Here is a 115,343-nt window from a genome sequence, read left to right on the forward strand (position 1 = left end):
CGTTGATTGTGCTTTGCTGCAGGCGTTTCAAGCGCTCGAAGGTCATGTGTACCTTGTCGATCTCACGATTGAGCGCATCGATGGTCAGTTCGATGGCCCGGTTGTAGGGGGTAGGAGAGTCGCTGAGCATGCGGCGCTTGGAGCGCAGTTGTTCCGTGATTGTTGCCAGAGCAATTCTGATGTGCTCGAACTCATCATAGGTCACCAGAGAGCGCTTGAGTTTCAGGGCTTCTTGCCAACGCCGCAGGGCAGCCCAGCAACCGGGGATATAGCCGCCGACCATTGAATGGTTGTCCGCGTCAAAAATCTGGGAAATGAACCCCGACCTTTCAGGTAGCCCATTGTTCTGATGAATGGCCAGAGTACAGGCCGCATGCTCGGTAATGGTGTCGCAGCCGGGTTCCCACATAATCGAGGACATTTTGTTTGCGCCGAACGCTACCGGCATAAAGTGTTGCAAGGTGCCGTGATGCTCGTAAGGCTCGCCGGTCAAGTTGGCAATGCCCGCGACAAAGCCTGCGATGCCCAGAGGCGCGTTAAAGAAAGTGAGTGCCGCTCCCGGGAGGTACACCCTGGGCTTGGTGTTCATCCAGGGTGCCGGCACGCTGGGTACCGGGTCGTTATGGTTGACCATGCGGTAATGCACCAGATCGGCAGCGCTTTTTACAAAAGTGCTGTCTGCTGCTCTTGGGGCGCCGTAGGTGTACAGCACGATGTCAACTTCATATTCTTTCTGGCGCCGCAGCATCTCCGAGAGCAGTAAGGAAATTGCCCCACCCAGGCTATGGCCGCAAATGATCAGCTTCTGTCCGGTATGGAACTTGTCGAGGTACTTGATCGAAAGCTCATAGACTTTCAGCGCAGCGTCATAGAACCCACGGTGGACCTTGCCCAGGCCTTCTTTTCCAAAAGGGGTTTGGAAAGCATCGGCGTCTCGAAGCGCATCTGCGAGTAATTCACTGGTACCACGCACAGAAATCAGCACCAACTCGTCGTTATGGGTGATAAAGGCTTGGGTGTCGGTATCATTTTTCTGGCCGCGGTCATCCAGAAAATGAATCTTGGCAGGGGTTTCTTGCTCCTCACCTAAATCCGGGCTATTAGCCGGGTACAGGTCGGGGTCGAAGGGTGCGATTTCAAGGCGCTTTGAATACGGAACGTCTTCGTATAACGGGTAGTAGGCACTGGTTTGCCCAGGGTCTACTTTCCAAATTTCATCAAACCTGGCCAGAGCGTCGCCAAACCAGTTACCCATGCTCGGCTGTACAGGGAAACTTACAGTCTTCTCTCTGATGGGCGGCTTCTCAGGCTGCTGACCAAACGGGTTGTAGCTCAAGGTAGCCATAAGGGCGAGCTGATACAGATTCAGCGCACAGAACTGCGAGTCGGTGGAGAGCATCGGGCGCAGGGCCCGTAAAGGGCGCACTTCCAGTACGTTATGTTTATTTGGAAGTAGGCAGACGCCTTGTTTGCCATGCTCGCGCATCAGCTTGGCCCAGTGTTTATTGGGCGGATAGTGAGCTTCAACCTCGGGCGGTAAATGTGCGACGTGTTTAACCAGATGGCGAACTTCAACTTGGCAGAAAAAATCTGCACTGGCTTGGGCGGGGTTACTTTGAGTGCGTGAGCCGTCGTTATGAAAGTAACGGGTTTGTTCGGCACGAACTTGCAGCTCTGTTATGGGGAGAGGGTAGTGGTCCCGTTGTATTAAGTCCTTATAGGGTAGGGCCTTGTCGGTATAATTCTGTGCAAGAGTTATGGAAATTGGGCCAGAAAAATGGTTGTCTACTTTTCCTGCACCTGAGCGGTCCAAGGTGCCTTTATATAATTGGCCTTCTGAATCAATAACGCTGTAGTTCAGCCCCGCATAAGACAGTCCCTCACCTAATTCATCAACAAACTTGAAGCTGGTCCAATTTCCTTGGGCAGGGCAGGCGAACATGCGACTGTTCAGAGGGTGTTTCACCTCTTCATCAAAAGTGGTCATTTTTTAGTTTCCTTATTCAGTGCAGCCAGGATAAATAGTGCAGCTACGCCCGTCAGGCATCAAAAAGCTGCTGAAGTCCTTATGATTTCCATCACAGTAACCTCGCTGATCTTCGAGGCCTTCCCCAATACAGCGTTTCCAGCCATTGGGGACCTTGAACCATGTATCTCCCCAGCCGGGTCTTTCCTCTTTGTCCAACGTGATCTTCAGCTTCACAGTTTTCCCCGGTAGTTGATCCAGGGTGTAAGCCCCTACGGGTCGTCCTTTAGTCACCAAACCTTTATCGTCAATTTTTTTGCAGTCGAGGAGTTTTCTTATATATCGCTTGGGGCCTACTGTCCGAAACAACCATTGGCAATGACCCTTTATGGTGCTTTCTCCATTAGTATCAAAAGTTCCTTTGTATTGAATTTTCAGTTCCTCCCTGATAACGACTGCGGTTGTATCTCCGCTGAAGTTTCCATAGTCAGCTCCATAAGTGGCATTGATTTCCAGGTCAATTTTATAGATGGCCAGTCGGCAGCCTTTGACTGTGCGGTAAATCGGTATTTTAGATTCTGGTTTGTATGCTGTTCGCCACTCTCTGTTGAAACCGAGGTATGGATTGTCATCAAGGGTGACGGTACAAGTTTCTCCCTTGGCGGGCGCGTACTTGGCCACTGCGTAATAAGCAAAACTTGGAGGCAGATCAGCCGTAAAAATAAAACTGTCTGACTTGTCAGCAAAACATCCAGTCGTTGATAGTGCGCAGGTCCCCAGGAACAGCGCTTTAATCATTGCTTTCATAAAGGGCCATCGCCTTGCCAAAACTGCACTTCCTGAAAAACTCGCTGGAAATGAGCATCAGGACTTTCACCAGGGCGCGCCTCCCAGCGCTGTGCAAGTGGGTCAGTGGTAGTCTTTAAACGCTGAACGAGCAAAAACTCCAACTGCTCAGACGCCTGCCAACCCCAGGTGTTGGCCTGGGCCAATAGAGTACTGAGCCATAGTTCCGGGTCTTGTTGTTCGGCAATTCGGGCATAGGCTTCAAGATGCCTGGCCAGCAGGTAACGGTGGGCATTGGCCTCGCGCGTGCTAGCGCGCTGATCGGCCTCCATGGGAAAGTCATTCCAGACAGGGCTTTCAGGAACTGGATGGTTACCCGGTGCCGGGTTGCCGAGTGTTTCCCAGTGCTCCCCTTGCCAGTAGCAGACGCTGATAGCGGGCCCTAAATACCCCGCAACCGTTGCAGTGGTTAAGTGCTGCAGTGCGCGGGCCAGCACCCGGTTGTCATGGAAACGATAAATCCCTCGATGGGGCCGGACGCCGAAAATCATGCGGTCGCGCCAATGTTTGACCAGCGCCTGTAGCCCTGCCTCAGGTGCAACACTGGCAAGCCAGCCCCAGTTCCTTTCAGGCGCTTTGAGCAACTCGCTCAAGTGCTTGTCTTCAGGGTTGTCGATAAGAAACAGAAAAGGCCCATTGTCTGCCATATCGGCAGCCGACGTTTCGCGGTAAATGCTGCAATACAGCTCAGGTGCCCTGTTGTTCAACAGGCCGTTACGGGCGGTGAGTTCGTCCAGTGAGTCCAGAATCAAACATACAGAGCGCCCGAGGTGGCGTTGCTCGGCCATCCATTGTTGCGCCGCAATCTGGGTCATGCTGCGGCTCCTTCAATCAGGCAAACACCTTTTTTGCTGGAGAGGCCCTTTTCAAGGACTTGAGGTTGCAGGCTTTCGATATTCAGATCAGCACGTTCGGTGACCCGTTCCAGATCAAAACAAGAGGGCGCGCTAAAGGATTTTTGGTGGGTGAAGGAAGGGTGCTTGAAGACGCTTGCGGTCAGGTTGAAACGGGTTTGAGGGCGTGGGTTGAACATCCAGTGTTCCTTTTTCAGTCATATGGCGCGGACCACAGGCACTGAGCGGGCGAACGATTGGCCCGTAGTGCGCGTGGAAAGCTAAAACCGAAAAAGCTAGCAATGTTTAGATGTTAAATATGTAGGACGTATCCTAGTTCTTGCCGGAACTGTCGCTAATTCAGGATGCTGCTTGAGAGGGCGTTGCCAGACTGGTTGCGCTCTGGCGCGCTTGTCCTGGCTGCAGGTGGGACTGTTGTTCACCGTGAAAAAAAAACGCAGCAACGCTGTCTCGAGCGGTGCCGCGTTCTCGTACCTGACGTGCCTCACCGGGTCGGGGTCAGGATCGTATCCTTCGCCTGCGCCAGCATCTCTGGATAGTCCAGGGTGTAATGCAGGCCGCGTGATTCTTTACGCTCCATGGCGCTGCAGATCATCAATTCGGCGACTTGTGCCAGGTTGCGCAGTTCGATCAGGTCGCGGCTGACTTTGTAGTTGCTGTAGAACTCGTCAATTTCGTCCAGCAGCAGGCGCACCCGGTGTTGGGCGCGTTGCAGGCGCTTGTTGGTGCGCACGATGCCTACGTAGTCCCACATGAAGCGCCGCAGTTCATCCCAGTTGTGGGCGATGATCACATCTTCGTCAGAGTCGGTAACCTGGCTTGCATCCCAGCTTGGCAGGGCTGCGGGCGCAGCGATTTCAGGGAGTTGGGCGAGAATGTCGGCCGCCGCCGACTTGGCGTATACAAAGCACTCCAGCAGTGAGTTGCTGGCCATTCGGTTGGCGCCGTGCAGACCGGTGAAACTGGTTTCGCCAATGGCGTACAAGCCTGGTAAGTCCGTGTGGCCATGTTCGTCGACCATCACTCCGCCGCAGGTGTAATGCGCCGCAGGCACCACCGGGATGGCCTGTTTGGTGATGTCGATGCCGAATGTCAGGCAGCGCTCATAGACAGTCGGGAAGTGGGCCTTGATAAATGCTTCGGGCTCATGGCTGATGTCCAGGTACACGCAGTCGATGCCAAGGCGCTTCATTTCATGGTCGATGGCGCGTGCGACGACATCCCGTGGAGCCAGTTCACCCCGGGAGTCGAAGCGCTGCATGAACCGCTCGCCGTTGGGCAGCTTCAAGTGTGCGCCTTCGCCCCGCAGCGCTTCGGTGATCAGAAAGCTTTTGGCCTGCGGGTGATACAGGCAGGTAGGGTGGAACTGGTTGAACTCCAGGTTTGCCACGCGGCACCCCGAGCGCCAGGCCATGGCGATGCCGTCACCGCAGGCGCCGTCCGGGTTGCTGGTGTACAGATACACCTTGGCCGCGCCACCCGTGGCCAGAATCGTGAAGCGCGAGCCAAAGGTGTCGACCTCGCCCGTGGCGCGATCCAGTACATAGGCCCCCAGGCAGCGATCGCCTTCCAGGCCCAGTCGACGCTCGGTAATCAGATCAACGGCGACGCGCTGTTCGAGCAGTTCGATATTGGGTCGCTGGCGCGCCTGTTCGAGCAACGTCTTGAAAATGGCGGCACCCGTGGCATCCGCCGCATGGATGATGCGCCGGTGGCTGTGGCCGCCTTCACGGGTGAGGTGAAACTCAAAGCCGGGCTGCTCGGGGTCGACGGTGTCATCACGGGTGAAGGGGACGCCTTGATCGATCAGCCACTGGATGGCTTCGCGGCTGTGCTCGACGGTAAAGCGCACAGCGTCTTCATGACATAACCCGCCGCCAGCATTGAGGGTGTCTTCGACGTGAGACTGCACCGTGTCGGTGTCATCCAGTACTGCGGCTACGCCGCCCTGTGCCCAGAACGTCGAACCATTGGCCAGATCGCCTTTGCTGAGGACCGCAATACGCATATGGCTGGGTAGCGTGAGCGCAAGGCTCAAGCCGGCAGCGCCGCTGCCAATCACCAGCACATCATGTTGAAAATGTTGGCTCATTCTTCTGACATCCGCAAAAAAGCGCCCACTAGTATATAGAGGGGGGGATCGGCACAATGGCCGGGCCTTTATGGCATTGTGAAATTACAGCGGGCGCAAAGTGTGCCTCAGACTCGATGGGTCTGCATGTTGATTTGCACAAAAAATCTGCAAGGGGGATCAGGGCTGGTGGTAACGCCAGGTCTGTTGCGCTGATGTGGTGCCATCGGTGGCGTACGAAGATATTGAACTTTTCGTACGGTCCGGGGTTCCATTAAGGGCTGCCCTTGATGCAGGGGTACGGCGTCCAGATTGATGCGGGGTCTGTGTTTCGACCTGACAGCGGAATGTGACGACAAGATTATTGACGCAGCCGGCCAGGCCCGAGCTGCGTTTTCGTGTGTGCCAAATCCGAGCACGCAGGAAACTTGCCAGGGGGGAGAGAACTTTTGTGTAAAGCCCGAGTCTATGTTTGCAAGCCTGATCATTTAGCAAAGCAATCTTCCTCCCGGTCTTATGAGGAGTATTCATGCTAGCCCAGGAAGAGGATCAGCAGCTGGTCGAGCGCGTACAGCGTGGCGATAAGCGCGCATTCGATCTGCTCGTGTTGAAGTATCAGCACAAAATTCTCGGGTTGATCGTGCGTTTTGTGCACGACACCCATGAAGCCCAGGACGTAGCCCAGGAAGCCTTTATCAAGGCTTACCGGGCACTCGGTAATTTTCGCGGTGACAGCGCCTTTTATACATGGCTGTATCGCATCGCCATCAATACGGCGAAAAATTACCTGGTGTCACGGGGGCGACGTCCGCCGGATAGTGATGTGAGCTCGGAAGATGCCGAGTTTTACGATGGTGATCATGGTCTCAAGGATCTCGAGTCGCCGGAGCGCGCTTTGCTCCGTGACGAGATCGAAAGCACCGTTCATCGCACTATTCAGTTACTGCCAGAAGATTTGCGTACGGCGTTAACTTTACGTGAATTTGATGGTCTGAGTTATGAGGACATTGCGAGCGTCATGCAGTGTCCGGTGGGTACCGTGCGCTCCCGGATTTTCCGCGCTCGGGAAGCCATTGATAAAGCCCTGCAGCCGTTGTTGCAGGAAAACTGAGACAGCGGCGACAGCCAAGAGAGGAACCGCCATGAGTCGTGAAGCCCTGCAGGAATCGCTGTCCGCAGTGATGGATAACGAAGCGGACGAACTGGAACTACGTCGGGTATTGAATGCCTTTGACGACACACAAACCCGTGACACCTGGTCCCGTTATCAGGTGGCCCGTGCTGTGATGCACAAGGACCTGTTGATTCCGCGCCTGGACATCGCATCTGCCGTTTCGGCCGCGCTGGCCGAAGAGCAAACCCCGGTCAAGGTCGTACGTGGCCCGTGGCGCAGCATCGGTCGTCTGGCCGTAGCCGCTTCGGTTACCGTCGCTGTTCTGGCGGGTGTAAGGCTGTACAACCAGGATGACATCGTCGGTAATCAGCTGGCTCAGCAGAACGCTGTGCAGAGCCTGAGTGCGCCGATGGCTAAAGGCCCGGCGGTACTGGCCAACTACAGCGAAAGCTCCGACAAGGCTACAGGCCCCATGGCCAACGGTGTTCTGCAAGGCCAGCCAGGCTGGCAGGATCAGCGCTTGCCAGGCTACCTGCGTCAGCACGCACAGCAAGCCGCGTTGAAAGGGGCTGAAAGCCCGCTGCCGTATGCTCGTGCCGCGAGCCTTGAAAACCGTTAAGGACCAATATGCGCGTCCTACCTTTGCTACCTCTTCTGCTGAGTGGCTGGTTTGCAGTACCGGCCCACGCCGATGAAGCCCAGGACTGGCTCAAACGTCTTGGGCAGGCCGAGCAACAGCACAGCTATCAAGGCACTTTCGTTTACGAGCGTAACGGTAGTTTTTCTACCCATAGCATCTGGCACCGTGTGCAGGATGGGAAAGTTCGCGAACGTTTGATGCAGTTGGATGGCTCTGCTCAAGAGGTCATTCGTACGGATGGGCGCACTGAATGTGTCACTGGCAAGTTGGCCTCGGCGTTGGGAGATGTCACTGCCGTCCCGGCAAGACAGTTCGATGCCCAGAAGCTCAATGACTGGTACTCCGTCACAAAGCAGGGTGACTCCAGGGTTGCAGGTCGACCGGTGGTGGTGATCTCACTCGCCCCTCGCGACCAGCACCGTTATGGGTTTGAGTTGTACCTGGATCGTGAAACCGGTTTGCCTCTCAAGTCGTTGTTGCTTAATGACAAGGGCCAGTTGCTTGAACGTTACCAGTTTACAACCCTGGTGACGACGCCCCCTGATGACAACCAGCTGACGCCTGCAGGAAAATGCCGCCCGGTTACGGTGGCTGATACTGCAGCACCTGTCGCTGACACGGCTCATGTCTGGCACTCCGACTGGCTGCCGCCCGGTTTCGAGCAGGTCAGCAGCACAGTGCATCGTGATCCCCGGACCAAGTCTGAAGTCACCAGTCTTTTGTATGACGATGGCTTGACGCGCTTCTCTGTGTTTCTCGAACCTTTGCAGGGCGCTGCCGTTCCCGATGCCCGTGTCCAACTGGGGCCTACAGCTGCGGTTACTCGGCACCTGAGTACTCCCGAGGGAGACATGATGGCCACTGTGGTCGGTGAAATTCCTTTGGGGACCGCAGAGCGTATTGCGCTCTCGATGCGTGTCGGTAAAGACGATACGCAGGCCAAACCATAGGGTTGCTCCGACATGGCGGGTGACACATTTTGATTTGCCATTTTATTGTCTTTTTATGAAGGTCAGGGCCCTAGCGGGCTCTGGCCTTGTTTGTTTTCCGGGGCCTAAAAAACGGTCTATGCTTTGGTCTTGTTTTTTGGTGCCTGTCGCTTAACTCTGCAGTTACTAACGGGAGCTGTATGTCGATGCCTCGATTGAAATCGTATTTACCTATTTTTGCAGCCGTGCTGATGCTCGGGCAGGCAGTGCCAGTCATGGCAGAAGCGCAGTTACCTGACTTCACCCAATTGGTCGAGCAAGCCTCGCCAGCGGTAGTGAATATCAGCACCACGCAAAAGCTGCCGGAGCGCCGGGTCTCAAGCATGGGGCAAATGCCAGACCTGGAAGGCTTGCCGCCTGGCCTGCGTGACTTCTTTGAGCGCAGCCTGCCGCCAAGTGGCAAAGGTGGTCGCCAGCGCGAAGCCCAGTCCCTTGGGTCGGGCTTCATCATCTCGCCGGATGGCTTCATCCTGACCAACAACCACGTGGTGGCGGACGCCGATGAAATCATCGTGCGCTTGTCTGATCGCAGTGAAATGAAAGCCAAGCTGGTGGGGACGGATCCACGTTCCGACGTTGCGTTGCTGAAAATCGAAGGCAAAAACCTGCCTGTCTTGAAGCTGGGCAAGTCCCAGGATCTGAAGGCGGGTCAGTGGGTGGTTGCCATCGGTTCACCGTTCGGGTTTGACCACACCGTGACCCAAGGCATTATCAGCGCCATCGGTCGCAGCCTTCCGAATGAAAGCTACGTACCGTTCATCCAGACAGACGTGCCGATCAACCCGGGCAACTCGGGTGGTCCGCTGTTCAACCTGGCGGGCGAAGTGGTGGGTATCAACTCGCAAATCTACACCCGCTCCGGTGGCTTCATGGGCGTGTCCTTCGCAATCCCTATCGATGTGGCGATGGACGTTGCCAACCAGCTCAAGGCTGGCGGCAAGGTTAGCCGTGGCTGGTTGGGCGTGGTGATTCAAGAGGTCAACAAGGACCTGGCCGAGTCCTTCGGTCTGGAAAAACCTGCCGGTGCCCTGGTAGCCCAGGTACTGGATAACGGTCCGGCTGCCAAAGGCGGTCTGCAAGTCGGCGACGTGATTCTGAGCATGAATGGTCAGCCGATCGTCATGTCGGCAGATTTGCCGCATCTGGTTGGCGCACTCAAGGCCGGCAGCAAAGCAACGCTTGAAGTGATTCGTGACGGCAAGCGCAAAAACCTGGACCTGACTGTCGGTGCCATCCCCGATGACGCGAAAGACATTGCTTCGGGCACCGGTGCCGAACAAAGCAGCAACCGTCTGGGTGTGTCCGTGGCGGACCTGAGCGAAGAGCAGAAGAAAGCCAACGACATCAAGGGCGGTGTGATCATCACTGACGTTCAGGACGGTCCTGCTGCCTTGATCGGCCTGCAACCAGGCGACGTGATTACTCATCTGAACAATCAGGCGATTACCAACGGCAAGGAGTTCACTGAAATTGCCAAGGCATTGCCGAAGAATCGTTCAGTGTCGATGCGGGTTCTGCGCCAGGGTCGCGCCAGCTTCATTACCTTCAAGCTGGCGGAGTAAGTCTCTGTAGTCGCTGCCGAAGGCTGCGATGGGTTGCGCAGCAACCCTTGCTTGAAGATCCTTCGGATCTTCAAGCAGCCCGCTCCTACAGAGTCATGAGATGCAACGCAGTAACAAAAAAGCTCGTATCGAGAGATACGGGCTTTTTTTATTTCTTTGGCTTGGGGATCCGTACCAACTGAGTGTTGGAATACATGTCATGCCAGGTGCGGTTTTGCTTGTCGAATACCGACCAGATGAACCCCAGCCCCAGACACAGCCATGAGCCGATAGAGACGATAAAGCGCAGCAAGGCCTGCCACAGGCTGATGGCCGTGCCGTCCGCGTTCTGTACGCGTATGCCCCAGACCTGCATGCCCAGGGTTTGCCCGGAGTGAGTCCAGAACTTGGCAAAAAAACCGAACAGGACAAAGAACAGGATGGTTGAGAGCAGCGGGTCGCCATCCAGAGCGCCGGCTTCTGACAGCGCCCTCATTTTGGCTTCGCCGATAAAGCTCATCATGATCAGCTTGTAGATAAAGGTGGTGACGATCAGCAAGGCGGTACACAGCAGAAAGTCATAAAACATGGCTGCCAGGCGGCGCCCCAGGCCAACGGCGGGAAAATCGCCTTGGGGTCTAAGTGGTTGTTTCGACATGGCAGGGTCTCGTGAAGGAAAAACGCCATCTTACGGAATTACAGCCATAAAAAAGCCTCTGATGTCACCATCAGAGGCTTTTGTGTACGAGATCAGCCTTCGGCTTGAACTTCGTCAGCCTGCAGGCCTTTTTGGCCTTGAACCGAGATGAAGGTCACTTTCTGGCCTTCTTTCAGGCTTTTGAAGCCGTTGCCCTGAATGGCACGGAAGTGCACGAACAGGTCCGGACCGCTTTCCGGGGTGATAAAGCCAAATCCTTTCTCGTCGTTAAACCACTTGACGGTACCGCTCTGACGTTGGGACATTTCTTAATTCCTTGACGCTAACAATTAATGACAGCCTCTTTCACATGAAAGAGTACTGGTGCTGGGTTGCAGGAAAGTAAGAGACGCAGAACGGGTGTAGCAAACTTAGAGCTACTGCCCAGGTCACGATTCCAGCGACCCATGCAAACACAGTGGGCAAACTCTACGAAACTGGAATTGAAAAAACAAGCCCCTCGAATAACCCCGTAAACCGGGTTATTAACATAGGCGATGAAGTTATAAGTGAAGGTTAATCATAGGCGGGTTCAATTGTTTTCGTGTTTAAAACAGTGTGTTCGCTATCGAAAGTTAAAGGCGGTTTTAGCAGTTGCATGCCCTGAAAGTATCAGGAACATGCAACGCGCTAGAGTGAGGGCTTAACCTCTGTAATAACGTTGCGCGACAAACGGCATTTTCGACACTTTCATCGGTACGCGTTTGCCTCGCACGATCGCCCAGACTTCAGTGTCCACTGGCGTGAACGCGATATCCAGATAACCCATTGCCAGAGGCGAGCCCAGAGTCGGGCCAAAGCCGCCGCTGCAAACGGTGCCAATCACCGTGCCGTCGGCATCGACAATTTCAGCGCCTTCACGCACCGGTGTACGTTCTTGTGGCAACAAGCCCACGCGCTTGCGGGCAACACCGTTCTGCTGCTGCGCGAAGATGGTTTCGGCGCCCGGGAAGCCACCGGCACGAGGGCCGTCTGCACGGCGGGCCTTGGAGATGGCCCAGAGCAGGCTGGCTTCAATCGGCGTGGTGGTGTCGTTCATGTCGTGGCCGTACAGGCACAGGCCCGCTTCCAGACGCAGGGAGTCCCGAGCGCCCAGGCCGATTGCCTGCACTTCTGGCTCAGCCAGCAGGCGACGAGCCAGCTCTTCGGCGCGATCAGCAGGGACTGAGATCTCAAAGCCGTCTTCGCCGGTATAACCCGAGCGGCTGACGTAGCAGTCAGCGCCTAGTAACGTCACCGGGGCAAATTGCATGAAGGTCATTTTTGCCACTTCCGGTGCCAGGCGTTGCAGCACGTTGACGGCTGCCGGGCCTTGCAGGGCGAGGAGGGCGCGCTCTTCAAACAGCGGCTGGATCTGGCAGTGGGCGCTCAAGTGCTTGCGCAGATGGGCCAGGTCCTGATCCTTGCAGGCGGCGTTAACCACCAGGAACAGCTCGTCATTACCCAGGTTGGCAACCATCAGGTCATCGAGGATGCCGCCCTGTTCGTTGGTGAACATGGCATAGCGCTGCATGCCTGCTGGCAGATCGATGATATCGACCGGTACCAGGGCTTCCAGTGCCCTGGCTGCATCAGCGCCGGTCAGGCGAATCTGGCCCATGTGGGAGACATCAAACAACCCGGCTTGTTCACGGGTGTGCTGGTGCTCTTTCATCACGCCGAGCGGGTACTGCACGGGCATGTCGTAGCCGGCAAATGGCACCATGCGGGCACCGAGTTCAAGGTGCAGTGCGTGCAGCGGGGTTTTAAGCAGTTGTTCGGTGGACATTCCAGACTCCTTGAAAATCAGCACTCAATAATGTTTACAGCCAGACCGCCGCGAGCGGTCTCCTTGTATTTGCTTTTCATGTCGGCGCCGGTCTGGCGCATGGTGCGGATAACTTTGTCCAGGGACACAAAGTGTTGGCCGTCGCCACGCAGGGCCATGCGTACGGCGTTGATCGCCTTGACCGAACCCATCGCGTTGCGCTCGATACACGGCACTTGCACCAGGCCGCCAATCGGGTCGCAGGTCAGGCCGAGGTTGTGCTCCATGCCGATTTCAGCTGCGTTCTCGACTTGCTGCACGGTGCCGCCCAACACTTCACACAGCGCGCCTGCAGCCATTGAGCAGGCCACGCCGACCTCGCCCTGACAGCCGACTTCGGCGCCCGAGATCGAGGCGTTCTCCTTGTACAAAATGCCGATGGCGGCGGCAGTCAGCAGAAAGCGCACCACCCCGTCTTCGTTGGCTCCGCCGATAAAGCGCATGTAGTAATGCAACACGGCAGGAATGATCCCGGCCGCGCCGTTGGTGGGGGCGGTGACCACGCGTCCGCCATTGGCGTTTTCTTCATTGACGGCCAGTGCGTACAGGTTGACCCAGTCCAGTACCGACAGCGCATCGCGCAAGGCGGCCTCGGGGTTGCTGCACAGTTGACGGTGCAGTGCAGCGGCCCGTCGCTTGACCTTCAGCCCACCGGGCAAAATGCCTTCGTTGCGGCAACCCGCACTCACGCAGTCCTGCATCACTTGCCAGATATTCAGCAAGCCGGCGCGGGTCTCGGCCTCGGGGCGCCAGGCGCTTTCGTTGGCCATCATCACTTCACTGATCGACAGGTCATGAGTGACGCAATGGCGCAATAAATCCTTGGCGGTCTTGAAGGGGTATTGCAGCGGGGTGCTGTCTTCGACGATACGGTCAGCGCCCGCGGCGCCTTCATCCACCACAAAGCCGCCACCGACCGAGTAATACTCGCGGCTGCGGATCTGGATGCCGGCGGCATCCAGCGCCCTGAAAATCATGCCGTTGGGATGGTAGGGCAGGGGTTTGCGAATCATCGCCAAGTGGGATTTTTCGTTGAAATCGATGGGGTGTTCGCCCAGCAGGTTCAAGCGCCCGCTGTTGCGAATGGCAGCCAGACGTTCGGCCACGGTATCGGTGTTGACGGTGTCCGGGTGCTCGCCTTCAAGCCCCAGCAACACGGCCTTGTCGCTGCCGTGTCCTTTGCCGGTGGCGCCAAGGGAGCCGTAGAGTTCAACTTTTACGCAGGCGGTGTGTTGCAACAGCTCATCACGGCGCAGACCTTCGACAAAACGCGCAGCTGCGCGCATGGGGCCGACGGTATGGGAACTGGAAGGGCCGATGCCAATCTTGAACAGGTCGAACACGCTTAACGACATAGGGTTCTCCGGTTTCTTATAGGTTTATTGGCAAAAAATAACCTGTAGTCGCTGCCGCAGGCTGCGAAGGGTTGCGAAGCAACCCGTTTTTTTGAAAACCCTGCGGTCCCCAACGCAGCCTGCGGCAGCGACTACAAGTCTTGCTTACGCCTCCTGATAGCTCTCGATCGACGGGCATGCGCACACCAGGTTGCGGTCGCCGAACACGTTGTCGACCCGACCGACCGGTGGCCAGTACTTGCCTTCGATCAGGGATGCAACCGGGTACACCGCTTGCTCGCGGCTGTAAGGGTGGGTCCATTCACCGACTATTTCAGCCGCGGTGTGGGGCGCGTTTTTCAGCGGGTTATCTTCCTTGTCCAGACCGCCGCTTTCGACTTCGCGAATTTCTTCGCGGATGCAGATCATGGCGTTACAGAAGCGGTCCAGCTCTTCCTTGGACTCGCTTTCGGTCGGCTCGATCATCAGCGTGCCCGCGACCGGGAACGACATGGTCGGAGCGTGGAAGCCGAAATCGATCAGGCGCTTGGCCACGTCGTCGACGCTGATCCCGCTGGTTTCCTTGAGCGGGCGCAGATCCAGGATGCACTCGTGTGCAACCAGGCCGTTGCTGCCCGAGTACAGCACCGGGTAATGCTCTTCAAGACGGCGGGCGATGTAGTTGGCGTTTAGGATGGCCAGTTGCGAAGCACGCTTGAGGCCTTCGCCGCCCATCATGCTGATGTACATCCAGGTGATCGGCAGAATGCTGGCGCTGCCGAACGGTGCTGCGCAGACCGCGCCTTCCTTGCGTTCCATTGCCGCGTGACCCGGCAGGAACGGCGTAAGGTGGGACTTGACGCCAATCGGGCCAACGCCCGGGCCGCCACCGCCGTGGGGAATGCAGAATGTCTTGTGCAGGTTGAGGTGGGACACGTCGCCGCCGAACTTGCCCGGTGCGCACAGGCCCACCATCGCGTTCATGTTGGCGCCGTCGATGTACACCTGGCCGCCATTGTCATGAATGATGCCGCAGATTTCGCGGATGCCTTCTTCGAAAACACCGTGGGTCGACGGGTAGGTGATCATCAGCGCGGCGAGGTGATCGCGGTGCTCCAGGGCCTTGGCGCGCAGGTCTTCAATGTCCACGTTGCCGCGAGCGTCACAGGCAGTGACCACCACGCGCATGCCGGCCATGTTGGCGGTTGCCGGGTTGGTGCCGTGGGCCGAGGACGGAATCAGGCAGATATCACGGCGCTCTTCGCCACGGCTCTGGTGGTAGGCACGAATGGCCAGCAGACCGGCGTACTCGCCCTGGGAACCGGCGTTCGGTTGCAGGGAGATGGCGTCGTAGCCGGTGGCCGCGCAGAGCATGGCTTCCAGTTCGGTAGTCAGTTGCAGGTAGCCCTGGCTTTGCTCGGCAGGCGCAAACGGGTGCAGGTTGCCGAACTCGGCCCAGGTGACCGGGATCATTTCGCTGGCAGCGTTGAGCTTCATGGTGCACGAGCCCAGCGGAATCATGGTGCGGTCCAGCGCCAGATCCTTGTCGGCCAGCTTGCGCAGGTAGCGCATCAGCTCGGTTTCGGAATGGTAACGGTTGAATACCGGGTGGCTGAGGATCGGCGACTGGCGCAGCAAGGCCTCTGGCAGGGTGCCAGTGACGGTATTTGCCAGATCGTCAAAGTCAGGCAGGGCCTGGCCATCAGCGGCGAACAGGGCCCACAGGGCAACCACATCGGACTCGCTGCTGGTTTCATCCAGCGACAGGCCCAGATGCTGGTCGTCGATCACACGCAGGTTAATGCCCTGTGCGTGAGCCCTGTCGTGCAGGGCTGCGGTGTCGCCGCCGGTGTTGAGGGTCAGGGTGTCGAAGAAATGTGTTTGCTCGACGGCCAGCCCCAGCGCACTCAGGCCCTGGGCCAGAATCGCGGTCAACTGGTGAATGCGCTGCGCGATCTGGATCAGGCCCTTGGGACCGTGGTACACGGCGTACATGCTGGCGATGTTGGCCAGCAGCACCTGGGCGGTGCAGATGTTGCTCGTGGCCTTCTCGCGACGGATGTGTTGCTCGCGGGTTTGCATGGCCAGACGCAGTGCCGGTTTGCCGTGACGGTCAACCGAAACACCGACCAGACGCCCCGGCATGTCGCGCTTATACGCGTCACGGGTGGCGAAGTAGGCGGCATGGGGGCCACCGAAACCCAGTGGCACGCCAAAGCGTTGGGCGCTGCCGATGGCCACGTCCGCGCCGAACTCGCCCGGAGGTGTGAGCAGGGTCAGGGCCAGCAGGTCGGCGGCAACCGCCACCAGTGCGTTGGCGGTATGGAAGCGCTCAACCAGTTCGCGGTAATCAAACACGTCGCCGTTGCTGGCCGGGTATTGCAGCAGGGCACCGAAGTAGGCCGTCACGTCAGTCAGTTCGCGCTCGTCGGCGACCACAACCTCAATGCCTAGCGGCTCGGCACGGGTACGCAGCACGTCAAGGGTTTGCGGGTGGCAGTGGCTGGAAGCAAAGAAGCGGTGGCTGGTTTTGTTCTTGCTCAGGCGTTTGCAGAAGGTCATCGCTTCGGCAGCGGCGGTGGCTTCGTCGAGCAGCGAAGCGTTGGCAATCGGCAGGCCGCTGAGGTCGCTGATCAGGGTCTGGAAGTTAAGCAGGGCTTCGAGACGACCTTGGGAGATTTCAGGCTGATACGGCGTGTAGGCGGTGTACCAGGCCGGGTTTTCCAGCAGGTTGCGCAAGATCGGAGAAGGGGTGTGGCAGTTGTAATAGCCTTGACCGATATAGGTTTTGCACACTGTGTTCTTGGCGGCGATGGCCTTGATCGAAGCCAGTGCGTCGGCTTCGCTCAGACCGGCCGGCAGGTCGAGCACGCTGGTGCCCTTGATGCTTTCCGGGATTACGCTGGCGCTGAGGCCTTCAAGGGAATCAAAGCCGAGGGTGGCGAGCATCGCCTGCTCATCGGCCTGGCGCGGGCCGATGTGGCGCGCGATAAATTCATTGGCAGTGCTGAGATTAAGGGTCATGGCAGGCTTCTCAGTTGTCGTCTTGGGCTTTGATCAGGCGGTCGTAGGCGTCCTGATCGAGCAGTTGGCCTACAGCGTCGGCGTCGGCGGGCTTGAAGCGGAAGAACCAGCCCTGACCCAGCGGGTCTTCGTTGACCAGTTCCGGGCTGCTGTCCAGTGCCGGGTTGACTTCGAGCACTTCACCGTCCAGAGGCATGTACACGCCACTGGCCGCCTTGACCGACTCAACGGTGGCGGCTTCTGCGCCCTTGTCGTAGGGCTGCAACTCAGGCAATTGCACAAATACCACATCACCCAGAGCGTTTTGCGCAAACGCGGTAATCCCAACAGTTACGCTGCCATCGGCTTCGGCGCGCAGCCATTCGTGGTCTTCAGTAAAACGCAATTCGCTCATGGAAACTCCTCAGGGCCAGACATGTCTGGTGGTCACAGGTAAATGCTCGTGCAGCTCGAGCTTATGGAGGAGTTCACTGCAAGATGGTTGCCAGTTTGAAAATGTCGTTATTTATCAATGGCTTGTATGCTTGTTGAAGGGCGCTGGCAGATAGCTGTGTAGCGAAATCGATACAGTCTATGGGGCATGGAAAAATCCAAGAGGATCAAAGCCTTGCGCAGTATGGGTGCAGAGGGTGTGTATCGAATTCGTTCCGCTGGAGTGAATTCGATACAAGTCTTTGGGCTTTTCTGTGGGAGCTGGCTTGCCTGCGATGCTTCGGCGAGGTATTTCAGGCTTGCCGCGCTTATACCATCGCGAGCAAGCCCGCTCCCACAAGGGGGTGAGCCTCAGGCTTTGCCCGGGATGCCGTACTTGCGCAATCGGTGGGCAATGGCGGTATGACTGGTCTGCAGGCGACTAGCCAGTTGGCGCGTCGAGGGGTAGCTGACGTAGAGCTTTTCCAGGAGTGCCTTTTCGAAGGTTTCAACGGCGTGTTCCAGGGTTTCAACCTCGCCGTCGCTTTGGCGTGCAACCGACGTGCCGGCAATGTCCAGATCGCCAATGTCGACCAGGGTGCTTTCGCAAATGGCGGCAGCGCGAAAGATCACGTTCTGCAACTGGCGCACGTTGCCGGGCCAGCGGTTGCCCAGCAGGGCCGGGTAGGTCCCGGGCGCCAGGCGGCACACCGGACGCTGGATCTGGGTGCAGGCCTGCTGCATGAAGGCGCGGGCCAGCAGCAAAATGTCCTGGCCGCGCTCGCGCAGGGGCGGCACTTCGATGTTGAGTACGTTCAAGCGGTAGAACAGGTCTTCACGAAACGTGCCCTCGTTGACCATTTTTTCGAGGTTGCGGTGAGTGGCGCTGAGGATGCGCACATTGACCTTGACCTCGCGCTCGCCGCCCACCCGCCGGAAGCTGCCGTCATTGAGAAAACGCAGCAGCTTGGCTTGCAGGTAGGGCGACATCTCAGCGATTTCGTCGAGAAAAACCGTGCCGTTGTTGGCCAGTTCCATCAGTCCCGGTTTGCCGCCGCGCTGTGCGCCGGTGAAGGCCCCGGGGGCATAGCCGAACAGTTCGCTTTCGGCCAGATTTTCCGGAAGTGCGGCGCAGTTGAGGGCCAGAAACGGCGCGCCAAAGCGGTCGCTGATGGCATGGCAGGCACGGGCGACCAGTTCCTTGCCGGTGCCGGTTTCACCCTGGATCAACAAGGGCGCGTCCAGGGCCGCCACACGCTGCGCCCGGGCTTTGAGCGTGCGAATGGCGGGTGAGTCGCCCAGCAGGGCATCAAAGCCTTCAGTGTGATCGTGATGCAGCGCAGCCAGGCGTTCGCCGATACGGCTTGGTTGGTAAAGGGTCAGCAGGGCGCCCGCATCGGTTATCGGGGTGGCATCGAGCATCAACGGATGGCCATTGAGCGTGACTTCGCGCAATGGCAGGCGAAAGCCGTTTTCCAGCAACACAGCCAGCAGTCCGGGGTCGCTGAACAGCTCGCCGATACTTTCGCCGGTCGGCTCTCGGCCATACAAGGCCACCAGTGCCGGGTTGGCCAGCAGCACATGGCCCTCGCTGTCCAGCGCCAATACCGGATCGGTCATGGCGGCGAGCAGGGCATCGAGTTGCAGGTGGCGGCGCTGGCCGGGAAGGATATCGACCACGGTCACGGTCTGCACACCCCTGACCCCGAACAGCGCTTCTCGCAGTTCGTCGAGTACTTGCGGGCTCAGGGTCGGGGCGTCGATATACACGTTGGGCGGGACCATCTCCACCGCATCCAGATTGAGGTTACGCCCGCCCAGCAACGCCAGGACTTCCTGGGTGATGCCGACACGGTCGATGAAACTGACATGGATACGCATGGGAACGGCAAACACTTCTGGCCAGCAGGGATGGCCAGTATGCCTTGGTGGGGGAGATAGGTGAAATTCCGTGGGAGCGGGCTTGCCCGCGATGGTACCAGCGCGAGCAAGCCCGCTCCCACAAAAGCGCAGCCACCATCAAGTGGCTGAATTACTCCAGATGTTCTGGTTTGATCGGATCACCCGGCTTGTGGTTGAGCTGGGCCAGGACGTCGGAAAACATCTTGTCGTAGTAACCGTGCATCGCGCGGATGTCAGCGGTTTTGGGAATGCCATGCTTGACGGCAATCCGGAAAGCGTCATGGGCAAAGTTGTAGGCCATGTCCTTGGGCAGCGTGAACGACTCTTTGAAGTCCTTCTTGTTGATCTGGCCATGCATGTCGAACTGCATCGACTTGCCTTCCTTGGGATCCTGAACGACCTGGTAATCAATCTTGATGTCATACCCAAAGTCGCCCGGTTGCAGCGGTTCGCGATGAATATGCAGGTGACCGGGTTCGAACGAGGCCATAGGGTTACTCCTTGATGCTATGGGAAAGGGCAGGCCCCTGGGCCTGCCCTGGGGCTCAAAAGTAAGTGATACCCGGTTTTTCGGTGCTGACCCGAGTACCGGCCTTACCTTGAACGATTGCTTCGATATCCGCCAGTGCGCCGATCACTGCGGTCTTGCCGGTTTTACGGGCAAACTCGCAAGCAGCTTCGACTTTCGGTCCCATTGAACCCGAGGCAAAACCGAGTTTTTCCAGTTCGTCCGGATGGGCCTGGGCAATGCCTTTCTGGGTTGGCTTGCCCCAGTCAATAAAGGCCGCATTCACGTCTGTGGCGATCACCAGCAGGTCGCTGTCCAGCTGTTGGGCCAGCAGCGAGGACGCCAGGTCCTTGTCGATCACCGCTTCAATCCCCCTGAGCTTGCCGTCTTCGCCGTACATGGTCGGGATACCGCCACCGCCCGCACAGATCACGATGGTGCCTTTTTCCAGCAGCCATTTGATCGGGCGAATTTCGAAGATGCGCTTGGGTTTAGGGCTGGCGACCACGCGCCGGAATTTGTCGCCGTCCGGAGCAATGCTCCAGCCTTTTTCTGCGGCCAGGCTCTTGGCTTCGCTTTCGGTGTACACCGGACCGATCGGCTTGGTCGGGTTCTGGAACGCCGGGTCTTTTGGATCGACTTCAACCTGGGTCAACAGCGTGGCGAAAGGCGCTTCGGGTGGCAGCAGGTTGCCCAGCTCTTGCTCGATCATGTAGCCGATCATGCCTTCGGTTTCAGCGCCCAGCACGTCCAGCGGGTAAGGAGCAACGGCGGTGTAGGCGGCGGCTTGCAGCGATAGCAGGCCGACCTGAGGGCCATTGCCGTGGGCCACTACCAGTTCATTGCCGTGGGCTATGCGAGCGATTTGGGCGGTAGCGGTCTGGATGTTTTCGCGCTGGTTCTCTGCGGTCATGGGCTGTCCGCGACGCAAGAGGGCGTTACCGCCCAGTGCAACGACGATACGCATAAAAAATATCCTTTTAAATGTGTGGGAGCCGTGTGTGTGGGAGCGGGCTTGCATCGCGCGCAAGCCCGCTCCCACGGTAGTCATGCGTTCACATGACTACCGTGGACAGGCTTAGATATCAGCCAGTGCCGCGACCAGAATCGCCTTGATGGTGTGCATGCGGTTTTCAGCTTGCTCGAAGGCGATATTGACTGGGGACTCAAACACTTCCTCGGTCACTTCAATGCCGTTTTTCAGGTTTGGATGGTGCTCGGCCACGTCCTTGCCGACTTTGGTTTCACAGTTGTGGAACGCAGGCAGGCAGTGCATGAACTTCACGCGTGGGTTTTCTGCCGCTTTGATCATGTCGCTGTTGACCTGATAAGGCAGCAGCAGCTTGATGCGATCGTTCCAGGCTTCGACCGGTTCGCCCATCGATACCCAGACGTCGGTGTGGATAAAGTCCACGCCCTTGACTGCCGCTTTAGGGTCTTCGGTGAGGGTGATTTTGGCACCGCTTTCCTTGGCGAATTCCTGGCACTGCTTAACGAACGCTTCTTCTGGCCACAGGCTTTTCGGTGCGGCGATACGTACGTCCATGCCCAGTTTTGCGCCGATCAGCAGCAGCGAGTTACCCATGTTGTTGCGGGCATCGCCCAGGTACGCGTAGCTGATGTTGTGCAGCGGCTTGTCGCTGTGTTCACGCATGGTCAGCACGTCGGCGATCATTTGCGTCGGGTGGAATTCAGCGGTCAGGCCGTTGAACACCGGTACGCCAGCGTACTTGGCCAGTTCTTCCACGATGGCCTGTTCAAAACCACGGTACTCGATGGCGTCAAACATGCGGCCCAGAACGCGGGCGGTGTCTTTCATGCTTTCTTTGTGACCGATCTGCGAAGAAACCGGGTCGATGTACGTCACGTGTGCGCCCTGGTCGTGGGCCGCCACTTCGAACGCGCAGCGGGTGCGGGTCGAGGTTTTTTCGAAGATCAGCGCAATATTTTTGCCTTTCAAGTGCGGCTCTTCAGTACCGGTGTACTTGGCGCGCTTGAGATCGCGGGACAGATCGAGCAGGAAGTGCAACTCACGTGGTGTGTGGTGCACCAGGCTCAGAAGGCTGCGGTTTTTCATGTTAAAAGCCATGGTGATCTCCTTGGTTTCGGGTTAACCGGCTTGCACCGGCCCCTTTTGGGGGCCGTGCAAGCAATCAAATGGGTTACTTAATAGTCGATTGGGTCACGTACGATCGGGCAGGTCATGCAGTGACCGCCGCCACGGCCGCGTCCCAGTTCGGAGGCGCTGATGGTGATGACTTCAACGCCCGCCTTGCGCAGCAGGGTGTTGGTGTAGGTGTTGCGGTCGTAGCCGATTACCACGCCAGGCTCCAGGGCGACCACGTTGTTGCCGTCATCCCACTGCTCGCGTTCTGCCGCGAAGGAGTTGCCGCCGGTTTCGACGACCCGCAGTTTTTTCACGCCCAGGGCCTTGGCCACGACGTCGAGGAAGTGACCTTCTTCACGGCGCACGTCCACGCCGCCGTGTTTCTTGTCGTCCGGGTACACCGAGAACGCAACGATCTGGTTCACGACTTCAGGGAAGATGGTGACCAGGTCGCGGTCGCAGAAGCTGAACACGGTGTCCAGGTGCATCGCAGCGCGGGACTTGGGCATGCCGGCAACGATCACGCGTTCTACGGCGCCATGCTTGAACAGGTTCTGCGCCAGTTGGCCGATGGCCTGGCGCGAGGTGCGCTCGCCCATGCCGATCAGTACCACACCGTTGCCGATGGGCATTACGTCGCCACCTTCAAGGCTGGCATTGCCGTGGTCGACAGTCGGGTCGCCGTACCAGACCTGGAAGTCGGCGTTGGTGAACTCGGGGTGGAACTTGTAGATCGCAGTGGTCAGCAGGGTTTCCTGACGACGCGCCGGCCAGTACATCGGGTTCAGCGTCACGCCACCGTAGATCCAGCAGGTGGTGTCACGGGTGAACTGGGTGTTGGGCAGCGGTGGCAGGATAAAGCTGGTGTGACCGAGAAAGTCACGGAACATCTGGATGGTCTTGCCACCAAAACTGTCGGGAAGGTCGTCTGCCGACACACCGCCAATCAGGTATTCGGCTGCCTGGCGAGGCTCAAGGCTCTTGATCCATGATTTGACTTCGTTGACCAGGCCCACACCCACCTGATTCGGTGTCACTTTGTGGTCCAGGATCCAGTCCAGGGCTTCTGGAATGGCAACGATATCGGTCAGCAGGTTGTGCATTTCCAGCACATCAATGCCGCGGTCGCGCATTTTGGTCACGAAGTCGAAGTGGTCACGCTTGGCCTGATTGACCCACAGCACGTCATCGAACAGCAGCTCATCGCAGTTGCTTGGGGTCAGGCGCTGGTGAGCCAGGCCTGGGGAACACACCATAACCTTATGCAGCTTACCGGCTTCGGAATGCACGCCGAACTTCACTTTTTCCGTGGTCATTACAGTCATCCTCCAAAGTACACAAACAGGTTGTTACAAGGTCAGGAATCCGTCGTAGAGGCCATAGGCAGCCACCAGGGCGCCGATCACTACTGCGGCAAAAATCACTTTCTCGATGTGGGTGAAAACAGGTTGGCCGCTTTCACGCTTGGCCTTGGCGAACAGAATGGCGCCAGGTGCATACAGCAGGGCCGAGAGCAGCAGGTACTTGAGGCCGCCGGCATAGATCAGCCAGATGGCGTAGATCAGCGCGATACCACCGATGATCAGGTCTTTCTTGCGTTCGGCCAGGGCGTTCTCGTAAGTCTCGGCGCGTACTGCCAGCAGGAAGCCGTAGGCCGCCGACCAGAGGTAAGGCACCAGGATCATCGAGGTCGCGAGGTAGATCAGTGACAGATAAGTACTGGCCGAGAACAGGGTGATGATCAGGAACAGTTGCACCATGGCGTTGGTCAGCCACAGGGCGTTGACCGGTACATGGTTGGCGTTTTCCTTTTTCAGGAAGGCCGGCATGGTGTGGTCTTTGGCGGCCGAGAACATGATCTCGGCACACAGCAGCACCCAGGACAGCAGGGCACCCAGCAGAGAGATGATCAGGCCGACGCTGATCAGCACCGCCCCCCAGTGACCGACAACATGCTCAAGCACGGCCGCCATCGACGGGTTCTGCAGTTTTGCCAGTTCAGGCTGAGTCATGATGCCCAGCGACAGTACGTTCACCAGTACGAGCAGCAGCAGCACGGTGATAAAACCGATCACGGTGGCCCGACCTACGTCGGAGCGTTTTTCGGCACGGGACGAGAAGATGCTTGCCCCCTCGATACCGATGAACACCCACACGGTGACCAGCATCATGTTGCGCACCTGATCCATCACGCTGCCCAGGTCCGGGTTTTTTACGCCCCAGATGTCACTGGTAAAGATGTCCAGTTTGAACGCGAAGATGGCGATCAGAATAAACAGGACCAGCGGTACGACCTTGGCAACGGTCGTCACCAGGTTGATGAAGGCTGCTTCCTTGATCCCGCGCAGTACCAGGAAATGCACGGCCCACAGCAGGATCGAGGCGCCGATGATGGCGGCGGGGGTGTTGCCTTCGCCGAAGATCGGGAAGAAGTAGCCCAAGGTGCTGAACAGCAACACGAAATAGCCGACGTTACCCAGCCAGGCGCTGATCCAGTAACCCCATGCGGATGAGAAACCCATGTAATCGCCGAAGCCGGCCTTGGCGTAGGCGTAAACACCACCGTCCAGGTCAGGTTTGCGATTGGCGAGGGTTTGGAACACAAAAGCGAGGGTCAGCATACCGACTGCGGTGATTGCCCAGCCGATCAGGATTGCACCTACATCAGCACTGGCGGCCATGTTTTGCGGCAATGAAAAAATACCGCCGCCAATCATGGAACCGACTACCAGAGCAACCAGCGCACCCAGTCGCAGTTTTCCAGGAGTATCAGACATTGTAGTGACTCCAATCTAGGAGAAGTGAGGCTTCGAAGTTAAGTCCATTGATAATCAAGCCATTTGACATAGATCAGGGCATTACTACATTCCATTGTCAGTAGAGCGGGGAAGGTCGCGATATCGTATTTTTATGACGCTTGCTCAAAGCCTTACGCCAGAGATGTTTGCAGGTGTTAATACGTTGCTTAATCGCGTTGTCGTGGAGATTGAAGCTAGACAGTATTTTGAGATTTGCAAATGTCATCTTCATGTTTCATGCCCCTGTCGATGAAATTAAATCGTCATCTATATGTGTACTGATTTTTAGGTTTCAATAGAAAATAACGTTATTAATAAGGGCGGGCTTATTGCGTAACTCTACTAAACGTTCGGCGGGTACATATAATTAGTCGGTGAACGTTTTAAACCCGATAATGATGAATTAACTAACCAGCACATTCAGAGGTGTCGATGTCGCAACAGACGCAGAAGCTTCGGCTAAACGCCTTGATTGCATTGGTGGTGGGCTCGATGATTGGCGGCGGGATTTTTTCGTTGCCACAAAATATCGCCGAGCGTGCCGCGGGTGGTGCCGTGTTGATCGGTTGGGCGATCACTGCCGTGGGCATGCTGGCGCTGGCCTTCGTGTTTCAGACCCTTGCCAACCGCAAGCCGGAACTGGATTCGGGGGTGTATGCCTACGCCAAGGCCGGTTTCGGCGACTACATGGGCTTCTCGTCCGCCTGGGGTTACTGGATCAGTGCCTGGATGGGTAACGTCGGCTATTTCGTGTTGCTGTTCAGCACTCTGGGGTATTTTTTTCCGGTGTTTGGCCAGGGCAACACGCCTGTCGCCATCGGCTGTGCGTCGCTGCTGCTGTGGGGAGTGCATTTTCTGGTGCTGCGCGGGATCAAGGAGGCGGCGTTCATCAACCAGTTGACCACCGTGGCCAAGATCGTGCCGATCGTGATGTTTATCGTGCTGACCGCCGTGGCCTTCAAAGCGGATATTTTCACCCGGGACTTTTGGGGCACTGAAACCCCAAGCCTGGGCAGCGTGATGGACCAGGTACGCAACATGATGCTGGTCACGGTGTTTGTCTTTATCGGCATTGAAGGTGCCAGTGTGTACTCGGGCCGTGCGGAAAAACGCTCGGATGTCGGCAAGGCCACGGTCATCGGCTTTCTCGGGGTGCTGGCGCTGTTGGTGCTGGTGAACGTGCTGTCGCTGGGGATCATGAGTCAGCCGGAGCTGGCACACCTGCAAAACCCGTCGATGGCCGGTGTGCTCAAGCATGTGGTGGGGGAGTGGGGTGCGATCCTGATCAGTATCGGCCTGGCGATTTCGCTGCTGGGCGCGTTGTTGTCGTGGGCATTGCTGTGCGCCGAAATTCTGTATGCCACGGCCAGGGACAACACCATGCCGGCGTTCCTGAAAAAGGAAAACGCCAACCATGTGCCGGTCAATGCCCTGTGGTTGACCAACTCCATGATCCAGATTTTCCTGGTGATTACCTTGGTGTCAGCGGGGACCTACACCAGCCTGATCTACCTCGCCTCGTCGATGATTCTGGTGCCTTATCTATGGTCGGCAGCCTATGGGGTGCTGCTGTGCGTGAGGGGTGAGACTTACGAGAGGGCGAGACGGCGGCGCATCAAGGATCTGCTGGTGGGGGCTGTCGCGCTGATCTACGCGATGTGGCTGTTGTATGCGGCGGGGCCCAAGTACCTGTTGCTCTCGGCATTGCTGTATGCGCCGGGGATCATCTTTTTTGCCAAGGCCAAACGCGAACAGGGCGAGACACTGTTCACACCCTGGGAGAAAGTCATATTCGCGATGGTGCTGCTGGCTGCCATGGCGGCAGCTTATGCGCTGTATAGCGGGGCGTTGGCGTTGTAGGCAGGCTGTGTAGTCGTCGCAATGGTTGCGAAGGGTTGCGTAGCAAACCGTTTTCTCGAAAACCCTGCGATCCCCTCGCAGCCTGCGGCAGCGACTACAGCTGTTTAGTCGTCGCAATGGTTGCGGGCATATTCTCCGGCCGCGACCAGATCCACAGGTTGCCCATGCTCATGCCGGCAATCGCCAGAAACACCGGCCAGTTGTGATCCAGTACATAAAGCATCAGCCCTGCACACAACAACATGCTGACAGTGGCGCTGATTTTGGCGTTGCGCTTGATGATCTTGCCGTTGCGCCAGTTGGTCAGGATAGGGCCGAACAATCGGTGGTTTTCCAGCCAGGCACTCAGGCGCGGAGAGCTTTTGGTCGCGGCCCAGGCGGCGAGCAAAATGAATTCGGTGGTCGGCAGGCCCGGAATCACAATCGCGATCAAGCCAATGCCCAGGCTCACGTAGGCCAGCAAGCCGAACAGGATGCGCGCGATTTTCGACGAGGATTGGGTTTGGCGGGTCATAAGCTCAAGACGCGTAAAGGACGCCCGGTCAGCGAGTGCTGGCCGGGCAACAAGCTTAAGCCAGTTCTGGCTGTTTCACGTAGGTCTGTTCCAGCAGGAAGGTAAAGCGGCTGAAGGCATCGTTGGCGGCTTGTTCCAGCTCGGCATCTTCCTCTGGGGTGAGTTCGACGCTGTCGAGCATTTCGATAAAGCTCTTCCAGTTACGACCACGGCCTTCGGCAGGTTCACCCATGTGACGGGCACCGTGGGTCTCGCTAAGGCCCAGGAGGCGGGCTTGCTTGATCAATACGCCCGCGCCCAGCTTGGAGCCTTCGGACACAAATACCCAACCCAGTGCCTGTGCCTTGCTCGGTGCATTGACCGCGCCGGCAACCGGTGTCGGCAGCTCGACGCCCAGGTCGATCAGGTCAGCCTTGATTTGCTCTGCACGGCAGCGCTCAGGCAAGTTGGGGATGTGCTGGGTCAGGCGTGGATCGGTGTGCAGCGCGGCCAGCTCGGTCAGGAACAGGTACTGGGCGGTCGCGAAGTGGGTGTAGTTTTCGAGGCTGCCAAAGGGGTCGCGGCCCATGACTTTCTCGCCCAGGGTGTCGTGAGTCTCACGGGTGGCGAGGGTCAGGCGCTTGGAGCGCTCGGAAGGACGCGGTGCGGAATCTGGAGTGGTCATGCCAATATCCTTGAGAATGAGATGCGCTTTGTAACTAGACGATCAGGAAGACGGATCACAGTAAAAAATCCTCACTGCGCAGAACAAAAGTCTGCGCAGTGAGGCGCGCGGTCAGATATCCCAGACCAGATTGATTGCGAAGTTGCGGCCCGGAGCGGTCAAGCGCTCCATATTGGCCGGGTTCAGCACACCGGCTTCGCCCACGCTGTCGTAACCGCGCACGTCATCCCAGTTCCAGTATTTCTTGTCGGTCAGGTTGTACAGGCCAGCATTGACGGTGACGTCCTGGGTGACCTTGTAGAAACCGGTCAGGTCGAGCACGCCATAGCCCGGCGACTTGAACTGTTTGCTGGTGCCATCCGGGGAAAAGAAGGTGTTGTCGTCGACCTGGTTTTTGCTCTTGACCAGTGTCCAGCTCACCAGACCACCGTAGTTCTGTTGTTCGTAGCCCAGGCCCATGACGGCGGTCAGCGGGTTGACGCTGTTGATCGGCTGGCCAGTGTCGTTGTTGCGGCCGTGGGCATACGCCACCGAGCCCTTGGTGTAGAGGCCCTGCGGTGCGCCGAAGGCGTCCAGGTTCAAGCGGCCTTTGACTTCAGCCCCCCTGATGGTGGCGTGCTTGATGTTATTGCTCTGGAACGCAAGTTCGTTGTAGCCGGGGGTGATGGCGTCTTCATTGATGAAGTCGCGGTATTTGTTATAGAAAACTGCGACGTCGAATGACCCCGCCTCAAAGTTGCCGCGCAGGCCCGTCTCGTAGCTTTTGCTTTTTTCCGGTTCCAGATTCGGGTTTGGCTCGACCGTGTAGCCCGCCTGAAGGTTGTCATAGCGACCATACAAGGCCTTGGCGCTTGGGGTGCGGAAGCCTTCGCTGTATTGGCCGTACCACGTGTAGTTATCGTTGAACGCGTAGGTCACGCCAAATTTGGGCGACAGTCGATGCCAGACTTTTTCATCGTCGTTCACCGTGCCTCGCTGGTCACTGTTGACGGTATTGAGGAATTCCTGTGTGACGTGCGGCGTCAGCTTGGTGTAGTCGTAGCGAAGACCGGGCATGAAGGTCCAGTCGTTCCAGCTGATCTGATCCTGGGCGAACAGGCTGTAGGTGTTGATGGTCGGGTCGGGGAAGTCGCTGGACTTGACCAGATAATCGCTCGGGCTGTTGGCGCCAACAGCCGTGCAGCCTCTGCCCACTGCCAGGCAGGTGCCCGAGCCGCTGCGCGAACCGGTGACATTCTGATGCTTGACGGTGGCGCCATAGGTCAGCAGGTGATCGGTGTCGGCAATATGGAAAGCCTTGTCCGCCTGGACGTCCAGTACCCACATTTTTTCTTCATATTTAGTGTTGCGCGAGCGCATCACATTGCGGGTGAAGGGGAAGTAGTTTTCCAGGGTGTTCTGGTCGGTCTTGGCGATCTGGTAGTTCAGGCTCCACTTGAAGTGATCGGTCAGCATGGTGTCGAGAACCATGCTGTTTTCCACACCGAAACGTTCGCGAGTGATGGTGTCCTGGCCGGTTCGGGAGCGATACATGCCCAGCGGCTGGCCGTTGTTGAACGGGCCACCGACGGCACTTTTCACATCGATATCAGTACGGTCCTTGTACTTCTCGTAGGTGAAGGCCAGGCGATCGTCATCGTTGTAGTTCCAGCCGGCCTTGGCCAGCACGTTGGTGGTTTTCACGTCTTCGGGGTTGGCCGCGGTCCGGGAGAGGCCGGTGCCGCCGTGATCGCCATAAGATTTGGTTTCATGCCCGTCGCGCTGGCTCAGGTGCAGCAAGCCATCGAATTCACCCGAACGACCGGCCACCGTGCCCGATTTCAGCCAGCTGCGATCGGCCGAGCTGTAGCCTGTTTTCAGGCGGGCACCGACATCCTGGCCCGGCTTGATGATGTCATCCGGGTCCAGGGTGAAGTAGCTGACGGCGCCGCCGATGGCGTTGCTGCCATACAGCACTGACGCCGGACCACGGAGGATTTCAACACGCTTGATGATTTCCGGGTCGACGTAGTTGCGCTGGGTCTTGGCGTAAGGGCCGTTGAAGAACGAGCTGGGGATTTCAACGCCATCAATCTGGGTCAGAATCCGGTCGCCATCGATACCGCGGATATTGTAGTTGCTGATACCGCCGCGCTGACCGGCGCCACCTACCGTGACACCCGGCTCATAGCGCACCAGATCCTTGATGGTATTGACGTTATCGCGGTCCAGCTCCTGGCGGTCATGGACGGTGACGGTGCTGGGCACCGAGTTCACGTCCTGTTCCTGGCGAGTGGCGCTGATGGTCACTTGTTGCAAGGCCAGGGTGCCGGTGGAGCTGCTGCGCTTTTCCAGCACAATGTTGTTGTTGCCCAGTTTGCGGTAGCCCAGGTTGGTACCGATGAGCAGACGTTCAAGGGCTTTTTCCGGGGGCAGGGAGCCGCGTACGCCGGGCGAGGACACATTCTGCGCCAGCTCTGCCGGTAACCCGACCTGCCAGCCGGTGACGGCGCTGAAATCGTTCAGGGCAGACGCCAGCGGCTGCTGGGAAATCGCGAATTTGTAATTGCCCACGGAGCGGGTGGCCGACTGCCCATCGGTCGCGGCCATGACGGGAGCCGCCTGTACACCGGCCAGGAGCATGGCAGCGGTCAACAACGACAACGTGCACTGCTGCAAACCGCCCGTGCGGACGTTGGATGAGGACCGGCTGTTGAAACGAGTGGGCATTGATAGCGCTCCGTGGTGAACGAATCTTATAGTTGCGAAGCTGATTCAAAATGCGAATCAGTTGCATTGACTACAACGAGACGAACGACCTGTGGCTATCGCGTAAAAAAACTTACAACTAATTAAGAATGACCAGCGCGGGGAATTCCGAGATGTTGCTCGAGGTGATGTGGGCGAGTGAGCGCAGGATGTCCAGCGGCTGGTCGAGCCGGTAGTTTCCGGTCACTGCAATGCTGGCCAGTTTGTCGTTGTTGCTGACGATCCATCCGGGGTAATAGCGGCGCACTTCATCCAGTACTTTGCCCATCGGGCAGTTTTCAAACACCAGGCGCCCTTGAACCCAGGCCAGGTCGGTCTGGGGGTTGAGCCTGGCGGTCTTGCTGAATCCGTTGGGGCCGATGCGCACGCTGTTACCGGCAGACAAACGCATTTGGGTGCCGACACTGCTCACCCGCAAGTCAACATCGCCGCGTTGCACCCGCACTTGGGCTTCGCCATTGAGGTAGCTCACGGCAAAGTCGGTATCGCGCACACTGACACGCACGGGGCCAGCATCAAGGACCATGGGCAGTTCCAGGTCGGCCGGGATTTCGAAGTACGCTTCGCCCTGGTACAGGCGAGCGCTGGCCTGGGCATTGACCACTTTGCTGGAGAACGCGGAGTTGGTGTTAAGCAGTACTTTTGAACCGTCTTCCAGTTGCAGGCGCTGGCGCTCGCCGACCACGGTCAGATGATCGGCTTGCAGTCGCAAGGGCACATTGCCGTAACTGCCGACACAAAGAATCACGACCGCCGCTGTTGCCAGGTGCTTCCAGTGCCGCCCGATGCGTTGCAACAGGCGTGGCGTGCGGCGGGTTTGCAGGGTTTGCGCGGCAGCCAGAACCGGCTCTCCATTCCAGATCGCATTGGCTTTGGCAAAGGCGAGGGCGTGGGCAGGGTCGGCATTGAGCCAGTTTTGGAAGGCGGCTTTTTGTTCGTCGCTCGCACACTCAAGGGTGATCAGCCAGTCCAGTGCCTGATCCATGGCGCTGTCTTGCAGCACGTCTTGCGCAGAATTATGAGTGTCCGGCACGGGTGTTCCTTGGCAGTTACAGAGCGTTCTTACAGGCATAGCCCGTCAAGGTTAAGGCCGATTCAGCCTGTCGGCTACCCCGATGCAGATTGCCATGATTAATTTGAGCTCCTTTTGAACCGTGCTCAAGGACACATCAAGCTCTTCGGCAATCTCCTGATAACTGCAGCCATGAAGGCGGCTCAGGATGAAAATTCGCTGTTGGCGGGCGCTTAGCTGGCTCAGGCTCACACTCAAACGCTCCAGTAATTGCGCGGCTTGATGGGCTTCTTCCGGGGTGCTGAGAGGGGAGGCGACGCCTTCGATGACTTCCAGCGGCACATCTTCGACGACGGTGCGTGACTGAATGCGCCGGGCGCGCAGATGATCGAGCGCCAGGTTGCGTGCGGTCTGGAAAACAAAGGGTTCAAGGTGTTCGACGGAGCGCTCGCTCAAGGCCCGCGTCACGCGCAAGTAGGTTTCTTGCAGCAAGTCTTCGGCGGTGCTGTGGTTATTGACCATCCGCTCCAGCGTGCGCAGCAAGGTGACCCGCTGGGTCAGGAAGACTTGATTGAAGTGGGACTGACTCACAGTGCTACCCGACCGATTTTTAGCGAATGATAATGCTTATCATCTATGCCGTTGGTCAAGCGCTGTTTTGAAAAGCCATGAATAACAAAAAACGCTAGCCCCGTGATGAACGCCCCCTGACCTGTAGCCGCTGAGGAGCGCACCGAGGCTACGTTCGGCGGCGAAGCCGTCGTAAACCCGGGCAATCCGTACGTTCAGACACTTCGCAGCTACCGATTTTGCGACCGCTTCGCGCTCGGACGCAGCCTCGTTCTACTCGTCAGCGGCTACAGAGGGATGGTTAAACGCGGCCTTTGAGGTACGCGCTGTAATCCGGGATGCGGTATTCGTGGGGCTGGCTCATCAGGGGGCTGCTGAGCATGTAGTCAGCGCTGCACTCATTGCAGGCCACCGGAATGTTCCAGACCGCAGCCACCCTCAACAAGGCCTTGATGTCCGGATCATGGGGCTGGGGTTCAAACGGGTCCCAGAAAAACACCAGCATGTCGACCCGCTGCTCCGCGATCCTGGCGCCCACCTGCTGATCGCCGCCCAACGGGCCGCTGATCATGCTTTCGATCGGCAGCCCAAGGCGTTGGCTCAAGAGCAGGCCCGTGGTGCCGGTGGCGCACAGGTCGTGCTGGCTGAGTTCCGATTTGTGGCGCTCGGCCCAGTCCAGCAAGAAACCCTTGCAGTGATCATGGGCCACCAGGGCGATGCGCTTGCGCGCCGCCAGGGTGGCCGTGGTGAAGCTGATACCGATCATCGCGTTACTCCGCGTTGCACAGCGCCAGGCAGTTATCGAGCATGCGGTTGGAGAAGCCCCACTCGTTGTCATACCAGGCCAGTACTTTCAACAGTTTGCCGCTGACTTTGGTGTGATTGGCGTCGAAGATCGACGAAAGCGGGTTGTGGTTGAAGTCGCTCGATACCAGCGGCAGGGTGTTGTAGCCCAGAACTTTAGAGTGCTGGCTGGCTTCCTTGAACAGCGCGTTGACTTCAGCCACGGTGGTTTCGCGCTTGAGCTCGATGGTCAGGTCAACCAGCGACACGTTGATCACCGGAACCCGAACGGCCATGCCGGTCAGCTTGCCGGCCAGCTCAGGCAATACCAGGCCCACGGCTTCGGCGGCACCGGTTTTGCTCGGGATCATGTTCTGGGTGGCCGAGCGCGCACGGTACGGGTCCGAGTGATAAACGTCGGTCAGGTTCTGGTCATTGGTGTAGGCGTGGATGGTGGTCATCAGGCCGTTTTCAATGCCGAACTCGCGGTGCAGGATTTGCGCCACAGGTGCCAGGCAGTTGGTGGTGCAGGAAGCATTGGAAATAATTTGGTGGGATTGGCGCAGAATGTCGTGGTTAACGCCGTAGACCACAGTCGCATCGGCATTTTTACCGGGTGCAGAGATAATCACCTTACGGGCACCAGCGCTAATATGCGCTTCAGCTTTGCTGCGATCTGTGAACAAACCTGTGCATTCAAACACCACATCTACTTTCAGCGCCGCCCAAGGCAGTTCGGCCGGGTTGCGAATGGCGGTCACGCTGATGCGGTCGCCATTGACCGTCAGGCTCTCCTGATCATGCTCGACAGTTGCGTCGAACGTGCCGTGAACCGTGTCGTACTTGAGCAGATGAGCGTTGATCGAACTGTCACCCAGATCGTTGATTGCGACGATCTGCAGGTCCTGACGGTAGCCTTGGGTATACAGTGCGCGCAGGACGTTACGGCCGATCCGGCCAAAACCATTGATTGCGATTCGTAGAGTCATGGAAAGCGCCTGCCATCGATTTGTTGTTGGAATTACAAGATTATTCGCATAAAAATAGAAAACAAGCCATTTAAGTGGCAATATTTTGTTTTATCTACAACGAGTGACCTGAATCAACGGGTCCGAATGGTCGAAGTCGCTCCTCAAAGCCCTTCGGTCAGCATAGGACACGTACAGGTCGCCACATCCGTTAGCCTGGAGTTCAACACATGCATCCCCGCGTTCTTGAAGTCACCGAGCGTCTTATTGCCCGCAGTCGTGCCACCCGTGAGGCGTACCTGACGCTTATTCGCGGTGCCGCCAGTGACGGCCCGCAACGCGGCAAGCTGCAATGTGCCAACTTCGCCCACGGCGTGGCCGGGTGTGGCGCTGAAGATAAAAACAGCCTGCGGATGATGAACGCCGCCAACGTCGCAATTGTTTCGTCATATAACGACATGCTGTCGGCGCATCAGCCCTACGAACACTTTCCTGAGCAAATCAAAAAAGCACTGCGTGAAATCGGCTCGGTGGGCCAGTTCGCGGGCGGCACGCCGGCCATGTGCGATGGCGTGACCCAGGGCGAGCCGGGCATGGAGCTCAGCCTGCTGAGCCGTGAAGTGATTGCGCTGTCGACGGCCGTGTCGCTGTCCCACAACATGTTCGATGCGGCAATGATGCTGGGCATATGTGACAAGATCGTGCCGGGCCTGCTGATGGGCGCGCTGCGCTTCGGTCATCTGCCCACCATTTTTGTGCCGGGCGGGCCGATGCCGTCGGGTATTTCCAACAAGGAAAAGGCCGACGTGCGTCAGCGTTACGCTGAAGGCAAGGCCAGCCGCGAAGAGCTGCTGGAGTCGGAGATGAAGTCCTATCACAGCCCTGGCACCTGTACGTTTTACGGGACCGCCAACACCAACCAGTTGCTGATGGAAGTCATGGGGCTGCATTTGCCGGGCGCTTCTTTCGTCAATCCCTACACGCCATTGCGTGATGCGCTGACCCGCGAAGCCGCTCATCAAGTCACTCGCCTGACCAAGCAAAATGGCGACTTCACCCCGTTGGCCGAAATCGTCGACGAGCGCTCCCTGGTGAACTCCATTGTTGCGCTGCATGCCACTGGCGGCTCGACCAACCACACCCTGCACATGCCGGCGATTGCGATGGCCGCGGGCATTCAGCTGACCTGGCAAGACATGGCGGACCTGTCCGAAGTGGTGCCGACCCTGTCCCACGTGTATCCAAACGGCAAGGCCGATATCAACCACTTCCAGGCCGCAGGCGGCATGGCGTTCCTGATTCGCGAACTGCTGGAAGCCGGCCTGCTCCATGAGAATGTCAACACGGTGGCGGGCTTCGGTCTGAGCCGTTACACCCGCGAACCGTTCCTGGTGGATGGCGAGCTGGTCTGGCGCGAAGGCCCGATCGAGAGCCTCGACGAGTCGATTTTGCGTCCGGTTGCACGTGCGTTTTCGGCCGAGGGCGGGTTGCGGGTGATGGAAGGCAACCTGGGGCGCGGCGTGATGAAAGTCTCGGCGGTAGCGCTTGAGCATCAAATCGTCGAAGCCCCGGCACGGGTATTCCAGGATCAGCAACAACTGGCCGATGCGTTCAAGGCCGGTGAGCTGGAACACGACTTTGTGGCCGTGATGCGCTTTCAGGGCCCGCGTTCCAACGGCATGCCCGAGCTGCACAAGATGACGCCGTTCCTGGGTGTGTTGCAGGATCGGGGCTTTAAAGTGGCACTGATCACTGACGGACGGATGTCAGGCGCCTCGGGCAAGATCCCGGCAGCGATTCATGTCAGCCCGGAAGCTTCGATCGGCGGCGCTCTGGCCCGTGTTCAGGACGGCGACATGATTCGCGTGGACGGCGTAAAAGGAACATTGCAACTGTTGGTGGATGAGGCAGAATTCGCGGCGCGCACCCCGGCAATCGGCACTCTGGATAATGCCGTTGGGTCCGGGCGTGAGTTGTTTGCGTTCATGCGTCAGGCTTTCAGTTCGGCCGAGCAGGGCGCGAGTACCTTTACCTCGTCTCTGGAAAATCTGAAATGAAGCTTGCACTGGTCGGTGACATTGGTGGAACCAACGCCCGGTTTGCGTTGTGGGATAACGACCAACTGCGCTCGGTTCGTGTGCTGGCAACAGCTGATTTCGCCTGCCCGCAAGAAGCCATCAAGCTTTACCTGAGCGACCTGGATCTGGCCCTGGGTGCTGTAGGTTCGGTGTGCCTGTCAGTGGCAGGTCCCGTGAGTGGCGATGAGTTTCGCTTTACCAACAACCACTGGCGCTTGAGCCGGTCGGGGTTCTGTAAGGACCTGCAGGTCGACAATCTTCTGTTGATCAACGACTTCAGCGCTATGGCCCTGGGCATGACCCGCCTGCAACCTGAAGACGTACGTCAGGTGTGCCCTGGCATCCCGGACCCGACACGACCCGCCGTGGTTATCGGGCCGGGAACCGGGCTGGGCGTGGGTACCTTGCTGAACCTGGGTGAGGCGCAGTGGATGGCCTTGCCGGGGGAGGGTGGTCACGTTGACCTGCCCATGAGCAACCCCCGTGAAGTGCAGTTGTGGCAGCACATTTACAACGAAATTGGCCATGTGAGTGCTGAAAGCATTTTGAGCGGCAGCGGTTTGCCGCGGGTCTATCGGGCGATTTGCGCGGTGGATGGCCATACGCCGGTGCTGGACAGCGACCGTGCAATCACGGCAGCGGCCCTGGCCGGTGATCCGGTCGCCCTGCAGGTGCTGGAACACTTCAGTTGCTGGCTGGGGCGTGTGGCGGGCAACAATGTATTGACCATCGGTGGGCGGGGCGGGGTCTATATCGTGGGCGGGGTCATCCCGCGCTTTGCCGATATTTTCCTGGCCAGCGGCTTTGCCCGCAGCTTCGCCGACAAAGGCTGCATGAGCGACTACCTCAAGGGCATCCCGGTGTGGCTGGTGACAGCACCGTATCCGGGATTGATCGGCGCGGGAGTGGCGTTGCAACAGGCATTTGGCTAAAAGCCATGCACACACTGTGGGAGCGGGCTTGCTCGCGTTAGCGCAGACATCGAATCGCTTGCATCGCGAACAAGTCCGCTCCCACAGACGTGATAAAAACAATAAGGAACATCACTGTGAGTGCACCCGGCAAATCCATTTTGCTGGTCGATGATGACCAGGAAATTCGAGAACTCCTTGATATCTATCTCACCCGCGCCGGTTTTCAGGTGCGTACCGTGGGCGATGGTGCGGGCTTTCGTGAAGCACTTGATGGGGCCGCCAGTGATCTGCTGATCCTCGATGTCATGTTGCCCGACGAAGATGGCTTCAGCCTGTGCCGATGGGTGCGACAGCATCCGCGCTTTGCCCAGATCCCGATCATCATGCTCACCGCCAGTTCTGACGAGGCCGATCGCATCATTGGCCTTGAACTGGGCGCCGACGACTACCTGGGCAAACCCTTCAGCCCCCGTGAACTGCTGGCACGAATCAAGGCATTGCTTCGCAGGGCGCAATTTGCCAATACCAGTTCGGGTAACGAAGTCCTGGCGTTCGAAGAGTGGCGACTGAACACCGTGACCCATCGACTGTTTCATACCGATGGCGAAGAGGTGATTCTGTCCGGGGCTGATTTTTCGTTGCTCAAGCTGTTTCTGGATAACCCGCAACAGATTCTTGACCGCGACACTATCGGCAATGCGACCCGCGGTCGGGACCTGATGCCTCTGGACCGAATTGTCGACATGGCCGTCAGCCGCTTGCGCCAGCGTCTGCGCGACACCGACAAGCCCCCCCGGTTGATCCGTACCGTACGCGGCAGCGGCTATCAGTTGGCGGCTCAGGTCTTGTCCGGCAATGACCTTTAATTTCCTGCGCAAATGGCACATGCCCCGCTCATTGCTGGGGCGCATGTTGCTGCTGACGTTGCTTGCCATTTTGCTGGCGCAAACCTTGTCGAGCGCGATCTGGCTGTCGCAGTTGCGCACCACGCAACTCGAAGGGCTGGTCAACAGTGCGCGCAGCATGGCGCACTCGATGAATGCGACCGTGGCTTACCTGCGCTCCCTGCCGCTGGCCTATCGTCCGCTGGTGCTGGATCAATTGCGCAGCATGGGCGGAACACGGTTTGTGGTGAGCCTCAATGACAGGCCCCTGGACATGCCCGTATTGCCGCCGACCCAGCGCAAACAGGCGGTGCTGGACGCCGTGGACAAGGTGTTGCGCGAGGCGGTGGGACCCGATGTCGACATGTCGGTGACGTTTGTCAGCCCCCAGGACCTGCGCATTTTCAATGCGGGCCTCAAGCTCGATGAGTTGCCCCGTTCCTGGGCGCATTTCGCCTTGACGCTTGAGCCGGTCAATCCACCGGTGCTGGTGACGCAAATCCAGATGGTGCCGGGCGAGTGGCTGTATATCGCGTCCCTGTTGCCGCAGCCGTACACCAGCCTCGAAGAAGAAGGACTGCCGGCATTGCAGGTGTGGTTCATCGTGCTCAGCAGCGTCTTTTTATTGTTGTTCATCGGCTTGCTGGTGCATTGGCAAAGCCGCCCGCTCAAGCGTCTGGCCCGGGCGGCCCGTGACATGTCGCTGGGTGAGGATGAAGTCAGGCCGGTCGAGATCGGAGGCGGCAGTGAGGTGGTCGAAGTGGGGCGAGCCTTCAACACCATGCGTGCTCGCATCAGCCGTTATCTGACCGAGCGCAGTCAGTTGTTCAGCGCCATTTCCCATGACCTGCGCACCCCGATCACCCGCCTGCGCCTGCGGGTCGAGCTGCTTGAAGACGAGCAGTTGCAGCACAAGTTCGGACGCGATCTGGATGAGCTGGAGATGCTGGTCAAAGGTGCGCTGCAGTGCGTGAAAGATACGGACATTCACGAAAACATCGAGGCAGTGGACTTGAATCACCTGCTCGATTGCTTGATCGAACCGTATTTGCTCCCTCAGGGAAACGGTCGCGTAACCCTTCAGGGACGAGCCCTCAAACCTTACCCCGGCAAGCCGCTGGCCCTGCGCCGCTGCATGGGCAACCTGATCGACAACGCCCTCAAGTACGGCAACAACGCGCACTTGCGTATCGATGACAATGAGCAGGCCTTTGTGCTGACCGTTGATGACGAAGGACCGGGGGTGCCCGAGCAACGCCTGGAGCAAGTCTTCGAGCCTCACTTTCGCCTGGCCGGGCAGCAGCAGGGTTACGGGCTGGGACTCGGGATTGCCCGCAGTATTGCCCATAGCCACGGTGGTGAAGTCAGTCTGCAAAACCTGCGCGTGGGCGGCCTGCGGGTCACTTTGCACTTGCCGCGAAATGGCGATTGATCGACTGGCTCGCCTGTTCGGCACTGATGGGTAGCAAGGGTTCCAGTGGGCGGTCTGAGGCCACTTCCATCATGGACGTTGGCTGGCGGTGACTGCTCATCGCGGCGTTGATACGGTTTTCGCGCACCCGCCTGCTGGTCTGACTGAAGTGCAGCTGCAGTTTTTCCATGGCCACGTCATAGGGTTCGTTGCACAGGGTCAGTTGCCTCTCGCGCTCTTGCAGCGCCAACCGCTTGGCCTCGTCATCGCCATAGCGATCCACACGAAAACTCTTGCTCAGGTTGTAACCGTGAATGCGGGTCGTGGCGCGCCAGTAATGGATCTGGTTGGCGTGCACCCGATAGACCCCGGGGTGCCCGCTGGTGTTGTGGCGCGTCAGGCGCTGGCGATTTTCATAGGTGAGGGGCTGGGGCATTTCCAGCACCAGCTGGTTGCGCAAATGTTCAGCTGCATCCAGGGCCGCGGCCTCACCGCCATACTCGGCGAAGTCGAATTGGTGGACATGCACTTTGCCTGAGCGCCGGATGTCCAGTTTCCAGGCGTAGCGGCAACCGTCCGGATACTCCATCGGGCAAATGAAACAGTGGTTCTGGGCCGTTGCTCGATATTTCTGCATGAGTCTCATCTCCTGATGGGTGTCTGCATCCGTTCTTGAAACGTGGCGATGTGTTGCAGACTCGCTGAAGTTATTTACAGGTTCAACGTGGGAAAACGACTTCGGGATGCGTCCTACAGTCAACGCAGAAAATGCCTTACGTGGCTTTGGGGGCAGCTTTATGGCTTACAGGAAAGCAGAGTCAGACATCGTTGAAATATCCTCGGAACCAAACGCCCTCACTCTGCTTCTGTGTCACCAGGTTGTGACATTTGAGCGTCTCTTCGTTACGTGCGGGCAGACGGTGATGGATACACTCTTTGGCAGCGCAAGCAAAAAGACTTGCACAGCTATAACAACAAGAAAGGTCCAGACATGAATTCATTCAATCGCCTCGCCGTTGTCATTTCTCTGGCTACATTATTCCCCCTGGGTGCTTATGCCGCTGCCCCTGCCGACTCCAAAGGCACGGTTGAAGTGGTGCATTGGTGGACCTCCGGTGGTGAGGCCAAAGCGGTTGATGTGCTTAAAAAGCTGATCGAAAAAGACGGTTACACCTGGCAGGACAGTGCCGTGGCAGGCGGTGGCGGTGCCGCCGCCATGACCGTACTGAAAACCCGGGCCGTCTCCGGCAACCCGCCTTCAGCAGCACAAATCAAAGGCCCTGACTTGCAAGAGTGGGGCGCGCTCGGTTTGTTGACCAACCTCGATGAGGTTTCCAAGGCCAATCACTGGGACACCCTGCTGTCGAAAACCGTCTCCGACACCATGAAATACGACGGCCATTACGTGGCTGTACCGGTGAACATTCACCGGGTGAACTGGTTGTGGATCAATCCCGAAGTCTTTAAGAAGGCAGGCATCGACAAAGCGCCAACCACTCTTGATGAACTCTACGCGGCAGGCGACAAACTCAAGGCCGCGGGCTTTATCCCTCTGGCCCACGGTGGTCAGCCGTGGCAGGACAGCACGGTCTTTGAAGACCTGGTGCTCAGCGTCATGGGGCCAGATGGCTACAAGAAAGCCTTCGTCGATCTTGACGAGAAAACCTTGACCGGCCCCCAGATGGCTGAAGTTTTCACCCACCTGAAAAAACTGCAGGGCTACATGGACCCGGATGGCACCGGTCAGGACTGGAACCTGGAAGCCGCCAAGGTGATCAACGGCAAGGCCGGTATGCAGATCATGGGTGACTGGGCGAAAAGCGAGTGGGCTGCTGCGGGTAAAAAGGCCGGCACTGATTTTGAGTGCGTGCCATTCCCGGGCACCCAGGGCAGCTTTACCTACAACATCGACTCGCTGGCGATGTTCAAGCTGTCGGCCAAGAACAACACGCCGGGCAATATCGCCGCGCAAAACGACGTGGCCAAAGTCGCGCTTGAGCCTGAATTCCAGTACGTGTTCAACCAGAACAAAGGCTCGATCCCGGTACGCAGTGACCTGGACATGAGCAAGTTCGACAGCTGTGGCCAGGCCTCAGCCAAAGACTTCGCCCAAGCGGGCAAGGCCAACAGCCAGCTGCCGAGCATGGCGCACAACATGGCCACTTCACTGGCGGTGCAAGGCGCGATTTTCGACACCGTCAGCAACTTTATGAGCGACAAGAGTGCTGATCCGGCCACGGCCGGTAAAAAGCTCTACTCGGCCATCAAGTCCGCACAGTAATTCGTTGATCTGACCTGCCACGCCTGCGCGTGGCTCCCCCTTATCCCTGGTTGTGCGGCATCTGCGTGTGCAGATGCCGGCATACCCTCTCGGGAGTATTTCGATGAGTTCCGTGGCTGTGTTCAGCAAGGCCTCGCCGTTTGATGCGCTGCAACGCTGGTTGCCCAAGCTGGTCCTGGCACCGAGCATGCTGATCGTATTGGTTGGCTTTTATGGCTACATTTTTTGGACGTTCCTGCTCTCGTTCACCAATTCCAGCTTTATGCCCAGCTACAAATGGGTTGGTTTGCAGCAATACGCACGACTGATGGACAACGACCGCTGGTGGGTCGCCAGCAAAAACCTGGCGGTTTTTGGCGGGATGTTCATCGTCATCAGCCTGGTGATCGGCGTGTTTCTGGCCATCCTGCTCGACCAGCGGATTCGCAAGGAAGGCTTCATCCGCACGATCTACCTGTACCCGATGGCACTGTCGATGATCGTCACCGGTACGGCCTGGAAGTGGCTGCTCAACCCGGGCCTGGGCCTGGACAAAATGCTCCGTGACTGGGGCTGGGAAGGTTTTCGTTTTGACTGGCTGCTGGATCAGGACCGGGTGGTGTACTGCCTGGTGATCGCTGCGGTGTGGCAGGCTTCGGGATTTGTGATGGCGATGTTCCTGGCCGGATTGCGCGGGGTCGATCAGTCGATCATTCGTGCGGCCCAGGTCGACGGTGCGAGCTTGCCGACCATCTACCTGCGCATTGTGTTGCCGAGCCTGCGCCCGGTGTTTTTCAGCGCCTTCATGATCCTTGCGCACATTGCCATCAAGAGCTTCGATCTGGTGTCGGCAATGACCGCCGGTGGTCCGGGATATTCCTCCGACTTGCCAGCCATGTTCATGTACTCCTTCACCTTCAGCCGTGGGCAAATGGGCATTGGTTCTGCCAGCGCGATCATGATGCTGGGAGCGATTCTGGCCATCCTCGTGCCGTATCTGTATTCCGAGCTGAGGAACAAACGCCATGACTAACATGACAAGCGGCATCGGCGCGTCCCGATTCACCTTCAGCCGCCTGGCCATTTACGCCACCCTGATTCTTGCTGCGGCGGTCTATTTGATCCCCTTGGTGGTGATGCTGCTCACCAGCTTCAAAAGCCCGGAAGACATCCGCACCGGCAACCTGTTGAGCTGGCCGCAAGTGATTGACGGCATTGGCTGGATCAAGGCCTGGGACACGGTGGGCGGGTATTTCTGGAACTCGGTCAAGATCACCGTGCCTGCGGTATTGATCTCGACTTTTATCGGGGCCATGAACGGCTATGTGCTGTCGATGTGGCGTTTTCGCGGCTCACAGCTGTTTTTTGGCTTGCTGCTGTTCGGCTGCTTCCTGCCGTTTCAAACAGTGTTGCTCCCGGCCTCGTTCACCATCGGCAAGCTCGGGCTGGCCAATACCACCACCGGCCTGGTGCTGGTGCACGTGGTGTATGGCCTGGCCTTCACCACGCTGTTTTTCCGCAACTACTACGTGAGCATCCCGGATGCGCTGGTCAAGGCTGCACGGCTGGATGGCGCGGGTTTCTTCACGATTTTCGGGCGAATCCTGCTGCCGATGTCGGTGCCGATCGTGATGGTCTGCCTGATCTGGCAGTTCACTCAAATCTGGAACGACTTTCTGTTTGGTGTGGTGTTTGCCAGTGGTGATGCGCAGCCGATTACGGTGGCGTTGAACAACCTGGTCAATACCAGCACCGGCGCCAAGGAATACAACGTTGATATGGCTGCGGCCATGATCGCGGGGCTGCCGACGCTGCTGGTTTACATCTTTGCGGGCAAGTATTTTCTGCGCGGGCTGACGTCCGGCGCGGTCAAGGGGTAAGGCATGGCGACTCTCGAATTACGCAACGTGAATAAATCCTACGGCAAGGGTTTGCCCGACACGCTGAAAAACATCGAACTGAAAATCGATGACGGCGAGTTCCTGATTCTGGTGGGGCCTTCGGGCTGCGGTAAATCGACCCTGATGAACTGCATCGCCGGTCTTGAAACCATCAGCGGCGGGGCGATCCTGGTGGACGATGCCGACATCAGCGGCATGAGCCCCAAAGACCGTGATATCGCCATGGTGTTCCAGTCCTACGCGCTGTACCCGACCATGAATGTGCGGGACAACATTGCCTTCGGTCTCAAGATCCGCAAGATGAGCGCGGCGGCGATCGATGAAGAGGTGGCGCGGGTTTCCAAGCTGCTGCAAATCGAACACCTGCTGACCCGCAAGCCCGGCCAACTGTCGGGTGGTCAGCAACAGCGCGTGGCCATGGGCCGGGCGCTGGCGCGGCGGCCCAAGATCTACCTGTTTGACGAGCCGCTGTCCAACCTCGATGCCAAGCTGCGGGTCGAGATGCGCACCGAAATGAAACTGATGCACCAGCGCCTGAAAACCACCACCGTCTACGTCACCCATGACCAGATTGAAGCCATGACCCTGGGCGACAAAGTGGCCGTGATGAAGGACGGGATCATTCAGCAGTTCGGTACGCCCAAGCAGATCTATAACGATCCGGCTAACCTGTTTGTGGCGAGCTTTATTGGCTCGCCACCGATGAACTTCATTCCCCTGCGCCTGCAACGCCGCGAGGGCCGCTTGCTGGCCTTGCTCGACAGCGGCCAGGCACGCTGCGAGCTGCCGTTGAGCATGCAGGACGCGGGGCTTGAGGACCGTGATGTGATTGTGGGCATACGCGCCGAGCAGATTGTACTGGCGCCCGCAGAGCCCAACGGCTTGCCCGTCATTCGCGCCGAAGCCCAAGTCATCGAGCCTACCGGCCCGGACACCCTGGTTTTTGTAAACCTGAACGGGAGCAAGGTCTGCTGCCGAATGGCCCCTGATGATGCGCCTCAGGTGGGTCAGAGCCTCAATTTGCAGTTCGATCCAGCCAAAGTGCTACTGTTTGATGCGAATACGGGCGAGCGTCTGGGGGCGATGGGTTCGCCTCAGACGCTCGGCCGGGCTGATAACGTGGCGCAATTCAAGGGTCGTTAAGTCAACAGGGAGCCTGTTACCGGGCCTCCTTGGGTGGTGCCGCGTTATAGAAAGCCAATAAGAAAACAACGAGGATTTAAGGGATGACTAACAGAATGACCCGTACCCGTCTGGCCTGCCAGCTATCGGCGATTGTCGCGCTAAGCCTGGGTGCAAGCAGTGTCTACGCTGACGAAGCGTTCAGTGCCGATTCGAAATGGATGACCGGCGACTGGGGCGGTGAGCGAACCAGACTGATCGAGCAGGGCATCGACATCAAGGCCGATTACGTCGGTGAAGTCGGCGCCAACCTGCATGGCGGTTACAACGATGACAAGACAGCGCGCTACAGTGACCAGTTCGGTCTGGGCGTCGCGCTGGACCTGCAAAAGCTGTGGGGCTGGGACAACACCCAGGCCAAGATCCAGCTCACCAACCGTAATGGCCAGAACATCTCCAATGACCGTATCGGCGACCCCCGTGCCGGTACCCTGAGCTCCTCCCAGGAAGTCTATGGCCGTGGCCATATGGTGCGTTTGACCCAATTGTGGATTCAGCACCAGTTCCTCGACGGCAAACTGGACGTCAAGGCCGGTTACTTCGGTGAAGGCGAAGACTTCAACACCTTCCCGTGCGAATTCCAGAACCTGGCGTTCTGTGGCTCCCAGGTGGGTAACTGGGCCACCAACGTCTGGTACAACTGGCCGGTCAGCCAGGCGGCACTGCGGGTGAAATACAACATCACCCCTGAGCTGTATGCCCAGATTGGCGCGTACAACCAGAACCCGTCGCAACTGGAACACGGCAACGGCTTCAAACTCAGCGGCAGCGGCACCAAGGGCACGGTGTTGCCGGTCGAGCTGGTCTGGTCGCCGAAGGTCAACGACCTGCCGGGCGAGTACCGTGTTGGTTACTACAAGAGCACGGCGCCTGCCGATGACGTGCGCGTCGACATCACCAGCACCGGTCAGGACTATCGTGTACGCGACAGCAAGCACGGTTACTGGTTTGTGGTGCAGCAGCAACTCACCAGCCACAACGGTGACCCGTCGCGCGGTCTGAATATCGCGGCCAACGCCACTTTTCACGACAAGGCCACCAACATCGTCGACAACTACCAGTCGCTGATGTTTGTGTACAAGGGGCCTTTCGATGCCCGTCCCAAGGATGACATCGGCATTGGCGCCGCCCGCATCCACGTCAATGATGACGTGAAGAAAAGCGCCGAGCAGATCAACGCCTCCATTGGTGCCACCGATTACAACGATCCGCTGTACTCGCCACTGCGCTCCACCGAGTACAACTACGAACTCAACTACGGTTTTCACGTGACCAACTGGTTGACCGTGCGTCCAAACCTGCAGTACATCACTCACCCGGGTGGTGTGGACAAGGTTGACAACGCACTGGTGGCCGGTCTGAAGATTCAGTCGACGTTCTAAATGCGCTAAGCTCCTTGTTTTTCCAGCGGATAGCCTTGGCTATCCGCTTTTTTTCGGGGCTGCACACCTCGGCGCATGATTTTCAGGACTGCGGCACATGCATGAGCATCCGCTTCACCGTTTTTTCAAATCCAGGCGCGAGCAGCCGGTCTTCCAATGGGAGCGTTTTCAGCAGCGCGACGTGCTGGTGATCGATCACCCCCATTGCCAGGCGGTGTTCAGCCGTCAGGGCGCGCAGCTGCTGCATTTTAAGCCAACCGGGCAAAAGCCCTGGTTGTGGTGCGCTGCCAAGTGGCCGCAGGTGGGTGCGATTCGCGGTGGAGTGCCGATTTTCTGGCCCTGGTATGGTCGCCACCCCAGTGAAAATGCATGGCCATCCCATGGCTGGGCGCGGTTGATCGACTGGAAACTGCTCGATAGCAGCAGCGACGAAGAAGGGGTGACCCTGCACTGGCGCTTGAAGTTGTGCGATTGGCAGGTCGATTTACATGCACGACTGGGCGAAGAAATGGAACTGCGTTTGAGCACCGAGCATCAGGATGATGAGCCTTGCCAGGTCAGCCAGGCCTTACGTGCTTACTGGCGCATCGGAGATGTTGCCAAGGTAGCGCTGTCTGGTCTGGACGGTGTTCACGGCTACGATCAGTTGAATCGTGAGGTTTGCCAGCAGCAGGGTGAGTTGCGGGTGGCGGGCGGTTGTCAGCGCGTGTTCCAGCATGACGGAGAAATGCAGCTCAATGATCACGCCTGGCAAAGGGCGCTGAGCATCGATACCGGGCATCAGGCCAATACGGTGGTCTGGCACCCGGGCAAACGACCCTTGCTGGGCGTGAGCTGGAATGAGGTGATGGGTTTTGTGTGCGTGGAGTCCACCAGCGGTGGCATCCACAACCAAACCCTGGCGCCGGGGGAGCAGGCGCATTTGAGTTTGCAGGCGCGGGCGAGGTTGGTGGGGGTTTGAGAGCTTTGTGAAGTCGGCAGGCCAGAGCAGCGACAAGAGAGTCTGAGGTCGGGTTTTATTAACCCAACCTCAGAGATGCTCAAATCATTACATGGCCGGGTGCAGACATGGCATTAAAAAGTGCAATCATTTGATCCTCATCAAGATCCCCTGCTCCCGTGGTGGTGGGCTTGAAGTATTTATCGAATACGATGTTGCCTTCATCATATTTGTTGCTAGTCAGCATCAGATTTTCCAGCGCGGAATTAAAACCCGTATCGAGTCTCTTCAATTCGCGGGAAAAATGTAAAGAACCTGCGGTTTCCGAAACCATTTTGAAGTGGTCGTCAGGGTTGGCTGTCATATCATTTTTACGGTAAATGATGTGCTGAATTGCTTTGAACTTTTTGAAGCTTTCTTTGTTCATCTCTTTCAAGATCGGATTTTTTTTGTAAGTGGCAAACGTACTGGAATGAATGCCTTTTTCTCCGCCCCAACGATTGAATTGAGTCGGGCCTGCAGTCATTAATGTTTTTTCCTGGTGCTGCGGGGAGGCGGGCAGAGGTGCGATAGGCACGTTGTCCACATCATTGAACACGCCACCCAATTTATAAGTCAGCTCGGTTTTTAAAATGTCCGAACCGGATGCCAGATGGGCGCGTTCTCCGCTTCTTGATGCTTCAAATTGTGTGTAACGCTCCTTGGTCTGGAATTTTTTAAACCACTTTTTCTCTTTGATATTAATCACTTTTACACCACTGCCAAGGCTGCTTTGCAGGGCCTTGAGCTGAGTGTCTTCCCCCGGATTTGGCAGGACGTGCAATTCAACTTTATAGGCACTGTTGGTGAGCGCTATTTTTTTCAAGTTGGAATGATGCTGCTCAAGATTTTTGAGTTCTCCTTGCCAGAAGTGATGGATAACGTTCGGTACTGATTTTTCTTTGGCCAGTCCGTGCAAGTCCCGGTGAGTGACAGGATTGTTATTGACCATTGAGTACACATTAAGCCCATCGACACTGCCCGCCGGATCCGGGCAAATCCACCGCTGCAACCACGGTGCGTAATACCGTGCGCCGTAGTAATACAACCCTGTGGCATCGCGCTCTTTGCCGGAATAACGCAGGGTCTTGTATCTGGCCTGCACGGCACTGCGTGCGGCCCACCAGGATGTACCGCCGTAGGGGTAGTAACTTTCCTGGCTGATCAGTTCGCCCGCGTGATCCAGCTCCAGGGTGCTGCTGCCCAGATGATCACCCAAACTGTAGCGCCACTGATCGGGCTCGGTCGCCCAATGCAGCACCCGGACCTGGTTGCGACCGGCCTGGGTCGTCACGACATGTAACTGCTCGCCCGTGGTGGGTGTGCGGATTTCCAGACCCGGCAAATACAGCACCTCAATGACCTGTTCACCACCGCCGGTCTTGGCCCGGCGTACCTTGCGCACGCGCTGACCCGTGCCGTCATAGATATAAGTCTCGACATCGTCGTCCCGGCCATCAGGTGCCTCGCGCATCACCTGCGTGACCTGATGCAATTGATTGCGAGTATTCCAGTGCATGAGCTGCCCCGGTGCCAGTGCCTGTTGATTGCCGTTGGCATCGAAACCACTGGCAAACTCCGCGGGTGCTTCACCCTTGAACAGGCTGCGGTTGCTGTGTTCTGCCACCACCATCTGGCGCAGATAGGTGTTACCGGCGCCAGCATCAAGTTTGAGTGAAGTCAGGTTGGCGCCGCTGTCATAGGTGTAGGTCTGGGTGTAGTTGCGCCAGTGGCTGTCATCCCTGGCGCCGAAAATCTCCAGCCCGGGCAGTTCAGGTCCGATACGTTGGCTGGCGTTTTCCCGGCCCGTGGCTTCGATCAGTTGGTAGAGGGAGTCGTAACGGTAGGTGCTGATTGCCTCAACCTGTTGTTGGGCAAACCACTGTACGGGCTGGGCCAGATCTTCGATGCGCTCGATATTGCCCACCGGGTCGTACTGGTAGTGCAGGTCTTGCAGTAAATGCCCGGTCAGAGTGCTGGCCTTGAGCCGTTGCAACCGACCATTTGCCGCTGAGTAGTTCGCGATGGTCAGTACATTGTTGCCAGCTTGCTCTGTCTCCACCTGATCGAAGGCGTTGTATTCGCAGCTTTTGAGTAGTGCTATACTGTCCAGCTGTGACGCGCAGGGCCGGCCGGTAATGTCGACGTTTATCGAGCTTACGTGGTTTGCTGCATCGGTTTGCGCGATCACCGCGCCCAGTGCGTCGTACTGCCAGCGGGTGCTGTAGCTGACGGTCTGAAGCGGGGCATCCGGCCAGTGGGGAGCGGTCAGCGAGACGCAAAAGCGCCGGGTCTCAATCAGTGGCTGGCCGGTTACGGCGAACGCTTCATGCCACACACTGCCGGCTGGATCGTCGTGACGCAGCATGCGGCCACACCGGTTGCGTTGAGCATCTTCAGTATTGTTTGCGGCATAGGTAAAGCGTTCGACGCACTGCTCTACGTTTTCATCAGCCCCTTTTTCAAACAGTGCAACAGGTCGCAGTTGCTCATCGTAGTCCAGGCGCATAAAGCTTTCACGCCCGTCCCAACTGTGCACGGCCTGTGCGGCCGCGTTGTAGAAACGCACGCGCCAGCCTTCATCCACCGAATCACTGCATAGCTCCTGCCCCGTCAGGCTGAAGCGAGTTTGCTGATTGGCCACCGACAGTCGCGCATCCCATTGTTCGGTGAGATGACCCAGCGCGTTATACCGTTGCCGCGTGGTGTGGGCCGATGGTGTCTGACTGATGTCCCGGCGATGGTAAGCCACGCTGCGCAGCAGGGCTGCCCGCGGATCTATCGAGATCAGTAATGGCGTTTTTTGGTGCAATTGATAAGTCATCGTTGCCATACCTGATTGTTGCTTTGGCTATCGAGACTCGTCGTCCATTACGAGGCATTTGTACTGTCAAGAATGACCAGTTTTTTCAAGGGGAGCGCTAACGCCTGTGTTTCATCGCTACCCGAGAATGCGACTTTGAAAATCACCGTGAACGTGCTGCCGTCAGCCAGTTGCATCAGGTAGATGGCGGGGGGACGTCGCAATGTTCAGATCAAGGACCTGCGAATTGAGTACCTCGCTTGTGCGTGTCACGGTATAGGCCACTTCCACCGTTTTGCCGATGTTGGCAGCCACGGCTGTTTTTGGAATATCAAACAGCACTTGACCTGTCGCACTGCCTTGTTTTGCTGCCAGCGAAGGTGAGCCTGCACCGGCGACACCACTCCAGCTCATCGTAATGCTGTCGGTGGCCAGCATGCCCGGGTATTCAACCCGCACCGTTGCGCCTTCAAGGGCTTGCATCGGATCGAGCCGGTTGCCGCGCGCCTGCAATACGCTGGCGACTCTCGGGTGTTCCAGTGCCTCTTGATACAGGTCGTTCTCATCCTCGGCAATGGTGTACCAGTTCATGTACGTCTGGCGGCGCCAATAGCCACTGGCGGTAATGGTTTTGGTGGGGCGCCCCAGGGGGTCATAGAACTGCTGGTCGCTGTAGCCGAACTGGCGGAACGACTCATCGTTGATGTAACGGTATTGGTTCGCGAAATAAGGCCGGTAGATGCGAACGGCCAGCCCTTTGTTGTTGTATTCCACGCGCTCACTGACGCACCAGCGCTCGGTGGCCTGAACTTGAACCGGTTCACCGTCCTGGGTTATCAGGTTGCCCTTGTCGTCGACGGCGTAGGCCAGGCCCGGTTCGACTTTCTGTTTGCTTTGCAAGGCACGGCCAAAACCATCCGAGGCGCTCAGCGACATCCTCACCTGTTTATCGGGATCCCCCGGATAGCGGTCAGCTTGCAGAACGGCGCTGTGTGCCGGTTCGCGAGGCAGGGCCAGCAAGGCTGAGCAGGTCTGGGCCGGAATCTGGTTTACAGGGTAATCACCCTTGGCCAGGCGCTTGCGCGCACTGGCACGCAAATGTCCGGAGGGCATCAGCACGCCCAGCTCAACTCCGTTGGGTAACAGGTCCGGCGGGGCTTGGCCCATCCAGCTACTGCTTTCGTAGAAGAGTGCGGTTGCCAGATCGCCCATGACCGAGCTGTCGGCAATGGCCTGGGCGGCGCTTGCCGGCACCCACGAATGACTGTCCATGTTGCCAAAGCCGACCTCTTTAACGGCTTGAGTGCCTTCGTCCCATTCGGTGCCCCAGAAGGTGGTCAGCACCACACGGCCCATCCCGTCGTAGCGGGCCTGGCTGACATTCTGATTGGGGTCGCGAATCCATTTGACCTGCAACGTGCTGTAGTCATGGACTGCATCGGTCACGCCGTCGTCAGGTGCCGTGAATCTGACAGGCAATAGCCAGAGGCTGTCATAACTGACCTTCGATGGCTTGACCCATGCGACCGCTTTTTGCTCAAGCACCGTGTTGAAATGCTCGACCCCGGCAAAGGTTGTGTATCCCGTGCGCGCTGCCCAAATGCTGGTGGACGTGTCAACGGTATTGCTGGTTGGCCGCCACAGTCCGACATCGACATAGCCCGCTGTTTCGAGTCGGGCTTTCACCTCGCCAGGGGTGCTGCCCAGCAGGTTTTTGTCTGCGCCCTGATCATCCTTCACGACGTAGGCTTGCAGGGCGGCGGCATCCAGCTGGCCCTGTTCGCTGTATTCAGGCAGCGCTTCGAAGTTCACCGTGCCGTCCGTGCAGCCCTGGTATTGCACGCGGCTCTGGCCCGCCAGCATGCGCTGGCCGTTGGCCGGGTCTTTGCCCAATGGCGATTGCGGACCAAGAAAGGCTTCGTAACCGATGACGTCGACCGACGGATCGTCAGCGGGCACAACATAGGCGCTCGCCTGGCTGCGGTAGGGCAGGCCCAATCGCAGGTAATCGGTCTGGTGGATATGCAAGACTCGCTCACGCATCTCGCTCAGGTAGAAGCACAGTTGGGCGTCATCCCTGGCATCCATCCACCAGCGCCGCAAATGGGCGTGCTCTTCATCGTCGGGATAGGGCGGTTGTGCGCTGGCACGGCGGGCATAGGCGACGCTGACGCCGTGGCTGACAGTGCCATAGTCATCAATGGCCAGGGTGATTTGGTGCTGGCAAAGCGGGTCATCGGCCAGGCGCTCGTACTGCAGGCTGCGTTGCTCGATGACAAACCCCAGCATGACGCTGTAAGGCGCAACGTCGGAGCGCGCTTGCAGCAGGCGAACGCCAAACCGGCTTTGCGTGACGCTGTAAGGCACGGCGTTGCCATCGACGCCCAGAGTTTCGGCGCGTAACACCGAGCCGCTCAAGGTTCTGGCCGCGTCGCGCAGTGTCGGGGCATCCCAGTCAGTGTGCGTTTGCTCGGTGCCATCAATGTGTTGGGTGCACAGGGTGTTGCCCAGCGGTGCCATTTGGATATCACCGGCCCAGGCATCAGGCACGTCCATATGCAGGGTTTTGCCGGTGTGGAACCAGGTCTTGCTCTGTACGGGTGCGCTGTAGCCCTCGGTATCGCTGGTGTCAGCCTCGGTGTCGGTTTGCAGCAGCAGTCCAAACCCGCGAAATTCCCGTTCCACGCCATCGTAATAGCCGTGCCGATAGCTAAAGAACTGGGACAAATGGTTGCCGGTAATCTGGTCGAACTGGCGCTGCTCGCTGACCAGATGCATTGCGAAGGGCAATTCGGATACGGCCAGAGACGGATCTGGCAGCAGGGCTTTTTCGTCCAGCCATTCCTGCGCCGATGAGCGATACACCACCTCGCCCCCGGCGCCCATGTTGTTGTCCGAGGCACACAGCAAATACGGTTTGTTGCCAGCGACAAAGTCACAGCGCCAATGCTCGGGTCGCAGCTGGGTGTTGTGGGTACTGCTGGTCACGACCAGGCTGGAGCAGCCCAGCCCTTGCAGGTCGGCCACGCTGACTCGGGTCAAGGACTCGTACTTCAGCCCTTCAGGCAAAGGGATCGTGACAGGGGCGGCGAACCCGTGTCCGCTGAGGTTCATGAAAACCTGCACCGAATCACTTTGCAGGTACAGGATGTCGACCGCGCCGGAGCCATCCAGGTCGGCGAGGCGGATATGGGCAGGGTTGAACTCGCCCGCAAAGTCCAGCTTGCCAAAGTTGACCGGTTCGCCAAATCGGCCGCGCCCCAGGTTCGGGAAGCAGCGCACGGACTGGGCGGTGATATGGATCAAATGCTGCTGCCCGGAGCCCAGCATGTCACTGAACGCCATCAGTTCGCAGCGTTGGTCACTGACCGCGGGCAAAGGCGTCTCAGTGCTTGAGCGGCTGACGTCGACGGGGTTGTCGAAGCCCTTGTTTTTCAAATTTACATACAAGCGCACGCTGCGGGTCCCGATCATTGCCAGGTCCGACAGGCCGTTTCCCATCAGGTTGGCCAGCTGTGCCTGCGGGTGGAAAAACTCGGTGGGGAAGGCCGCGTAGGGCGTGAAGTGGTTCCATTGCTGGTCGGTATCCAGGGTGAAAAAACCCGCTAAGGACGGTTGGGCCACCAGCCAGTCGAGCTTGCCGTCACCATTGATGTCCGTGAGCACCTGCAGCGTTGGCGAGTTGTTGTTGGCGACCGGAATCTGTTTGAGCTGCTCCTGGGCCGCGTAACTCACCGCGTTTTTATTCGGGCCGGGCATCGGATGACGGATGGGGCGACGGTAGTACCAGGCGTTTTGCAGGCGATAGAGGATCCCGGCCAATCCGTCGCCAAACAGATCCACCAACTGGTAGTTATCGGCATCGATGCCAGGGCTCTGGGGGGGCGTCTGCTCGGTAAAAAACGGTGAGAACGTTGCGGACTCCGGGGTGAAAGTGAAGGGGGTGTAGTCGAACTCTTGCGGCGGGTTGAATTGCGCTTCTTGCCCAACATAGCCGATGACGTGGGCCGCGGTCAGCAAGGACACGGCCGGTTCCTGGCGGTATTCCAGTTGCAGGCGCTGTACCAGCGAGGGTTCGCCCTGGAGCAGGACAGGGCCGCTATTGTCCGGACCATCGGCGCACCAATGGAACATCAGCACCTGATGGCACAGTCGCAGCGTGCGCTCTTCGAACCCGTAGCGGTAATTGCTGACCGGATCGGCCCGCAACGGCCACTGCGTACCCGGGGTTTGGGGGTACAGGGGCTTGACCGTCAGACGGGCATCACATTCGCCATAGTCGAAGACCAGATCAAACAGCCAGGTGGGCACCACCGGCTTTTGCAGCAAGAAGGGCACCCGATCCCCTGTCAGGTTGCCGTATCGCACCCGTTGCAGGTAACGATGGGTGCTGCTGTCGCGGCCTAGCCAGGTATCGGCTACTGGACCGGTCAGTGTGTTGAGCGATGCATCGTTCTCAGAGATGTATTCGTACAGCACGTGCTCGCCATTGGCGGCGACCGACTCTTCAAGAAGCCACTCGGCCACCCAGGTCGAGGCGCCCCGCAGGTGTTGCAGGCGGGCGTTGTGACTGTGGCCGTACACATGAACGCTGCCGTCCGCGAGCTGGATCAACCAGAACGAGTCGGTTGTACCGACATAGTGCTCGAGCGTGCTGAAGTCGCCTTCTACCCGTGGACGGTAAGCGGTCACTTGATAGTTTTCAGGCAGCTGTCGGTCGCGAAACAGTGAAGTGTCTCGGGTGATGATCTGGCCGCTGGCATCCCGTTGCGCCAATAACACATCGCCACTGGAGGAGAGGTAAACCGGCTCGGCCAAATGGCCATTGGAGTCGGGCTCGAACTGAGGTGTTTGCAGACTGGTTTGCCGGCTGATCGAGGGGCGGTTGATGGACCAGCCCTGACCAAACTCGGTGCGCCCACCGCCACTGCTGTAGCTCAGGCTTAGTGCGGGGGCATAACCGCGACCTGGAGTAATGGGCAGCGGGATTGCCAATGAAGCGGCACCGGTAAAACCTACGGCTCCCCAGCCCTTGCCAATGCTTTGAATGGCGCCGCCGCCTTTAGGCAGTGAGGGTGCAGCAATACTGAGCGGTTCTTAGGCCATGATCATGAGCTCCTGCCACGGGGACTTTTCAGATAGATCGATCTGAATGTGTAGGGGCAGGAGCAGCAGGCGCAGCAACGTCTGAACCCCGTTTCAAAAAATGACCCCGAGGTGTTCACGTTATGACTGTTTTCGACAGCTGTAACCTGTCATATCTGACAGTTAAACGTCTTTGGAGCTACAGCTTTATAGGCGGTAAGGGAGCGATTGCTTTAGAAAACAGGGGCTGGAAAGAGGAGGGGGGAAGAGCAGGGCGCTGCCGCTTGTCGGCTGGCACGGTAGTCGTATTTGTAGCCGCTGAGGAGCGTAGCGAGGCTGCGATCGGCGGCGCAGCCGTCGTAAAGTCAGCCTCCCAGTTTAATCAGGCAAACCGTGTATTGCGGTTTAACGACCGCTACGCGGCCGATCGCAGCCTGCGGCAGCGGCTACAAAAGCGGGCAGGCGGTGAATGTGTAGCCGCTTAGGAGCGTAGCGAGGCTATCAGTTGAACTCGTCGCCTACCGGGTAGCGGCTGGCATTGAGGCTTTCCTTGATTTTGCGCAGGTGCGGCTGGAAGTCCACGCCCCGGCGCAGGGTCATGCCGGTGGCAAGTACATCGAGTACGGTGAGTTGGATGATGCGCGAGGTCATCGGCATATAGATGTCGGTGTCTTCGGGCAGCGGAATGTTCAGGCTCAAGGTACTGGCCTTGGCCAGTGGCGAGTTTTCTGCCGTCAGGCCCAGCACTGAAGCGCCGTTGGCCCGCGCAATGCGCGCCACTTCCACCAGCTCGCGGGTGCGTCCGGTGTAGGAAATAATCACGAACAACTCACCGGTATGGGCTACGGACGCGATCATGCGTTGCATCAGTACGTCGGCATGGGCGGTGACCGCCAGGTTGAAACGAAAGAACTTGTGTTGTGCATCCAGCGCCACCGGAGCCGAAGCACCCAGGCCAAAAAAGTGGATTTGCCGGGCCTGGATCAGCAAGTCGACGGCGCGGCTGATAAGGTTCGGGTCCAATGCCTGGCAAGCGCTGTCCAGTGAGGCAATGGCGCTGCCGAAAATCTTTTGGGTGTAGGCTTCGGGATTGTCGTCGGCTTCGACCGCGCGGCTGACATAGGCTGCGCCGCTGGCCAGGCTTTGTGCCAGTTGCAGCTTCAGTTCAGGGTAGCCGCTGACGCCAAATGAACGGCAGAAACGGTTAACCGTCGGCTCGCTGACCGAAGCCGCCTGAGCCAGTGCTGCGATGCTGAATCGGGTTGCCTGCTGCGGGTTCTGCAAAATGATTTCAGCCACTTTGCGCTCGGCCTTGTTCAGGTCTTCGAGGCGGCCCTTGATCTGTTCGAGTAAATTTCGCACGCGGTCCATTTATGATCCTTGGGTCAGCGATGCAAGAACCGCTCTAAAGCGGTTCTGGAAGGTGGCCTATCCTACTGGTGGCCTGTGATGACCACTAGCAGGAATCTGTATTTTGAGAAAATGTTGTGTTTATTACTACATTTTTCCTTGAGTGATGCCTTGAAAAAAGGTATTTGTAGCTTAACTTGATAAAAGAACAAACATCATGCCTTCGATTACGGTTGAACCGTGCACCTTTGCCTTGTTCGGCGCCCTTGGCGATTTGGCCTTGCGCAAGCTGTTTCCTGCTTTATACCAACTGGACCGCGCCGGTCTGCTCCATGCGGATACGCGCATTCTCGCCCTGGCCCGTGAGCCGGGCGAAGCCACTGCGCATCTGGCGCACATCGACAGCCAGTTGCGCCAGTATCTGGGCGAGAAGGAAATCGAAGTTGAGGCGCTGACCCGCTTCCTGGCTCGGTTGAGCTACCTGCATGTGGATTTTTTCAAGACTGAAGATTATGTGCCTCTGGCAGAGCTTGCCGGAACAGAACAACGCCTGATTGCCTACTTCGCCACACCGGCTGCGGTTTACGGCGCCATTTGCGAGAACCTGTCGAAAGTCGGCCTGGCTGAAAATACCCGCGTGGTGCTGGAAAAGCCCATCGGCTCGGACCTCGAGTCGTCGCGCAAGGTAAACGACTCCGTGGCGCAGTTCTTCCCCGAGAACCGCACCTACCGCATCGACCACTATCTGGGCAAAGAAACCGTCCAGAACCTGATTGCATTGCGCTTTGCCAACAGCCTGTTCGAAACCCAGTGGAACCAGCGCTACATCTCCCACGTTGAAATCACCGTGGCCGAGAAAGTGGGCATCGAAGGTCGTTGGGGTTATTTCGACAAGGCCGGCCAGCTGCGCGACATGATTCAAAACCACCTGCTGCAGTTGCTGTGCCTGATTGCGATGGACCCGCCAGCGGACCTGTCGGCTGACAGCATTCGCGACGAAAAGGTAAAAGTGCTCAAGGCCCTGGCCCCGATCAGCGCCGAAGGCCTGACCACCCAAGTGGTGCGCGGCCAGTACATCGCCGGTTACAGCGAAGGCCAGTCAGTGCCGGGTTATCTGGAGGAAGAAAACTCCAACACCCAGAGCGACACCGAAACCTTCGTTGCGCTGCGTGCCGATATCCGTAACTGGCGTTGGGCGGGTGTGCCGTTCTACCTGCGTACCGGCAAGCGCATGCCACAAAAGCTGTCGCAGATCGTGATCCACTTCAAGGAACCGTCGCACTACATCTTCGCCCCGGAGCAGCGTTTGCAAATCGGCAACAAGCTGATCATTCGCCTGCAGCCGGACGAAGGTATTTCCTTGCGTGTGATGACCAAGGAGCAGGGCCTGGACAAAGGCATGCAACTGCGCAGCGGTCCGTTGCAATTGAATTTTTCCGACACTTATCGCAGTGCTCGGATTCCGGATGCCTACGAGCGTCTGTTACTCGAAGTCATGCGTGGCAACCAGAACCTGTTTGTACGCAAAGATGAAATTGAAGCGGCATGGAAATGGTGCGACCAGTTGATCGCGGGCTGGAAAAAGTCCGGTGATGCGCCCAAGCCGTACGCGGCGGGTTCCTGGGGACCGATGAGTTCCATTGCATTGATTACGCGGGACGGGAGGTCTTGGTATGGCGATATCTGATTTGAAACTGCCTGAGGGTGTCCATGCGCACACCTTCAAGAACCCGGCGTCCATGGCCGAGGGGCTGGCAATAAGCGTTGCCGGGCAATTGAACCAGGCCATTGCCAGTCAGGGCGTTGCGACGCTGGTGGTGTCTGGTGGTCGCAGCCCGGTGGCGTTTTTCGAGAGCTTGATCAAACAACCGATCGACTGGTCGAAAGTGGTCGTCAGCCTTGCCGATGAACGCTGGGTGCCGGTTGAACATGCCGACAGCAACGCTGGCCTGCTCAAGAAGCATCTGCTGCGAGGCCCGGCTGCCAAGGCCCGTTTTGTCGGCTTGTACAACGCGGCTGCGACAGTTGAAAAGGCTGCACTGGAAGCGGATCAGGGCCTGGCCGAGCTGCCGCCGATTGATGTCCTGATTCTGGGCATGGGCGATGACGGGCATACCGCGTCGTTGTTCCCCAACAGCCCGAACCTGACCGAAGCCCTGCAACTGGACAACCCTCGTCGTTGCTGGGCGATGCTGGCGCCTACGGTGCCGCATCAGCGCCTGAGCATGAGCCGCAGCCTGCTGGCGAGCGCCAGGCACAAGGTGCTGTCGATTCAGGGACAGTCCAAATTGAACACCCTCAACGAAGCGCTGGGGAGCAACGATGTTGCCGCCTTGCCGATTCGTGCCTTTCTGCAACCTACGTTAGAGATTTACTGGTGCCCATGAGCCAAGGATCAGCTGCCATGACAACAACAATTGCGAACGTATCGATGGCGGATAAAGTCGCCCTGATCGACAGCCTCTGTGACCGTGCACGCATTCTGCCGGTGATTACCATTGCTCGCGAACAAGACATTCTGCCATTGGCAGATGCGCTGGCGGCAGGTGGCCTGACGGCCCTTGAGGTGACTCTGCGCTCGGCGTTCGGCCTCAAGGCCATCCGCATTTTGCGAGACCAGCGCCCTGAACTGGTGACGGGAGCGGGTACCGTGCTGGATCGGCACATGCTGGCGGCGGCTGAAGAAGCCGGTTCGCAATTTATTGTCACCCCAGGCATCACCCGTGACCTGCTCCAGGCCAGCGTTGCCAGCGACATCCCGCTGCTGCCGGGTATCAGCAATGCCTCCGGGATCATGGAAGGCTACGGGTTGGGCTACCGTCGTTTCAAACTGTTCCCGGCTGAAGTCAGTGGCGGTGTGGCCGCGATCAAGGCATTGGGTGGCCCGTTCGGTGAAGTGAAATTCTGCCCGACTGGCGGTGTCGGCCCGGCCAATATCCGCAGCTACATGGCGTTGAAAAACGTGATGTGCGTGGGTGGTAGCTGGATGCTGGACAGCGAGTGGATCAAAAACGGCGATTGGGCCCGTATCCAGGAATGCACCGCTGAGGCGCTTGCTCTGCTGGATTGATGTTTTAGTACGAATAGTTGTGTGTTCTACGGTTTTTGGTGCGCTTGGTCGGCGCACCTTTTTTTTGCCTGAAAAACACATGGTCGGTGATGTGGGAGCGGGCTTGCTCGTGATGATCTCACTGCGGTCTATTTGAAAAACCGCGTCGTCAGCATCGCGAGCAAGCCCGCTCCCACAGGATCGACTAATTGCCCTGCGACAGCTCTCGCAACGCGTTGACCAGCTGATTGATGTCATCCAGGGTGGTAGTGAACCCAACGGTAATCCGGATGCAGCTGCCACACGCCGAGCCATTGCGCGCGACGGTGAACAGGTTGTAGTCCTTGAGCAGGCGCTCAACCATCGGCTGCTGATCCTGCACATGGGTAAAGCGCAGCGAGGTAATCGCGCAGCGCAGTCGCGGATCATCCTCGATCAGCACTTCAATCCCCGGCATTTTTCGCGCTTCACTGACCCACAGGTCGCGCAGGTAGTTCAGTCGTGCCCCTTTGGCCTGTGTGCCTCCCATGTCCTGGTGCTCCTGCAACACTTTGGGCAGGGTCAGCCAGGCCGGTATGTTTGGCGTGCCATAGGGTGAGCGGTTGCGAATGTCCGGCTCGGGGTAATGCTGGTTGCCCATGTCGGGGTCAATATCGGCCAGGCGCTGGGGGTCGATGTACATGAAGCCCAGGGTCAGCGGTCCGCCGATCCATTTGTGCAGGTTGTACCCCGCAAAGGCGACGCCCAGAGCCTGCAGGTCGAACTCGATCTGGCCCAGGGCGTGGGCGCCGTCAAGGATCACGTCCACACCATGAGATGTGGCCGCCGCGACAATGTCCTGCACGGGTAATACAAGCCCGGTGCGGTGGGTGACGTGGGTGAGCGCCATCAGTTTGAGCCTTGGGTGACGCTCAAAGGCTTCGCGATAACTGGCCACCAGACTTTCATGGGTGGCGGGGTGCTTGTGGGATATTTCAATGACCTCAAGCCCGCGCTGCTGTGCGACCCAGCGCATCGCATATTCGACGCTGTGGTACTCCAGGTCGCAGATCAGTAACTGATCGCCGGGCTGCAGGCGGTTGTAGTTGCGAATCAGCGATTGCAGGGCATCGGTCGCGCGCGAAGTCAACGCGACGCCGGACGGGTCAACGCCCAGCAGGTCAGCGAGCTGGTCGCGGATCTCAACGCTCTGAGTCTCATCGAAGTGCTGGCGCACCGGTAGCGAGTTGTTGCGGTTAATAAAGTCGACAGTGCGCTGATAGTCCTGCGCCACGTCGCGAGTCATGCGCCCGAAGTAGCCGTTCTCCAGATTGATCGGGCCGGGAGCTACGTCGTAGCGCTCGGCGATGGCGTGCCAGAAGTTTTCGTCGCGGGCGTTATCTTCAATCCTTGGCATGGGCAACTCTATTAGTGACGGGGTTTGGGTTTCGAGTGTTTGGCGCGTAATGGGTCGAGCAGGTCCGACAGGCCGTTGTGATCGATCTCTTGCATCAGGGCCAGCAAGCCGCCCAGTTCACCGTGGGGGAAGCCCTGGCGGGCAAACCAGTTCAGGTACTGTCCGGGCAGGTCGGCGATGATTCGGCCCTTGTATTTGCCGAAGGGCATCTCGCGAGTGATCAGGAGTTCGAGTTTTTCGGGGTTCATGCAAAGGCCTTCAGGTGCGTAACGCGATGGAATGAAAATACAGGCAATTTGCATGAAGGCCAATTGACAGATCATGCATATAAACCGGATACAGTTTTTTTGTGTTTTTTTAAGCTATTGATATTCAAGCATTTTATTTAATTCAAAAACTGGCACGAGCCCTGCAATCTCTATTGCACGATCCTCAACCTTGTAAGGAATTGAACAATGACTGACCTCAATAAAGAAGCCATTAGCGTCCTGAACGATTTGATCGAAACCAGCAAAGACGGTCAGGAAGGGTTTAAAACCTGCGCCGAAGACATCAAGCACCCAGAGCTCAAGGCGCTGTTTGCCAAGCGCTCAGCCGAATGTGCAGCCGCTGCTGCCGAGTTGCAGGCTCAGGTACGCGCTTTGGGCGGCGATCCTGAAACCAGCACCAGCGTGGCCGGTGATTTGCACCGCCGTTGGGTAGACGTGAAATCCGTGTTTACAGGCAAGGATGAAGAAGCGGTGCTCAACGAAGCCGAGCGCGGCGAAGATCATGCCCTGAAAGCCTACAAGGAAGCGCTGGAAAAAATCAGCAAGCACAATCTGGTAGGTATTCGTGATCTGGTAGAGCGTCAGTTGCATGGCGTGCAACGCAATCACGATCAGGTCAAGGCCTTGCGTAACGAGGCACGTGCCCGGGCTTGATTAGCCCGGGGCGGGTAGATCCAGTTTAGATCTACAGCGGGAGCGGGCTTGCTCGCGACAGCAACAACCCGGTATGAGGCATGTACCGGGTTGATTGCATCGCAAGCAAGCCCGCTCCCGCATGCATTGGGTTTTAGCCAATGCTGATTGCCGGTAGCACCGGCAAGGTCACGGTTTGTTGTTTGCGTGGCGCAATGATTTCAGCCTCGCCATCAACGACAATTTCATCGCGCTGATTGAAGACACGGGTCGCAATGCGCACGCGAAATTTTGGCAGCTTTTCCAGAATTTCCAGACGCACGGTGAGGGTGTCACCGATTTTTACCGGCTTCTGAAAGCTCATTTGCTGGCCGACATAGATAGTGCCAGGGCCCGGAAGTTCGCAGGCCACGGCAGCACTGATCAGTGCGCCACTGAACATGCCATGGGCAATGCGCTCTTTGAACATGGTCGCAGCCGCGAACTCAGGATCGAGGTGCACAGGGTTGTGGTCGCCGGACATGGCCGCAAAAAGCTGAATGTCGCGCTCTCCGACGGTCTTGCTGTAGCTGGCAGTCTGGCCGACTTCGAGGGCTTCGTACGGGGTGTTGGTAACCTGGGTCATCTAGCGCATGTCCTGTGACGAGTATTCGGTTTTAAGATATTGATTTTAAAGTACTTTATAGCGAAATTGTGGTTGCTCATTCGCTGCGCAGCGGGCGGGTATGGCTCAATGCATGATTGAGCCAGGCGATCACATCCGCCATCACTGCGTCGCGATTGGTTTCGTTGAAGAGTTCGTGCCGCGCTTGCGGATACAGATTCAGCTGCAACTGGCGATTGCCGGCATCTCGCAAAGCCTTGGCCAGATCAGTGAGACGCTTGCCTTCACTCACCGGATCACATTCGCCGCCCATTATCAGTAAAGGCAGGCCTGGATCGATCTGAGCGAGATTGGACGCTTTGCTGATTTGCTGCAACCCGCCAAGCAAATCGATCCATAGCTGGTTGGTGCACCGAAACCCGCACAGAGGGTCGCTGGCATAGGCATCGACCTGCGCCGGATCACGGCTAAGCCAGTCATAAGGTGTGCGATTGGGCTTGAAGGCTTTATTGAAAGAGCCGAAGGACAGCCACTCGATCAACGCACTTCGACCTTTTGGTCCCTGGCGCAAACGCTCGAAGCGGGCGATCAGGCTGGCCGCACGATAGAGCGCCACCGGCTGGAAATTTGAGGCGCTGAGAATGGCGCCTTGCAGGCTGGCACTGTGATGCATCAAGTACGCCTGGGCGATGTAGCTGCCCATGCTGTGGCCCAGCAGGAAAATCGGCACCCCGGGGTGAGCCTGGCCGATGTGTTGAGCAAGGCTGGCCACATCGCTGACGACTGCGCACCAGCCATCATTGTCGGCAAAGTACCCCAGAGTCCCCTGTTCGGCCGTTTTGCCGTGTCCGCGCTGGTCATGGGCATACAGTCCAAAACCGGCATCATTCAGGGTTTTGCCCAGGAGGGAATAACGACCACTGTGCTCGGCCATGCCATGAGCCAGCAGGACTATGGCCTTGGGCGTGCCAGCAGGCAGCCACTGGTTAACGAAAAGACCACTTCGGTCATTCGCGTCCAGCCAAAAAGTCTCAGGGGTCATGGCAGTTCCTTCATTTGTTGTCGTAGCAGTGTATAGCGCATTTGCAGAGCGGCCACTTATCAAGGAGTCGTGTTGTAATAAGATTCAAGATGTAAATGGCGAAGATCGCTGTATTTGCCTACAACTTGATAACTGTTACCGTCCGCAAGTTCCGCTTTTCACGAAGTGAAAGTTGCGGCAAGACACGCTCAGGTACGAGGATAAAAATAATGCAACCTGATTTCTGGAATGACAAACGTCCCGCCGGGGTACCGCTGGATATCGACATGACGACCTACAAATCGGTCGTTGACGTGTTTGAGCGCTCCTGCAAGAAATTCGCGGACCGCCCGGCCTTCAGCAATCTGGGCGTGACCATCAGCTATGCCGAACTGGAGCGCTACAGTGCTGCTTTTGCCGGTTACCTGCAGGAACACACCGATCTCAAGCCCGGCGATCGTATCGCCGTGCAAATGCCCAATACCCTGCAGTACCCGATTGCCGTATTTGGTGCGATGCGTGCGGGGCTGGTGGTGGTCAACACCAACCCGCTCTACACCTCGCGCGAGATGCACCATCAGTTCAAGAGCGCCGGGATTCGTGCGCTGGTGTACTTGAACATGTTTGGCAAGCGCGTGCAGGAAGTGCTGCAAGACATCGAAATCGACTACCTGATCGAAGCCAGAATGGGCGACATGATGCCGGCCGTAAAAGGCTGGGTCACAAATCTGGTGGTCGACAAGGTTAAAAAGCTGGTGCCGGCCTATCAGTTACCCCAGGCGATCCCCTTCAAAAATGTTTTGCGCCGTGGCGCGGGTCAGGTTATCCGCCCGCTGACGACATCCCTGGATGACACTGCGGTGCTGCAATACACCGGCGGCACCACCGGCTTGCCCAAGGGCGCGATGCTGACCCATGGCAATCTGATCGCCAACATGCTGCAACTGCGTGCCTGCCTGTCCCAGCATGGCCCGGATGGTCAGCCGATGCTCAAGGACGGCCGCGAGATCATGATCGGCCCATTGCCGCTCTACCATATCTATGCTTTCACCGCCAATTGCATGGGGATGATGGTCACGGGCAACCATAACGTCCTGATCACCAATCCGCGCGACATCAAAGGGTTTATCAAGGAGCTCAAAAACTGGAAATTCACTGGTTTCCTTGGCCTTAACACCTTGTTTGTTGCGCTCATGGATCACCCTGACTTCAAGACCGTGGATTTCTCCGGGCTCAAAATCACCAACTCGGGCGGCACGGCGCTGGTCAAGGCCACGGCAGAGCGTTGGGAAAAACTCACGGGGTGCCGGATTGTTGAAGGTTACGGGCTCACTGAAACCTCCCCGGTGGCCAGTGCCAACCCTTGCGGTTCACTGGCAAGGCTGGGGACGGTGGGCATGCCGGTTCCCGGTACGGCCATGAAGGTGATCAGCGACGAAGGTGTCGACCTGGGCCTGGGCGAGAGAGGCGAGTTGTGCGTCAAAGGCCCTCAAGTGATGAAAGGCTACTGGCAAAACCCCGAGGCCACGGCCGAAGTACTGGATGCCGAGGGCTGGTTCAGGACCGGTGATATCGCAGTGATTGATCCGGATGGTTTTGTCCGTATTGTCGATCGCAAAAAAGACCTGATCATCGTCTCCGGTTTCAATGTGTACCCCAACGAAATTGAAGACATCGTGATGGCCCATCCAAAAGTGGCCAATTGCGCGGTCATTGGCGTACCGGACGATCGCACCGGGGAGGCGGTCAAATTGTTTGTCGTGCCTCGTGCAGGCGGAGTGACCGTTGAAGAACTGAAGGCTTACTGCAAGGACAACTTCACCGGTTATAAGGTGCCCAAGCAAATCGTGTTGCGCGATTCCTTGCCCATGACCCCAGTGGGCAAAATCCTGCGTCGCGAGTTACGAGATATCGCCTGATTCGTTCAGCCTGGCGACAGACGCCCGCTTGCCTTGAGGCAGTGGGCGTTTTTTTCAGCCATGAAAATGACCAATCGTTATCGATAGCCCCAAATGAATGATCTGTGAGGCCCGATATAGAGGGGTTTTGTCGTTAATAGAGTTTTTGCACTAATGATGACTTTGGATTGTCCTACAGTCAGGTTGGTGACTCTAAACCCTGTTTTTGGCTCTAGGCGGCCTTTGGCAAAGCTGCTACTCTCGGCGCGCTTTGTGACTTCTAGGTAAGTAAAAGCCAGATCTGTCCATTATAAAAATCAAACAAATAAGAACCGCACCCGATGCGGTGAAGAATTCGCGACGCTGAGGAGTGGGCTTCCATGATTGAAGGCTTTTGGAAGGATAAGTACCCAGCTGGGATTGCTGCTGAAATCAATCCCGATGAATATCCAAATATTCAGACGGTACTGCGAGAGTCTTGCCAGCGTTTCGCTGATAAACCGGCGTTCAGTAACCTCGGCAAAACCATCACCTACGGTGAGCTTTACGAGCAGTCCGGCGCATTTGCTGCCTGGTTGCAGCAGCACACCGACCTGCAACCCGGCGATCGCATCGCCGTGCAGTTGCCCAACCTGTTGCAATACCCGATCGCTGTGTTCGGAGCCATCCGCGCCGGCTTGATCGTGGTCAACACCAACCCGCTGTACACCGCGCGGGAAATGGAGCACCAATTCAAGGACTCCGGCGCCAAAGCGCTGGTATGCCTGGCGAACATGGCGCACCTGGCCGAGAAGGTCGTACCGCAGACCTCGGTCAAGTATGTGATTGTCACCGAAGTGGCTGACATGCTGGCGCCCTTCAAGCGTGTGCTGATCAACGCTGTCATCAAGTATGTGAAAAAGATGGTCCCGGCCTATTACTTGCCTCAGGCCATCAAGTTCAACGACGTGTTGAGCAAAGGCCGTGGCCAGCCGGTCAAGGAAGCGAACCCGGTAAGCAGTGAAGTTGCCGTGCTGCAATACACCGGTGGTACCACGGGTGTGGCCAAGGGCGCGATGCTGAGCCATCGCAACCTGATCGCCAACATGCTGCAGTGCAAGGCGTTGATGGGTTCCAACCTCAACGAGGGCAGTGAAATCCTGATTACGCCATTGCCGCTTTATCACATCTACGCATTTACCTTTCACTGCATGGCAATGATGTTGCTCGGCAACCACAACGTGCTGATCAGCAACCCCCGTGATTTGCCTGCGATGGTCAAGGAACTGTCCAAGTGGAAGTTCAGCGGTTTTGTCGGTCTTAACACCCTGTTTGTTGCTCTATGCAATAACGAGGCGTTCCGCAAGCTGGACTTTTCGGCCCTCAAGATGACGTTGTCGGGCGGCATGGCCTTGCAACTGTCGGTAGCTGAACGCTGGAAAACCGTGACGGGCAGCCCGATCTGCGAAGGTTATGGCATGACCGAAACCAGCCCTGTGGCTTCGGTGAACCCGATCCAGAACATTCAGGTAGGCACTATCGGCATTCCGATGCCTTCGACCCTGTGCAAAGTGATCAATGATGCCGGTGAAGAACTGCCGCTGGGCGAAATTGGCGAGCTGTGCATCAAGGGCCCGCAGGTCATGAAGGGTTACTGGCAGCGTCCTGACGCGACCGCCGAGATCATGGACAGCGATGGCTGGTTGAAGTCCGGTGATATTGCGGTCATTCAGCCTGATGGCTACATGCGTATCGTCGACCGCAAGAAAGACATGATCCTGGTGTCGGGTTTCAATGTTTACCCGAACGAACTGGAAGATGTGATGGCTTCCTTGCCTGGCGTATTGCAGTCAGCAGCAATCGGCATTCCGGATGAAAAGACCGGTGAATTGATCAAGGTGTTTATCGTGGTCAAGCCGGGCATGACGCTGACCAAGGATCAGGTCATGGCGCACATGCGTGCCAATCTGACTGCCTATAAGGCTCCGAAATTCGTCGAGTTCCGCGACAGTTTGCCGACTACCAACGTAGGTAAGATTCTGCGCCGTGAACTGCGAGACGAAGAGCTGAAGAAACTGGGCCTCAAGAAGTAACGGGCCTGGATACGAAAAAGCCCCGCATTGCGGGGCTTTTTTGTTTTGAACGCAACGCTTGTAGTCGCTGCCGAAGGCTGCGATGCAGGTGTGTGGCGTTCAAAAAACGGGCTGCTACGCAACCCTTCGCAGCCTTTGGTAGCGACTACAACACAAACTGTGCGAAGTTGACGCCGGTACCTGTCGGACGCACGTCCTGCAAGTAGGAGTCTTTGTCCGCGCTCAGCTCAAGGCTCATGGTCGGCGTACGTTTGTGCGTTGCGCGAACGACCATGCCTTCGCGTTTTTCACGCAGGAATGCAGTGGTCACCTTCAGGTGGAGCAGTTCGTCGGTGCTTGGGGTGTGCAGCAACAGGTGCACCCATTCGTATTGACCGATGGCCAGGCGGGCCAGCGGAATATCGAACCACCAGATGTTCTTGTTGGTGTTCAGTGCGGCGAAATGGCAGTTGTTGACGCCGAGTACCGCGCCGCCGAGTTCCTGGTTTCTGCGGGCAATAGCCAGCTTTTTATCGAGTTTCATAAACTTCCTACAATTGCGGATCTTCAGCGCCATAGCCTGAATACGTCGCGTATTCTCGGGGGTTAGCGAGCAAACATAAAGCCCAACCTGCTCTGATCGACGAAATGATCGGCAGAATTAAATGAAACTCGCTGCCGGGCCGGGGGGTCAACCTTGGAGTGGGCTTTTCACAGGTTTGGCGATCAAGTGCTTTCAAAGTCGCCAATTGGACTACTTTTAGGTACAACCCTTCGCTTGGAGGCGTGTGATCTCAATAACTCAGCGGCGAAAGGAGACGCTATGTTTTTTCCAGGCTTGAACGGCCTGCCTTTGGGCAAAGTCTTGATCAGAACGGTCAAGGAATTTATCGACGATGAGATGTCGACCTATGCCTCGGCGTTGGCCTATCAAATGCTGTTTTCGTTATTTCCGTTCATTCTGTTTCTGATTGCATTGATCGGCTTTTTGCATCTTCCCGATTTCTTTACCTGGCTGCGCCTGCAGTCCGAACTGGTGCTGCCACCGCAAGCGCTGGAACAGGTCAATCCGGTGATCGATCAATTACAGCAATCCAAGGGCGGATTGCTGTCGGTGGGTATCGTGATTGCGTTGTGGACAGCTTCCGCAGGCGTGCGGCTGATGATGAGTGCAATGAATGCCGCTTATGACGTGGTAGAAGGGCGTCCCATCTGGAAGCGTTTTCCGCTGTCGATTTTTTACACCATCGGTATTGCCGGCATGCTGCTGGTTGCTGCGGCACTGATGGTGCTCGGGCCACAGGTGATGAGCTGGCTCGCGGGGCAGGTAGGCCTTGAAGACTTTGTGGTGACGTTGTGGACCATCCTGCGCTGGCCGGTGATCATCCTGCTGCTGATGGTGGCCGTGGCGTTGATGTATTACGTGATGCCCGACGTGGAGCAGAAGTTTCGCTTCATTACGCCGGGCTCGGTGCTGGCAGTGGTGGTATGGATCATCGCGTCATTGGGTTTTGCCTTTTATGTCAAAACCTTCGCGGACTACAACGCCATGTATGGCAGTATCGGGGCAATCATCGTGCTGTTGCTGTACTTCTACATTTCGTCCGCAGTGCTGTTGTTGGGCGCTGAAATGAATGCTGTGATTGAACACATGTCGGCTGAAGGCAAGAATCCGGGTGAGAAGACGTTCGATGAGTCTGACGATCCTGATCCAAAGAAGCATGTCTCCGGCCTTGGGCGCGACCACTCCCTTAAACCCACTTCTGATGAATACTGACCATGATTCGTGAAATCTTGAAAATGGGCGATGAGCGTCTATTGCGTGTCGCAGAGCCAGTGCCGGATGAAATGTTCGACACGCCAGAACTCTGGCAATTGATCGACGACATGCTGCAGACCATGGAGCACGCAGGAGGCGTGGGCCTGGCGGCTCCGCAAATCGGGGTTGACCTGCAATTGGTCATCTTTGGATTCGAGCACAGCGAGCGTTACCCGGATGCTGAAGCCGTGCCTCAGACCATCCTGATCAATCCGTTGATCACGCCTCTGAGCCCGGCCCTTGAAGAAGACTGGGAGGGGTGCCTGTCAGTACCCGGTCTGCGTGGGGTCGTTGAGCGTTTTCACAAGATCCGCTACGAAGGCTTCACGCCCAAGGGTGAGCCGATCGTACGGGTGGCCGAAGGTTTTCATGCGCGGGTGGTACAGCATGAGTGTGATCACCTGATAGGTCGCCTTTATCCGTCACGGATCAAGGATTTCAGCAGGTTCGGTTTTATCGAGGTGCTGTTTCCTGATCTGGAGCCGGGTACCCAGGAGTAGTGGATCCCAGCGCTATCATCGCCTTGTTGCGTTGATAGCGAACCAGCCGCTCGTGCAGGGCGTGGGGCAACTCCACGTCCAGGCTGAACCCCAGCTTTTCATAGAACCCTTGCAGCTCGGGATCGCAGAACAACCAGACCGGTCCTTCGCAGGCTTTCACCGCATGCCTCACCAGCTCCCCTGCAACGCCTTGGCCGCGCAGTGCTGGCGCGACAAACAACCCGGTCAGCCAGTGGCCGTGAGCAATTGGCCGCAGACACAATCCGGCGACAATGTCCTCTTGGCGAGCGACCCATAATTGTGCGTCCTTGACCGCTTTCATCGACGATTGATGGGTACGGTAAAACTTGTTCATTAACGGCCATAAAGGTGCGTCAAGCGGGGCGTAAACAATCGCAGTCATAAGTCCACAGGCTTCAGGGAAGGGCTCGCAGTATAAACAAACAACGGAGTGGTTTTGTGCCGTTGTCGGTTTTTACTGGAAAGGGTTATTCGAAATTAAAACGCAAGAGCATTCATTCTTTTTTGAATAACGGGTTTTAATTAAAAGTTCGCAACGGATCAGTGTTATACCTGAGTTCACATCCTTGAACACTGGAGCGCACGACATGGCTAAAGGCATGGATTCAAAAAAGGCGGCGAAGAAAAAGCCGGCCAAAACAGCGGATGAAAAACGCGCTGATAAAAAATCCAAGAAATCCGATACTGGATTGTTTGGGCATTAAGTGATTTGCCGGGGGCTCAGTTCTTGGGCCCCTGCCAGTTTTAAAGTGCACATCCTCCATTTAGCTATTTTTTAAAGCGTGAGCGCTCCGTCGCAGCTTGATGGCTATGTGCTTGCACGTATCATTTGCCTAGCTATGCTCCACCGTTACGGGGCGTAGGCGATAAATGCTTTAACCCTCGAAGTGCGTACAGCTCTAACGTTAAAAGTTTAAAGCGCAGCCTTGAAACTTTTGAATTATCAATAGACAGCACCTCCAGGGATTGAGCCATGTTTAATTTGCATAACAAAGCCGACCTGCTTGAGAACAAACGTCTAAACGGCTCATTGAATGACACGTTAGCGAAGGTGCAGGCCATCAGTCGGTCCATGGCCATTATTGAATTCGCTCCGGATGGCACCATTCTTGATGCCAACGAGAACTTTTGCAGGGTAATGGGCTATTGCGCTGACGAAATCCGGGGCAAGCATCACCGGATTTTTTGCGAAGATAGTTACCAGAGGTCCAGCGACTACAGTCATTTCTGGAGTGATCTGGCCCGTGGAGAACCGTTGAACGGTACCTTTTCACGGCTCGACAAGGCCGGGCGCGAGGTGTGGCTTGAAGCCAGTTACATGCCCATTGTCGGCGCAGATCAGCACGTCACCCGCGTGATCAAGGTGGCTTCGGATATCACCGCTCGAATCAACAAAGAGCACGAAAACCAGAGCATTGTGAACGCCTTGAGCCGCTCGATGGCAATGATCGAGTTTTCTCCTGATGGCCGGGTGATCAATGCCAATCAGAACTTTCTCAATACCATGCATTACTCGCTGAGTGAAATCGTCGGTCAGCACCACGGCATGTTCTGTCGGCCCCATGAGGCCGAATCATCGGGTTATAAAGCATTTTGGGCTTCGCTCAATCGTGGCGAGTATCACTCCAGGCGTTTTGAACGGGTCGACAAACATGGGCACACGGTTTATCTCGAAGCCTCCTACAACCCGATTTTTGATGCCAAGGGCCGTTTGTACAAGGTGGTGAAGTTTGCCAGTGATATCACAGCTCAAGTCACCAATCTGCAAACTGCCGCCGAATCGGCCCACAGCACGTCGGTGCAAAACGACGCCTGTGCGCAGAAAGGCTCACAGGTGGTTCAGCAGACTGTGCAAATCATTGAAGCCATCTCCAAAGACCTCAACGAGGCGGCGCAAAGCATTGATGCGGTGAGCAAGCAGTCGGACAGCATCGGGAAGATTGTGCAGACCATTCGCGGGATTGCCGATCAAACCAATTTGCTGGCGCTCAATGCCGCGATCGAAGCGGCGAGGGCAGGGGAGCATGGTCGCGGGTTTGCCGTGGTGGCGGATGAGGTGAGAAGTCTGGCGGCGCGTACCAGTGCGGCCACCCTGGAGATTGTCGAAGTGGTCCGCAGAAACCATGACCTCTCGCTGAGTGCAGTGACCAGTATGCAGTCAAGTCTGAGTCGAACCGGCCTGGGGGTCGAACTGGCGAATGAAGCCGGGGAGGCGATTCTGGAAATCCAGCAAGGCTCCAGGCATGTGGTCGATGCCATCAGCCAGTTCAACTCAACGTTGCAACTGCATTAATTAACTGTGGGAGCAGGGGCCTTAGCTGCTCTCACGCACCATCAGTTCAAAACCCATGTCTTGCACCGGATTGGCCACTTTGTTGCCGGCCATCAGTGTGAGCATCTGCTCGGCCGCACGACGGCCGATGGCTTCTCGGGGGGTACGAATACTGCTTAAGCGCGGCACCATGAATTCCGAGGACGGCAGGTCGTTAAAACCTAATATGGCGATTTGCTCCGGGATTTTAATGCCGGTGCGTGCGGCTTCCAGCAGTGCGCCCTGGGCAAGGTCATCGTTGCCGAAAAAGATCGCATCTACCTGCGGATGGCTGGCCAGCAACTGCAGGAACAGTTCGCCACCAAGGCCAACAGAGGACGGGCGCGGTGTCAGCAGTTCAAGCTCCGGGTTGTACAAACCCGCCTGCTGCAAGGCGCGGCGAAAACCTTCGCCACGCAACAGCGTGCGCTGATCAAGTTGGGCGCCTATATAGGCCAGGCGCTTGCGGCCACGGGAGATCAGGTGCCGGGCAGCGGTTTCACCGGCCTTCAATTGGGAGAACCCGACGCAGTTCAGGCCCTCGGCGGCATCCAGCTCCATCATGTACACGCAGGGTACATTGCTGCTTTCAATCATCCGTCGTGAGCTTTCGGAACGGTCAAATCCGGTCAGCAGGAGGCCGCGCGGCTGATAGGCCATATAGTTGCGCAGCAGGTTCTCTTCTTCATCACGGGAGTAGTGAAAGTTGCCGATCAGCACCTCAAAACCCCGAGGACGCAATACGTCATGTATGGCTTCGAGGGTGTCGATAAACAGCAGGTTGGACAAGGACGGAACCAGCACCACGACGGAGTGGCTCTGTGCTGAAGCCAGTGCCCGGGCGGCCGGGTTGACCACGTAGTTCAGCTCATCGGCGGCAATTCGCACCTTTTCGGCAAGGTCCGTGGCGACGCTGCTGATACCGCGCAAGGCACGGGAGGCAGTGATGGGGCTGACCCCGGCCAGGCGGGCTACTTCGTTAAGGGTGGGGCGACCCGTGGTTCGGGTGTTTTTATCGTTTTTAGAGGTGGTCATCGGGGCGGCTTGCCAAACAAAAAACAAGTCACTAAGGTAGCGCTGTCCTGACGTGCCCGCAATTGCCTGATTGTGTGTAAATCAGTTACCCCAGCTTTGTATGTCGAGAGCGTCACCGCGTCTCCCCATAAAAATGAGAAATAGACGTCGGTAGCCTAGGCTTTGTGCTTTGCTTTCAAGTATTGAACGCATGGACAAAGACAGCGCTGTCTACGGACTGAGGTGTTTCATGAGTCAACCTATCACTGCTCTGGTCATCATGGGCGTTGCCGGCTGCGGCAAGTCCAGCGTTAGCCAGGCACTGTGCCAGCTCAATGGCGCGACCCCGATTGAAGGCGATGCGTTTCACCCTGCGGCCAACATCGACAAAATGAGTGCCGGTATTCCCCTGACCGATGAAGATCGTGCCGGCTGGTTAGACAGCCTGTGCGATGAATTGCGTCGTGCGGTTGCCAGTGGCCAGCGTCCGGTCTTGACCTGCTCGGCGCTAAAACTGCGTTATCGCGAGCGTTTGCGTGATGCGGTTGACGGTCTGGGCTTTGTTTTTCTGGAACTGACCCCCGAGGTTGCCGCTGCGCGAGTGGCCGATCGTCCGGGGCACTTCATGCCCAAGACCCTGATTGACAGTCAGTTCGCTGCACTTGAGTCTCCGACCAATGAGTCATTGGTGCTGACCTTGAATGCAGCCGAGATGAACATTAAGCAATTAGCGAGCGCTGCCCGGGATTGGTGGTGCGAGCAGACGGTAATGGCAACCTCATGATGTTGTTTCAAACAGATAGCGCTACCTGCCTCGGCTGTAGCGGCACCTACGTACTTGATAAGAACAAAAAGGCAGGAGACGCCCCATGCTAGGCATGTCCCACAATACGTTTCTGCTGCTCGATGCAGTGGTCACCATCATCGGCCTGATCGTATTGATCACCCGATTCAAGCTGCACCCGTTTATTGCCTTGATCATTGCCTCGGCGTTTCTTGGCTTGACCGCCGGCATGCCTGCCAACCTGATCATCAAGTCGTTCCAGGACGGTTTTGGTGGTGTATTGGGCTTTGTCGGGATCATCCTGGCGCTGGGCACCATGCTTGGCAAAATGATGGCCGACTCCGGGGGGGCTGACCAGATCGCCCGGACCCTGATCCGTGCCTTCGGCAAGGAAAAGGTGCAATGGGCGATGATGTTTGCCGCCTTCCTGGTGGGTATTCCGTTGTTCTTCGAAATCGGCTTTGTGCTGCTGATTCCGTTGGTGTTTATCGTTGCGCGTCGTACCGGCGTGTCGATCATCAAAATCGGTATTCCGTTGCTCGCAGGTTTGTCAGCCGTTCACGGTCTGGTGCCGCCGCACCCGGGGCCGCTGCTGGCCATTGGTGTATTCGGTGCTGACATCGGCAAGACCATTTTGTACGGCCTGATCGTTGCACTGCCTACCGCGATCATTGCCGGTCCGATTTATGGCACGTTCATCTCCAAGTACATCCCGGGTCACGCTTCCCAGGAGTTGATGGACCAATTGGCGAGCGAGCCGGAATCCAGCACGCTGCCGAGCTTCTCCATCACCTTGATCACTGTGCTGCTGCCAGTATTCCTGATGCTGCTCAAGACGTTTGCCGACGTTGCGCTGCCTGATGGCAACTTCTTCCGTGTCTGGATGGACATGATCGGTCACCCGATCAGTGCCCTGTTGCTGGCATTGCTGCTGGCGTTGTACACCTTTGGCGCGCGCCAGGGGATCGACTCCAAGCGCATCCTCAAACTGCTGGACGCGAGCCTGGCCCCTACCGCAGCGATCATTCTGATCATCGGCGCGGGCGGCGGGTTCAAGCAAATGCTGGTAGCCAGCGGTGTGGGTGACGTGATCGGCCATATGGCGGTGAACGCGCAAATTTCGCCAATCCTGCTGGCCTGGCTGGTGGCGGCGGTGATTCGTATTGCAACAGGTTCTGCGACCGTGGCAACGATTACCGGGGCGGGGATTGTATTGCCGGTAGTGGATATGATTCCGGGCGTTAACCGCGAACTGCTGGTGCTGGCAACAGGGGCGGGCTCGTTGATTCTGTCTCACGTCAACGATGCCGGTTTCTGGTTGGTGAAGCAGTACTTCAACATGACAGTGGCTGAAACGTTCAAGACCTGGACCGCGATGGAAACCATCCTGTCGATTGTAGGTTTGATCTTTATTCTGCTGCTGTCGTTGGTGGTTTAAGCGTCACCAAACCTGTGGGAGCGGGCTGGCTCGCGATAAGCGCAACGCGGTGTATCTATTGCACCGCGGCGATCCAATCGCGAGCCAGCCCGCTCCCACACGGGTTTATGGCTTAGCCCGGGTTAAAGCCGTCAGCCCGGAACATGGCGCGGATACCACGTAGCGCCTGGCGAATACGGTCCTGGTTTTCAATCAGGGCAAAACGCACATGATCGTCGCCGTATTCACCAAATCCTACGCCTGGGGACACACAGACTTTGGCATCCGCCAGCAACTTCTTGGCGAATTCCAGTGAGCCCATGTGTGCATAAGCCTCCGGGATCTTGGCCCAGATATACATCGAAGCTTTCGGGTTTTCGACCATCCAGCCCAGTTCGTGCAGCCCTTTGACGATGACGTTACGGCGCTGGCGGTACTGCTCGGCAATATCCTTGACGCACTGCTGGTCGCCTTCGAGCGCAGCGATCGCGGCCACTTGCAGCGGAGTGAAGGTGCCATAGTCGTGGTAGCTCTTGATCCGCGCCAGAGCGTTGACCAACTCCGGATTGCCCACCATGAAACCAATACGCCAGCCTGCCATGTTGTAGCTTTTGGACAGCGTGAAGAACTCCACGGCTACGTCCTTGGCGCCAGGTACTTGCATGATCGAAGGTGCTTTCCAGCCGTCGTAGACGATATCGGCGTAAGCCAGATCGTGAACCACCAACACATCGTATTGCTTGGCCAGGGCCACCACGCGCTCGAAAAAGTCCAGCTCCACGCATTGCGCCGTCGGATTGGACGGGAAGCCCAGAATCATCATTTTTGGCTTGGGGATCGAACCGCGAATGGCTTTTTCCAGCTCGGCAAAAAAGTCCACACCGGGGATCAGCGGCACCGAACGCACCTGGGCGCCGGCAATCACGGCACCGTAAATGTGGATCGGGTAGCTGGGATTAGGCACCAGCACGGTATCGCCCTGATCCAGGGTGGCCAGCATCAAGTGTGCCAGGCCCTCTTTGGAGCCGATGGTGACGATGGCTTCGTGTTCCGGATCGATCTCAACGTTGTAACGGTCGGCATACCAACGAGAAATAGCCCGGCGCAGACGGGGAATACCCCGCGAAGTCGAGTAGCCGTGAGTGTCTTCACGCTGTGCGACGGTGCAGAGTTTTTCGACGATATGAGGAGGCGTCGGGCCGTCAGGGTTGCCCATGCTGAAGTCGATGATGTCTTCGCCGCGACGTCGGGCGGCCATCTTCAGCTCAGCCGTGATGTTGAAAACGTAAGGGGGGAGTCGATCGATGCGCGCAAAACGGCGCGGCGAACCTTGGTCTGCCATGTGAGCCTCTGATACGTAAGCGCCCGGAACCGTCCGAGCGACGTTGACCACTGCGGTGGTCCGGGCAAAACAATACGGGCGGTGATGGCCTTTTGTCTAGATGCTGTCGGGGTCTATTTTTCCGCTGATCCGACCCAGCTGTATATTTGTTCCTATACTCAGCTGCTAAGTTTCCTACTTACTCTATCGAGCATGCCCCATGGATCAAATAGAAAAGTTCGAACTGTCAGCTCCGCGATTTGCCAAAGGTCAGTTTCAACTGATCGCGGGTTTGGGTGGCCGTTTCACTGAGGAGACCGCTGATCGAATTCCACAATTGTGGGAAAAATTCATCCCGGAAATCGGAAAAGTGCCAAGTCAAATTGGCGATGAAACCTACGGCGTTTGTTGTAACCCTGATGGCAAAGGAGGCTTCGAATACATTGCCGGCGTGGCCATCAGCAAGTTGGACGATCTTCCTGAACGGTATCGCTGGATCGAACTGCAAGAGCAGTCGTATGCGGTCTTTGAACATCGCGGCCCACTGGACACCCTTGCGCAGACGTTTCAGGCAATCTGGCAAGACTGGTTGCCTCATTCGGGCTACGAAGCTGCTGATGCGCCCGAGTTTGAACGTTACAGCGCGGACTTCAATCCGGACACCGGCGCAGGGCTGTTAGAAATCTGGTTGCCTGTTAAAAAGCCGATTTAGCTTGCGCGCAGTTGGGGCTGCGACGGTGATATCAGGGGCAGTACCAGGCGTCGCTCGCCACGGTAGGCTTCGCCTTGTTCGATCCAGCCCTGGCTCAGATAAAAAGCCAGGGCGCTGGCGTTGAACGGGCTTACCGACAGCATCAATAGCCGAATTTCGGGCCAGAACTGTCGAATGGCCCGGGGGAGTTCACGCAGGCAGGCTTTACCCAACCCCAGGCCCTGAACGCCGCTGTCGACTTGAAACGCATGCAAGGTTGCGCTGCCAGGCTCAGCCCAATGGGCCAAAAGCGGCTCACGCTTGAGCAGCATAAAGGCAACCGGAAACTCCTCACTGAGCAGCGCCAATCCCTTGATCCCCGCGTGCGGCTGAGCAGGCAGTGAGTGCAAGGCCGAAGCAATGTCGCCGCAAAAAGCGATTTGCTCAGGAGCTACCTCAATCTTGCGCAGTTGCTCGCGTTGCAGGGGGGTAAGGTCTTCATAAGCGCAGAGGCGGGTGTTCATATCTGGATTCTGTCGAGGCGCAATAGGGGGCAACTGACGGGTTGGATCAGTTACTGCTGAGCAGCACGTCAGTTTCTACCCATCAGGGGGCCAAATACAGATTTATTCGTCTATCGGTTTTCAGTTCATCGGCAAGCTGAAGGTGAAAACCGTGCCATGAACTTCATCGGAGGCGACTTCGAGTTGGCCTCCATGGGACAGGGCGATCTGGCTGGCAATGTACAACCCAAGTCCAAGACCGGCTTGCGGGATGTGGTTGGCCGGACGTGAATAGGGTTTGAACAAGTGTGGCAGCACATCAGCCGGAATGGTCTTGCCCTGGTTGGCCACCCTGATACTGAACACGCCATCCTGGGTCTGGATGGCGACGCGCACCGTGCCGGTGGAAGAGCCATGGGTGATGGCGTTGATCAGCAGGTTGGAGAGCAGTTGTGCCAAGCGGCCACTGTCACATTGAAGACCTTTGAGTTGACCTATCTGCGAGAGGATCAACCGCTCGGGATGAACATTTTGTATCTCTGAAATCACGTGGCTGAATACCTGATTCAGATCCCGGCATTCGCTCAAGGTCACGGGGATTCCGCTGCCGAGCCGTCCCCGGGCAAAGTCCAGGACGTCATTGACCAGCTGCGAGGCCCGATGGCCAGAGGTCAGGATGTGCTGCACCAGAACGTAGGTCTGCGGGTTGGAGTGCTTGCGCAGCAAGCGCTCGGCGGCGGCCGTAATGGCGAATAACGGGTTGCGCAAGTCATGGCCGATAACGGCGATAAATTGTTCGCGCAACTCAGCATTTTCTCGCTCCTGCTGCAGCGCTGTTTCTGTGCGCTGCAGGTTTTCTTCTGCTTCGATTTGCAGCGATAGCAGGCGTGAAAAAGACTCCATTGTCGACTGGATGGTGCTGTCCCTGAGGCGTGCAGGCTCTGGGTCAAGTGCACACAGGGTGCCGAAAAAACTGCCGTCGGTACGCCACACCGGAATCGTGATGTAGCTCTTGAAACGATACATTTTTGGCGTGTGATGGTTCTGGTACAGCGGATCTTCGCTGGCGTTGTCGATGACGATCGGCAGGTGCGAGTTCATGCTTTCAAAGCACAGGGTACTGACCAGGTCCAGCTCTCCACCCGGCTGCAAACCAAAGTTCAGATTGTCGAGTACCGCGCAGGCGGTCCAGGTTGTTTGGGTGACACGGGCAACGGCGGCAAAGCGCATTCCGGTCATTTCAGTAATGACCTTGAGGATCGCTGGAACAGCACTGATCCGGTTAATCGTTGCGATATCGTCAATCGCGCCTTGCGCCATGGTGGATGCTCTTGCTTAAAAAATTGATTCTAGTCATAACACTGAGCGTGGCACAAATTCCTGGAGGATTTGTATACAGGCCTGAGTTGGGCCAATAAAAAAGGCCGCCTCCTTCATAAATAAGGGGCGGCCTTTTTATTTAAATCAACTCAAGTGTCTTGTTTGTCCTGCAGGACCTCAGCTGTTTTGGCGTCGAGATCAACGTCCCACTTAACGCCTTTGGTATCGCGTAATTCAACTTCATAAACCAGTTTGCCGTAGGAATGATCAAGCTCTGTATCGAGAATGGTTGCGCCTGGGTGTTTATCCAGCGCCGCTTGATTCAACTTTTCAAATGAGGTGATTTCACCCGACTTGATCAGCCCTGGAATATGGTCTGGGCGTACATCTGCCTGGGCAACACCGGCAGTCAGTGCCAGGGCAAGAGTGGCGAATACTATATTCAGTGCTTTCATGTTTAATCCCTTGGGGTTGAGGTGTTTAAGTGGGATCAGATTATCCGGCGCAACTTAACTCATCCTTAATTTCCACCCCGTTACAGGTTAGCGGTTTCAGTAGCCATTCTTTTCCAGCACTTGGTTGACGCTGTGTGGAGCCGATCGCTGGTAGTACGTGAGCAGTTCGCTTGCGCGGTTAGTGAAAATACCGTCGACGCCTGCGTCCATTGCCTTCTTGAAGTCCACGGGTTCGTCGAGGGTGTACACGTGTACCAGCAAGCCCTTGTCGTGGGTCGCCTTGTTCATCCACGGCTTGATCAGGTCGAAGTAGCTCTGGTCACCGCCGCGGGTCAACGCTGCCGAAGGGCCTGTACCGATGGCTCCGTTGGCCTTGGCAAAGTCGAGCCACTGGATGAACTCGGCCTTGTCCTTAGGCTGCAGCTTGGCGTAATACGCAGCTTTATCCTTCTCGCCCGAGTCGGCGAAGCGCTGAGTGGTGTTCGGTGTCATACCGCCTTCACCGACCCATAACAGCAGGATTTTTGGTGTGTTGGGCATTTCTTTTTGCAGCAGTTCGAGGCTGTTTTTGTCAAAGGTTTGCAACATTATCCGGCCTTTTCCCTGGCCGACCAGAGGCTCTGCCGTTGTTGTTGCCGGTTCGAGCCAGCCACGTTCGCTCAGTTTGTTTTTCAGGTCGTGCTCAAGCCCCGGGAACTGTTTGGGCTCTTTGGTTTCGATGTACAGGCCAGGCTTGTGTTGCGGGTTGCCTTGGGCAATATCGATTATTTCGTCCAGCGTCAGAATGGGCAGCCCAACATAGGATGGGCGCGCACGATCGGGATAAGCCTGATTGAACCAGCTACCGGCATCCAGGGTTTTAAGCTCGGCCAGCGTGAAGGCGCTGGCGGGACTGTCCTTGCGTTCCGGGAATTTTTTGGCCACGTCGGTGGTGCGTAACAGGCTGTTGTCATGTAACGCAAACAGAACCCCGTCCTTGCTGCGTTGAAGGTCCATTTCCAGATAGTCGGCGCCCAGGTCCCGGGCGAGGGTATAGGCTGCTGCTGTTGATTCCGGGGCGTCGAAGGAGGCACCCCGATGTGCAATCACTGCAGGACGCGGTATGCCATGAGCGTTGGCCAGTGCCGCCTCGGTCGTGCTGGATGCGCTGGCGGCCTGTGCGCCGCCCATGCCCAGAAGCAGGCTCAGTAGCAGGGCGGTTTTGCCAAAAGGGTCAGGCATGGGTTGAGTTCCTTTCAATCAGAAAAATAGAGGTCGCCTTTTTAACAACACGGCAGCCATGGGTACTATCAAGAATCCGACACAAACGAGTGTCTTGTTTGGTTTTAAGCGTTTTTTCTTACAAATGTGCAGTATTCTTGGCCACATCAGTGCCCCCGGCAGAGGGGCAGGCGTTAAATCTTGCGTGTAAACCATCGTTCCAGAGCCTCTGGGCTCGTCAGTGAGGTTTACCATGCGTATCACTTCGCAACTAATCTGCCAGGCCGCCGACCAGCTAAACGGCTTTGTCGGTTTAAATCGCAAGACAGGCCAGCACATTGTCCGTTTCAGTGAGGATTCCTTCGGGATGGATGTCGCTGACGACAACATTACGCCCGCCAGCGAGTTTGTCTGGCACGCCGATGGCGCAGACACCATGACCCTCAAGCGCGAGCTGATTCAGTTATTACTGGATCAAAATATTGATGATCGTTTGAACATCACCGAGCCATTGCGTGTGTACATGCAGCGTCTGGACGTGCCTGAGATTTCGGCTGTACGCCGTTGCGTCAATTGAGTGGAGCAGCCCAGGACACTATTTTTTCCTGGGCTGCTATTCAATACGGCTGTGAAAGAGTGTCTGCAGCGCTGATACTGATTTTGTTACGGCCCGTATTTTTTGCGATATACAGTGCTTTATCGGCTTCATTCAACCAAGTGGAAGCGTTTTGAAACTCGGGGCGGCAAGAGGCCAGTCCAATGCTCAGGCTTACGCTTATCCGCAGTTCAGGCTCGTCCGCGTGTTGAAAGTTGCAAAATACCTGACGCAGTCGCTCCATGATTTCCTGGGCCTGATGCAGAGAGCGGTTGGGCAGGATGATGCAGAATTCATCACCGCCATACCGACCAGCCAGGTCTTGAGCGCGCAAGTTGTCCTTGAGCTCCTTGCTGAGCTGGCGCAATACACAATCACCGACGATATGCCCGTAGGTATCATTGATCTGCTTGAAATGGTCGATATCAATCAGGGCCAGGGTGGCGGGCGAACGACTCTCCCGGCTTTGCAGGAAGCTCAGGTGCAGCAGGTCTTTCCATGAGCCGTGATTGAGCAGCCCGGTCAGGCTGTCGGTGCGGCTCAGGGTGCTCAGTGCGCGTTTATGCTCGGCCAAGGTTATCGCCAGGCGATAGCTGACCATGCCTACAGAAAACGGATAAAGAATCAGCACCGGTATGCAGGCATAGACTTGCAGGCTGTTGGTTTCAGGCGTGAAGGCAGCTCCCAGAAACAGAAGCGAAATCAGGACCCCTGCCAGCTGCGCCAACACACCGTACAGGAGAAATCTTGGCCCTCCTGCCGCGACGTTATGCATCATCATCATGGACACAATAATGACTGTCGGCAGCGCGTTGAACTGGATGGTTGCTGCCCAGAACCCCCCGCACAGCGAGTCAATCAAGATGTTTCGCCGCTCAGTCCGATACGGATAGGTCGCACGTGAAGACAATTGGAATGCCAGGTGTGGCCATACGAGTGCATTGAACAGCAGCAGTCCCCATAGCCAGATGGGCTTGTCGAGAGGGTACAGGGCGGCTACCAGACTGAGCCCGCCAAACCCTGAACCTATGGCACGTGGCGTATAAATACGCTTGGCAAACGACAAGCCTTTGCCTCTTTTATTGTCCATGGTTATCTGCGTGAGATGTTTGGACCATGAGTCCGGATACCGCTGGGTATCCGGGCCGCCGATTGCTTGCTGACACCCGTTGTCGAGAATACATCGCACATATTCCGCACATTTTTGGAACGGTTATGGATGCAGACTAGCTCTATTAAGTCGAAGGCGAGTCAGCGTTGGTGACAATGTCTGTGGCCACTGTTAGTTCTTATAGAATGACGATCAACCGCTAACAGGCCGGAAAGCAAGATAATACTCATTTTTTCACCGGAGGCTTCATGCCATGGCACTCGACTCACGCAGTGCTGAGCGGCTTAAACCCGCTGAGCGTTATCAAGGTGCATTTCGAAATGATGGCGCCCGGCCGTCCTCCAGTCTTGGCAAGACCTTGGGTATTTTTTGGAGAATGCTTTTTCAAAAGCCTGCGAGTACACGTCCTGCAGGTGTGATTCCGGTCAAGCCGTTAACCTGTGAACAGTTGGCTGCGGCACCTGACTTCAGTGTCTATCGATTGGGGCACTCGACCTTGCTGCTCAAGCTCAATGGCAAGTACTGGCTGACCGATCCCGTCTACGCGCAGCGTGCCTCACCGCTGCAGTGGATTGGCCCCAAGCGTTTCCATGCTCCCCCCATCAGCCTTCAAGAGCTTCCACCGTTGGAGGCCGTGATTCTTTCCCATAATCACTACGATCACCTGGACCAAAAAACCGTGTTGCAACTGGCGGCTAAAACGCAGCATTTTTTGGCGCCGCTGGGTGTCGGCGACCTGTTGATCAAATGGGGAGTACAGGCCAGCAAAGTTCAGCAACTGGATTGGTGGCAAGACACCCATGTTGCAGGCATTCGTTTTATCGCCACTCCATCCCAGCACTTTTCAGGCCGCGGCCTGTTTGATCACAACCAGACGCTTTGGGCATCCTGGGTGATGATCATTGATGGGGTGCGGATTTTCTTCAGTGGAGATTCGGGGTACTTCGACGGCTTCAAGCTGATTGGTGAACAGTTGGGACCATTCGACCTGACTCTAATGGAAACGGGGGCCTACAACGTCGATTGGCCACATGTACACATGCAGCCCGAGCACAGCCTGCAAGCCCACATCGACCTCAATGGACGTTGGCTAATGCCGATTCACAACGGCACCTTTGATCTGGCTTTCCATGCCTGGTCCGAGCCGTTTGACCGTATTGTGGCGTTGGCGGAGCAACGCAATGTACTCATTACAACGCCACAAATGGGGGAAGTGTTCAACCTGATGCAGCCCCACAAAGGGCGTGCCTGGTGGCTTGAAGTACACACCCCGGAGTAGTAGGGCCGGGGTTTACTCGATCATGGCAAAGTCTTCGCGGCCCATCGGGTCGGGTGTAGTGCCGCGAACATTGCCCCCGCGACCGGGCGCAAACCCGGGAAAGAACACCAGCCCTTGCGCCTCCAGGCTGTAGGCGAGGGCCAGCCGGGTAACGTCGCGCACAGGGCCTTGGGCTTCGAAGCGTTCAATTGCCGGGACTGAAACCCCGGACTGCTGGCTCAGATACTCGAGATTCCAGCCAAGCATTTCGCGGGCTTGCGCGCAGTGCAGCGGGGTAAATTGATTAATGACAATGCGTTCAAACGTACTGCGCGTGGCTGAATGAGGCATGGGTGTTCTCCAGGGCTGAGTCAGTGCTTGAAAATATACTGTGTTTTTATACAGTTATTTTTGGCGTGGATCAAACTCGTTATCTGATAAGTCCCGACCGGAAAAGTCGCCTCATTTATCTCCTCTCAAGATACCGACCACTCGGTTGGACTGCCCCCCAGTCGATTCACGGGTGTCGTATCTGTTGGCCACACGCAGTTAATTTTTTCACAAAAAAAAGGGCCAACAATCGTTGGCCCTTCTTGTTTGCTACGTATGGCTTAACTCAAGCCTCGTATCAATCCCAGCTCAATGCACCACCGGTTTGGTATTCAATTACCCGCGTTTCGAAGAAATTTTTCTCTTTCTTCAAGTCCATGATTTCGCTCATCCATGGGAACGGGTTGGTCGTGCCCGGGTATTCTTCTTTCAGGCCGATTTGCGACAGGCGGCGGTTGGCGATGAATTTGAGGTAGTCCTCCATCATCGCGGCGTTCATGCCCAGTACGCCGCGCGGCATGGTGTCGCGAGCGTATTCGATTTCCAGTTGGGTGCCTTGCAGGATCATCTGCGAAGCTTCTTCCTTCATTTCAGCGTCCCACAGATGCGGGTTTTCGATTTTGATCTGGTTGATCACATCGATGCCGAAGTTCAGGTGCATGGATTCGTCGCGCAGGATGTATTGGAACTGCTCGGCGACACCGGTCATTTTGTTGCGACGGCCCATCGACAGGATCTGGGTAAAGCCGCAATAGAAGAAGATGCCTTCCAGAACGCAGTAGTAGGCGATCAGGTTGCGCAGCAGCTCTTTATCGGTCTCAACGGTGCCGGTTTCGAACTTCGGATCGGAGATCGAACGGGTGTATTTGAGGCCCCAGGTGGCTTTTTTAGCGACCGACGGGATCTCGTGGTACATGTTGAAGATCTCGCCTTCATCCATGGCCAGCGATTCGATGCAGTACTGGTAGGCGTGGGTGTGGATCGCCTCTTCGAATGCCTGGCGCAGGATGTACTGGCGGCATTCAGGGTTGGTGATCAGGCGGTACACGGCCAGCACCAGGTTGTTGGCAACCAGGGAGTCGGCGGTGGAGAAGAAGCCCAGGTTGCGCATCACGATGCGGCGCTCGTCGTCGGTCAGGCCTTCCGGGTTTTTCCAGAGGGCGATGTCGGCGGTCATGTTGACTTCTTGCGGCATCCAGTGGTTTGCGCAACCGTCCAGGTACTTCTGCCAGGCCCAGTCGTACTTGAACGGCACGAGCTGGTTGAGGTCGGCGCGGCAGTTGATCATCATCTTTTCGTCAACCGCAACACGGGCGGAAGCGCCTTCGAGTTCGGCCAGACCTTCAGCGATGTCGAGGTTGTCCAGGGCAGCCTTGGCGCGAATGATCGCGGCCGAGTCGCTGGCGGTCACTGCACGGGCTTCCTGGGCTGCTACGCCGCCGGCGGCGTCGAGGCGGTCCATGTTGGCTTCGGTTGCGTGGCCTGCGTTGGCGCCTTTAACAGCGACTTCGCCTTCGTCTTCTTTGTCGAATTCGTCCCAGCTCAGCATGACGTATCGTCTCCTGCGTGAGGGCCTGTTGGCTGTGTGAAAACACTGATGGTTTGGTTTTTACACGGCCATAGGCCACTTGGATCTAAGAAATGTTGCTTGCAGTAGCGTTGTGCTCACGCAAAAACATGAATGTGTACGTTGGCTTGTACCGCTGTCGCTCAGGGGAGGAGGTTTTACCTGCACTCACCCTGGGCCTTGAGGCCGTAGCAGCGTGGATTTACAGCCCGCCAAGGGGATATATCAAGCCTTTTTGATGGCCGCAGTATACGGCTTTTGCACAAGGTATTTCAGCCAGTTTTTTTTCAGGGGATGCGACGAAACGCCCTAAATTTATCCTGGGCTTAAGGAAGGCTGGGGCTGGGCGAGGGTTTACAGGAGCAGAAGTTTTTTTGTCATGGGGCCAAGAGGTCGAATGACCTGTGGCTAGAGGGGGAATGAGTCGGGCTTTGGTGCGAGGCAGGATCAAGCCCGGCCGAAACCGGGCGTTAAGTCGATGCGGTGTCAGCTGAGGCGATGGCCGTTGGTACGGTCATAACCATCTTCGGCAAAACCTGCCGAGCGGGTGTTGTCATAGCCATCTTCGGCAAAGCTGGCCGAGCGTGTGCTGTCGTAACCGTCTTCTGCAAAGCTGGCCGAGCGTGTGCTGTTGTAGCCGTCTTCTGTAAAGCTGGCTGCGTGAGTGCGGTCATAACCGTCAGCGGCAAACGCTGCGCTGGCCAGAACTGACAAACTAAAAGCCACTATCAAGGAGCGTTTCATTTAATAATTCCCGTGCGATACAGGCGCAGGCGCACAACTGTTCAAGGGCGATATAAGTTGCGTTGAAAGTTGCAATTAAGTGCCGCGAGGGATCGCTTATATAAGTAAGTTGATTAACGCTTTAATAAACCGGGTGCGATGAATCAGCCGTTGGAACAACCGTTACCCATCACGCGGTATTCGAGGGTGTGCTGCATGCCCTGGGAGTCTTCGTAGACCATTTGCGCCGGTACGACTTCGCAGACGCTGGGGATTTCGCTCATGGAAATCACTTTGGCAATGTCCAGTTCGGAAGAGTAGGAATACTGTTCAACGGCAGGTTGCTGGTGCGTAGCCTGTGTGCTTGTTTCATCCGCCATGGCGGTTAAACACACACTGCTCAGAGCCAGAACTAACAACGCTTTCATTTCGAAATTACCTGTTTTAGGTCGAGTGGGGTCACACAGCCCTTGTGAGGCTGTGTGTGAAACTGAGTGATGAAGAGCGACTAAACTTGCCTTCGTGGGGGCTGTAACTTGGGTTAATCGCGGTGCCTTGGTTGGCGAGATGAATTTTAGGCCTGCGCCGCACGGGCATATAGAGGGGGTTTTGATAAAGACTGTTGACAGTTTCTGCAACAATCGTCGAAAACAGGGTTGGTTTTGGACGTTTGCAAGGTGGGCACCCAGCCGTAACGGGCTGTAAGTACTGTGCTTGAGCCTTGCGCAGGAAAACCATAGTTTTTTTGCGTGTTTCTTACTACCAACGTCGAATGGATCTCACGGCTTGGCCCGGCTAAAACAGGGTCATAAAACAACAACTACAAGCATTGAGGTATGAAACATGAGTGCCGCTTCCCTGTATCCCGTACGCCCTGAAGTCGCTGCCAACACGCTGACTGACGAGGTGACCTACAAGGCGATGTACCAGCAGTCCGTCGTCAACCCGGATGGCTTCTGGCGCGAACAAGCAAAGCGTCTCGACTGGATCAAGCCTTTTACTACCGTCAAGCAGACGTCCTTCGACGACCATCATGTCGACATCAAATGGTTTGCAGATGGCACGCTCAACGTTTCCTACAACTGCCTGGATCGCCACCTTGCCGAGCGCGGCGATCAGGTCGCTATCATCTGGGAAGGGGATGACCCTTCCGAACAGCGCAACATCACCTACCGCGAACTGCACGAAGAAGTGTGCAAGCTTGCCAACGCCCTGCGCGGTCAGGATGTGCACCGTGGTGATGTCGTTACTATCTATATGCCGATGGTGCCTGAAGCCGTAGTCGCCATGCTGGCCTGTACCCGGATCGGCGCGATTCACTCCGTGGTGTTTGGTGGTTTCTCGCCTGAGGCACTGGCCGGACGGATCATCGATTGCAAATCCAAGGTGGTCATTACCGCTGACGAAGGTCTGCGTGGTGGCAAGCGCACAGCGCTCAAGGCCAATGTCGATGTGGCATTGACCAACCCGGACACTTCCAGTGTGCAGAAGATCATTGTGTTCAAGCGTACCGGTGGCGACATCGCCTGGTACAAGCACCGTGACATCTGGTACCACGACTTGATGGCCGTTGCTTCGAAGCACTGCGCTCCGAAAGAAATGGGGGCCGAAGAAGCCCTGTTCATCCTGTATACCTCTGGCTCAACCGGCAAGCCCAAGGGCGTTCAGCACACCACGGGCGGCTATCTGCTCTATGCGGCACTGACCCACGAGCGCGTGTTCGATTACCGTCCTGGCGAGATTTACTGGTGCACGGCCGATGTGGGCTGGGTGACCGGTCACACCTATATCGTTTACGGGCCATTGGCCAATGGCGCGACCACCCTGTTGTTTGAAGGTGTGCCGAACTATCCGGACATCACCCGCGTGTCGAAAATTGTCGACAAGCACAAGGTCAACATTCTCTACACCGCGCCAACCGCCATTCGCGCCATGATGGCTGAAGGTCAGGCTGCGGTTAAGGATGCCGATGGCTCCAGCTTGCGTTTGCTGGGTTCGGTGGGCGAACCGATTAACCCTGAGGCCTGGAACTGGTACTACACAACCGTGGGCAAGGAGCGTTGCCCGATCGTGGATACCTGGTGGCAGACCGAGACCGGTGCTTGCATGATGAGCCCGCTGCCGGGGGCGCACGCACTCAAGCCTGGCTCTGCGGCGCGTCCGTTCTTCGGCGTGGTGCCGGGGCTGGTGGATAACCTGGGTAACCTTATAGAAGGGGCTGCCGAAGGCAACCTGGTGATTCTGGATTCGTGGCCGGGGCAGGCGCGGACCCTGTATGGCGATCACGACCGTTTCGTCGACACCTACTTCAAGACCTTCCGTGGCATGTACTTCACCGGTGACGGCGCGCGTCGCGATGAGGATGGCTACTACTGGATCACGGGTCGCGTGGATGACGTGCTCAACGTGTCCGGCCACCGGATGGGTACCGCCGAAATCGAAAGCGCGATGGTGGCGCACCCTAAAGTTGCCGAGGCCGCAGTTGTCGGCGTGCCGCATGACATCAAGGGGCAGGGGATCTATGTCTACGTCACGCTCAATGGTGGCGAGGAGCCGAGTGAAGCGCTGCGCCTTGAGTTGAAAAACTGGGTGCGCAAGGAAATCGGCCCGATCGCCTCGCCGGATGTCATCCAGTGGGCACCGGGGCTGCCGAAAACCCGCTCGGGCAAAATCATGCGCCGCATTTTGCGCAAGATTGCCACCGGTGAATACGATGGTCTGGGTGATATCTCTACCCTGGCTGACCCGGGTGTGGTGCAGCACTTGATTGAAACCCACAAAGGCATGAAAGTCGCATAACACGTGCTGAGTGTCATCGAGCCCCGTCCGGCGTTGCCTGGCGGGGCTTTTTTATGGTGGCCTGGAATCTGCAGTGGGAGCGGGCATTTAGGGCCAGTAAGACGGTTGCTCCTGTAGGTGTAGGCCCTCAGTGTTACCGAATGTGTAACCGGCTGCTCCAAGGTGGGGCTTTGCGATACCCAAAGCACTGATTTAGAGCCCTTTTCAGCCCGTCATAAAATAAGATGAAACGCTACACTTGCCGGAATAGAAGGGTTTGCGAATAATAGGCCCGCTATTTGCAACTCATATAGGTTCTACATCTTTTGCTCTTGCATTATTTTGGAGAGCTGTCAATGCCTAGGGTCGCCTTTTTCGGTGCATCTGTAATTAGTTGTCGCATTGAAGAAATTACGGCTTGAAGCCTGTCGTTAGAATGCCGATCACTCGCTCGTCGTTGTTGTGCTGATCCCAGTGCAACGCCAGTAGGACGTGGCGCCGCATTCCCGGTTTAACCTCCGCATATTGGGCCTAGGCTCACTCTGCATTTATTGCCCTTTACCGATGGAGTCCTAAGATGAAGAAACTCGTGCTTCTTGGCGCCCTGGCACTGTCCGTGCTGTCCCTGCAGGCTTTTGCTGCTGATAAACCTCTGAAGATTGGTATTGAAGCGGCGTACCCTCCGTTCGCCTCCAAGGCCCCGGATGGCAGTATCGTGGGTTTTGACTACGACATCGGTAATGCTCTGTGCGAGCAGATGCAGGTCAAGTGTGTGTGGGTCGAACAAGAATTCGACGGTCTGATCCCTGCGCTGAAAGTGCGCAAGATCGATGCCATCCTGTCCTCGATGTCGATTACCGAAGACCGCAAGAAGTCGGTTGATTTCACCAACAAGTACTACCTCACTCCGGCACGTCTGGTGATGAAGGAAGGCACTGTGGTCGGCGATAACCTTGAAGAGCTCAAGGGCAAGAAAATCGGCGTACAGCGCGGTTCGATCCACGACCGTTTCGCCAAGGAAGTTCTGGCGCCTAAAGGTGCAACCGTTGTTCCTTACGGTTCGCAGAACGAAATCTATCTGGACGTAGAAGCGGGCCGCCTTGATGGCACCGTTGCAGACGCCACCCTGCTCGAAGACGGTTTCCTGAAAACCCCGGCGGGTAAAGGCTATGCATTTGCAGGTCCGGCATTCACCGACGTCAAATATTTTGGTGACGGCGTAGGTATCGCAGTGCGCAAGGGCGATGCCCTCAAAGACAAGATCAACACTGCAATTACCGCTATCCGTGAAAACGGCAAGTACAAGCAAATCCAGGACAAATACTTCAACTTCGATATTTACGGTCAGTAATACATCGCAGCGGTAAGTCCGAAATGGCGCAAGCAACAGATTCTCTGAAGTTTGCGCCATTTTTTCATCCCCATTTCTGAGGACCTGAATCATGTTGAAAGGCTACGGGGCTGTCATCCTCGATGGCGCTTGGCTGACGCTTCAGCTCGCCTTGTCGTCCATGGCCCTGGCCATTGTTCTAGGTCTGATCGGTGTTTCGTTACGCTTGTCGCCGGTACGCTGGCTGGCCTGGATGGGCGATCTGTATTCGACGGTAATCCGCGGGATTCCCGATCTGGTGCTGATTTTGCTGATTTTTTACGGTGGCCAGGATTTGCTCAATCGCGTGGCGCCGATGCTGGGCTACGACGACTATATCGACTTGAATCCGCTGGCGGCCGGTATCGGCACCCTGGGCTTCATTTTCGGTGCCTACCTGTCCGAAACCTTTCGTGGTGCGTTCATGGCCATCCCCAAGGGGCAGGCTGAGGCCGGCATGGCGTATGGCATGAGTTCGTTTCAGGTGTTTTTCCGGGTATTGGTGCCGCAGATGATTCGCCTGGCGATTCCGGGCTTTACCAATAACTGGCTGGTATTGACCAAAGCCACGGCCCTGATTTCGGTGGTCGGCTTGCAAGACATGATGTTCAAGGCCAAGCAGGCGGCTGATGCCACCCGCGAGCCGTTCACCTTCTTCCTGGCCGTAGCAGCGATGTATCTGGTGTTGACCAGTGTTTCGCTGCTGGCGTTGCGACAACTTGAGAAGCGCTACTCGGTAGGCGTAAGGGCGGCTGAGCTATGATCTTTGACTACAACGTCATCTGGGCCAGCATGCCGCTGTACTTGAGCGGGCTGCTGGAAACCGTGAAATTGCTGGGCATTTCACTCTTTTTCGGTCTGCTCGCAGCAGTGCCACTGGGGCTGATGCGGGTTTCCAAGCAGGCGTGGGTCAACTTCCCGGCCTGGCTGTTTACCTACGTGATTCGCGGCACGCCGATGCTGGTACAGCTGTTTTTGATCTACTACGGCCTGGCCCAATTCGAAGTCATTCGTGACAGCTTCATGTGGCCACTGCTGTCCAGCGCAACCTTCTGCGCATGCCTGGCGTTTGCTATCAACACCAGCGCCTATACTGCAGAAATCATTGCCGGTAGCCTCAGGGCCACGCCTAATGGCGAGATTGAGGCGGCCAAGGCCATGGGGATGTCGCGGTCCAAAATGTACCGCCGTATTTTGCTGCCGTCGGCCATGCGCCGGGCGCTGCCGCAATACAGCAACGAAGTGATCATGATGTTGCAGACCACCAGTCTGGCCTCCATCGTGACCCTCATCGACATTACGGGCGCTGCACGTACCGTCAATGCGCAGTACTACTTGCCGTTTGAGGCCTACATCACGGCAGGTGCTTTCTACCTGTGCCTGACCTTCATTCTGGTGCGCCTGTTCAAACTGGCCGAGCGCCGCTGGCTGGGCTACATGGCCCCGCGCAAGGCCTGACCCATGGAACGTATTGATCACGTGTTGCCGTGGAGTACCCTGGGTTCTGAGCGCCACTTGACGGTGTTTCGTTTCGGTGCAGGTGAGCGCAAGGCCTATATCCAGGCCAGCTTGCATGCCGACGAACTGCCGGGCATGCGGTGTGCCTGGGAGCTGAAGAAACGTCTGGCCGAGCTTGAAGCACAAGGCGCCTTGAACGGTGTGATCGAGCTGGTGCCCGTGGCCAATCCCCTGGGGCTTGGCCAATTGCTGCAGGGCAGCCATCAGGGGCGCTTTGAGTTTGGCAGCGGCAAGAATTTCAACCGTGATTTCGTTGAGTTGAGCGAGCCGGTAGCGCAGAGACTGGCCGGGTGCCTGGGGGATGACCCCCACGCCAACACCCGACTGATCCGTCAGGCGATGATGGATGTATTGTCTGAACTGCCCCCTGCGACCAGTCAGTTGCAAGGTATGCAGCGTGTGCTGCTCAGCCATGCCTGCAGTGCTGACATTGTGCTCGACTTGCATTGCGAGACCGACGCCGCACTGCACATGTACGCCTTGCCTCAGCATTGGCCGCAGTGGCGTTCTCTGGCTGCGCAGCTGGATGTGCGTGTAGGGCTGTTGGCCGAAGATTCGGGCGGCAGTTCCTTCGATGAAGCCTGTTCGGTGCCCTGGTTGCGGTTGCAGCGCCAGTTCAGCGACGCGCAGATCCCTTTGGCTTGCATGTCGACCACGCTGGAGCTGGGAGGGCAGGCCGACACCGGACGCCCAGAGGCCGAAGCTTATGCCGAGGGCATTCTGGCGTTTCTGGCCGAGCAGGGGCTGATCACGGGCCAATGGCCTTCTGCGCAGTATGAAACGTGCGAAGGGATGCCGTTTGAAGGCACTGAGCTGTTATTTGCACCGCACCCCGGTGTGGTGAGTTTTTTACGACCGGTGGGCGCCTGGGTAGAGACTGGCGAGCCGCTGTTCGAAGTGATTGATCCTTTATCTGACCGGGTCAGTACGGTATGCGCAGGCACCTCCGGCGTGTTATTTGCCGTTGAGCGACTGCGTTATGCCCAACCCGGTTTCTGGCTGGCTAAAGTGGCGGGGCGCGAGCCTTTGCGCCACGGGCGCTTGCTCAACGACTGACTGTTTTTGTGAGAACCGACAGCATGTACAAACTTGAAGTCCAAGACCTGCATAAACGCTATGGCAGTCATGAAGTGCTCAAAGGCGTTTCACTGGCCGCCAAGGCAGGCGATGTGATCAGCATCATCGGCTCCAGTGGCTCCGGCAAAAGTACCTTTTTGCGTTGCATCAACCTGCTCGAGCAGCCCCATGCCGGCAAGATCCTGCTCAATGGCGAAGAGCTCAAGCTGATTGCCAACAAGGACGGCGCTCTCAAGGCCGCTGATCCCAAGCAGCTGCAGCGCATGCGCTCGCGTTTGTCGATGGTGTTTCAGCATTTCAACCTGTGGTCGCACATGACCGCACTGGAAAACATCATGGAAGCGCCGGTGCATGTGCTGGGGATGACCAAATCCGAAGCCCGTGAAAAAGCCGAGCACTACCTCAACAAGGTAGGTGTGTCCCATCGCAAGGATGCCTACCCGGGGCATATGTCCGGCGGTGAGCAGCAGCGTGTGGCGATTGCCCGCGCACTGGCGATGGAGCCTGAGGTCATGCTGTTTGATGAGCCGACCTCGGCCCTCGACCCGGAGCTTGTGGGTGATGTGCTGAAGGTGATGCAGGACCTGGCTCTGGAAGGCCGGACCATGGTGGTAGTGACCCACGAAATGGGCTTTGCCCGTGAAGTGTCGAACCAGTTGGTATTCCTGCACAAAGGTATTGTTGAGGAAAGCGGCAACCCCCGTGAAGTGCTGGTTAATCCACAGTGTGAGCGGTTGCAGCAGTTTCTGTCGGGCAGCTTGAAGTAACTGCAATTTTAAGACTGCCTCTGTGCACCAAAATAGGTCATGCTCCGCATCCAGCGCAGTTGGCTTAGGTCAGGTGCACATGTTTTATTCCCGTTTTCGTTCCGGATAGCACGCTATGACCGCCCATCGAATTGGTTTCCTCATTTGGCCCAGCACCAAAGCCTTGACCCTGGCGCTGGCCGAGGAAGCGTTGCGTGTTGCTCAGCGCGTGCATCCTGAAGTCGTCTACGAGTTGTTGTTCCTGCAGGCAGAACCTGCGCCCGAGGGCGCCTGGAAATTGCCCGGCGAGCCCTGGAGCGGCAAGCTTGAAGGCTGCCAAAAGCTGTTCCTGTTGGCTGATGAGCCCCCGACCACCCTGGCTCCGGCCTTGAGCAGTGCGCTCAAGCAACTGGTGCGGGCAGGGTGTGTGATTGGCGGGCTGTCGGCCGGGGTGTATCCGCTGGCGCAATTAGGTTTGCTTGATGGTTATCGTGCTGCAGTGCATTGGCGCTGGCAGGACGATTTTGCCGAGCGTTTCCCCAAGGTGATTGCCACCAGTCACTTGTTTGACTGGGACCGTGATCGTCTGAGCGCCTGTGGCGGGTTGTCGGTGCTCGATTTGTTGCTGGCTGTTCTGGCTCGCGATCACGGGGCTGAACTGGCCGGTGCGGTGTCCGAAGAGCTGGTGGTGGAGCGCATCCGCGAAGGTGGCGAGCGCCAGCGTATTCCGCTGCAAAACCGTCTTGGCTCCAGCCATCCCAAGCTGACCCAGGCCGTGTTGCTGATGGAGGCCAACATCGAAGAACCCCTGACCACCGACGAAATCGCCCAGCATGTGTGCGTATCCCGTCGGCAGTTGGAGCGGATTTTCAAGCAATACCTCAACCGCGTGCCTAGCCAGTATTACCTGGAACTGCGCCTGAACAAGGCTCGGCAAATGCTGATGCAAACCAGCAAGTCGATTATCCAGATCGGCTTGTCCTGCGGCTTTTCATCGGGGCCGCATTTCTCCAGTGCGTATCGCAACTTCTTTGGCGCGACACCCCGTGAAGACCGCAATCAGCGCCGAAGCAGCAGCCCGTTCGAGTTGTCTTCGGCTCCTGCCGAGCGTGGCTGAAGTCAGAGCCGCTTGGCCTGGGCAAGGGCGATGCGGGTCATATTCCGGCTTACTTCCAGGCGCTCATCGGCGAGTTGCAGGTAAATCCGGTTATACAGGCTGTCGCTGAGGGGCTCTTGGGTCAGCACTTCAGCTTCAGTGACCTTCAGTTTTGCGGCTATTTCTACCAGCGAAGCTCTCAACACCGGATCGCGATTTTGCAGTTGCTCCTGTGACTTGATCCAGGCGTTTTGTAGTTCCAGCAACTGGTTTAGCCAGTCCACGCGCTCGTCGAATATCCGTGCGTTGTCTTCAAGCGGTCCCGGATAGGTTTTGTTCAAGTATGTTTCCCAGAACGGCGCTTCTGCCAGGATCTGGTTAACCAGGCCATCACCTTTTTCGCCCTCCTTGATCAGGTTGTAGGCCCGCGTAAATTCTGCGTTCCCCACCCCTGCGGTGAGGCGGTACACCATGTAATTGGGCACCCAGGGCAGTTCGAGGCTGGAGCTCAGGCGAGCCTGATAGCCGGTGTGTACTTCGACCTCATCCACGGTGCCGGGTACACCATCGATGACTTCAGAGCTGAACCTCAAGCCCAGGCCGCCCTCGCTGACAGGCTTTACTCGCTGAGCGACATCAGCGCGGGCGATATCATGGATTTTCGCCAGCCGGGCCTTGCCCCGTGCCAGGGTGATGAGGTTGTTTTTCAGTTCCCTGGCAGGGGTTGCTGCTTCGTAGTATTCGTAGGCCATGACCTCAAGGCCCATCGCATTGAAAATCTGTGCCCCGGCATCCGCGCAATGTGTGGGGGCGCTGGCAAGGGTGAAGAGTTTTTCGCGCATAAGGGTATCGTTATGGGCGGCATCGATCAGTCGCCACACTTTGCTGGCCAGATCCTCCCAGGCTTCTTCATAGTTGATCCTGTCACTTTCGGTCTCAAATACCTCTGGCTGGACTTCCATTCTGGAAATGACTTCAAAAAAGCCCTGGGATCCGTGCTCTTTTTCGACGTTATCCCAATGGCCGGAGGTTGTCCAAGGGGATTGTTACTCAGGTCCAGATGCAAAAGCCGCGTCAGGCCATTGAGACGATCCTGTGCCTCGCGGGTCATCACCAGCTTGTTGTTGGGGAGTGTCAATTGCCTGAGTCGGCGCAGCCTGGTCAGGGCTGGTGGAAAGCGTTCCAGCTGATTGGACGCCAGAGAAAGCACCCGCAGGTTCGGAAAGTGATTCAGGAACTCTTCACTGGAGGACGACAACTGGCAATCATCGAGAAACAGCCCGGCGACATGACGCAAGGGGCTGCTCAAGTTCAGGCTGTCGAGTTCGATAGCGCCCAGCTCGGCGTGGCTAAAGTCGAGCACTGCACGTATCTCGATTCTGCCGGCCTTATTGATGTGTGGTTTATCTGCCGTGTGCCATGAGTCCTTGATCCTGGCACTGACATATTTGCGGGTTTCGTGAATTTCGAGGCCGTTGGTGTCTGATGCTGAGCTGGCGCGGGGCGACTGTACCCACTCATCCAGTTCGCGAAACAACAGGTTTTTTTCATCCATAAGAACATTGAGCTGGGTCAACGCCTGTTCGGTGTTGATGCGTGCGGTTATCAGCCCGATTTCGGCCTCATCGCGCATCGGGTAAAGCGCTCTGACCTGGTTTTTCAGGGGGCTGGACGGGGAGTTGGGATCTATATGGCTGCTGCCGATGCCGCGCAGTAGCGTTTCAGTCTCCAGGGTCACGGAGCGATTGGCATTACCAAACTCCAGGGCGGTTCGCACCTGATTGTTGAGCTGGTATTTTTCGATGAGCCATTGCTTGAAGTTTTGCCCAGGCTTGAGGTGTGATCTCACGTGTTCAAGGCTGGTCTCGGGCAGTGATTTCTGAAGGGCGCTGTAGAAGCCCGAGGCCGGGTGGAGCAAAGCCCCATGCTCATCATAAACTTCGTACTTGCCCGGCCCCAGCCGCACGATGACTCGTGACTGACTGGCCCCCTCCGGGTGATGGGCATGGCGCAAAGCCCCGTCCACGACTGATTCACGAACATCGAGCTTAAGGTCGCTGATGGCGTCGGTGTGCATTCTCAGCGTGTTAATGGCGGCTTTCTCGGCGTCGGGGCTGACCAGGTCTTCTTCAAACAGCCCCTCCTGTGCGTGGGCGATCCTTGTCTGGATTTGCAGCTCCGTGGCCAGGTTCCTGATCCGTAGCGGCAGGTTATGACCCATCAGCAAGTCTTTCTTTTCAAGGGTGCTGGCGGTATCGAGCATGGCCTGGGTCGCGGGGGCGGGAAGCTGCGCAAAGGCGGTTTCAATCAAGCGGGCCTGGGGGCTATGTGTGAGTCGCTCTTTGGCGTAGGTGTGGTTGAAAATATCTTCCCGGCGCTGATAGGCGTAATCGGCCACTTTGGCGTGGAGTGCTTTCACGGCATCCGCCTTGACGGTCTCGGGGCCCAGCAATGCGTTGAGCTGGCTTGAGTCGAGGCTGTCGACAATCAGTGGCCAAAGCTGTCCCTGCTTGACCTCGCCCTGGGATATTTTCAACGTGTCTTCAGGCAGGGCGTCACGGTTGCCGTACACATGGGGCTGGCCGGACAGAGTTTGATCCGAGTAGATGGCTAGTGCCTTTTCCTCAGGCCAGCCTTGCAACTCGGTTGGCAGGCTTTCAAGCCAGTTGCTCTTCTCTGACGTGGTCAGGCCCTGGCGCACATGCTCAATATCCTTGATGTTTTGTTTGTGCAGCTTCAAGCGCGTCAGGCTGTCTTTGAGCAAGGGCGGGATCTTCTCGCTGTTCATTTGTACCCGGCGCAAGACCCCATTGGAGGTCGCACTGACACGTCGCAGGTTTTGCAGCTCCGTGTCGCTGAGTCCGTCCGTTGCATGCCCCAGTCGCCGCATCAGGGTGGCATCCTTCCAGGTCTGCGGGCGCTCGCCCTCCATCAGCCAGGCCCCTTCGCCGTTATGCAGGATTTTGGGCCGGTACGCGTGCGGGCGAGTGGGATGGTGCAGGGTGAACTGTTGCGCGCCTTCGGCTTTCTCAAGCACCAGGGTGTGTTCAGCCAGACCGGTGCTGTTGAGTGTCAGCAGCATTTGATCGTTGTGGTGCCGCAGGCCCAGTTCGTCAGTGGCTACGCTGTCGGGCACATTCAACTCATGGTTGTAGACGCTGATGTCAGGATTCCATAGCCGGGTGTTGCCGTCGCTGCCCGTCACGGGTGTCATGCCCTCTACAAAGGCTGACGATTTTGGCAGCAGGTCACTGACGATGTGTCCTCCCGCGGCAAACAGCCCTGCCTGTACTGTGCTTTCCAGCACTGCTATCAAATGCTCGAAGGCCTCGGCTGTCTGGCCTTCCACCCAGTCGTGCACGCCCTCATAGACGTCATCCAGCAGTTGATAGGCCATTTGTAGCAGCATCAGCTCGCCGACCACCGGCACAAACGGGGCGATGACAAAGGCTGCCGCATTGAACAGGGCCAGGCCGATGCGCTTCCAGCGCTCCAGTCGATCCTGGCGGGTCTTGCGGTCTTCTGCGTCGGTAGAGACGGCAATGCTCTTGGCGTCACTGAATATCCTGACCAGCTTTCTGCTGTAGAGGGTTTCCCACAGGTCTTCAGTGATCGGCTCAATCGAACAATCGAGCAGGGGGTTGTCGATCGGGATCAGGGATTGTCCGACCCCGAAGTCGCGGTCTTCCAGGTCGGGGGCATTGGGGGTGTCGGTGATGATGTGGAAGTAGGTTCTTTTCAATGCTGAAAAGTACGTCGCCAGATGCTCGTGAGGGATGAAACGACGAAAGAAATGCTGGTAGTCGTCAGCGCTCAGGCGTGCGGTCAGGTGCTCAACAAAGCTACCGATGGATGAGTATTCTTTTATCGGGTGCAGCGGATCGTGGGGGAGGTACACCACAATGGAGCGCTGATGCTCGGGAATGAAGATGACCGGTCCTTCTGCCGCCAATGCGCACACCGAGAGGCTGTAGGTCAGCCACTTGTCGCTCGTGCCGCTCATAAAGCCATTCAAAGACTCGTACAGGGGCGCGTGCATTTGCCGGGTGAGAACCCCATGGAGCAGGTCAGCCTTGAGATCGGCCTGATGGCATTCGCCCAGGGTGGTTTTTAGCCGTAATTGCCTGGCACGGTCATTGAGCCCCAGATGGGTTCTCAAATGAGCGTCATAGCGGGCGCCAAGGTTGAGTGCGCGGCACAGGGCGGTGAAGGCCAGTACCGGCATTTTTTCGGTGATATCGTCCCTGAGTTTGTAATGACCCAGCTCGTCGGGGCGAGTGATATAGCCGGAGTCAGGCTCGTAGGCATAGGGCAAGGTTTCATGCAGTTCAAAGTTGTGCAGGGCGGCGTCCAGTAGCGACACGCGCCACGTTGTAGCACCGCTGTCCCGAAGGCCGATCACTGGCAGGTAGGTAGGGATGTAAAGGTTGATGTAGATCTGGTTGACGTCCAGGTCCAGGCCGTGGCGTTGCTTGATCAGTCGCTTGAGCAACGGTTCGGCAAAGGCGCGCACATCGAGGATGTGCTCAAGTTGCTGGTTCACAGCGCCGTGCGCGGCCCAGCGCTCGGTCAGTGTGTTTTTGAAGGTGCGGTTTTGAGTGGCGGTGAGGGCTGCAAGGGAGCGGTGCAGGGTTGGTTTGATTGTTTTCAGGCGCTGCAAATCGGGGTTTTTCAAGTGCCCTGCCCAGCTCGGAAGGGCCTTGCTCACATGGGTGAAGTGAGGGCTGTAGTGAAACAGCTGTTCGGGGGGCGGCGGGGTTTCGGGAATGCTGCTCATGATGAGTCCATTTTCAGAGAGTGGAACAAGAGGGTGCGCATTAGCCTGGCGTCGTTGCCCAGGCCCTGGCCCAAGTCGACACCTTGCAATTGCCTCGAAGAATGGCCATCAAGATCGGCCAGCCCGGGACTGAAAAAAAGCGCAAATACCTGCTCAACCCACTGGGGTTCCGATCAATAAACAGCGTTCAGCCGATACACATTTGGCACCCGAAAGCGGTCCGCCTAAGCCGCTCTGGAAACGCTCACGCTTTTCGCGCAAACAAAACGCCAGAGTGCTGCCGTAAAAGTGCCTCAGCGTTTAAACTGCGCCTTTGTGACGGAATATGTCGCATTGTCGTAATGCCTTGGAAAATCATGGTTGGGCGCTATAAGAAGTTGTCGCTTGGCGACAAGGCGTGCCCCCCGTGTGTCCCTACAATCCTCCCATCGCTCGCCAGTTTAGGCAGGCGTTCCTCTTCAGGAGACTCCGATGTCCGTTGAGCAAGCCCCGGTGCAACGCGCCGATTTCGATCAGGTCATGGTTCCCAACTACGCGCCTGCAGCCTTTATTCCTGTGCGCGGCGCCGGTTCCCGAGTGTGGGACCAGGCCGGTCGTGAATTGATCGACTTCGCTGGCGGCATTGCCGTTAACGTGTTGGGGCATGCGCATCCGGCACTGGTCGGCGCGCTGACCGAGCAGGCCAATACCCTGTGGCACGTATCCAACGTTTTCACCAACGAGCCGGCGCTGCGCCTGGCCAAAAAGCTGGTGGACTCGACCTTTGCCGAGCGTGTGTTCTTCTGTAACTCCGGTGCCGAAGCAAACGAAGCCGCCTTCAAGCTGGCCCGTCGTGTGGCCTTTGATCGGTTCGGCAGCGAGAAGTACGAAATCATCGCCGCACTCAACAGCTTCCACGGTCGTACGCTGTTTACCGTGAACGTCGGCGGGCAGTCGAAGTACTCCGACGGCTTCGGTCCGAAAATCACCGGCATTACCCACATTCCGTTCAACGATCTTGACGCACTCAAAGCGGCCATTTCGGACAAGACCTGCGCGGTGGTACTGGAGCCGATTCAAGGTGAAGGCGGCGTGCTGCCAGCCGAGCTGGCTTACCTGCAAGGCGCCCGCGAGCTGTGCGACGAGCACAACGCGCTGCTGGTGTTCGACGAAGTGCAAACCGGCATGGGCCGTACCGGCCAGCTGTTTGCCTACATGCATTACGGCGTGACCCCGGACATTCTGACCAGCGCCAAGAGCCTGGGCGGCGGTTTCCCGATCGCAGCCATGCTGACCACCGAAGCACTGGCCAAGCATCTGGTTGTCGGTACTCACGGCACCACCTACGGCGGCAACCCGCTGGCATGCGCGGTGGGCAATGCGGTGATTGATGTGATCAACACCCCTGAAGTGCTGGCTGGCGTCAAAACCAAACACGATCAGTTCAAAACCCGTCTTGAGCAGATCGGCCAGCAATACGGCCTGTTCACTGAAGTGCGTGGCATGGGCCTGTTGATCGGCTGCGTGTTGAACGATGCCTGGAAAGGCCGCGCCAAAGACATTTTTAACGCCTGCGAAAAAGAAAACCTGATGATTTTGCAGGCTGGCCCCGACGTGGTGCGCTTTGCGCCAAGCCTGGTGGTAGAAGAAGCCGATATCGAAGAGGGCCTGAACCGCTTCGAGCGCGCCGTAAAGAATCTGACGCAAGCCTGAGTGTGACCTCGACGCCCGGCTTGCCGGGCGTCGAACCGAATTAATGTGGGAGCGGGCTTGCTCGCGATGGCAGCACCGCGGTCTGTCTGCACAACCGCGCTGATGCCATCGCGAGCAAGCCCGCTCCACACCCCCTCTATGTAGTTCAAGGATTTAAGGAGTGACACCATGCTGGTGATGCGCCCTGCGCAAATGGCTGATCTGGGCGAGGTACAGCGTCTGGCTGCGGACAGCCCGATTGGTGTCACTTCATTGCCGGACGATATCGAACGCCTGCGCGACAAGATCGCTGCGTCCGAAACCTCGTTTGCCGCCGAAGTCAGTTTCAACGGTGAAGAGAGCTACTTCTTCGTCCTTGAAGACACCGCCACCTCCACGCTGGTGGGGTGTTCGGCGATCGTGGCCTCGGCCGGTTACTCGGAGCCGTTTTACAGCTTCCGTAACGAGACCTTCGTGCATGCCTCCCGCGAGCTGAAGATTCACAACAAGATCCACGTGCTCTCGCAGTGCCATGACCTGACCGGTAACAGCCTGTTGACCAGTTTTTATGTGGTCCCGCAGCTGGTGGGTTCGGCCTGGTCGGAACTCAACTCCCGTGGACGCCTGCTGTTTGTGGCCAACCACCCGGAACGCTTTGCCGATTCTGTCGTGACCGAAATTGTTGGTTATAGCGACGAAAATGGCGACTCGCCGTTCTGGGACGCCATTGGCCGCAACTTCTTCGACTTGAACTATGCCGCCGCCGAGCGCCTGTGCGGGCTCAAAAGCCGCACCTTCCTCGCCGAGCTGATGCCCCATTACCCGATTTACGTGCCGCTGCTGCCAGACACTGCCCAGGAAGCCATGGGGCAGGTTCATCCGCGGGCGCAGATTACCTTCGACATCCTGATGCGCGAAGGCTTCGAGACCGATCATTACATCGATATTTTCGACGGCGGCCCAACCCTGCATGCGCGGGTTTCGGGTATTCGCTCGATCGCCCAAAGCCGTGTGGTGCCGGTCAAGATCGGCACGCTGAGCAAAGGTGGCGGTCGCCAGTACCTGGTGGCCAATGCCCAGTTGCAGGATTACCGCGCGGTGTTGCTGGAGCTGGATTGGGCACCGGGCAAGCCGGTCACGCTGGATCTGGAAGCGGCCGAAGCACTGGGCGTTGGCGAAGGTGCCAGCGTACGAGTCGTGGCGGTTTAACGCGTTTGAGCGAGTTTCGCGGGGTTCGTCAGCGAGCCCTGTTTGAGGAGATAGCATGATCGTTCGTCCTGTACGCAACAGCGATTTACCGGCCCTGATTGAGCTGGCACGCAGCACCGGAACCGGCCTGACCACCTTGCCGGCCAACGAAGAGCGCTTGCTGCATCGTGTGACCTGGGCTGAAAAAACCTTCCGTGGCGAAGCCGAGCGCGGCGATGCGGACTACCTGTTTGTGCTTGAAAACGACGAAGGCAAGGTGGTGGGTATTTCCGCCATTGCCGGTGCCGTTGGCCTGCGTGAGCCCTGGTACAACTTCCGGGTGGGCCTGACCGTCAGCGCCTCCCAGGAGTTGAATATTTATCGCGAAATTCCAACCCTGTTTCTGGCCAACGACCTGACTGGCAACTCGGAACTGTGTTCGTTGTTCCTGAGCGCCGATTACCGCACCGGTCTCAATGGCCGCATGCTGGCCAAGGCACGGATGCTGTTTATCGCCGAGTTCCCGGAGCTGTTCGGCAACAAGATCATTGCTGAAATGCGCGGGATGTCCGATGAAGCCGGGCGCTCGCCGTTCTGGGAAAGCCTGGGCCGGCACTTCTTCAAAATGGAATTCAGCCAGGCGGACTACCTGACTGGTGTAGGCAACAAGGCTTTTATTGCCGAGTTGATGCCCAAATTCCCGGTGTACACCTGCTTCTTGTCTGAAGATGCCCGTGGGGTGATCGGCAAGGTCCATACCCACACCGAACCTGCCTTGAACATGCTTAAAAGCGAAGGGTTCAGCTATCAGGGCTACGTCGATATTTTCGACGCAGGCCCGGCGGTTGAATGTGAAACCAGCAAAATCCGCGCTGTACGCGACAGCGAAGCGCTGGTGCTGGCGATCGGCACACCGGGTGACGATGCCACGCCTTACCTGATGCACAACCGCAAACGCGAAGATTGCCGCATCACGGCCGCGCCTGCGCGCCTGGCTGCGGGCACTCTGGTGGTCGATCCGTTGACTGCCAAACGCTTGCAACTGACGGCGGGCGATCAAGTGCGCGCTGTTGCGTTGTCTGCCCAGCCAGTTGTCCCACGGGAGTCGAAATAATGAGCACGTTGTACATCGCAGGCATCTGGCAGGACGGGCAGGGCGAAGCCTTTGAATCGCTGAACCCGGTGACGCAGCACGTGCTGTGGACAGGCAATGGCGCGAATGCCGAGCAGGCAGATGCCGCCGTCAAGGCCGCACGCCAGGCATTTCCGGCCTGGGCCAGGCGCACGTTTGAAGAGCGCCTGAGCGTGCTCGAAGCGTTTGCCGCAAGTCTTAAAAGCCACGCGGACGAACTGTCCCGTTGCATCGGTGAAGAAACCGGCAAGCCCCTGTGGGAGTCGGCCACCGAAGTCACCAGCATGATCAACAAGGTGGCGATCTCGGTACAGAGCTACCGTGAGCGTACCGGTGAAAAGAGCGGCCCGCTGGGTGATGCCACCGCCGTTTTGCGTCACAAGCCACATGGCGTGGTCGCCGTGTTTGGCCCGTACAACTTCCCGGGGCATCTGCCCAACGGGCACATTGTTCCGGCGTTGCTGGCCGGTAACAGCGTGGTTTTCAAACCGAGTGAGCTGACCCCGAAAGTCGCCGAGCTGACGGTCAAGTGCTGGATCGAAGCCGGGTTGCCAGCCGGGGTGCTGAACCTGCTGCAAGGTGCCCGTGAAACCGGTATCGCGCTGGCGGCGCACACGGGTATCGACGGGTTGTTCTTCACCGGTTCGAGCCGTACTGGCAATGCGCTGCATCAGCAGTTTGCCGGTCGCCCTGACAAGATCCTGGCCCTGGAAATGGGCGGCAATAACCCGCTGGTGGTCGATCAGGTCGAGGATCTGGATGCTGCGGTGTACACCATCATTCAGTCGGCGTTTATCTCCGCCGGGCAACGCTGTACCTGCGCCCGCCGTTTGCTGGTGCCGCAAGGCGCCTGGGGCGACAGCCTGCTGACGCGTCTGGTTGAAGTCAGCCAACGTATCGAAGTGGGTGCTTTTGACCAGCAGCCAGCGCCCTTTATGGGGTCGGTGATTTCCCTGGGCGCAGCGCGTGCCTTGATGGATGCGCAGGAAGTGTTGTTGGGTTCGGGCGCCGTGGCCTTGCTGGAAATGCATCAGCCTGACAGCAATGCAGCCTTGCTGACGCCGGGCATTATCGATGTGACAGAGGTCAGCGACCGCTCGGATGAAGAGCTGTTCGGGCCACTGCTGCAAGTGATTCGCTATGCCGACTTTGACGCGGCCATTGCCGAGGCCAATAACACAGCGTTTGGTCTGGCGGCAGGCTTGTTGTCGGATTCCGAAGCACGTTATCAGCAGTTCTGGCTTGAAAGCCGTGCAGGGATCGTGAACTGGAACAAGCAGTTGACGGGCGCAGCTAGCAGTGCCCCGTTTGGTGGTATCGGAGCGTCGGGTAATCATCGCGCCAGTGCCTATTACGCGGCGGATTATTGCGCATATCCGGTGGCATCCCTGGAAGCGCCGGCGCTGGCCTTGCCTGCTGCGCTGACCCCGGGCGTGCGGATGTAAGCGGGCTTTGTAGTCGCTGCCGCAGGGTGCGAAGGGATCGGTGGGGTTTCAAGAAAACGGGTTGCTCCGCAACCCTTCGCAGCCTGCGGCAGCGACTACAGAAGTGCATTTTTCGTGTCTATAACAACCGTTTTCCGGAGCCTCGCTGATGAAGTCCTTTGAAGTCAATTTTGACGGTTTAGTGGGGCCGACCCATAACTACGGCGGTTTGTCGTTTGGCAACGTCGCCTCCCAGAGCAATAGCCAGCAGGCTTCCAACCCCAAGGAAGCCGCGCTGCAGGGCCTGGAAAAAATGAAAGCGCTGATGGACATGGGTTTTGTCCAGGGCGTGCTGGCGCCGCAAGAGCGCCCGGATGTCGCGGGTCTGCGCAGTCTGGGGTTTTGCGGCACTGACGCTCAGGTCATCGAGCGCGCCGCCAAAGAAGCCATGCCATTGCTGGTAGCCAGTTGCTCGGCATCGAGCATGTGGGTGGCCAATGCCGCGACGGTCAGCCCAAGTGCCGACACCGCAGATGGCCGCGTGCACTTCACCGCAGCCAACCTCAACTGCAAATACCACCGCAGCATCGAGCATCCGACCACCAGTCGCGTGTTGGGCGCGATGTTCGCCGACCCGCAACACTTTGCGCACCATGCTGCGTTGCCTGCAGTGGCTCAGTTTGGCGACGAAGGCGCCGCCAACCACACGCGTTTTTGCCGTGAATATGGCGAAGCGGGTGTCGAGTTTTTTGTCTACGGGCGCAGTGCGTTCGACAGCCGCTACCCGGCACCGCAAAAATACCCGGCACGCCAGACTCTTGAAGCTTCACAGGCTGTGGCGCGTCTGCACGGCCTGAGCGAAGAGGGCGTGGTATTCGCTCAGCAAAACCCGTCGGTCATCGACCAGGGCGTGTTTCACAACGACGTGATCGCAGTGGGTAATGGCGAGCTGCTGTTCCATCACCAGGATGCGTTCCTCAACACCGAGCAAATGCTGGCCGAGCTGCATGGCAAGCTGGCAGCACGTGGCGGCAATTTCCAGTCGATCAGCGTGCCGCGCGATCAGGTGGCGGTGGAAGATGCAGTGCGTTCGTACCTGTTCAACAGCCAGCTGCTGAGCCGTGCAGATGGTTCGATGTTGTTGATCGTGCCTGAAGAGTGCCGCTCCAATCCGCGAGTCTGGCAATACCTGCAAGGGCTGACCGCTGCTGGCGGACCGATTCGTGAGGTCAAGGTGTTTGATCTCAAGCAAAGCATGCAGAACGGTGGTGGCCCGGCGTGCCTGCGGTTGCGTGTAGCGCTCAATGAAGCTGAACTAGCGGCGGTCAACCCCGGCGTGATCATGACGCCGGCGCTGTACGACACCCTGACGGCCTGGGTGAACAAACATTATCGCGATGCTCTGCGCGAAAGTGACCTGGCTGATCCACAATTGCTGCTTGAATGCCGCGCGGCATTGGATGAACTGACGCAAATCCTTAAACTGGGCGCGGTTTACCCCTTCCAGATCAATTGAACGGCTGCGTGCCTGAGGGATTATTAACCTGTGGCACGCACCTTCACCTCCAAATGAGAGCGAAATAATGACCGATACCCTGAAGCTGATCCTTGAAGACACCGATGGCACTCAACTGGAAACCTCTTGCACCCGCGTTGCCGTGATGTGGCAGGGCAAGGAATTGTGGATCCAGCATGACGGCCGTGGCCAACTGCTGATCGGTGTTGATGTTGAAGAAGGCGATGCCGAATACGCCAACCTGCTGCTGCGTCCATTGGCGACTAACCTTGTCAGCCTGCAACTGGAAATGGAACCGGCAGACATTGAAGAAGACGGTGAAGATGGCCACGTACACGGTCCAGACTGCAACCACTGATTAAGGATGCACCATGCTCGCTCTCGGCAAACTGCTTGAACTGACCTTGGCCGGACGTGAACCGGCCGAGAAAACTCAACTGACTGTCGACGGCGTGCGGATGCGCTGGCTGACCGAGGGCGCGCTCGAAGTACGCCCGCCCCAGGCGAGTGACAACGGTATGGATCTGCTGTTGTCAGCCGGCATCCACGGCAATGAAACAGCGCCGATCGAATTGCTCGATCGCCTGTTGCAGGCCATTGCCCGGGGCGTTATCAAGCCCCGCGCACGAATTCTATTCTTGTTCGGCAACCCGGGTGCCATGCGCACCGGTGCGCGCTTTGTCGAAGAAGACCTTAACCGGCTGTTCAACGGCCGCCACGAAAGCAGCAGTGGCCCCGAGGCTCTGCGTGCGTGTGAACTTGAACACCTGGCCGAAACGTTTTTCAGCCTCCCTGAGCGCTCCCGCCTTCATTACGATTTGCACACGGCCATTCGTGGGTCGAAGATCGAGCAGTTCGCGCTGTATCCCTATAAAGAAGGGCGTGTCCACTCTCGCGATGAGCTGGCCCGCTTGCGCGCAGCCGGGATGGAAGCGGTCTTGTTGCAGAATAAGCCATCGATTGTGTTCAGTGCTTACACCTACGATCAGTTGGGCGCCGAGGCGTTTACCCTTGAGCTGGGCAAGGCCCGGCCTTTTGGGCAGAACGGCGGAGTCAATGTCGAGCGTCTTGAGCTGCGCTTGCAGCAGATGATCGAAGGCACCGAGCCGCCACTGGCCGATGACTCGCTCGAAGGCTTGCAGCTGTTCAGCGTGGCCCGCGAGGTGATCAAGCACAGCGATGCCTTTATCCTGCACTTGCCGGCGGACGTCGAAAATTTCTGTGAGTTGCCCAAGGGCTACTTGCTGGCGCAAGACGCGGGCAAGACCCGATGGGTTGTCGAAGAAGAGGGTGCGCGGATTATCTTTCCCAACCCGAAGGTGAAAAACGGCCTGCGGGCCGGGATGATCATCGAGCCGGCTCGCGCTCTGGCGTTAGCGTAGCCAGGGCAGTGCCTGTCAGTTAAGGATAACTGTGGGAGCGGGCTTGCTCGCGATGCAGGCGACGCGGTCAGAGAGTCAAACCGCGCCGCTCCAGTCGCGAGCAAGCCCGCTCCTGCAAGAGCTGGCTTTACACCGCGCGTTTTTGCTGGGAGTCCATGCGCTTGATGGTGCGGATTTTGTGCAGGGTGTCGGCGCAGGTTTTCGCGGCTTCTTGGCCTTTGTGTTCGAAATGGTCGAAGAAGAACTTCTGGTGCTCTTCACCTGCATGGAAATGGTGCGGTGTCAGGCTGACCGAGAAAACCGGGACTTCGGTTTCCAGCTGCACTTGCATCAAGGCGCTGACCACGGTCTGGGCCACGAAGTCGTGACGATAGATGCCACCATCCACTACCAGCGCTGCGCCGACGATGCCTGCATAACGGCCAGTCTTGGCCAGCAGCTTGGCGTGCAGCGGGATTTCGAAGGCGCCGCCGACTTCAAAAAAGTCGATGTCGCTTTCCTGATAGCCCTGTACCAGCATTTCGGCCAGGAAGCCTTTACGGCTCTGGTCGACAATATCTTTGTGCCAGCAGGCCTGGATAAATGCCACGCGTTCGTTGTGGTGGCTTTTGCTTTTGCTGTCGATTGCAGTGGGTTGCATGTTCAGATTCCTGTTTGTGTGAAAAACAGGGCATATGAATCGAATGGGATTAAAGGGTGCGTTCAGGAGGGCAGCGCATGGCCTTTCGGCATCGCCACTTGCCCACCTGGTTGACGGCCCTTTGGCGCCAATCCCGTTCTCTCTTCATCCGGACTATGACCGTCGGCCCCGGGATCACACCGGGTCTGCTGACCTTGACTGCCCACAACCCAAGCGGGTGGATCAGCCAAGCGCTCGCGGGCTATGCGCATTGCGCGCAATTACCGCCGGTGGGGAGTCGCACCCCGCCCTGAGAACGTTGCCACCAGCTTTTCTGGTGGCGGACATTTTGTATCATAATTTTTTCGCAGATGCATGGCTGCTTTTGGCTAATAGCCATCAATTTTTTCGCTGGGTTATCAGCGCGATCCCGCTCAAGCCGCTGAATATGTCAAATCCTGGCCGCACGACTATTGTCCGAAAGGGAGCTCCCCGATTAGCATCCAGAGCTGATCACTTATTGCCGAGGCCGCTCCAATGACTGTTATCGATCTTCGTAGTGACACCGTTACCCAACCCAGCACCGGCATGCGCGAGGCCATGGCGAGTGCGCCGATGGGCGACGATGTGTATGGCGAAGATCCTTCGGTGAACAAGCTGGAGTCCGAACTGGCGCTGCGTCTGGGCTTTGCCAGAGCGTTGTTCGTGCCCACCGGCACCATGAGCAACTTGCTGGCACTGATGGCGCATTGCGGGCGCGGGGATGAGTACATTGTGGGTCAGCAGGCGCACACCTATAAATATGAAGGCGGCGGAGCGGCGGTTCTGGGGTCCATCCAGCCACAGCCGCTGGAGGTTCAGGCTGATGGCTCGCTGGACTTGGGGCAGGTTGCAGCTGCAATCAAGCCTGACGACTTTCACTTTGCCCGCACGCGTTTGCTCGCACTGGAAAACACCATGCAGGGCAAGGTGCTGTCACTCGAGTATCTGGCAGCTGCCAGTCGCCTGACCCGTGAACATGGCCTGGCGCTGCACCTTGATGGCGCGCGGCTGTACAACGCAGCGGTCAAGCTGGGTGTCGATGCGGGTGAGATCACCCGGCATTTCGATTCGGTATCGGTGTGCCTGTCCAAGGGACTGGGCGCTCCGGTGGGTTCCGTGTTGTGCGGCACTGCTGACTTGATCGCCAGGGCGCGGCGCTTGCGCAAAATGGTCGGTGGCGGCATGCGCCAGGCCGGTCAACTGGCGGCAGCCGGTCTGTATGCGCTGGATCATCAGGTCGAGCGTCTGGCCGATGACCATGCCAACGCCCAGTTACTGGCTGAAGGTTTGCGTGCGGCCGGTTATGACGTCGAACCGGTGCAGACCAACATGGTGTACGTTCAGATCGGTGAGCGGGCCGAAGCCCTCAAGGCCTTTGCGGCCGAGCAGGGGATTGTGCTCAGTGCCGCGTCGCGCTTGCGAATGGTGACGCACATGGATGTCAATCGCAGCCAGATTGAACAGGTAATAGCCGTTTTTGCCGAGTTTTCCAGCCAATAAGCTTGCGATCCGTCCAATTGCTTGTCGCTATCGTATAAACACGCTGTACCCGGGGCGAAGGGCCGATATAATGCGGCCCTTTGCGAGTCGCACTGTCGATTGACGTGATTTACTTGCCTCTGGCCGCAGCCTCCGTGGAAGAACCTATGAAAAGCGCAGAAATCCGTGAAGCCTTCCTTCGCTTCTTCGAGGAGCAAGGTCACACCCGTGTCCCTTCCAGCTCCTTGGTCCCTAATAACGACCCGACCCTGCTGTTCACCAACGCGGGGATGAACCAGTTCAAGGACTGTTTCCTGGGTCAAGAAAAACGTGCCTACACCCGAGCGACCAGCAGCCAGAAGTGCGTGCGAGCCGGCGGCAAGAACAGCGACCTGGAAAACGTCGGTTACACCGCCCGTCACCACACCTTTTTTGAAATGCTCGGCAACTTCAGCTTTGGCGATTATTTCAAGAAAGACGCGATCAACTTCGCCTGGACCTTCCTAACCGGCGTACTCAACCTGCCTAAAGACAAGCTCTGGGTAACGGTCTACGCCAGCGATGACGAAGCGTATGACATCTGGACCCAGGACGTCGGCGTACCTGCCGAACGCATGATCCGTATTGGCGACAACAAGGGTGCTCCGTACGCGTCGGATAACTTCTGGACCATGGGCGATACCGGCCCGTGCGGCCCGTGCACCGAGATTTTCTACGATCACGGTCCAGAAATCTGGGGTGGCCCGCCAGGTTCGCCAGACGAAGACGGTGACCGCTACATTGAAATCTGGAACAACGTGTTCATGCAGTTCAACCGCACCGCCGATGGCGTGTTGCATCCGTTGCCAGCGCCGTCGGTAGACACCGGCATGGGCCTGGAGCGGATCAGTGCGGTGATGCAGCACGTCAACTCCAACTATGACATCGACCTGTTCCAGAGCCTGTTGACGGCTGCAGCCGACGCGATCGGTTGTGCCAACGAAGGCCAGGCATCGCTCAAGGTGGTGGCTGACCACATCCGTTCGTGCAGCTTCCTGATTGCTGACGGCGTGCTGCCATCGAACGAAGGTCGCGGCTATGTACTGCGCCGCATCATTCGTCGCGCCTGCCGTCACGGCAACAAGCTGGGTGCTACCGGTAACTTCTTCTACAAGATCGTCGCGGCACTGGTTGCCGAGATGGGCGAAAGCTTCCCGGAGCTGGTGCGCGAGCAGGCCAACATCGAGCGCGTACTTAAAGCCGAAGAAGAGCAGTTCTCCAAGACGCTGGAGCAGGGCCTGAAAATCCTTGAGCTGGATCTGGCAGAGCTCAAGGGCACCGTAGTGCCTGGCGACGTGGTGTTCAAACTCTACGATACCTATGGCTTCCCGATGGACCTCACGGCCGATATCGCCCGTGAACGCAACCTGACCGTGGACGAAGAAGGCTTCGAGCGCGAGATGGAAGCCCAGCGTGTTCGCGCACGTTCGGCCAGCTCTTTCGGCCTGGACTACAACACGCTGGTTAAAGTTGACGTGCCGACCGAGTTTGTCGGTTACAGCGCGACCCAGGCTTCGGCCACCATCGTTGCTCTCTATAAAGACGGTCAATCGGTTGCCAGCCTGAGCGAAGGCGACGAGGGCGTGGTCATTCTTGATCAGACCCCGTTCTACGCCGAATCGGGCGGCCAGGTTGGCGATTGCGGTTTCCTGCAAGCTGGCGCGGCGCGCTTTGACGTGCGCGACACCACCAAAACCGGCGGCGCATTCCTGCATCACGGCGTGGTTGCCGCGGGCGGCCTGAATGTTGGCGAAACCGTTGAAGCCCAGGTTGACGCCGATGTGCGTTACGCCACGGCACTGAACCACTCGGCGACCCACTTGCTGCACGCGGCCTTGCGTCAGGTGCTGGGCGAGCACGTTCAGCAGAAAGGCTCGTTGGTCGACAGCCAGCGCATGCGTTTCGACTTCAGTCACTTCGAGTCGATCAAGCCCGAGCAGATCAAGGCGCTGGAAGATATTGTCAACGCCCAGATTCGCAAGAACACTCAGGTCGAGACTGAAGAAACCGACATCGAAACCGCCAAGCAAAAAGGCGCCATGGCGCTGTTTGGCGAGAAGTACGGCGACAACGTGCGCGTGCTGAGCATGGGTGGTGATTTCTCGGTTGAGCTGTGTGGCGGTATTCACGCCAAACGCACCGGTGACATCGGCCTGATGAAAATCATCAGCGAAGGCGGCGTAGCTTCCGGTATCCGTCGTATCGAGGCGGTTACGGGTGCAGCCGCACTGGCTTACTTGAACGCCGCCGAAGAGCAGCTCAAGGAAGCCGCGAGCCTGGTCAAGGGTTCTCGTGAGAATCTGGTCGACAAGCTGTCGGCGGTACTTGAGCGCAATCGCCAGTTGGAAAAACAACTTGAGCAATTGCAGGCCAAGGCAGCAAGCGCGGCCGGTGACGATCTGTCATCGTCGGCGGTGGACGTAAAAGGCGTGAAAGTCCTGACTGCCCGCCTGGACGGTCAAGATGGCAAGGCGCTACTGGCGCTGGTAGATCAGCTGAAGAACAAACTCGGCCGTGCGGTGATCCTGCTCGGCAGTGTCCATGAAGACAAGGTTGTACTGGTTGCAGGCGTAACCAAAGACCTGACTGGCCAACTCAAAGCCGGTGATTTGATGAAGCAGGCTGCTGCGGCAGTGGGCGGGAAGGGCGGTGGTCGTCCTGACATGGCGCAAGGCGGCGGTGTTGATGCTGCAGCCCTTGATGCCGCATTGGCCCTGACTGTGCCATTTGTCGAACAGGGTATCTGAGGTCCAGTACGCGCCATCGTCTAGTGATGGCGCGTCGTTTGAATGATAAATGGGCGCCCTTTATGGGCTGAGGCTGCTTTGAAATGGCTTTGATCGTACAGAAATTCGGAGGCACCTCGGTCGGCACTGTCGAGAGAATCGAGCAGGTCGCCGATAAAGTTAAGAAGTTCCGCGAAGCCGGCAATGATCTGGTGATCGTGCTATCTGCAATGAGCGGCGAAACCAACCGCCTGATCGAACTGGCCAAGCAGATCAGCGATCAGCCGTTACCCCGTGAGCTGGATGTGATTGTGTCCACGGGTGAGCAGGTGACGATTGGTCTGCTGGCAATGGCGCTGAACAAGCGCGGCGTGCCAGCGGTGTCCTACACCGGCAGCCAGGTGCGCATCCTGACGGACAGTTCGCACACCAAAGCCCGCATCCTGAAAATTGACGATCAGAAGATTCGCGCCGACCTGAAGGCCGGGCGTGTGGTTGTGGTTGCAGGTTTCCAGGGCGTTGATGAGCACGGCAACATCACCACCCTGGGTCGTGGCGGCTCTGACACCACTGGTGTGGCGCTGGCGGCGGCCCTCAAGGCTGATGAGTGCCAGATCTATACGGATGTCGACGGTGTTTACACCACTGACCCGCGGGTTGTGGCAAAAGCTCAGCGTCTGGAAAAGATCACCTTCGAAGAAATGCTGGAAATGGCCAGCCTGGGCTCCAAGGTGTTGCAGATCCGGGCGGTCGAGTTCGCAGGCAAGTACAACGTACCGCTGCGCGTTTTGCACAGCTTCAAGGAGGGTCCAGGCACCCTCATTACTATTGATGAAGAGGAATCCATGGAACAGCCGATCATTTCTGGTATTGCGTTCAATCGCGATGAAGCCAAGCTGACCATCCGTGGCGTGCCAGACACCCCGGGCGTGGCGTTCAAGATTTTGGGTCCGATCAGTGCGACCAATATCGAAGTCGACATGATCGTGCAGAACGTTGCGCACGATAACACCACCGACTTCACCTTCACCGTGCACCGCAATGACTACAGTGCTGCGCAAAGCGTGCTGGAAAACACGGCGCGTGAGATCGGTGCCCGTGAAGTGGTCGGCGACACCAACATTGCCAAGGTTTCGATTGTCGGTGTGGGCATGCGCTCTCACGCGGGCGTTGCCAGCCGCATGTTTGAGTCCCTGGCCAAAGAGAACATCAACATCCTGATGATCTCGACCTCCGAGATCAAAGTGTCGGTGGTGATTGAAGAGAAGTACCTGGAGCTGGCAGTGCGCTCCTTGCACACCGCTTTTGATTTGGACGCGCCAGCCCGACAGGGCGAATAAGGCGTTGTCTGGAGGGCGCGGTTAATCCGCGCCCTTTGTTTTTTTGGCGGGCATGAACGAAGACCTCCTGTTTCGTCATGTTGGTCAATACTAAGGAGCGGCGGGCTATAGCTGTTTAGCGAATAGCCCGAAGCCCTTTTTTTTTGCAGACTGTGGCCACTGAAATGAAAAGTGTGAGGAGAAAAGTATGCTGATTCTGACTCGCCGTTGTGCGGAAAGCCTGATCATAGGCGATGGCGAAATTACTGTGACCGTACTCGGCGTCAAAGGAAACCAGGTGCGTATCGGTGTGAACGCCCCCAAGGAAGTGGCGGTGCACCGTGAGGAGATCTACCTGCGGATCAAGAAAGAAAAGGATGAAGAACCAAGTCTCTAATTTTATTTAAGTTTTTAGTTGCAAGCGGGGAAAAGGCTGGTTATTATACGCCCCGTGTTGCGGAGAGGTGGCCGAGTGGCCGAAGGCGCTCCCCTGCTAAGGGAGTACATCTCAAAAGGGTGTCGGGGGTTCGAATCCCCCCTTCTCCGCCATTATTCATGTAGCACGTTGGGTCTGGGTAGTTTCGGTAAGTTATTGAATTTACTGAAAAAAATCTTGCCAGAGAGATTCAACGGTCTATAATGCGCCGCTTCAAATGCACTCGTAGCTCAGCTGGATAGAGTACTCGGCTACGAACCGAGCGGTCACAGGTTCGAATCCTGTCGAGTGCACCATTTAAGAGTCAATCGCTGCGGCGGTTAACTTTGCTTCAACCAGGGTGGTCTGGTCTATCAAGCACAACTTGCACTCGTAGCTCAGCTGGATAGAGTACTCGGCTACGAACCGAGCGGTCACAGGTTCGAATCCTGTCGAGTGCACCATTTAAGAGTCAATTGCTTCGGCGGTTAACTTGGCTTCAACCAGGGTGGTCTGGTTTATCAAGCACAACTTGCACTCGTAGCTCAGCTGGATAGAGTACTCGGCTACGAACCGAGCGGTCACAGGTTCGAATCCTGTCGAGTGCACCAAACACCAAAAAGCCCGCATTATATGCGGGCTTTTTGCTATCTGCGATTTGGCTATTGCTGTCATCCTGACGACTTCTCTTCTGTTTATTCTGGCAGTGCTGCGCAAGCTTTTGTTATTGCCAAGATTTTTGCGTCATTAATTTTTAAGCCGTGTATGATTGCGCCCGTCAGCCCCGCCGGGGCTTGTGGAATACCTCCATGGACTTACCCAGTAGTAACTCAGCATCCCGTTTTTCCAATCATGAATTGACTGATTGATCCTTCCGGCGTGCCCTGCTGCTGGGAGTGGAGTTCGCCTATGACCGAAGTTGAAGTAAAGAAAACACAAGAAAGCCTGCAAAGCCGCCTCGCTCAAGTCATTGAGCTGCTTAATCGCCAGCGTGTGGTCGAAGACCTGACTCATCGTCAGGAAGGCCATCACCATGACCGGGTTGAAAACCTGGTTCATCGGCAGAACCTTGTTGAGCTCCAGCGCAAGCTGGAAGACCTGCACTCCGCAGACGTTGCCTACATCCTTGAAGCATTGCCACTGGACGACCGCCTGACGGTCTGGCAGCTGGTCAAGGCCGATCGCGATGGCGACATCCTGCTTGAAGTCTCT

The 115,343-nt window shown here is 57.3% G+C and carries 95 protein-coding genes, 4 tRNA genes, 2 pseudogenes and 1 riboswitch (2 of these 102 cut by a window edge); of the genes and pseudogenes, 53 read left to right on the forward strand and 48 right to left on the reverse strand.

What is annotated here, in order from left to right:
* The 5 genes from AC19YQ_RS07370 to nadB form a co-directional block, all read right to left on the reverse strand.
* On the reverse strand, nt 1–1,987 hold the 5' portion of the coding sequence (locus tag AC19YQ_RS07370; protein ID WP_326397466.1) for a lipase family protein. It extends 203 nt beyond the left edge of the window; only the first 1,987 of its 2,190 coding nucleotides appear in the window; it begins with the start codon at nt 1,985–1,987; the stop codon falls past the left edge of the window.
* Between the two features lie 12 nt (nt 1,988–1,999).
* Complete coding sequence (locus AC19YQ_RS07375; RefSeq protein WP_442800265.1) at nt 2,000–2,773, reverse strand: hypothetical protein; 774 nt, start codon at nt 2,771–2,773, stop codon at nt 2,000–2,002.
* A complete protein-coding gene (locus AC19YQ_RS07380) occupies nt 2,770–3,627 on the reverse strand; it encodes a DUF4123 domain-containing protein (RefSeq protein WP_326397467.1) in 858 nt (285 codons plus the stop codon). The genes AC19YQ_RS07375 and AC19YQ_RS07380 overlap by 4 nt, the downstream gene beginning before the upstream one ends.
* Complete coding sequence (locus AC19YQ_RS07385; RefSeq protein WP_338648684.1) at nt 3,624–3,845, reverse strand: hypothetical protein; 222 nt, start codon at nt 3,843–3,845, stop codon at nt 3,624–3,626. Before AC19YQ_RS07385 ends, AC19YQ_RS07380 begins: the two co-directional genes overlap by 4 nt.
* A 305-nt stretch (nt 3,846–4,150) precedes the next feature.
* On the reverse strand, nt 4,151–5,758 hold the full coding sequence (nadB, locus tag AC19YQ_RS07390) for an L-aspartate oxidase (protein ID WP_500594861.1): 1,608 nt from the start codon (nt 5,756–5,758) through the stop codon (nt 4,151–4,153).
* A 508-nt stretch (nt 5,759–6,266) separates the two neighbouring features.
* On the opposite strand from nadB, the gene rpoE reads away from it, so the two are divergent.
* The 4 genes from rpoE (at nt 6,267) to AC19YQ_RS07410 (ending at nt 10,042) form a co-directional block, all read left to right on the forward strand.
* Entirely contained in the window at nt 6,267–6,848 is a 582-nt protein-coding gene (rpoE, locus tag AC19YQ_RS07395; protein ID WP_048359852.1) for an RNA polymerase sigma factor RpoE/AlgU, read from the forward strand.
* Nucleotides 6,849–6,879: 31 nt separating this feature from the next.
* Nucleotides 6,880–7,470 carry a sigma-E factor negative regulatory protein gene (locus AC19YQ_RS07400; protein ID WP_133077675.1) on the forward strand — a complete coding sequence of 197 codons (591 nt, stop codon included), beginning with the start codon at nt 6,880–6,882 and terminating at the stop codon, nt 7,468–7,470.
* 8 nt (nt 7,471–7,478) lie between these two features.
* The gene (locus tag AC19YQ_RS07405) at nt 7,479–8,441 is read left to right on the forward strand and encodes a MucB/RseB C-terminal domain-containing protein (RefSeq protein WP_219262917.1); all 963 of its coding nucleotides are present in this window, start codon (nt 7,479–7,481) and stop codon (nt 8,439–8,441) included.
* A gap of 179 nt (nt 8,442–8,620) precedes the next feature.
* A complete protein-coding gene (locus AC19YQ_RS07410) occupies nt 8,621–10,042 on the forward strand; it encodes a DegQ family serine endoprotease (protein WP_133077673.1) in 1,422 nt (473 codons plus the stop codon).
* A gap of 148 nt (nt 10,043–10,190) precedes the next feature.
* Here AC19YQ_RS07410 and AC19YQ_RS07415 read toward each other — a convergent pair whose 3' ends face one another.
* The 12 genes from AC19YQ_RS07415 to arcD (AC19YQ_RS07470) form a co-directional block, all read right to left on the reverse strand.
* Complete coding sequence (locus AC19YQ_RS07415) at nt 10,191–10,679, reverse strand: RDD family protein (protein WP_133077672.1); 489 nt, start codon at nt 10,677–10,679, stop codon at nt 10,191–10,193.
* Nucleotides 10,680–10,771: 92 nt separating this feature from the next.
* Nucleotides 10,772–10,984 (reverse strand): cold-shock protein, encoded by a 213-nt coding sequence (locus AC19YQ_RS07420; protein WP_019822293.1) that lies wholly within the window; start codon nt 10,982–10,984, stop codon nt 10,772–10,774.
* 377 nt (nt 10,985–11,361) lie between these two features.
* Nucleotides 11,362–12,486 carry a glycine cleavage system aminomethyltransferase GcvT gene (gene gcvT, locus AC19YQ_RS07425; RefSeq protein ID WP_326397470.1) on the reverse strand — a complete coding sequence of 375 codons (1,125 nt, stop codon included), beginning with the start codon at nt 12,484–12,486 and terminating at the stop codon, nt 11,362–11,364.
* A gap of 17 nt (nt 12,487–12,503) precedes the next feature.
* Nucleotides 12,504–13,880, reverse strand: coding sequence for an L-serine ammonia-lyase (locus AC19YQ_RS07430; RefSeq protein ID WP_133077670.1), 1,377 nt, complete (start codon nt 13,878–13,880; stop codon nt 12,504–12,506).
* A gap of 144 nt (nt 13,881–14,024) precedes the next feature.
* Nucleotides 14,025–16,883 carry an aminomethyl-transferring glycine dehydrogenase gene (gene gcvP / locus AC19YQ_RS07435; protein ID WP_338648683.1) on the reverse strand — a complete coding sequence of 953 codons (2,859 nt, stop codon included), beginning with the start codon at nt 16,881–16,883 and terminating at the stop codon, nt 14,025–14,027.
* A 10-nt stretch (nt 16,884–16,893) separates the two neighbouring features.
* A complete protein-coding gene (gcvH, locus tag AC19YQ_RS07440) occupies nt 16,894–17,277 on the reverse strand; it encodes a glycine cleavage system protein GcvH (protein WP_326397472.1) in 384 nt (127 codons plus the stop codon).
* Between the two features lie 389 nt (nt 17,278–17,666).
* Entirely contained in the window at nt 17,667–19,175 is a 1,509-nt protein-coding gene (gene gcsR / locus AC19YQ_RS07445) for a transcriptional regulator GcsR (RefSeq protein ID WP_500594862.1), read from the reverse strand.
* 151 nt (nt 19,176–19,326) lie between these two features.
* Complete coding sequence (locus AC19YQ_RS07450; protein WP_133077254.1) at nt 19,327–19,686, reverse strand: DUF5064 family protein; 360 nt, start codon at nt 19,684–19,686, stop codon at nt 19,327–19,329.
* Between the two features lie 55 nt (nt 19,687–19,741).
* Nucleotides 19,742–20,671 (reverse strand): carbamate kinase, encoded by a 930-nt coding sequence (gene arcC, locus AC19YQ_RS07455; RefSeq protein ID WP_133077255.1) that lies wholly within the window; start codon nt 20,669–20,671, stop codon nt 19,742–19,744.
* A 111-nt stretch (nt 20,672–20,782) separates the two neighbouring features.
* Nucleotides 20,783–21,793 carry an ornithine carbamoyltransferase gene (locus AC19YQ_RS07460; RefSeq protein ID WP_133077256.1) on the reverse strand — a complete coding sequence of 337 codons (1,011 nt, stop codon included), beginning with the start codon at nt 21,791–21,793 and terminating at the stop codon, nt 20,783–20,785.
* 77 nt (nt 21,794–21,870) lie between these two features.
* Nucleotides 21,871–23,127, reverse strand: coding sequence for an arginine deiminase (gene arcA, locus AC19YQ_RS07465; RefSeq protein ID WP_326397473.1), 1,257 nt, complete (start codon nt 23,125–23,127; stop codon nt 21,871–21,873).
* A 33-nt stretch (nt 23,128–23,160) separates the two neighbouring features.
* Nucleotides 23,161–24,588 (reverse strand): arginine-ornithine antiporter, encoded by a 1,428-nt coding sequence (gene arcD / locus AC19YQ_RS07470; protein WP_133077258.1) that lies wholly within the window; start codon nt 24,586–24,588, stop codon nt 23,161–23,163.
* A 453-nt stretch (nt 24,589–25,041) separates the two neighbouring features.
* Between arcD (AC19YQ_RS07470) and arcD (AC19YQ_RS07475) the strand changes: the two genes are divergently transcribed.
* Complete coding sequence (gene arcD, locus AC19YQ_RS07475; RefSeq protein ID WP_133077259.1) at nt 25,042–26,469, forward strand: arginine-ornithine antiporter; 1,428 nt, start codon at nt 25,042–25,044, stop codon at nt 26,467–26,469.
* 94 nt (nt 26,470–26,563) lie between these two features.
* On the opposite strand, the gene AC19YQ_RS07480 is transcribed toward arcD (AC19YQ_RS07475), so the two are convergent.
* The 7 genes from AC19YQ_RS07480 to gap form a co-directional block, all read right to left on the reverse strand.
* Nucleotides 26,564–26,983, reverse strand: a complete 420-nt coding sequence (locus tag AC19YQ_RS07480; RefSeq protein WP_133077260.1) for a YbaN family protein — start codon at nt 26,981–26,983, stop codon at nt 26,564–26,566.
* A 55-nt stretch (nt 26,984–27,038) separates the two neighbouring features.
* Nucleotides 27,039–27,647 carry a biliverdin-producing heme oxygenase gene (locus AC19YQ_RS07485; RefSeq protein WP_133077261.1) on the reverse strand — a complete coding sequence of 203 codons (609 nt, stop codon included), beginning with the start codon at nt 27,645–27,647 and terminating at the stop codon, nt 27,039–27,041.
* Between the two features lie 111 nt (nt 27,648–27,758).
* Nucleotides 27,759–30,356, reverse strand: a complete 2,598-nt coding sequence (locus AC19YQ_RS07490; RefSeq protein ID WP_326397474.1) for a TonB-dependent receptor — start codon at nt 30,354–30,356, stop codon at nt 27,759–27,761.
* 118 nt (nt 30,357–30,474) lie between these two features.
* Nucleotides 30,475–31,380, reverse strand: a complete 906-nt coding sequence (locus AC19YQ_RS07495) for a FecR family protein (RefSeq protein ID WP_257623035.1) — start codon at nt 31,378–31,380, stop codon at nt 30,475–30,477.
* A gap of 99 nt (nt 31,381–31,479) precedes the next feature.
* Nucleotides 31,480–31,998, reverse strand: a complete 519-nt coding sequence (locus AC19YQ_RS07500; RefSeq protein WP_133077264.1) for an RNA polymerase sigma factor — start codon at nt 31,996–31,998, stop codon at nt 31,480–31,482.
* A gap of 280 nt (nt 31,999–32,278) precedes the next feature.
* Entirely contained in the window at nt 32,279–32,743 is a 465-nt protein-coding gene (locus AC19YQ_RS07505) for a methylglyoxal synthase (RefSeq protein ID WP_133077265.1), read from the reverse strand.
* A gap of 4 nt (nt 32,744–32,747) precedes the next feature.
* Nucleotides 32,748–33,749, reverse strand: a complete 1,002-nt coding sequence (gap, locus tag AC19YQ_RS07510) for a type I glyceraldehyde-3-phosphate dehydrogenase (protein WP_133077266.1) — start codon at nt 33,747–33,749, stop codon at nt 32,748–32,750.
* Between the two features lie 209 nt (nt 33,750–33,958).
* Between gap and edd the strand changes: the two genes are divergently transcribed.
* The 4 genes from edd (at nt 33,959) to AC19YQ_RS07530 (ending at nt 39,036) form a co-directional block, all read left to right on the forward strand.
* On the forward strand, nt 33,959–35,785 hold the full coding sequence (edd, locus tag AC19YQ_RS07515) for a phosphogluconate dehydratase (RefSeq protein WP_500594863.1): 1,827 nt from the start codon (nt 33,959–33,961) through the stop codon (nt 35,783–35,785).
* Nucleotides 35,782–36,738 carry a glucokinase gene (locus tag AC19YQ_RS07520; RefSeq protein ID WP_133077268.1) on the forward strand — a complete coding sequence of 319 codons (957 nt, stop codon included), beginning with the start codon at nt 35,782–35,784 and terminating at the stop codon, nt 36,736–36,738. The genes edd and AC19YQ_RS07520 overlap by 4 nt, the downstream gene beginning before the upstream one ends.
* Before the next feature lie 116 nt (nt 36,739–36,854).
* A complete protein-coding gene (locus AC19YQ_RS07525) occupies nt 36,855–37,586 on the forward strand; it encodes a response regulator (RefSeq protein ID WP_133077269.1) in 732 nt (243 codons plus the stop codon).
* Nucleotides 37,576–39,036: an ATP-binding protein gene (locus AC19YQ_RS07530; protein ID WP_133077270.1), complete on the forward strand. Its 1,461-nt coding sequence runs from the start codon at nt 37,576–37,578 to the stop codon at nt 39,034–39,036. The genes AC19YQ_RS07525 and AC19YQ_RS07530 overlap by 11 nt, the downstream gene beginning before the upstream one ends.
* Here AC19YQ_RS07530 and AC19YQ_RS07535 read toward each other — a convergent pair.
* Nucleotides 39,005–39,652: an AP2 domain-containing protein gene (locus AC19YQ_RS07535; protein WP_133077271.1), complete on the reverse strand. Its 648-nt coding sequence runs from the start codon at nt 39,650–39,652 to the stop codon at nt 39,005–39,007. The two genes, AC19YQ_RS07530 and AC19YQ_RS07535, sit on opposite strands and share 32 nt — an antisense overlap.
* Before the next feature lie 354 nt (nt 39,653–40,006).
* Here AC19YQ_RS07535 and AC19YQ_RS07540 point away from each other — a divergent pair, with 354 nt between their 5' ends.
* The 6 genes from AC19YQ_RS07540 (at nt 40,007) to AC19YQ_RS07565 (ending at nt 46,701) form a co-directional block, all read left to right on the forward strand.
* Entirely contained in the window at nt 40,007–41,296 is a 1,290-nt protein-coding gene (locus AC19YQ_RS07540; protein ID WP_133077272.1) for an ABC transporter substrate-binding protein, read from the forward strand.
* A gap of 103 nt (nt 41,297–41,399) precedes the next feature.
* Nucleotides 41,400–42,308, forward strand: a complete 909-nt coding sequence (locus AC19YQ_RS07545; protein ID WP_019822330.1) for a carbohydrate ABC transporter permease — start codon at nt 41,400–41,402, stop codon at nt 42,306–42,308.
* A gap of 1 nt (nt 42,309) precedes the next feature.
* Nucleotides 42,310–43,155, forward strand: a complete 846-nt coding sequence (locus AC19YQ_RS07550; RefSeq protein ID WP_326398999.1) for a carbohydrate ABC transporter permease — start codon at nt 42,310–42,312, stop codon at nt 43,153–43,155.
* Between the two features lie 3 nt (nt 43,156–43,158).
* A complete protein-coding gene (locus tag AC19YQ_RS07555) occupies nt 43,159–44,319 on the forward strand; it encodes an ABC transporter ATP-binding protein (RefSeq protein ID WP_133077273.1) in 1,161 nt (386 codons plus the stop codon).
* Nucleotides 44,320–44,402: 83 nt separating this feature from the next.
* Entirely contained in the window at nt 44,403–45,740 is a 1,338-nt protein-coding gene (locus AC19YQ_RS07560) for a carbohydrate porin (RefSeq protein ID WP_133077274.1), read from the forward strand.
* A 97-nt stretch (nt 45,741–45,837) separates the two neighbouring features.
* Entirely contained in the window at nt 45,838–46,701 is an 864-nt protein-coding gene (locus AC19YQ_RS07565) for a D-hexose-6-phosphate mutarotase (RefSeq protein ID WP_133077275.1), read from the forward strand.
* Nucleotides 46,702–46,780: 79 nt separating this feature from the next.
* Here the strand turns inward: AC19YQ_RS07565 and AC19YQ_RS07570 are convergent, their stop codons facing one another.
* The 3 genes from AC19YQ_RS07570 to AC19YQ_RS07580 all read right to left on the reverse strand — a co-directional run bounded on the left by AC19YQ_RS07570 (nt 46,781) and on the right by AC19YQ_RS07580 (nt 55,969).
* Nucleotides 46,781–49,543 carry an RHS repeat domain-containing protein gene (locus tag AC19YQ_RS07570; protein ID WP_500594864.1) on the reverse strand — a complete coding sequence of 921 codons (2,763 nt, stop codon included), beginning with the start codon at nt 49,541–49,543 and terminating at the stop codon, nt 46,781–46,783.
* Nucleotides 49,544–49,705: 162 nt separating this feature from the next.
* Complete coding sequence (locus AC19YQ_RS07575) at nt 49,706–54,517, reverse strand: SpvB/TcaC N-terminal domain-containing protein (protein ID WP_500594865.1); 4,812 nt, start codon at nt 54,515–54,517, stop codon at nt 49,706–49,708.
* Between the two features lie 591 nt (nt 54,518–55,108).
* Nucleotides 55,109–55,969, reverse strand: a complete 861-nt coding sequence (locus AC19YQ_RS07580) for a MurR/RpiR family transcriptional regulator (protein ID WP_173667433.1) — start codon at nt 55,967–55,969, stop codon at nt 55,109–55,111.
* 205 nt (nt 55,970–56,174) lie between these two features.
* Between AC19YQ_RS07580 and zwf the strand changes: the two genes are divergently transcribed.
* Genes zwf through AC19YQ_RS07595 form a run of 3 tightly spaced genes read left to right on the forward strand, consistent with a single transcriptional unit; the run spans nt 56,175 to nt 59,027 of the window.
* A complete protein-coding gene (gene zwf, locus AC19YQ_RS07585) occupies nt 56,175–57,644 on the forward strand; it encodes a glucose-6-phosphate dehydrogenase (protein ID WP_219262906.1) in 1,470 nt (489 codons plus the stop codon).
* Entirely contained in the window at nt 57,631–58,344 is a 714-nt protein-coding gene (gene pgl / locus AC19YQ_RS07590; RefSeq protein ID WP_133077278.1) for a 6-phosphogluconolactonase, read from the forward strand. Before zwf ends, pgl begins: the two co-directional genes overlap by 14 nt.
* Nucleotides 58,345–58,361: 17 nt before the next feature.
* Nucleotides 58,362–59,027: a bifunctional 4-hydroxy-2-oxoglutarate aldolase/2-dehydro-3-deoxy-phosphogluconate aldolase gene (locus AC19YQ_RS07595; RefSeq protein WP_133077279.1), complete on the forward strand. Its 666-nt coding sequence runs from the start codon at nt 58,362–58,364 to the stop codon at nt 59,025–59,027.
* A 184-nt stretch (nt 59,028–59,211) separates the two neighbouring features.
* On the opposite strand, the gene AC19YQ_RS07600 is transcribed toward AC19YQ_RS07595, so the two are convergent.
* Together AC19YQ_RS07600 and AC19YQ_RS07605 are read right to left on the reverse strand one after the other, a co-directional pair.
* On the reverse strand, nt 59,212–60,402 hold the full coding sequence (locus AC19YQ_RS07600) for an aminotransferase class V-fold PLP-dependent enzyme (protein ID WP_500594866.1): 1,191 nt from the start codon (nt 60,400–60,402) through the stop codon (nt 59,212–59,214).
* Nucleotides 60,403–60,413: 11 nt separating this feature from the next.
* On the reverse strand, nt 60,414–60,650 hold the full coding sequence (locus AC19YQ_RS07605; RefSeq protein WP_019829144.1) for a DUF3820 family protein: 237 nt from the start codon (nt 60,648–60,650) through the stop codon (nt 60,414–60,416).
* A 207-nt stretch (nt 60,651–60,857) separates the two neighbouring features.
* Here AC19YQ_RS07605 and AC19YQ_RS07610 point away from each other — a divergent pair, with 207 nt between their 5' ends.
* Nucleotides 60,858–61,325 carry a PA2169 family four-helix-bundle protein gene (locus AC19YQ_RS07610; protein ID WP_133077281.1) on the forward strand — a complete coding sequence of 156 codons (468 nt, stop codon included), beginning with the start codon at nt 60,858–60,860 and terminating at the stop codon, nt 61,323–61,325.
* 133 nt (nt 61,326–61,458) lie between these two features.
* On the opposite strand, the gene AC19YQ_RS07615 is transcribed toward AC19YQ_RS07610, so the two are convergent.
* Nucleotides 61,459–61,929, reverse strand: a complete 471-nt coding sequence (locus AC19YQ_RS07615) for a MaoC family dehydratase (protein WP_019829146.1) — start codon at nt 61,927–61,929, stop codon at nt 61,459–61,461.
* 76 nt (nt 61,930–62,005) lie between these two features.
* The gene (locus AC19YQ_RS07620; RefSeq protein ID WP_326427282.1) at nt 62,006–62,950 is read right to left on the reverse strand and encodes an alpha/beta hydrolase; all 945 of its coding nucleotides are present in this window, start codon (nt 62,948–62,950) and stop codon (nt 62,006–62,008) included.
* A 209-nt stretch (nt 62,951–63,159) separates the two neighbouring features.
* On the opposite strand from AC19YQ_RS07620, the gene fadD2 reads away from it, so the two are divergent.
* Together fadD2 and fadD1 are read left to right on the forward strand one after the other, a co-directional pair.
* Nucleotides 63,160–64,848 (forward strand): long-chain-fatty-acid--CoA ligase FadD2, encoded by a 1,689-nt coding sequence (gene fadD2 / locus AC19YQ_RS07625; protein ID WP_133077283.1) that lies wholly within the window; start codon nt 63,160–63,162, stop codon nt 64,846–64,848.
* A 359-nt stretch (nt 64,849–65,207) separates the two neighbouring features.
* Nucleotides 65,208–66,899, forward strand: a complete 1,692-nt coding sequence (gene fadD1, locus AC19YQ_RS07630; RefSeq protein WP_133077284.1) for a long-chain-fatty-acid--CoA ligase FadD1 — start codon at nt 65,208–65,210, stop codon at nt 66,897–66,899.
* A gap of 145 nt (nt 66,900–67,044) precedes the next feature.
* On the opposite strand, the gene AC19YQ_RS07635 is transcribed toward fadD1, so the two are convergent.
* Complete coding sequence (locus AC19YQ_RS07635) at nt 67,045–67,422, reverse strand: hypothetical protein (protein WP_133077285.1); 378 nt, start codon at nt 67,420–67,422, stop codon at nt 67,045–67,047.
* Nucleotides 67,423–67,701: 279 nt separating this feature from the next.
* On the opposite strand from AC19YQ_RS07635, the gene AC19YQ_RS07640 reads away from it, so the two are divergent.
* Nucleotides 67,702–68,655, forward strand: coding sequence for a YihY/virulence factor BrkB family protein (locus AC19YQ_RS07640; RefSeq protein WP_133077286.1), 954 nt, complete (start codon nt 67,702–67,704; stop codon nt 68,653–68,655).
* Nucleotides 68,656–68,657: 2 nt separating this feature from the next.
* A complete protein-coding gene (gene def / locus AC19YQ_RS07645) occupies nt 68,658–69,197 on the forward strand; it encodes a peptide deformylase (RefSeq protein WP_219262902.1) in 540 nt (179 codons plus the stop codon).
* Here def and AC19YQ_RS07650 read toward each other — a convergent pair.
* Complete coding sequence (locus AC19YQ_RS07650; protein WP_500594867.1) at nt 69,151–69,600, reverse strand: GNAT family N-acetyltransferase; 450 nt, start codon at nt 69,598–69,600, stop codon at nt 69,151–69,153. The genes def and AC19YQ_RS07650 overlap by 47 nt on opposite strands.
* Before the next feature lie 690 nt (nt 69,601–70,290).
* On the opposite strand from AC19YQ_RS07650, the pseudogene AC19YQ_RS07655 reads away from it, so the two are divergent.
* Both AC19YQ_RS07655 and AC19YQ_RS07660 read left to right on the forward strand, forming a co-directional pair.
* Nucleotides 70,291–70,962, forward strand: a pseudogene (locus AC19YQ_RS07655) (PAS domain-containing protein); the annotation flags it as partial.
* 120 nt (nt 70,963–71,082) lie between these two features.
* A pseudogene (locus AC19YQ_RS07660) lies at nt 71,083–71,511 on the forward strand (methyl-accepting chemotaxis protein); the annotation flags it as partial.
* Nucleotides 71,512–71,532: 21 nt separating this feature from the next.
* On the opposite strand, the gene gntR reads toward AC19YQ_RS07660, so the two are convergent.
* Complete coding sequence (gntR, locus tag AC19YQ_RS07665) at nt 71,533–72,564, reverse strand: HTH-type transcriptional regulator GntR (RefSeq protein WP_133077290.1); 1,032 nt, start codon at nt 72,562–72,564, stop codon at nt 71,533–71,535.
* A gap of 229 nt (nt 72,565–72,793) precedes the next feature.
* On the opposite strand from gntR, the gene AC19YQ_RS07670 reads away from it, so the two are divergent.
* Together AC19YQ_RS07670 and AC19YQ_RS07675 are read left to right on the forward strand one after the other, a co-directional pair.
* On the forward strand, nt 72,794–73,327 hold the full coding sequence (locus tag AC19YQ_RS07670) for a gluconokinase (protein ID WP_133077291.1): 534 nt from the start codon (nt 72,794–72,796) through the stop codon (nt 73,325–73,327).
* Nucleotides 73,328–73,412: 85 nt separating this feature from the next.
* Entirely contained in the window at nt 73,413–74,765 is a 1,353-nt protein-coding gene (locus AC19YQ_RS07675) for a GntP family permease (protein WP_019829158.1), read from the forward strand.
* A 112-nt stretch (nt 74,766–74,877) separates the two neighbouring features.
* Here the strand turns inward: AC19YQ_RS07675 and alaC are convergent, their stop codons facing one another.
* Nucleotides 74,878–76,086: an alanine transaminase gene (gene alaC / locus AC19YQ_RS07680; protein WP_219262900.1), complete on the reverse strand. Its 1,209-nt coding sequence runs from the start codon at nt 76,084–76,086 to the stop codon at nt 74,878–74,880.
* Nucleotides 76,087–76,285: 199 nt separating this feature from the next.
* Between alaC and AC19YQ_RS07685 the strand changes: the two genes are divergently transcribed.
* Nucleotides 76,286–76,777: a GyrI-like domain-containing protein gene (locus AC19YQ_RS07685; RefSeq protein WP_326397490.1), complete on the forward strand. Its 492-nt coding sequence runs from the start codon at nt 76,286–76,288 to the stop codon at nt 76,775–76,777.
* Here the strand turns inward: AC19YQ_RS07685 and AC19YQ_RS07690 are convergent.
* The 4 genes from AC19YQ_RS07690 to AC19YQ_RS07705 all read right to left on the reverse strand — a co-directional run bounded on the left by AC19YQ_RS07690 (nt 76,774) and on the right by AC19YQ_RS07705 (nt 80,255).
* Nucleotides 76,774–77,280 carry a GNAT family N-acetyltransferase gene (locus AC19YQ_RS07690; protein WP_133077294.1) on the reverse strand — a complete coding sequence of 169 codons (507 nt, stop codon included), beginning with the start codon at nt 77,278–77,280 and terminating at the stop codon, nt 76,774–76,776. The genes AC19YQ_RS07685 and AC19YQ_RS07690 overlap by 4 nt on opposite strands.
* A 120-nt stretch (nt 77,281–77,400) precedes the next feature.
* Nucleotides 77,401–78,579, reverse strand: a complete 1,179-nt coding sequence (locus AC19YQ_RS07695; RefSeq protein WP_326397492.1) for a GAF domain-containing sensor histidine kinase — start codon at nt 78,577–78,579, stop codon at nt 77,401–77,403.
* A gap of 149 nt (nt 78,580–78,728) precedes the next feature.
* Entirely contained in the window at nt 78,729–79,034 is a 306-nt protein-coding gene (locus AC19YQ_RS07700) for a PepSY domain-containing protein (protein WP_133077296.1), read from the reverse strand.
* 96 nt (nt 79,035–79,130) lie between these two features.
* On the reverse strand, nt 79,131–80,255 hold the full coding sequence (locus tag AC19YQ_RS07705) for a glycerophosphodiester phosphodiesterase (protein WP_133077297.1): 1,125 nt from the start codon (nt 80,253–80,255) through the stop codon (nt 79,131–79,133).
* Between the two features lie 232 nt (nt 80,256–80,487).
* Between AC19YQ_RS07705 and AC19YQ_RS07710 the strand changes: the two genes are divergently transcribed.
* The gene (locus tag AC19YQ_RS07710) at nt 80,488–80,811 is read left to right on the forward strand and encodes a DUF2025 family protein (protein WP_133077298.1); all 324 of its coding nucleotides are present in this window, start codon (nt 80,488–80,490) and stop codon (nt 80,809–80,811) included.
* Between the two features lie 40 nt (nt 80,812–80,851).
* Here the strand turns inward: AC19YQ_RS07710 and AC19YQ_RS07715 are convergent, their stop codons facing one another.
* Nucleotides 80,852–81,919 (reverse strand): diguanylate cyclase, encoded by a 1,068-nt coding sequence (locus AC19YQ_RS07715; RefSeq protein ID WP_326397497.1) that lies wholly within the window; start codon nt 81,917–81,919, stop codon nt 80,852–80,854.
* 274 nt (nt 81,920–82,193) lie between these two features.
* Between AC19YQ_RS07715 and AC19YQ_RS07720 the strand changes: the two genes are divergently transcribed.
* The gene (locus AC19YQ_RS07720) at nt 82,194–83,219 is read left to right on the forward strand and encodes an MBL fold metallo-hydrolase (protein ID WP_133077300.1); all 1,026 of its coding nucleotides are present in this window, start codon (nt 82,194–82,196) and stop codon (nt 83,217–83,219) included.
* 12 nt (nt 83,220–83,231) lie between these two features.
* On the opposite strand, the gene AC19YQ_RS07725 is transcribed toward AC19YQ_RS07720, so the two are convergent.
* From AC19YQ_RS07725 to AC19YQ_RS07740, 4 genes are all read right to left on the reverse strand, one after another.
* Entirely contained in the window at nt 83,232–83,549 is a 318-nt protein-coding gene (locus AC19YQ_RS07725; protein WP_133077301.1) for a helix-turn-helix domain-containing protein, read from the reverse strand.
* Nucleotides 83,550–83,826: 277 nt separating this feature from the next.
* On the reverse strand, nt 83,827–85,077 hold the full coding sequence (locus AC19YQ_RS07730; protein ID WP_095035466.1) for a ribonucleotide-diphosphate reductase subunit beta: 1,251 nt from the start codon (nt 85,075–85,077) through the stop codon (nt 83,827–83,829).
* A 504-nt stretch (nt 85,078–85,581) separates the two neighbouring features.
* Nucleotides 85,582–85,839: a heme utilization protein gene (locus AC19YQ_RS07735; RefSeq protein WP_219262896.1), complete on the reverse strand. Its 258-nt coding sequence runs from the start codon at nt 85,837–85,839 to the stop codon at nt 85,582–85,584.
* A gap of 143 nt (nt 85,840–85,982) precedes the next feature.
* A complete protein-coding gene (locus AC19YQ_RS07740) occupies nt 85,983–86,246 on the reverse strand; it encodes a DUF2790 domain-containing protein (protein ID WP_133077303.1) in 264 nt (87 codons plus the stop codon).
* Between the two features lie 415 nt (nt 86,247–86,661).
* On the opposite strand from AC19YQ_RS07740, the gene acs reads away from it, so the two are divergent.
* The 7 genes from acs to argR all read left to right on the forward strand — a co-directional run bounded on the left by acs (nt 86,662) and on the right by argR (nt 94,423).
* Nucleotides 86,662–88,617, forward strand: a complete 1,956-nt coding sequence (gene acs / locus AC19YQ_RS07745) for an acetate--CoA ligase (protein ID WP_326397499.1) — start codon at nt 86,662–86,664, stop codon at nt 88,615–88,617.
* A 556-nt stretch (nt 88,618–89,173) separates the two neighbouring features.
* Nucleotides 89,174–89,947, forward strand: coding sequence for an ABC transporter substrate-binding protein (locus AC19YQ_RS07750; RefSeq protein WP_133077306.1), 774 nt, complete (start codon nt 89,174–89,176; stop codon nt 89,945–89,947).
* A gap of 91 nt (nt 89,948–90,038) precedes the next feature.
* The gene (locus AC19YQ_RS07755; protein ID WP_133077307.1) at nt 90,039–90,728 is read left to right on the forward strand and encodes an ABC transporter permease; all 690 of its coding nucleotides are present in this window, start codon (nt 90,039–90,041) and stop codon (nt 90,726–90,728) included.
* Entirely contained in the window at nt 90,725–91,423 is a 699-nt protein-coding gene (locus tag AC19YQ_RS07760) for an ABC transporter permease (RefSeq protein ID WP_016782124.1), read from the forward strand. Before AC19YQ_RS07755 ends, AC19YQ_RS07760 begins: the two co-directional genes overlap by 4 nt.
* Before the next feature lie 3 nt (nt 91,424–91,426).
* Nucleotides 91,427–92,539, forward strand: coding sequence for a succinylglutamate desuccinylase/aspartoacylase family protein (locus AC19YQ_RS07765; protein WP_326397501.1), 1,113 nt, complete (start codon nt 91,427–91,429; stop codon nt 92,537–92,539).
* A 23-nt stretch (nt 92,540–92,562) separates the two neighbouring features.
* Nucleotides 92,563–93,327, forward strand: a complete 765-nt coding sequence (locus tag AC19YQ_RS07770) for an ABC transporter ATP-binding protein (protein ID WP_019823425.1) — start codon at nt 92,563–92,565, stop codon at nt 93,325–93,327.
* A 115-nt stretch (nt 93,328–93,442) separates the two neighbouring features.
* Nucleotides 93,443–94,423, forward strand: coding sequence for a transcriptional regulator ArgR (gene argR / locus AC19YQ_RS07775; protein ID WP_500594868.1), 981 nt, complete (start codon nt 93,443–93,445; stop codon nt 94,421–94,423).
* Between the two features lie 2 nt (nt 94,424–94,425).
* On the opposite strand, the gene AC19YQ_RS07780 is transcribed toward argR, so the two are convergent.
* Together AC19YQ_RS07780 and AC19YQ_RS07785 are read right to left on the reverse strand one after the other, a co-directional pair.
* On the reverse strand, nt 94,426–95,373 hold the full coding sequence (locus AC19YQ_RS07780; protein ID WP_326399002.1) for an NEL-type E3 ubiquitin ligase domain-containing protein: 948 nt from the start codon (nt 95,371–95,373) through the stop codon (nt 94,426–94,428).
* Nucleotides 95,271–99,179 (reverse strand): dermonecrotic toxin domain-containing protein, encoded by a 3,909-nt coding sequence (locus AC19YQ_RS07785; protein WP_500594869.1) that lies wholly within the window; start codon nt 99,177–99,179, stop codon nt 95,271–95,273. The genes AC19YQ_RS07780 and AC19YQ_RS07785 overlap by 103 nt, the downstream gene beginning before the upstream one ends.
* A 471-nt stretch (nt 99,180–99,650) precedes the next feature.
* Between AC19YQ_RS07785 and AC19YQ_RS07790 the strand changes: the two genes are divergently transcribed.
* The 7 genes from AC19YQ_RS07790 to astE all read left to right on the forward strand — a co-directional run bounded on the left by AC19YQ_RS07790 (nt 99,651) and on the right by astE (nt 107,492).
* Nucleotides 99,651–100,871, forward strand: coding sequence for an aspartate aminotransferase family protein (locus AC19YQ_RS07790; protein WP_326397503.1), 1,221 nt, complete (start codon nt 99,651–99,653; stop codon nt 100,869–100,871).
* Nucleotides 100,872–101,039: 168 nt separating this feature from the next.
* Nucleotides 101,040–102,059 (forward strand): arginine/ornithine succinyltransferase subunit alpha, encoded by a 1,020-nt coding sequence (gene aruF / locus AC19YQ_RS07795; RefSeq protein WP_133077313.1) that lies wholly within the window; start codon nt 101,040–101,042, stop codon nt 102,057–102,059.
* Nucleotides 102,060–102,114: 55 nt separating this feature from the next.
* Nucleotides 102,115–103,152, forward strand: coding sequence for an arginine N-succinyltransferase (astA, locus tag AC19YQ_RS07800; protein ID WP_133077314.1), 1,038 nt, complete (start codon nt 102,115–102,117; stop codon nt 103,150–103,152).
* Nucleotides 103,149–104,615 carry a succinylglutamate-semialdehyde dehydrogenase gene (gene astD / locus AC19YQ_RS07805; protein ID WP_326399004.1) on the forward strand — a complete coding sequence of 489 codons (1,467 nt, stop codon included), beginning with the start codon at nt 103,149–103,151 and terminating at the stop codon, nt 104,613–104,615. Before astA ends, astD begins: the two co-directional genes overlap by 4 nt.
* A gap of 148 nt (nt 104,616–104,763) precedes the next feature.
* Nucleotides 104,764–106,110 carry an N-succinylarginine dihydrolase gene (astB, locus tag AC19YQ_RS07810; RefSeq protein WP_326397504.1) on the forward strand — a complete coding sequence of 449 codons (1,347 nt, stop codon included), beginning with the start codon at nt 104,764–104,766 and terminating at the stop codon, nt 106,108–106,110.
* 67 nt (nt 106,111–106,177) lie between these two features.
* Complete coding sequence (locus AC19YQ_RS07815) at nt 106,178–106,468, forward strand: hypothetical protein (protein ID WP_019823410.1); 291 nt, start codon at nt 106,178–106,180, stop codon at nt 106,466–106,468.
* A gap of 13 nt (nt 106,469–106,481) precedes the next feature.
* Nucleotides 106,482–107,492, forward strand: coding sequence for a succinylglutamate desuccinylase (gene astE / locus AC19YQ_RS07820; protein ID WP_133077317.1), 1,011 nt, complete (start codon nt 106,482–106,484; stop codon nt 107,490–107,492).
* A gap of 127 nt (nt 107,493–107,619) precedes the next feature.
* Here astE and AC19YQ_RS07825 read toward each other — a convergent pair whose 3' ends face one another.
* On the reverse strand, nt 107,620–108,132 hold the full coding sequence (locus AC19YQ_RS07825) for a 6,7-dimethyl-8-ribityllumazine synthase (RefSeq protein WP_133077318.1): 513 nt from the start codon (nt 108,130–108,132) through the stop codon (nt 107,620–107,622).
* Between the two features lie 131 nt (nt 108,133–108,263).
* Nucleotides 108,264–108,433, reverse strand: a riboswitch (FMN riboswitch).
* 215 nt (nt 108,434–108,648) lie between these two features.
* Here AC19YQ_RS07825 and ltaE point away from each other — a divergent pair.
* From ltaE to mgtE, 9 genes are all read left to right on the forward strand, one after another.
* Nucleotides 108,649–109,653, forward strand: coding sequence for a low-specificity L-threonine aldolase (ltaE, locus tag AC19YQ_RS07830; RefSeq protein ID WP_133077319.1), 1,005 nt, complete (start codon nt 108,649–108,651; stop codon nt 109,651–109,653).
* A 146-nt stretch (nt 109,654–109,799) separates the two neighbouring features.
* Nucleotides 109,800–112,418, forward strand: a complete 2,619-nt coding sequence (alaS, locus tag AC19YQ_RS07835; protein WP_500594870.1) for an alanine--tRNA ligase — start codon at nt 109,800–109,802, stop codon at nt 112,416–112,418.
* 83 nt (nt 112,419–112,501) lie between these two features.
* Nucleotides 112,502–113,737 (forward strand): aspartate kinase, encoded by a 1,236-nt coding sequence (locus AC19YQ_RS07840; RefSeq protein ID WP_019823401.1) that lies wholly within the window; start codon nt 112,502–112,504, stop codon nt 113,735–113,737.
* A gap of 187 nt (nt 113,738–113,924) precedes the next feature.
* Nucleotides 113,925–114,113 carry a carbon storage regulator CsrA gene (csrA, locus tag AC19YQ_RS07845; protein ID WP_003175645.1) on the forward strand — a complete coding sequence of 63 codons (189 nt, stop codon included), beginning with the start codon at nt 113,925–113,927 and terminating at the stop codon, nt 114,111–114,113.
* A 61-nt stretch (nt 114,114–114,174) separates the two neighbouring features.
* Nucleotides 114,175–114,265, forward strand: a tRNA-Ser gene (locus AC19YQ_RS07850).
* A 106-nt stretch (nt 114,266–114,371) separates the two neighbouring features.
* Nucleotides 114,372–114,448, forward strand: a tRNA-Arg gene (locus tag AC19YQ_RS07855).
* Nucleotides 114,449–114,518: 70 nt separating this feature from the next.
* Nucleotides 114,519–114,595: transfer RNA gene (locus AC19YQ_RS07860), tRNA-Arg, on the forward strand.
* Between the two features lie 70 nt (nt 114,596–114,665).
* A tRNA-Arg gene (locus AC19YQ_RS07865) sits at nt 114,666–114,742 on the forward strand.
* Nucleotides 114,743–115,040: 298 nt separating this feature from the next.
* Nucleotides 115,041–115,343 carry the 5' end (the start) of a magnesium transporter gene (gene mgtE / locus AC19YQ_RS07870; RefSeq protein ID WP_133077321.1) on the forward strand. 1,140 nt of this gene lie beyond the right edge of the window, so the window shows 303 of its 1,443 coding nt (coding positions 1–303); the start codon lies at nt 115,041–115,043; its stop codon lies off the right edge, out of view.

Source organism: Pseudomonas sp. MF06569 (genome assembly GCF_059862735.1).

Coding starts and splice junctions, on each gene's coding strand:
- AC19YQ_RS07720 (WP_133077300.1), top strand. CDS start 82,194: ATGGCACTCGACTCACGCAGTGCTGAGCGGCTTAAACCCGCTGAGCGT.
- AC19YQ_RS07555 (WP_133077273.1), top strand. CDS start 43,159: ATGGCGACTCTCGAATTACGCAACGTGAATAAATCCTACGGCAAGGGT.
- AC19YQ_RS07735 (WP_219262896.1), bottom strand. CDS start 85,839: ATGAAACGCTCCTTGATAGTGGCTTTTAGTTTGTCAGTTCTGGCCAGC.
- AC19YQ_RS07520 (WP_133077268.1), top strand. CDS start 35,782: ATGAAGCTTGCACTGGTCGGTGACATTGGTGGAACCAACGCCCGGTTT.
- AC19YQ_RS07825 (WP_133077318.1), bottom strand. CDS start 108,132: ATGCAACCCACTGCAATCGACAGCAAAAGCAAAAGCCACCACAACGAA.
- AC19YQ_RS07460 (WP_133077256.1), bottom strand. CDS start 21,793: ATGGCTTTTAACATGAAAAACCGCAGCCTTCTGAGCCTGGTGCACCAC.
- AC19YQ_RS07615 (WP_019829146.1), bottom strand. CDS start 61,929: ATGACCCAGGTTACCAACACCCCGTACGAAGCCCTCGAAGTCGGCCAG.
- aruF (WP_133077313.1), top strand. CDS start 101,040: ATGCTGGTGATGCGCCCTGCGCAAATGGCTGATCTGGGCGAGGTACAG.
- AC19YQ_RS07490 (WP_326397474.1), bottom strand. CDS start 30,356: ATGCCCACTCGTTTCAACAGCCGGTCCTCATCCAACGTCCGCACGGGC.
- AC19YQ_RS07560 (WP_133077274.1), top strand. CDS start 44,403: ATGACTAACAGAATGACCCGTACCCGTCTGGCCTGCCAGCTATCGGCG.
- AC19YQ_RS07620 (WP_326427282.1), bottom strand. CDS start 62,950: ATGACCCCTGAGACTTTTTGGCTGGACGCGAATGACCGAAGTGGTCTT.
- gcvH (WP_326397472.1), bottom strand. CDS start 17,277: ATGAGCGAATTGCGTTTTACTGAAGACCACGAATGGCTGCGCGCCGAA.
- arcD (WP_133077258.1), bottom strand. CDS start 24,588: ATGTCTGATACTCCTGGAAAACTGCGACTGGGTGCGCTGGTTGCTCTG.
- AC19YQ_RS07640 (WP_133077286.1), top strand. CDS start 67,702: ATGTTTTTTCCAGGCTTGAACGGCCTGCCTTTGGGCAAAGTCTTGATC.
- AC19YQ_RS07570 (WP_500594864.1), bottom strand. CDS start 49,543: ATGACTTATCAATTGCACCAAAAAACGCCATTACTGATCTCGATAGAT.
- gcsR (WP_500594862.1), bottom strand. CDS start 19,175: ATGCGTATCCATGTCAGTTTCATCGACCGTGTCGGCATCACCCAGGAA.
- AC19YQ_RS07815 (WP_019823410.1), top strand. CDS start 106,178: ATGACCGATACCCTGAAGCTGATCCTTGAAGACACCGATGGCACTCAA.
- astE (WP_133077317.1), top strand. CDS start 106,482: ATGCTCGCTCTCGGCAAACTGCTTGAACTGACCTTGGCCGGACGTGAA.
- csrA (WP_003175645.1), top strand. CDS start 113,925: ATGCTGATTCTGACTCGCCGTTGTGCGGAAAGCCTGATCATAGGCGAT.
- AC19YQ_RS07770 (WP_019823425.1), top strand. CDS start 92,563: ATGTACAAACTTGAAGTCCAAGACCTGCATAAACGCTATGGCAGTCAT.
- AC19YQ_RS07550 (WP_326398999.1), top strand. CDS start 42,310: ATGACAAGCGGCATCGGCGCGTCCCGATTCACCTTCAGCCGCCTGGCC.
- AC19YQ_RS07595 (WP_133077279.1), top strand. CDS start 58,362: ATGACAACAACAATTGCGAACGTATCGATGGCGGATAAAGTCGCCCTG.
- AC19YQ_RS07415 (WP_133077672.1), bottom strand. CDS start 10,679: ATGTCGAAACAACCACTTAGACCCCAAGGCGATTTTCCCGCCGTTGGC.
- AC19YQ_RS07730 (WP_095035466.1), bottom strand. CDS start 85,077: ATGCTGAGCTGGGACGAATTCGACAAAGAAGACGAAGGCGAAGTCGCT.
- def (WP_219262902.1), top strand. CDS start 68,658: ATGATTCGTGAAATCTTGAAAATGGGCGATGAGCGTCTATTGCGTGTC.
- gcvT (WP_326397470.1), bottom strand. CDS start 12,486: ATGTCCACCGAACAACTGCTTAAAACCCCGCTGCACGCACTGCACCTT.
- arcC (WP_133077255.1), bottom strand. CDS start 20,671: ATGCGTATCGTCGTTGCACTGGGCGGTAACGCCCTCTTGCGTCGCGGA.
- AC19YQ_RS07755 (WP_133077307.1), top strand. CDS start 90,039: ATGTTGAAAGGCTACGGGGCTGTCATCCTCGATGGCGCTTGGCTGACG.
- AC19YQ_RS07610 (WP_133077281.1), top strand. CDS start 60,858: ATGACTGACCTCAATAAAGAAGCCATTAGCGTCCTGAACGATTTGATC.
- astB (WP_326397504.1), top strand. CDS start 104,764: ATGAAGTCCTTTGAAGTCAATTTTGACGGTTTAGTGGGGCCGACCCAT.
- AC19YQ_RS07605 (WP_019829144.1), bottom strand. CDS start 60,650: ATGAACCCCGAAAAACTCGAACTCCTGATCACTCGCGAGATGCCCTTC.
- AC19YQ_RS07695 (WP_326397492.1), bottom strand. CDS start 78,579: ATGGCGCAAGGCGCGATTGACGATATCGCAACGATTAACCGGATCAGT.
- argR (WP_500594868.1), top strand. CDS start 93,443: ATGACCGCCCATCGAATTGGTTTCCTCATTTGGCCCAGCACCAAAGCC.
- AC19YQ_RS07635 (WP_133077285.1), bottom strand. CDS start 67,422: ATGAAACTCGATAAAAAGCTGGCTATTGCCCGCAGAAACCAGGAACTC.
- AC19YQ_RS07375 (WP_442800265.1), bottom strand. CDS start 2,773: ATGAAAGCAATGATTAAAGCGCTGTTCCTGGGGACCTGCGCACTATCA.
- AC19YQ_RS07705 (WP_133077297.1), bottom strand. CDS start 80,255: ATGCCTGACCCTTTTGGCAAAACCGCCCTGCTACTGAGCCTGCTTCTG.
- alaS (WP_500594870.1), top strand. CDS start 109,800: ATGAAAAGCGCAGAAATCCGTGAAGCCTTCCTTCGCTTCTTCGAGGAG.
- AC19YQ_RS07670 (WP_133077291.1), top strand. CDS start 72,794: ATGAGTCAACCTATCACTGCTCTGGTCATCATGGGCGTTGCCGGCTGC.
- AC19YQ_RS07405 (WP_219262917.1), top strand. CDS start 7,479: ATGCGCGTCCTACCTTTGCTACCTCTTCTGCTGAGTGGCTGGTTTGCA.
- fadD1 (WP_133077284.1), top strand. CDS start 65,208: ATGATTGAAGGCTTTTGGAAGGATAAGTACCCAGCTGGGATTGCTGCT.
- arcA (WP_326397473.1), bottom strand. CDS start 23,127: ATGACCACGGAAAAAGTGAAGTTCGGCGTGCATTCCGAAGCCGGTAAG.
- AC19YQ_RS07420 (WP_019822293.1), bottom strand. CDS start 10,984: ATGTCCCAACGTCAGAGCGGTACCGTCAAGTGGTTTAACGACGAGAAA.
- AC19YQ_RS07760 (WP_016782124.1), top strand. CDS start 90,725: ATGATCTTTGACTACAACGTCATCTGGGCCAGCATGCCGCTGTACTTG.
- ltaE (WP_133077319.1), top strand. CDS start 108,649: ATGACTGTTATCGATCTTCGTAGTGACACCGTTACCCAACCCAGCACC.
- AC19YQ_RS07505 (WP_133077265.1), bottom strand. CDS start 32,743: ATGATCGGTATCAGCTTCACCACGGCCACCCTGGCGGCGCGCAAGCGC.
- pgl (WP_133077278.1), top strand. CDS start 57,631: ATGGCGATATCTGATTTGAAACTGCCTGAGGGTGTCCATGCGCACACC.
- AC19YQ_RS07750 (WP_133077306.1), top strand. CDS start 89,174: ATGAAGAAACTCGTGCTTCTTGGCGCCCTGGCACTGTCCGTGCTGTCC.
- AC19YQ_RS07400 (WP_133077675.1), top strand. CDS start 6,880: ATGAGTCGTGAAGCCCTGCAGGAATCGCTGTCCGCAGTGATGGATAAC.
- rpoE (WP_048359852.1), top strand. CDS start 6,267: ATGCTAGCCCAGGAAGAGGATCAGCAGCTGGTCGAGCGCGTACAGCGT.
- gcvP (WP_338648683.1), bottom strand. CDS start 16,883: ATGACCCTTAATCTCAGCACTGCCAATGAATTTATCGCGCGCCACATC.
- AC19YQ_RS07485 (WP_133077261.1), bottom strand. CDS start 27,647: ATGACCACTCCAGATTCCGCACCGCGTCCTTCCGAGCGCTCCAAGCGC.
- AC19YQ_RS07565 (WP_133077275.1), top strand. CDS start 45,838: ATGCATGAGCATCCGCTTCACCGTTTTTTCAAATCCAGGCGCGAGCAG.
- AC19YQ_RS07785 (WP_500594869.1), bottom strand. CDS start 99,179: ATGAGCAGCATTCCCGAAACCCCGCCGCCCCCCGAACAGCTGTTTCAC.
- AC19YQ_RS07430 (WP_133077670.1), bottom strand. CDS start 13,880: ATGTCGTTAAGCGTGTTCGACCTGTTCAAGATTGGCATCGGCCCTTCC.
- AC19YQ_RS07685 (WP_326397490.1), top strand. CDS start 76,286: ATGGATCAAATAGAAAAGTTCGAACTGTCAGCTCCGCGATTTGCCAAA.
- gntR (WP_133077290.1), bottom strand. CDS start 72,564: ATGACCACCTCTAAAAACGATAAAAACACCCGAACCACGGGTCGCCCC.
- AC19YQ_RS07740 (WP_133077303.1), bottom strand. CDS start 86,246: ATGAAAGCGTTGTTAGTTCTGGCTCTGAGCAGTGTGTGTTTAACCGCC.
- AC19YQ_RS07540 (WP_133077272.1), top strand. CDS start 40,007: ATGAATTCATTCAATCGCCTCGCCGTTGTCATTTCTCTGGCTACATTA.
- arcD (WP_133077259.1), top strand. CDS start 25,042: ATGTCGCAACAGACGCAGAAGCTTCGGCTAAACGCCTTGATTGCATTG.
- gap (WP_133077266.1), bottom strand. CDS start 33,749: ATGACTCTACGAATCGCAATCAATGGTTTTGGCCGGATCGGCCGTAAC.
- AC19YQ_RS07690 (WP_133077294.1), bottom strand. CDS start 77,280: ATGAACACCCGCCTCTGCGCTTATGAAGACCTTACCCCCCTGCAACGC.
- AC19YQ_RS07450 (WP_133077254.1), bottom strand. CDS start 19,686: ATGGCCTCGTTCGAACCCGGTCACCTGCATATTCATCGCGAACCGCTG.
- AC19YQ_RS07710 (WP_133077298.1), top strand. CDS start 80,488: ATGCGTATCACTTCGCAACTAATCTGCCAGGCCGCCGACCAGCTAAAC.
- AC19YQ_RS07495 (WP_257623035.1), bottom strand. CDS start 31,380: ATGGATCAGGCACTGGACTGGCTGATCACCCTTGAGTGTGCGAGCGAC.
- AC19YQ_RS07700 (WP_133077296.1), bottom strand. CDS start 79,034: ATGAAAGCACTGAATATAGTATTCGCCACTCTTGCCCTGGCACTGACT.
- AC19YQ_RS07675 (WP_019829158.1), top strand. CDS start 73,413: ATGCTAGGCATGTCCCACAATACGTTTCTGCTGCTCGATGCAGTGGTC.
- AC19YQ_RS07380 (WP_326397467.1), bottom strand. CDS start 3,627: ATGACCCAGATTGCGGCGCAACAATGGATGGCCGAGCAACGCCACCTC.
- nadB (WP_500594861.1), bottom strand. CDS start 5,758: ATGAGCCAACATTTTCAACATGATGTGCTGGTGATTGGCAGCGGCGCT.
- fadD2 (WP_133077283.1), top strand. CDS start 63,160: ATGCAACCTGATTTCTGGAATGACAAACGTCCCGCCGGGGTACCGCTG.
- zwf (WP_219262906.1), top strand. CDS start 56,175: ATGCCTTCGATTACGGTTGAACCGTGCACCTTTGCCTTGTTCGGCGCC.
- AC19YQ_RS07480 (WP_133077260.1), bottom strand. CDS start 26,983: ATGACCCGCCAAACCCAATCCTCGTCGAAAATCGCGCGCATCCTGTTC.
- AC19YQ_RS07650 (WP_500594867.1), bottom strand. CDS start 69,600: ATGACTGCGATTGTTTACGCCCCGCTTGACGCACCTTTATGGCCGTTA.
- acs (WP_326397499.1), top strand. CDS start 86,662: ATGAGTGCCGCTTCCCTGTATCCCGTACGCCCTGAAGTCGCTGCCAAC.
- AC19YQ_RS07790 (WP_326397503.1), top strand. CDS start 99,651: ATGTCCGTTGAGCAAGCCCCGGTGCAACGCGCCGATTTCGATCAGGTC.
- AC19YQ_RS07410 (WP_133077673.1), top strand. CDS start 8,621: ATGTCGATGCCTCGATTGAAATCGTATTTACCTATTTTTGCAGCCGTG.
- AC19YQ_RS07840 (WP_019823401.1), top strand. CDS start 112,502: ATGGCTTTGATCGTACAGAAATTCGGAGGCACCTCGGTCGGCACTGTC.
- AC19YQ_RS07530 (WP_133077270.1), top strand. CDS start 37,576: ATGACCTTTAATTTCCTGCGCAAATGGCACATGCCCCGCTCATTGCTG.
- AC19YQ_RS07545 (WP_019822330.1), top strand. CDS start 41,400: ATGAGTTCCGTGGCTGTGTTCAGCAAGGCCTCGCCGTTTGATGCGCTG.
- AC19YQ_RS07535 (WP_133077271.1), bottom strand. CDS start 39,652: ATGCAGAAATATCGAGCAACGGCCCAGAACCACTGTTTCATTTGCCCG.
- AC19YQ_RS07600 (WP_500594866.1), bottom strand. CDS start 60,402: ATGCCAAGGATTGAAGATAACGCCCGCGACGAAAACTTCTGGCACGCC.
- AC19YQ_RS07715 (WP_326397497.1), bottom strand. CDS start 81,919: ATGGACAATAAAAGAGGCAAAGGCTTGTCGTTTGCCAAGCGTATTTAT.
- astA (WP_133077314.1), top strand. CDS start 102,115: ATGATCGTTCGTCCTGTACGCAACAGCGATTTACCGGCCCTGATTGAG.
- AC19YQ_RS07765 (WP_326397501.1), top strand. CDS start 91,427: ATGGAACGTATTGATCACGTGTTGCCGTGGAGTACCCTGGGTTCTGAG.
- AC19YQ_RS07725 (WP_133077301.1), bottom strand. CDS start 83,549: ATGCCTCATTCAGCCACGCGCAGTACGTTTGAACGCATTGTCATTAAT.
- edd (WP_500594863.1), top strand. CDS start 33,959: ATGCATCCCCGCGTTCTTGAAGTCACCGAGCGTCTTATTGCCCGCAGT.
- alaC (WP_219262900.1), bottom strand. CDS start 76,086: ATGGCAGACCAAGGTTCGCCGCGCCGTTTTGCGCGCATCGATCGACTC.
- AC19YQ_RS07385 (WP_338648684.1), bottom strand. CDS start 3,845: ATGTTCAACCCACGCCCTCAAACCCGTTTCAACCTGACCGCAAGCGTC.